Genomic DNA, 115,343 nt, shown 5'->3' on the forward strand with positions numbered 1-115,343 from the left:
CGGCTCGCGGTCGAGCTCGTCGGGCGTGGGGTGGGTCCGGAGAGCGTGGTGGCCGTGGTGCTGCCGCGCACGGCGGACCTGGTGGCGGCCCTGCTGGGCGTGCTGAAGGCCGGTGGCGCCTATCTGCCCGTCGATCCCGCCCACGCGGGCACACGGCTGCACCACATCCTCCACGGCGCCCGCCCCCACCTGATCCTGACCGACACCGAAACCCGCACCGTCCTGCCCCCCACCGACACCCCCGTCCTCCTCCTGCCCACCGACGGCACCCCCGCCGACGGCACCCCCACGAACGGCACCCCCACGAACGGCACCCCCGTACACCCCACAGCCCGCCCCGAGCACCTCGCCTACGTCGTCTACACCTCCGGTTCCACCGGCCTGCCCAAGGGCGTCGGCATCACGCACCAGGGCCTCACCAGCGCCCTTCAGGCCCTGGCCGAGCAGGCCGGTCTCGCGCCGGGACGGCGGATGCTGACCAGTACCTCCATCGGTTTCGACGTCGCCACCTTCGAGGTGTTCGCCACCCTCACCACAGGGGCGACCCTGGAGATCGTCCGCGATGTGCTGGTCCTCGCCGAGCGCGAGAGCTGGGACGTCGACATCATCAGCACCGTCCCCTCGGCCTTCGCCGAACTCGTCGACCGGATCGGCGACCGGGTGCGGCCCAAGTCCCTCGTGTTCGCCGGTGAGGCCCTCACCCCGGCCCTGGTCGAGAAGATCCGCTCCCGCTGGCCCGAGGCCCGCGTCGTCAACGGCTACGGACCCAGCGAAACCTTCTACGCCACCGCCCACCGACTGCACCCCGAGCAGCCCTACACCACCGGCGTACCCATCGGACGCCCCCTGCCGGGCCTGCGCGCCTACATCCTCAGCCCCGGTCTTACGCCCCTGCCCGCGGGCACGGTCGGGCCCTCACCACCCACCCCCACATCACCCAGGCCGCCGTCCTCGCGCACGACGCCCACGGCACGGGCCGCCTGGCCGCCTACCTCGTCCCCGCCGACGGCGAGACCCTGCCCGACGCGGACGGGCTGCGTGCCTTCCTGTCCCGGCGGCTGCCCGAGTACATGGTGCCCACCGCCTATGTGCCTCTCGACCGGCTGCCCCTGTCCCCCAACGGCAAGCTCGACCACAAGGCCCTGCCCGCCCCCGACCTCACCACCACCACGACGTTCCGCGCCCCCGGAACACCCCGGGAGGCGGAGCTCGCCGCCCTGTTCACGGACGTCCTCGGGGTCGAGAAGGTCGGCGTCGACGACAACTTCTTCGACCTGGGCGGCCATTCGCTCCTCGCGATGCGCCTCGCGGGGCGGATCCGTACCGCGCTCGGCGCCGAGGTGCCGATCCGTGCGGTCTTCGACCACCCCACGGTGGCACGCCTCGCCGCTCACGTACGCACGGGAGGCACGGACCGCCCGGCACTGCGGCGCCGCGCCGAGCGCCCGGAGCGGGTGCCGCTGTCGTACGGCCAGCACAGGCTGTGGTTCATCGACCACTTCGAGGGCCCGTCGGCGACGTACAACATCCCGGTGACGCTGCGGCTGCACGGCACCCTCGACGCCGACGCCCTGGCCGCGGCCGTCGCGGACGTGGTGGCGCGGCACGAGATCCTGCGCACGGTCTACCCGCAGGACCCGGACGGCATCCCCTACCAGCAGGTCCTGGACGTCGCGGAGGCCCGTACGAGACTGGACGTGCCCGTGCGGGAGATGTCGTCCGCCGCGGCGGACGACGAGGTGATACGCCTCGCCCGGCACGCGTTCGACCTGGCCGCGGACATTCCGGTGCGCGCGGCGGTTCTGCGCCGCGCCCCCGGCGAGCACGTCCTGTGCCTGGTGATCCATCACATCGCCGCCGACGGGCAGTCACTCGCGCCGCTGTTCCAGGACCTGTCCGTGGCGTATGCGGCGCGCACCGGGGGCGAGGAGCCGGACTTTCCCGAACTGCCGCTCCAGTACGCCGACTACGCGCTGTGGCAGCGGGACGTACTGGGTGATCCCGAGGACCCCGGCAGCCTGCTCGCGCGACAGGCCGCGTACTGGCAGCAGGAGCTTGCCGGAGTGCCGCAGCCGCTGCCGCTGCCCACCGACAGGCCCCGCCCCGCACGCGCCAGTCACCGCGGTGACCTGGTGGAGTTCGTGTTGGACGCCGAGCTGCTCGGGGCGGTGCGGGAGCTCGCGCGCCGTCACGACATGACCGTCTCCATGGTGATGCAGGCGGCTCTGGCCGTGCTCCTGCACCGGTTGGGAGGCGGCGAGGACATCCCGATCGGTACGCCCGTCGCGGGCCGCACGGACGCCGCCGCCGACGGCATGGTCGGGTTCTTCGTCAACACCTGGGTGCTGCGGGCCCGGGTCGGCGGGCGGCACAGCTTCACCGAGCTCCTCGCGCAGGTCCAGGAGAAGGCCCTGGCCGCGTACGACAACCAGGACGCCCCCTTCGAGCGCCTCGTGGAAGCCCTCAACCCGGAGCGCTCCAGCGCCTACCACCCGCTGTTCCAGACCGTGCTCGGCTGGCAGAACACCGACCGTGCCGTGCTCGACCTGCCCGGCATCGATCGCGTCGAGCAGCTCTGGGCCAGGACGGGGACGTCGCGGTTCGACCTTTCGCTGCACCTCGTGGAGGCCGAAGGGTCGCACGGGGACGAGGTGCAGGGGCTGATCGAGTACGCCACCGACCTCTTCGACCACGCGTCGGTGGAGCGGCTCGCGGACCGTTTCGTCCGGGCCCTGCGCCAGTTGGTGGCCGCGCCCGAGGCACCGGTGGACGCCGTGGACCTCCTCGATCGGGCCGAACGCGAGCGGCTCCTCACCGACTGGAACGACACCCGGGCCGAGACGCCCGCGCTCACCGTCCCCGAACTCTTCGCCCTGCGGGCCGCCGATCAGCCGGCCGCCACCGCCGTGTACGACGGCGGGAACGCCGTGACCTACGCGGAGCTCGACGCCCGCGCCAGCCGGCTCGCCCGGGTCCTCGCCGCGCGCGGTGTGGGCCGGGAGTCGATCGTGGGCCTGGCGCTGCCGCGCTCGGCGGAGCAGGTCGTGGCGCTGCTCGCCGTCCTCAAGGCGGGCGGCACCTATTTGCCCGTCGACACCGACTACCCGGCCGAGCGGCTCACGTTCATGCTGTGCGCCGCGGAACCCGTACTGCTCCTCACCGACACGACGGGCGCGGCGAAGCTGCCGCGGCACGAGTGTCCGCTGCTCGTGCTCGACGAGCCGGGCACGGTCCAGGAGATCGCGCGGGCCTCGGCGGCGGGCCTCGACACCGGGGGCGACCCGGGGCAACTCGCGTACGTGATGTACACCTCCGGGTCGACCGGCCTGCCCAAGGGCGTCGGGGTGACCCACCGGGGCGTGGTGGGCCTGGTCCTCGACCGCCGCTTCGACGGCGGCGCGCACGAACGCGTCCTGATGCATTCGGCGCAGGCCTTCGACGCCAGCACCCTGGAGCTGTGGGTGCCGCTCCTTCGCGGCGGCGCGATCGTGGTCGGCCCCGCCGGACGCCCGGACCCGGCCGCCCTCGCACGAGTGATCGCCGAGCACCGGGTGACCTCCGCCATCATGGCGGCGGGCCTGTTCCGGGTGGTCGCCGACGAGATGCCCGAGGCCTTCACCGGTGTACGTGAGGTGTGGTCGGGCGGCGACGTGGTGTCCCCGGAGTCCGTCGAGCGGGTCATGGAGGTCTGCCCCGGCATCGTCGTCGTCAACGGGTACGGCCCGACCGAGGCGACGGTGGCCGCCTCCGCCCACGCCATGACCGTCCCCGCCGAGGTCGGCGCGGTGGTGCCCATGGGGCGGCCGCTGGACAACACCCGCCTGTACGTCCTGGACGAGGCGCTGCGGCCGGTGCCGCCCGGTGTGCCCGGCGAGCTGTACATCGCCGGTGAGCGGCTGGCCCGCGGCTATCTGTCGCGCCACGCCCTGACCGCCGAGCGGTTCGTCGCCTGCCCGTTCGGCGGTCCCGGCGAGCGGATGTACCGCACCGGTGACGTGGTCGTCCACACGCAGGACGGGCGGCTCGTCTTCCACGGCCGCGCCGACTCCCAGATCAAGGTCCGCGGCTATCGCATCGAACCGGGTGAGGTGGAGGCCGCCCTGACCGCCCACCCGGGCGTCGCCCAGGCCGTGGTGACCGCGCGCGGGACGGAGGCGGGGGAGCGCCGTCTGGTGGCCCATGTGGTGCCGGTGGACCTGGGTGTGCACGAGAGCGCCGACAGCCTCGCCGAGCTGGACATGGATCTGACGGGCGCGGTGTCGGCGCGTGAGCTGCGGAAGTTCCTGACGGGGAAGCTGCCGGAGTTCATGGTGCCCGCGGCGTTCGTCCTGCTCGACCGACTGCCGCTGACGCCGAACGGCAAGGTGGACCACCGGGCGCTCCCGGAGCCGGAGTTCGGCGGCGGCACCTACCGTGCGCCGCGTACGGCCGTGGAGGAGGCGCTCGCCGCCGTCTACTGCGAGGTGCTCGGTGCGGACCGGGTGGGCGTCGACGACGACTTCTTCGCCGTCGGCGGCGACAGCATCCGCTCCATCCAGGTCGTCTCCCGTGCCCGCGCGCACGGCGTCGAGGTCACGCCCCGGCAGATCTTCGAGCAGCGCACCGTGGGCCGCCTCGCGGAGGTCGCGAAGGCCGGAAGGCAGGACGCGCTCCTCACCGAGGACGCCACCGGCGGTGTGGGCTTCATGCCGCTGCTGCCCGCGGCCCGGTTCGTGACCGCCCTCGGCGGCTACGACCGGTTCGCGATGTCCATGGTGGTGGACCTGCCCGCCGGCATCGACGCAACCGGCCTGACCGCGACGCTGTCCGCGGTGTTCGACCGGCACGACGTGCTCCGCTCGACCCTGGTGACCGGTGCCGAGCCCGGTCTCGACGTGGCCCCGGCCGGCACGGTGGACCCGGCGGGCCTGGTCCGGCGCGTGCCGTGCGACGGCAGTTGGGACGAGGCGTGGCACGACGGCGCCCAGGCCGAACTCGACGCCGCGGCGGGCCGTCTGGACCCGGGTTCCGGGGTGATGGCGCAGTTCGTGTGGTGCGACGCGGGCCCGCGCTCCGCGGGACGGCTCATCGTCGTCCTGCACCACCTGGTGGTCGACGGCGTCTCCTGGCGCATCCTCCTGCCCGACCTCGCCGCGGCCTGGGAGCAGGTCCGCGACGGCCGCACCCCGCGCCTCGCCGATGTGGCCACGTCCGCGCGCCGCTGGGCCCACGCCCTGACGCAGGAGGCGGCGTCGGAGCGCCGCGCCGGCGAACTCGCGCTGTGGCGCCGGGTCCTGTCCGGGCCCGACCCCGACCTCGGCCCGCGCCCCTTCGACCCGGACGTCGATGTGGCCGCCACGGTCCGGCATGTGCACCTTGAGCTGCCCGCGTCCCTCACCCGGACCCTGCTCACCACCCTGCCCGGCGCCTTCCGCTGCGGCGTCAACGACGGTCTGCTGACCGCGCTCGCCCTGGCCGTGGCGCGGTGGCGCGGCCGCCGCGGTACCGACGAGAGCACGCTGCTGCTGCGCGTCGAGGGCCACGGCAGGGAGGAGGCGGCGGCGCCCGGCGCGGACCTGTCCCGCACGGTCGGCTGGTTCACCAGCATGTTCCCCGTCAGGCTCGACGTGAGCGGCGTCGACATGGAGGAGGCCCTCGCGGGCGGCGCCGCCGCCGGAACCGCCGTACAGGCCGTCAAGGAGCAGCTCCTGGCCGTCCCGGACAAGGGCATCGGCTACGGCATGCTCCGCCACCTCAACCCCGACACCGCCGAAGTCCTCGCCCGGCACACCACCGGACAGATCTCCTTCAACTACCTGGGCCACTACGCGACGGCCGGCAACATGCCCGAGCAGTTGCGCGGCCTCGGCTTCACCTTCGCCGAGGGCACCGCCGCCCTGGTCCCCGAACCGGACGCGGACATGCCCGCCCTCGCCACCCTGGACATCAACGCGTACGTCACCGACTCCGCCGAAGGCCCCCGGCTCGGCGCCCGCCTCAGCCACCCCGCCCAGTTGCTTGCCGGCTCCGACGTGGAAGAGCTCGCGCAGGCGTGGCGCGCCGCCCTGGAAGCGCTCGCCCGGCACTCCGCGCGCCCCGGCGCGGGCGGCTTGACCCCCTCCGACACCCCCCTCGTCGACATCAGCCAGGCCGAACTGGACCTGTGGCGGCGCAAGTACCCCGCCCTCACGGACGTATGGCCGCTCACGCCGATGCAGTCCGGTCTGCTGTTCCACAGCATGCTCACCGGCGGAGCCACCGACGGCGCCCCCGGTTTCGACAGTGCTCCGGTGGACGCCTACCACATGCAGCTCGTCCTGCATCTGTCCGGGACGGTGGACCCCGAGCGCATGCGCACGGCAGGGCAGGCGCTGCTCGACCGGCACCCGAACCTGACGGTGGCGTTCGCGCAGGACCCGGCGGGCGGATGGCGGCAACTGGTTTCACGCGGCGTCGAGTTGCCCTGGCGCTTCCTGGACCTCAGCGCGCTGGACGAAGCGGAGCGCGACGAGGAACTGCGGCGCTTCCTGGCCGCCGACAGCACCACCTACTTCGACCCGGCCGCGCCGCCGCTGCTGCGGCTCTCCCTGGTGAAGCTGTCCGAGGACCGCTGGGAGCTCGTCCTCGCGGTGCACCACGTGCTGATCGACGGCTGGTCGCTCCCGGTCCTGATGCGGGAGCTGCCGCTCCTGTACGCCGCGGAAGGGGACGCGGCGGCCCTGGAAGGCACCACGGGGTACCGCGACTTCCTGGCCTGGCTGACGCGGCAGGACCAGGACGCGGCCGCGCGGGCCTGGGCCGCCGAACTGGCCGGGGTCGAGGAGCCCACGCTCCTGGCTCCGGGCACGCCGGTGGACGGACACAGCGCCGGGGTCGGACTCATCGACGTACCGCTGCCACCGGAGACGGCACGCGCCCTCTCGCGCTCGGCCGCGGAGTGGGGAGTGACCCCCAGCACCCTGTTGCAGGGCGCCTGGGCGGTGCTTCTCGCGGGTCTCACCGGGCGTGAGGACGTCGTGTTCGGCACGACCGTGTCCGGCCGCCCGCCACAGATACCGGGCGTGGACGCCATGGTCGGTCTGTTCATCAACACCCTGCCGGTGCGGGTCGGCTGCGCGCCCGCGCGGACCCTGCGCGAAGTCCTCACCGGACTGCAGGAACGGCAGGCCGCGCTGCTCGACCACCATCACCACGGGCTGCTCGACATCCAGCAGGCCCTCGGCCTGAACACCCTCTTCGACACGATGGTGGGCCTGGAGTCGTACCCGATCGACGGCGCCGCCATCGGCGAGGCGACCGACGCCGCGGGCATGCGGATCACCGGCCTGAGCCCGCTCAGCGGCACCCACTACCCGATGGGCGTCCTCGCGATGGCCGAGCCGCACCTCAAGGCGGTGATCCAGTACCAGCACCACCTCTTCCCGCGCGACCGGGTGACGGACATCGCGGCCGCGTACGCGCGGATCCTGCACCAGCTCGCCGTCGACCCCGACGTGCCGGTGGGCAGTGTCGCCATCGTCCCGGACGCACAGCGCGCGCGGCTCCTGACCGAGTGGAACGACACCGCCGTGCCGCTGCCCGGCCGGGCCCTCGACGTGCTGTTCGCCGAGCAGGCCGCCGCGACGCCCGACGCGCCCGCCGTGGTCTTCGGGGAGCAGCAGCTCAGCTACCGGGATCTCGACACGCGGGCGAACCGGCTCGCGCGGGTACTCGCCGGGCGCGGCGTCGGCCGGGACACCCTGGTCGGTCTCGCCCTGCCCCGGTCCGCGGACCTGGTCGTGGCGCAGCTCGCGATCCTCAAGGCGGGCGGCGCGTATGTGCCGCTGGACCCGGACTACCCGGCCGAGCGCCTGGAGTTCATGCTGCGCGACACCACTCCCGTCCTGGTCCTCACCGACACGGAGTTCGCGCACCGGCTCCCGGAGAGCGGGCGCCCGTGCGTGCTCATCGACGACCCGGACACCGTGCGGGAGATCGGCCTGGCCGCGGACGGGGCACCCGAAGGCGGCCGGCACCCCGACGAACTGGCCTATGTGATGTACACGTCCGGCTCCACGGGTGTGCCCAAGGGCGTCGGCGCCACCCACCGCGCCGTCGCGGGCCTGGCCCTGGACCGGCGGCACGCGGGCCCCGCGCACCGGCGGATCCTGCTGCACTCCCCGCAGTCCTTCGACTCCTCGACCTATGAGCTGTGGACGCCGCTCCTGCACGGCGGCACGGTCGTGGTCGCCCCGCAGGGCCGCCTGGACGCGGGCGGCCTCGCGGCGCTCGTCGCGGCGCACGGCGTGACCGCGGTGTGCATGGCGGCGGGCCTGTTCAAGGTGGTCGTGCACGAGGACCCCACGGCGTTCGCCGGGATCCTCGACGTGTGGATCGGCGGCGACGTGGCCCCGGTGGCGGAGGTCGAGCAGGTCCTCAGGGCCTGCCCGGGCGTGGCCGTCGTGAACGGCTACGGGCCCACCGAGATCACCACCGCGGGCGTCTACCACGTCATCCCGCAGGCCGTGCCGGTGCCGGACCCGGTCCCGATCGGGCGGCCGATGGACGGCATGCGGGCCTACATCCTCGACTCCGCCCTGCGGCCCGTACCGCCGGGCGTGCCCGGGGAGCTGTACGTCGCGGGCAACGGCCTCGCCCGCGGCTATCTGGGTCGCCTCGCGCTGACCGCGGAACGCTTCGTGGCCTGCCCGTTCGGGGCGCCGGGCGAGCGCATGTACCGCACGGGGGACGTCGCGGCCTGGACGCAGACGCATGTGGCGGGTGCCCCCGGGACGGGCGCGGGCGAGATCGCCTTCCTCGGCCGCGCGGACGCCCAGCTCAAGATCGGCGGCTTCCGCGTCGAGCCCGGCGAGATCGAGGCCGCCCTCGACGCGCACCCGGGCGTCGCCCAGGCGGTGGTGTCGTTCGTGGAGGACAGCACCGGTGAGCGCCGCCTCGTCGGCTATGTGGTGCCGGGCGCCGACCTGCCCGCCGCCGTGGCCGCCGAGCAGCAGGTCGAGGGCTGGGCGCAGATCTACGACCGGGTGTACGCCGACGCGCGCGCCCCGTGGGGCGAGGACTTCACCGGGTGGGACTCCAGCTACACCGGCCGCCCCATCCCGCTCCCCGAGATGCGGGAGTGGCGCGACGCGACGGTGCAGCGGATCGCCGCCGAGCAGCCGTCCCGGATACTCGAACTCGGTGTGGGCTCGGGCCTGTTGATGGCGCGGCTCGTCGGCCGGGTGGCGGAGTACTGGGGCACGGACCTGTCCGCGGAGGTCGTCGAACGCCTCGGCAGGGAGGTCGCGGCGGCCGGGTACGCCGACGTGTCCACGCTGCGCCACCAGGCCGCCGACGACGTGTCGGGGCTGCCGCGGGGCCACTTCGACCTCGTCGTCCTGAACTCGGTGGCGCAGTACTTCCCGGACGCCGGCTACCTGGACCGCGTCCTCACCCAGGCGCTCCCGCTCCTCGCGCCGGGCGGCCGGATCCTCGTCGGCGACGTGCGCAACGCCGCCACCCTGCACCTGTTCCACTCCGGTGTGCGGCGCGCGCAGCGCCCAGAGGACTCCCCGCAGGCGGCCCGCACCGCGGTGACCCGTGCGATGCTCCTGGAGCCGGAACTCGCCCTCGCCCCGGCGTGGTTCACGCACTGGGCGGCGCGCAACGCGGTCGCCGGCGTGAACGTACGGATTCGATCGGGCCGCGTCCACAACGAACTCACCCGGCACCGCTACGACGTCGTCCTGCACCCGAGCGCGCCCGCAGCCGCCCTCGACCCGGAACAGCTCCCGGAGATCGTCTGGGGGCGGCAGGCCGCGGACCTCACCGAGCTGGCGGAACTGTGCCGCGCCCGGCAGGAGAGGGGTCCGGTCCGTGTCACCGGCATCCCGAACGCGCGGCTGACCGCCGAGGCGGCGACCGCCGCGCAGCTCGGCCTGGGCGAGGCCCCCGTGCCCGGCGCTCCGGCACTCGACCCGCACGCCCTGTGCGCGTGGGCGGCCGAACACGGCTTCACGGCGGAGCCGACCTGGTCGGACGCGGGCGTGGAGTGCTTCGACGCGGTGCTGGTGCCCGGGGGGCAGGCCTCCGGCCGTGTCATGGTCCCCGTGGCCCGTGCGGGCGCCCAGGGCGCTGCCCAGGTCACGGACCCCGCCGCCACCGCCCGCGTCGGCGCCCTGGTCGGCTCGCTGCGCGGGCACCTCGGCGAGCGGCTTCCGGCGCACATGGTGCCCGCGGCCGTCGTGGCCGTGGCCGAGGTGCCGCTGACGCCGAACGGGAAGCTGGACCGGCGGGCGCTGCCCGTCCCCGACTTCGCGCCCGCGGCGACGGGCAGGGCACCGCGCACCCCGCGGGAGGAGTTGCTGTGCGGCTTGTTCGCCGAGGTCCTCGGCCTGGACCGGGTCGGCATCGACGACGACTTCTTCACCCTCGGCGGCCACTCGCTCCTCGCGACCCGCCTGGTCAGCCGGATCCGCGCCGTCCTGGGGGTGGAGGTGCCGCTGCGGGTCCTGTTCGCCGCGCCCACGGTCGTCGCCCTGGCCGAGCAACTGCCCACGGACTCCGCGACCAGGCTGCCGCTGCGGCGCGCGAGCGTACGTCCCGAGGTCGTGCCGCTGTCCTTCGCGCAGCGCCGCCTGTGGTTCCTGGACAAGTTCGAGGACGAGCCCGGCACCTATCACGCGCCGTTCCCGCTGCGGCTCACCGGCACGCTCGACGTGGCCGTGCTCGCCGCGGCCCTGCGGGACGTGGTCGTACGCCATGAGAGCCTGCGCACGCTGTTCCCCGAGGACGCCGCGGGCGAACCCCGCCAGCACGTCGTGGACGCCGCGGAGCTCCGCCTCGAACTGCCCGTGGTCGAGGTCGCCGCGCAGGACCTGGACCGGACCCTGACGGAGGCGGCGGCCGAGGGCGTCGACCTGGCGTCCGAGATCCCCGTCCGCGCCACGCTGCTTCGCCTGGCCGAGCAGGACCACGTACTGCTTCTGATGATCCATCACATAGCGGGCGACGGCGAGTCGTTCGCACCGCTCGCCCGTGATCTGTCCCTGGCCTACACGGCCCGGCTGCGCGGCCGTGCGCCGCAGTGGCCCGAGCTGCCCGTGGCCTACGTCGACTACACCCTGTGGCAGCGCGAGCTGCTCGGCGACGAGGACGACCCGGACAGCCTGCTTTCCGCACAGATCGCCTACTGGAAGGACGAGTTGCGCGGCCTTCCGCAACCTCTGCGCCTGCCCACCGACCGGCCACGGCCGCCGGTCGCGAGCCACCGGGGCGACGTGGTGGAGTTCGCCATCGACCAGCGCACCGCCGAAGCGGTGGAGGCGCTGGCCCGCGGTCGCGGCGCCACGTCGTCCATGGTGCTCCAGTCCGCGCTCACCGTGCTGCTGCACGCGCTCGGGGCCGGCGACGACATCGCCGTCGGCTCGCCCATCGCCAACCGCACCGACGAGAACCTCGCGGACCTGGTCGGATTCTTCGTCAACACCTGGGTGCTGCGCGCCAGGCTCGCGGGCAACCCGACCTTCCTCGACCTGCTCGACCAGGTGCGCGCCACGTCCCTGGCCGCGTACGACCATCAGGACGTGCCCTTCGAACGCCTGGTGGAGGTCCTCAATCCCGAGCGGTCGACCGCGTACGCGCCGCTGGTGCAGGTGGTGCTCGCCTGGCAGAACTTCGCCCGTGAGGACTTCGCCCTGCCGGGCCTGCGGGCAGGCTTCGAGCCGCTGCGCGGCAGGACCGCGAAGTTCGACCTGTTCCTCAACCTGGCGGCGCTGCCCGGGCAGGGCGTCCTCGGTCATCTGGAGTACGCGACCGACCTCTTCGACCGGGCCACGGCCGAAGGGCTCGCGGAACGGTTCGTGCGGGTCGTGGAGCAGCTCGTGGCCGAGCCCGCGCGGCGCATCGGCGCCGTGGACGTCCTCGCACGGGAGGAGCGCGGGACCCTGGAGCGGTGGGCGCGGGCGGGCGGCCCGGGCGCGCCGGTGCCCGACCTCACGGTGGACCGCGCCTTCGAGGCCGCCGTACGGGCGCATCCGCTGCGGCCCGCCGTCACCTGCGGCGAGCGGACACTCGGCTACGCGGAGCTGAACGCGTCCGCGAACCGGCTCGCCCGGCTCCTGCGCGGGCACGGCGCCGGGCCCGGCCGGTACGTGGCGGTGGCGCTGCCCCGCTCCGCCGAACTCGTCGTCGCCGTCCTCGCGATCCTCAAGACGGGGGCCGCGTATGTGCCGGTCGACCCGGGCCACCCGGCGGACCGGATCACGTACACGCTCACCGACGCACGGCCCGAACTCGTCGTCACCGACACCGGGTTCGCGGGCCGCCTTCCGGACGGGCCGCGGGTCGCCCTCGGCGACCCCGCCACCGAGGCCGCGCTCGCCGAGCTGCCCGGTCACGACCTGACGGCGGCCGAGCGCGGCACGCCCGGCGCCGACCAGGCCGCGTACGTGATCTACACCTCGGGTTCCACGGGCCGTCCCAAGGGCGTCCTGGTCACCCACCGCAACGTGCTCAGCCTGATGTCCCGCACCCAGGACCTGTTCGCCTTCGGCGCCGACGACGTGTGGACGATGTTCCACTCCCCCGCCTTCGACTTCTCGGTGTGGGAGCTGTGGGGGCCGCTGCTGCACGGCGGACGGCTCGTGGCCGTTCCGTACGAGGTCAGCCGGTCGCCGGAGGACTTCGTCGCCCTGCTCGTACGCGAGCGGGTGACGGTGCTCAACCAGACTCCCTCGGCCTTCCACCAGCTCATCCGCGCCGACCGCGAGAACCCCGCCCTCGGCTCAGGGCTCGCGCTGCGCACCGTGGTGTTCGGCGGCGAGGCGCTCGATCTGGCGCGGCTCACCGAGTGGTACGAGCGACACGCCGAGGACGCGCCGCGCCTGGTGAACATGTACGGCATCACCGAGACCACCGTGCACGTGACCTACGGCCCGCTGGACGCCGCCCTGGTGCGCGACGCGGTGGGCAGCACGATCGGTGCCGGTCTCCCCGGGCTCGTGGTGCGGGTCCTCGACGCCATGCTGCGGCCCGTGCCGCCCGGTGTCGTGGGTGAGATGTACGTGGGCGGCGACCAGGTGTCGCGGGGCTATCTGAACCGTACGGGGCTGACCGCGGCGCGGTTCGTGGCCGACCCGTTCGGGCCGCCCGGAGGCCGGTTGTACCGCTCGGGCGACCTGGCCCGGTGGACGCCGCAGGGGCAACTGGAGTACGTGGGGCGCTCGGACGACCAGATCAAGCTGCGCGGGTTCCGTATCGAACCCGGCGAGATCGAGGCGGCGCTGCTCGCACGCCCCGACGTGGCCGACGCGCGCGTCGACGTACGCGTGGACGCCTCCGGAGAGAAGGCACTGACGGCGTACGTGGTGCCGACCGCGCCCGAGGGCCTGCCCGAACCCGCGGTGCTGCGTGCGGGGTTGCGCGGGGTCCTGCCCGACTACATGGTCCCCGCGGCCTTCGTGCCGCTCGCCGTCATCCCGCTGACCGGCAACGGCAAGCTGGACCGCGCGGCCCTGCCCGCACCGACGCGCGCCGCTTCGGCGCCCGCGGCCGACCGGGCCGCCGGCGCCCTTGAGCTGCACGTCGTCCGGGCCTGGAGCGAGGTCCTCGACACCGACATCGACGCGGTCGGCGTCGACGACGACTTCTTCGACGCCGGGGGCGACTCGTTCAAGGCGGTGGCGCTGGCCCGTGCCATCGGCCACGGCCTGCGCGTGGTGGAGGTCTTCAAGAACCCCACGCCGCGCCGCCTCGCCGCCCGCCTCGCCTCGTCGGACTCGGCTCAGGGCGCGCCCCGGCTCCTGCACCGCCTGACACCCGAACGCCCCGCCGACGCAGGCGCCCCCGGCCACACGGTGGTCTGCGTGCCCTACGGCGGCGGCAACGCGACCGCCTACCAGGCCCTGGCCGGACACCTCCCTGCGGACACGGAGCTGTGGGCGGTCGAGTTGCCCGGGCACGATCCGGTGCGCCCCGAGCCGTTGCAGCCGTGGGCGGAGACCGTCGGACTCCTCGCCAAGGAGATCACCGACACGGTGCGCGGCCAGTACACGCTGTACGGGCACTGCGTCGGCACGCTCCTCGCCGTGGCCGTCGCCCGTGCCCTGGAGGACCGCGGTGCCGCGCCCTCGCGGCTCGTCCTCGGCGCGGCGTTCCCGCAGGGGGACGCGGCCACCGCGGTCGACCGCCTCACGGCCGTCGACGAGGACCGCCTGTACGACGACCTGCACTCCGTGGGCGGCTTCTCCGGCGCCCTGGACGGCACGGACCGCCACCGCGTCCTGTCCGTCGTACGCCACGACATGCTGGAGGGCGCACGGCTGCACCGCGACACCGCCGCCGCCTTCGAGCGGCTGCGCACCCCGGTACGCGTGGTGATCGGCGACGCGGACCCGCTCACCGCCGACTACCCGACGGGCCACCGTGCCTGGGAGCACTACGCGCACGACGTGACCCTCTCGGTCATCGAGGGTGCGGGGCACTACTTCGTCAAGGACCGCGCGCGGGAGGTGGCCGACCTGCTCGACGACTGAGCCCGGTCCTGGCGCCGAAGGGAACGGAGACGAGGGGCCACGCCGCGGTGTGCGGCGTGGCCCCTCGTCTCGTTCCGATGATCCGGCGTCTCCCGTCGGCCCGTGAATCCGCTTCCACAGTGCGCTAGTTGGCGAGCGCCGCGTACTTCCCCGGCTTCCAGCCGTACGTGCGCCCCTTGACCCGGCCGGAGCCCGCGCCGGACCTGCGCTCGGCGCCCTGGCCGGTCTCCCACGTGTACGCCCACTTCACGCCCTGCTCCGTCACGTCGAAGGTGACCTCGACGGTGACGCCGGGGTGCACCGCCTTGCCGAGGCGCGGCGCGGGCGTGCCGAGTGCCAGCTTCCGCTTGTCGCCCGAGAAGACGAAGAGCCGCAGCACCACGAAGCGCGCCACCCCGGCGAGCGCCGAAGCGGAGAGGTAGACGATCTGCTCGTACACCGCGCCGGGCGAGCTCTGCACCATGTGCAGGGCGATCATCGCGGCGGTCGTCACCGCGTAGGCGCCCGCGGCCGTGCCCGCGGACTGCAGATGCCCGCGCAGTCCGCACCGGCCGCCCTTGCCGAAGGTGAAGCGCGCGTGCAGCTCGGAGGCGAGGACGGTCGACACGACCGTGATCACCGCGTTCGCCACCGCCCACGGCATCAAGGCCGCGAGCAGGAACACCGCGAAGCTGGAGGCGAGGCCGATGCCGCCGCCGCAGAACACGAAGCGCGCGAACGCCGCGAGCGGGCCGGGCGAGGCCGCGGCGGCAGGCTTCGCGGGCTCGGCCGCCAGCTCCGCGGGGGCCGGGGCGGCCGAACCCCAGGCGAGGTCACGGGAGGGTCGTACGAGACATTCCATCGGGGCTCCTCTTCCCTCCCGTCCGGCGAGCCGAGTGCGACTGGCCCGAACAGTGTGCGTCTTCTAAGAACACCGTACGGAACCCGCACAGCGTGCGCAAGTCGCCCAGCGTACGGCTGGTGCGTACGGTGTTCGTGTGCACGGTGAGACGGAAGGGAGAGAGAAGAGAGGCGGCGAGGGGGCCGTTCAGCTCAGGACTGCGGTGGCCTCCAGCTCGACCAGGTGGGCGGGGATGTCCAGGGCCGCGACCCCCACCAGGGTGCCGGGCGGCACCGGGGCGCCGCCGAGCTTCGCGGCCGCCCGGGCCGCGCCCGCCAGGAACAGCGGCATCTTGTCGGGGGTCCAGTCGACGACGTAGACGGTCAGCTTCGCCACGTCGTCGAAGGTGCCGCCCGCCGCGGCAAGGGCGGTCGCGACGTTGAGATAGCACTGCTCGACCTGAGCGGCGAGGTCGCCCTCGCCGACCGTGACGCCGTCCGCGTCCCAGGCGACCTGACCGGCGACGAAGACGAGCCTGCTCCCTCTCGCGATCGCCACCTGCCGGTACGCGTCGATCCTCGGCAGTCCTTCGGGGTTCACCAGGGTGATGGCCATGCTGCCCGCCTCCTTGTCACGGTCTCTTGCGGTTACTTGGGAACCGTAGGAGAGTGTGCGCTGACATGGAAGAACGCACTTTTAGGTGACTGGGGAACCCCATGGTGACCAAGCAGTTCACGGGTGTCGCGGGCGCACCCGAAGAAGCGGATCTGCGGCGCGCGGACTCCCTCGCCCGGGAGATCTTCTCGGACGTCGCCAACAAATGGGCGCTCCTGATCATCGAGGCCGTCGGTGACCGCACCCTGCGCTTCGGCGAGGTGCGCGACGAGGTCGAGGGCATCAGTCACAAGATGCTCACCCAGAACCTGCGCATGCTGGAGCGCTACGGCCTGGTCGAGCGGACCGTGCACCCCACGGTGCCGCCGCGGGTCGAGTACACCCTCACCGAGCCGGGCCGGGCCCTGCGCACGACGGTGGACCACATGTGCGACTGGACGCACAGGTACCTCGGTCACATCGAGGCCTCGCGCGGCCGCTTCGACGGCTGCGGGTCCGCCGTTTCCGGCGCCCCGTTCGGTCCGCGGCTCAGCCCGGGCTCGTGACCGAGACCACGTAGTCGACGACGTCATGGAGGCTGGAGCGCCGCCGGAAGGCGGCACGCTGGCGTTCGGCGCCGTTCCCCTCGGCACGCAGACGCGCCCACTGCTCCCGCGTCAGATCGAGATCCCCATGGCGGCGCAGCGCCGGGGCGACGCGGGTCAGCAGCCGCTCCACCAGGTCGGTCTGGGGCACGAGGCGGCCGGTGACCAGGTCGATGCCGTCGCCGGCCAGGCCGTCGCGTGCCGCGCGCCAGCAGGCGGCACGCAGCATCTCGGGAGCCGGGCGCGGGGCGGGTTCACCGGTCCGCAGCGCCTGTAGGGCGGAGGTGGTCAGGGCGCGGACGAGAGCGGCGAGCAGGACGGTGTCCCCGGCGGTGAGGGCCGCGTCGGCGACGCGCACCTCCAGGGTGGGGACGTGGTGGGAGGGGCGGATGTCCCAGTACAGGCCGGAGCGGTCCATGACCGCTCCGGCTTCGACGAGCCCCTGCACGAGTTCGTCGAAGTGGGCGGTCGACTCGAAGTACGGCGGCGGCCCCGCCACGGGCCACCGCCCCCAGCACGTGGCACGCCAACTGTCGTACCCCGTGTCCTGACCGGCCCAGTACGGGGAGTTCGCGGCGAGCGCGGTCAGCGTCGGCAGCCAGGGCCGCAGATGGTTGCTCACCTTGACCGCGTCCCTGGTGTCGGGCAGGCCGACGTGGATGTGGCACGCGCAGGTGCTCTGTTCGTCGTCGAGGGCGCGGAAGGTGGCGACGCTCCGCGCGTAGCGGGGGCCCGGCGTGACCGGCAGCGGTGAGGCCTGGCCGAATACCGGCGTACCGGAGGAGGCGACACGCAGGCCGTGGCGGGCGGCCGCGCGCACGAGGGCGGCCCGTGACGCGCGGATCTGATCGCCCGCCGCCGCCAGGCCGGTGTGCGGGTCGGTCCGCAGCTCCACCTGATAGCGGGACAGCTCGGTGCCGACCCGCCCGCCGAGCTCACCGGCGACGCTGAGCGCCACCTCCGGACCCTGCGGGCTCACAGCCCTGGACACGGGGTCGACGAGGAGGAGCTCCTCCTCGATCCCCACGGTGAGCGGGGCACCACCGCGCCCGGCACCGGCGCTGCGGCTCGCGGGTCCGGGGCCGTCGGCGGAGGCGGGGAGGTGGTTCGGCGACGCCTGGTCAGGGTGTTGGGAGGTCATGGTGATTGCATGGTCGCAGACGGTGGTCGGCACGGCAGGGGCTGAACCGCGCCAGGAATGGTGGCGGACACAGGACGGCGCGGTCACAGGAACGGCCGGAGCCACAGGCGAGCGGTAGCGAGAGTTCCGGCCCGTCCGGCGAATCGAGGGCGGGGCGCGGGGCGCCGATGAGCGGGGGTGCGCACACCTTCCGGCGTGCGGGGCGCGCCCGACCTGCGAGGAAATCGGAATGCGCCCGCCACATGGGGTACACGTGCACCTGGGCGGGTGCCCGAACCGCCGAAGAGGGCGGGAAGAAGAAAGGCGGTAGCGGATGCGTACCGTGGGAGTGGAAGAGGAACTCCTTCTGTTCGACCGGCAGAGTGGGGAGCCGCGGGCGCTTTCCTCCGCTGTCCTTGCCCGGGCGGCCAAGGACAGCGCCGAGGACTCAGGAACCGGCAGTCGTCCCAGCCGGCCCACCGATTACCGTGATCCCGAGGACGAGGCCTTCGAGAAGGAGCTGCACCGGCAGCAGATCGAGTTCGCGACCCAGCCGCACACGGACATGGGCGACCTCGCGGACGAGATCCGCCGGTGGCGTGCCGATGCCGCCCAGCACGCCGACGACGTGGGCGGGGCCGTCGCCGCGCTCGCCACCTCGCCCCTGCCCGCCAGCCCCTCGGTCAATGTGGGCCCGCGCTTCCAGTGGATGGAGCAGCAGTTCGGCCTCACCACCCAGGAGCAACTGACCTGCGGCTGCCATGTACACGTGGAGGTCGAGTCGCGGGAGGAGGGCGTGGCGGTCGTGGACCGCATCCGGCCCTGGCTCGCGGTCCTGGTCGCGCTCAGTTCCAACTCGCCTTTCTGGCAGGGCAAGGACAGCAAGTACGCCAGCTACCGCAGCCGGGTGTGGGGGCGCTGGCCCATGGCGGGCCCCGCCGAGATCTTCGGCTCCGCGGAACGCTACGACGCACAGGTGGAGACCATGATCGCCACCGGTGTGCTGCGCGACGCGGGCATGGTCTACTTCGACGCCAGGCTCTCCCACCGCTACCCCACCGTGGAGATCCGCGTCGCGGACGTCTGCCTTGAGGCCAATACGACCGTCCTCGTGGCCGCGCTCGCGCGGGCCCTTGTGGAGACGGCCGTGGCCCAGTGGCGCGCGGGGACGCCTCCGCTCGGGCACGGCGTCAGCGTGCTGCGTCTCGCGGCGTGGCGCGCCGCGCGCTCCGGTCTCGACGACGTCCTGCTCCATCCCGTCACGATGCGGCCCGCTCCCGCCGAGGAGGTGGTGGCGGCACTGCTCGACCACGTACGTGACGCCCTGGGTGAGAACGGTGACCTCGGCATGGTCCGCAAGTACGCGGCGGAGCTGTTCGAGCACGGCACGGGCGCCCGCGTACAGCGTGATCTGCTCGACCGGACGGGCAGCCTCGGCGCGGTGATCACGGAGTGCGTGCGGCGCACGCAGGCGTGAGTTCGCGGGGGCGACGTCGAGGACGTACAGGGGGCGACAAGGCGTCGAATGTGCGCTGTACGGGAGATGCACACTTGGCGCCGCCTACAACCACGCCCGGCGCTCCGTGAGTCGAACCCTGCGCCGGTACCTCCGGCAGGCAGCACCGGTATCGCCGTGGGCAGTGCGTGGGCCCGCGGCGATACCGGCCTCGACCGCGCCGCGACCCCGACGGAGTTCACGTGCCCATGCGTCCGCGTTTTCCGGTTGCCCGACTGACCGCGACCGCCGCCCTCACCCTCGCCCTCGCCACCATCGGCCTCGGCCCGGCATCCGCCCACGGCGCGGACCCCGCGTCCGCGCCGGGCGGTCAGCCCGAGCCCGCGTACACCGTGTCCGTCTCCACCAGCGCCTCAGCGACCGACTTCGACCACCGCGCTGTCGATGTCACCGGCACCGTGTCCCGTGCCGACGGCTCACCCGTGGCCGGTGCCCCTGTCGAGCTCGGCAAGGCCGTCCTGTACAACACCTGGAATCCGTGGGGCGACCCCATCGACCCGACCGAGCGCGAGTACCTGAAGCTCGGCACCGTCCGCACGGACGCCGACGGGCGGTTCACGCTGCCGGATGTGACGGCGGACCGCTGGGAGAACACGGACAGCGTCCATCTGTTCCCCCGGCACCAGGTGGAGTTCCAGGCCTCGTACGACCCGGGCCCTCCCGACGACAACGAGATCTACTTCGGCGACACCACGGTGCGTGCCCAGGCCGTGGCGAGCAGCATCAGCTACAAGGTCAACCGCACGAAGGTGCGTGCCGGTGACACTCTCGTCGTCACCGGCAAGGTCACCTGGCCCGCGGGCCACGGCCCGGTCGCGGGCACCCGGGTCCTGCTGCGCACGTACTACGAGTCCGCCTACAACGCGCGGACCACCACGGACGCGCGGGGCAACTTCACCGTCCGCGCCAGGATCCGGAGCTACGACCGCGATTTCGTGCTCTTCTCCGCTCCCAAGGACTACTACCTCGCGGGCGCGAGCAAGGACCTGCCCGTCAAGAACGTCACTCCCTGAAACGTCACTCCCTGAGCGGTACGCCGCCCGCGGGGCCTGCCCGCGTTCATACCTTGCGCCAGCGTGCGCAGGCCCACGAGAAGACGCCGAACGCCACGAGTGCCAGCGCCATCGCGACGAGCAGCCAGGGGCCCGCGGGGGTCTCGCGGAAGGAGCGCAGGACGTCGTCCATGCCCTTGGCCTCCCCGGCCTTGTGCCGCACGGCGGCCACGAGCACGAACGCGCCGACCGCGGCGAAGAGGCAGCCGCGGCCGACGCCGCCCGTCACGCCGAGTACGTCCACGGCCCGGCGCACCGGCACGGGCATCTCGCTCATCCGCAGGCGCTTGTGGTACTTGCGCAGTATGGCGCGGACGGCGATCACCAGACCGGTCACCACCACGGCGGCGCCCGCGGCGCTGACGATCCACTGCCCCGCGGGCCAGCCGAGGGCGGTCGCCGTGACGTCGTCGCTCTGCCGGTCGGTGGAGCCGCTGCCGCTGCCCTTGTCCCCGGTGACGTAGGCAAGGACCGTGTAGCTGACCACGCCGTAGAAGACGCACCTGGCTGCTGACGAGAGCCGTTTGCTCGCTTTGTCCCCGTCCGGGCCCACCTGGCCGAACAGCACCTCAGAGAGCCGCCACAGCGCCATGCCCGCGAGCGCGAGCCCGAGGAGCCACAGCAGGACGTTCCCGAACGGCTTGTCGGCGAGCTCCGTCAGCGCGCCGCCGCGGTCGGCCTGCTTGCCGCCGTCGTCGGAGAACGCGACGCGCAGGGCGATGATCCCGACGAGCACGTAGAGGGCCCCGCGTGCCACGAACCCGGCCCGTGCCGCCGTTTCCATCGCGGGCCCCCTGGCCACCCGCCGAGCCTGCCTCGTCCCGTTGCGCATCGCGCCGCCGAATCTCATGCAACGGCGGATGCCCCTCTTCGGCCGCAGGATGCGCGCAGCATCCGGAGTTTCCTCTTCCGCTACGGCCCCGACCTGGTCCGTTACCAAGGGGCCTGTTGGAGCACGTCCGTGCGGGGTAACCGGACGGCAGACAGCCGCGCAGTGCAGACCGCCGCGCAGTGGAGTCAGGCGAGTCAGGCGAGTGAGGGTGATCATGTCGGATGCTTCGGTACGGGCCGTGGGCTGGGCCCAGTCCTTTCCCGTGACCCGTGGGGTCAGGGCGGGGCGGGAATGGGCTCGGGCCCACATGGACTCCTTGGGGTGGACGCACACGGATCCCGACGCGGTCGACTCCGTCGTCCTCGCGGTCTCCGAACTCGTCACCAACGCCCACCACCACGCCCGCACCGGGGCGCAGGTGGTGCTGACCTGGGACGGGCAGGCGCTGCACCTGAGCGTGCACGACTCGGGCCCCGGAGCACCCGAGCCGCGCAAGGCGGACGAGGGCAGCCTCGGCGGCCGCGGCCTGGCCATAGTCGACGCCCTCGCGGACACGTGGAGCATCCATCCCACGACGGACGGCAAGACCATCACGGCCTGCTTCAGGCGGTCGGAAGAATCCGACTGCCGGAAGGACGAGGCCTGAGGGCGAACCGCCCCGGCCTCCCGGACCGCCGCGTCCACGGGTGCCACTGACAGAGGTACCGCGTCCACCAGAGGTACCGCGCCCAAGGGACACCGCGTCCAGGGGAGTACCGCAGACGCCGTACCCCGACTCGTCGCGATGGGCCGTCGCGCCCTGGCCGCCTCGTCGACTCCGGGGACAGGTATGGACTTGACCGCAGGGTCTCTCTACGCTCTGCCGCACCGCGATGAGAGCGCTCTCAGCAACTCTGGTCCACCTCATTCCCGCTGGCACGACGAGAGGTCCCCCACTGTGAGACGCACAACTGGAGCACGCTTCGGCCTGTCCGCCCTGCTGCTGATGGCCACCTGCGCAGGCACCGGGCTCGCCCCCACCGCTGCCGCCGCCGACCGCACGCCCCGAACGCCCGCCTCCCCCGCGCTGTTCGACGCCATGCGGCGCGACCTCGGGCTGAGCCCCGCCGCCGCGCGCGAGCGGCTCGCCGACGAACGCCAGGCCGCAAGGACCGAGCGCGCGGCCCGCAAGGCCGCGGGTGCCGCGTACGGCGGTTCCTGGTTCGACGCCGAACGCGGCCGGCTGACCGTGGCCGTCACCGGACAGCGGGCCGCGGCGGAGGTACGCAGGACCGGAGCCGCCGTGCGCCTGGTGAAGCACAGCGCCGCGCGGCTCGACGCGGCGAAGGCGCGCATCGACAAGCTCGACGCCCCGGCTGGGGTGGCGAGTTGGCGCGTCGACCCCGAGACGAACGGCGTCGTCGTGAGCGTGGTCGCCCGCCACCGTGCCGACAACGATGTCAGCTCCTTTCTGAAGCGGGCCCGCGCCACCGCGCCCGTACGCGTGGCGACCGTTCCCGAAGGCCCCCGCACCTTCGCCGCCGGAACCGTGGGCGGCGACCCGTACTACACCGGCAACGTCCGCTGTTCCATCGGCTTCTCGGTGCACGGCGGCTTCGTGACGGCCGGGCACTGCGGGCGCGCGGGCGCGTCCGTGCGCGGCTGGGACGGGTCCGCCATGGGCACGTTCCAGGGCTCGTCGTTCCCCGGCGACGACTACGCGTACGTGTCCATCGGGCACGGCTGGTGGACCGTGCCCGTCGTCCTCGGCTGGGGCACCATCCCCGACCAGTTGGTGCGCGGTTCGGCCGAGGCGCCGGTCGGCTCCTCGATCTGCCGTTCCGGCTCCACCACCAAGTGGCACTGCGGCCGGGTGCTCGCCAAGAACGAGACCGTGAACTACTCGGACGGCACCGTGGTGCACCAGTTGACCAAGACCAGCGTGTGCGCCCAGGGCGGCGACTCGGGCGGCTCGTTCCTCAGCGGCGACCAGGCCCAGGGCGTCACCTCCGGCGGCTGGGGCAACTGCGGCAGCGGCGGCGAGACGTGGTACCAGCCCGTCAACGAGATCCTGAACCGGTACGGGCTGAGGCTGCACACCGCCTGATCCCGCCGGGCACAGCCTGATCCCACCAGGCACGGTGTGATCCCGCCGGGCGTCGGCGGCCTCCAGTTGCGGGAGACCGTCGGCGCTCCTCACCACGGTGACGACGTGGGCGCCACGCGCTCAGTCCTGAAACGCGTCCATGACGTCGTCGAACCGCGTGAACTTTTGCCAGTGGCAGAACAGCGGCCGGACCGGGCTCGACGATCACTACAGTCCAGTCTCATGACGACGATCACGACGCGTACGGTCGAGTACCCCGCGGACGGTTTGACGATGATCGGGCACCTCGCTCTGCCGACCGGTGTCGACCGCCGGCCCGCGGTGCTGCTCGGACCGGAGGGCACGGGGCTCAGCGACGTCGAGCGCCGCCGGGCCGATGCTCTCGCCGAGCTGGGATATACAGCGCTGGCCTTCGACCTTCACGGCGGGCGCTATTTGGGCGACCCCGAGGAGATGCTGGCCCGTTGTCTGCCGCTGCTCGCTGATCCCGACCGGATGCGGGGCATCGGCCATGCGGCGCTCGACGTGTTGCGCGCCGAACCGCGGACCGACCCCGACCGGATCGCCGCCGTCGGCTACGGCACCGGGGGCGCCATCGGCCTTGAACTCGGGCGCGACGGCGTCAGCCTGCGCGCGATCGGCACAGTCAACGCAACTACCACGGGCCGGCCGGGCGAGGCGGCGCGCATCCGCTGCCCGGTGTGGGCCGGGGTCGGGTCGGAGGACCCGATCATGTCGCCCGCGCAACGGAGCGCGTTCACCGCGGAGATGCAGGCCGCGGGCGTCGACTGGCGCCTCACGGTGTACGGCGGCGCTTTGCACGCCTTCCACCACCCGACGGTCGACCACCCCACGGTCCCCGGCGTCGGCTACCACCCGCGGCACGCGCGGCGGGCCTGGCGCGACATCGTCGACCTGCTCGCCGAGTGCCTGCCCGTGACGGAGGCTCCGGGACATGCCCCAGGTAAGCAGGCCGACCCCGGGCACTGACAGTCCACTCCCCTCAAGTCCGCCGGGGTATGCCCATTACACGGTGCCCCGGGTGCGCGTGAGGAGAGGATCCGGCCGCGTTGTCCTTGGCCAGTGTCCACAGTGCGAGGTACGCGCGCTGGGTGAAGGCGCCGCTGAGCGTGGGGCTCGTGTTGGCCAGTGCGGTCAGCGCCACGTTCGTCTGCGGGCTGAAGCCCGCGAAGGTGGTGAAGCCCCTGGTGCCGCCGGAGTGGTGGTAGAGGTCGCGGCCGGGCCGGGGGCGGATGTTCCAGATCAGGGCGATGCGGTTGCCCGTGCGGGGCAGGGCGATCCGGGGGGTGGTGACGTCGGCGAGTGCCGTGCGCAGGGTGCGGGGGACGCCGGGCGGCACCGCGGCGGGGTCGAGGAGGGCGTCCAGGGCCGTGAGCAGGTCACGGGCGCTCGAGCGGACCGCTCCCGCGCCGGGCAGCGCGGGGATCTCCCAGGGGGGGCGCGCCCTGCCGTGCCAGTATCCGGTGGCCTGCGGCCGGTCCGCGGCGCAGTTGGTGCGGGTCAGGCCGAGCGGGTCGAGGACGCGGGCCGCGAGCAGCCTGGCGTAGGCGCCGTCGCCCGGGCCGTGGGCGGCACGGGTGAGCAGGTCGGCCAGCAGTCCGACGCCGAAGTTGGAGTAGCGGACGCGGGTACCGGGGGGCGTTCGGGGGCGGGTGCGGGCCAGGGCGCGGTGGCAGTCGTCGGCGGAGTAGGCGGCGTAGGGGTTGCTGAACCAGGCGGGCGCGCCGCGGCGCGCCAGGCCGGGCGGCAGGCGTGGCAGGCCCGAGGTGTGGGTGGCCAGGTGGAGGAGGGTGATGGGGGCGCCCCGCAGGCGTGGGGCCGCGGCCCGGGGGAGGAAGCGGGTGACCGGGTCGTCGTAGGCCACCTCGCCGCGGGCGACCATCTCGGCGAGGAGCAGCGCGGTGAACGTCTTGGTGAGGGAGCCGATCTCGAAGCGCGTGTCGGGGTCGGCCGGCGCGCCACCCCGCAGCGCCGTGTCGCCCCCGGCGAGCAGCACCCGTTCGGGCCCGCACCGGACGGCGAAGGCCACCGCACTCGCGCCGGGTGCGGCGGCACGCAGGGCGCCGAGCAGGTCGTCCGCCCAGGCGGGGTCACCTGGGCCCGCGTGCTGTGCGCCGGGGGGCCCGGCACCGGGTTCCGCATGCGGCGGAGCGGGGCGGCGTTCCGCATACGGCGAAGCCGGGCGGCCCTCGCGCGGGCCCGCGTCCCCTGCGCCGGGGCCCCCGTGACCGCGCTCCCCATGCGGCGGACCGGGGCGGCGTTCCGCATGCGGCGGAGCGGAGCGGCGTTCCGCATGCGGCGGAACCGGGCGGCCCTCGCACGGGCCCGCCTCCCCTGCGCCGGAGCCCCCGTCACCGCGCTCCCCATGCCGGGGACCAGGGCGGCATTCCGCATACGGCGGAACCGGGCGGCCCTCGCACGGGCCCGCCTCCCCTGCGCCGGAGCCCCCGTCACCGCGCTCCCCATGCGGCGCACCGAGGCGGCGTTCCGCATACGGCGGAACCGGACGGCCCTCGCACGGGCCCGCCTCCCCTGCGCCGGAGCCCCCGTGACCGCGCTCCCCATGCGGCGCACCGGGGCGGCATTCCGCATACGGCGAAGCCGGACGGCCCTCGCACGGGCCCGCCTCCCCTGCGCCGGAGCCCCCGTCACCGCGCTCCCCATGCGGCGCACCGGGGCGGCCGTCGCCAGGGTCCGCGTTCCCCACGCCGGGGCGCTCGCCACCTTGGCCCGCATGTGGCAGGCCAGAACGCCCACCGCCCGGGTATACATCCCCCGGGCCAGGGCGCCCGCCACCCGGGCCAGCGTCCTGCGCGCCGGGATGCCCGTCACCCGGGCCCGTATCCGGCAGCCTGGCACCCGGGCCCAGGTCCCGCAGGCCAGAACGTCCGCCACCAGGTTCCGCATCTGGCAGACCGGCACGCCTACCACCCGAACCCGCATCCTCCGCGCCGGGATGCCCGCCATCCGCGCCCCCCGCACCAGAACGTCCACCGCCCGCCCCCGCAGGCGGCGGATCGGTGCGGTCGCGGCCCGCGGCCGTGTCCCCCGCACCAGGGCGTTCCTCGTGCGGGCTCACAGTCCGCGCGCCGTCCCGTCCAGGGCGCGGGACACCGCGAGGGTGCCGGCGATCGTGGCCACCACGGTGGTGTGCTGGTGGTCCGCGAAGCGCAGGGCGGGCTCGTCGCGGATCGGGTCGCCGTCGCGCGGGACCAGACCGTCCGGGTGCTGAGCCCGGGCGAGGCGGTCCCAGTCCGCGGCCGTGCAGTACGGCTCCGGCAGGCAACAGCCGACGATCATCAGCTCGGCGACCAGGTCCCACTGCTCGATCTCGGCCCAGATGTCGATCCACACCGGCAGCCAGGTGCTCACGTAGTCGGTGAGGTCCCCGGGCAGGCCGGTCGGGCGGGCGCCCCAGTCGGTGAGGTGGAAGACCGTGTGGGTGACGCAGTAGCCGGTCATCCAGTCGATGAGCCAGGGCTCGGGGGTCGCCCCGAGCCACGTCGCCCGGGTCAGTGCCTCCCAGTCGTAGGCACGTTCGCCCTGGTCGAGGCCCACGACGCGAGCGGCGTTGGCGACGGCGAGCCGACGGTTGGGCACGCTCTCGGCACTCCGGACGGAACGCAGCGCGCTGGTGTGGGCGAGCAGGACGTCGAGCGCTTCATGGCGCAAGCCGATGCGCGCGAACGGGACGTACGACTCCAGCGGATCGGTCATCAGCGAGAACCGCAACTGCCGTTCGTACAGCATGTCGCCCTCCCGGAACTCCCGCCAGCAAAAGCCCACCAGTTCGCGGGCCAGGCGCAGCTCGGTGCTGCCCGCGACCGACTCCCGCAGCACGAGCGAGGCGGCAAGCGCGGTCTCGCCCAGCGGTTTGTAGGCGCCGTTGGGGTCACCCAGCTCCGCGGTGGCGTCGGCGGGCAGGGCGCCGCGCTCGCGATGGTCGTACAGCCAGGCCAGGGCCCGCGCGCTCACCTCGTGCGCGGTCCGCGTCACGGACGACGTCATGCGTCCTCCACTGCGAGCAGCCGCCGGGCGATGGCGACGTCGAGGGCCAGGCGGGGTCCACCGCCGTGCAGGCCAAGGTGCCGGACCAGGGGCACCGGGTCGAGGGGCAGGCGCTCGCCCTCGGCGGCCAGCAGGGCGAGCCAGCGTGCGATGCGTGCGGCGGTGGGGAAGTCCCGGCGGAGCACGGCGCGCGTGGCGCCGCGCGCGAGGGCCCGCGGGGCGGCGCGTGCCACGGCGTGCACGGGGCCATCGAGTCCGGGCAGAGCGAGCGGGGAGAGCTGCCCCATGCGCACGGACCAGGTCTGCCAGGTGGTGCCGGGTCCGGGAGTGCCGGTGGGGCCGGGAGCACCGGTGTGGCCGGTGTGGCTCACGGCCGGGACGCCGTCTGCCTCCGCCAGCTCGGGGGCCCCGCTGGGCTGCGGGGCGAGCGCGCCGCCGATGTCGGTGGAGGGGGGAACTCCGGCACTCCCGACGTCGGCGTAGGGAAGGTCCACCTCCGTACCGGCGGCGAAGGGACCGTCCGCCTCCGTACCGGCGGCGGGGAGTCCGCCCGTCTCCGTACCCGCGAACCGGGCGAGCAGCGTCGCCGTGCCCCAGTCCCGCCAGGCGGCCAGCCAGGGCTCGGCGGGCCCGGCCGGGGGCGGGGCGGGCGTGCCGACCGGGGGCGGGAACACCGCGAAGGACTGGGCGAGGGCCGCCGCGTCCGCCGGGTGGAACACCGCGTCGGCCAGGAGAAAGGGCGCGAAGACATCGGCGCCGACGACGCGGATGGCGGCCAGCGCCGCCTTGGGGTCGTCCGCCTGTTCGACATGGTCGGCGACCATGGCTGTGCCCCCGGCGCCGCGAAGGGCGTCGAGGGCACGAAGAGCCAGGTCAGCCGCCGACGCGGCATACGCGGCCTGCGACCGATCGGGACTCACTTGCCCTTCGGCTCCTTCGGCTCCTTCGGCGAGATCAGCAGGCCGAGCAGCAGTTTCCCGTCCGCTTCCGGCGCGTACTTCGGCGCATCGCTCAGAACCGCCTCAGGCTCCACCATGGCCGTACTGAGCGCCGCGGTGTCCGTCGGAGTGATCAGAAGCGGTGTGTGCTGAGCAAGCATCAGTGCCTCCTCATATAGACGTCGCCACTCTGTCCAGTGGCGCCCACCCTCGGACCAGTTTAGGGCAATTCATACCTATTGTCTGTTTAGTTGTGAACTTCGTACGGCACGGGCGCCCCACGGCATCGGTACCAGGGTGTGGAGCGCGACTGCGTCCATGCGCTCGGCGCGCCCACTGACGGCTGATCAGGCCGCTGCCAAGAGCGGGAGTTGCCGCTCCTGCACCTGGGGCACCGCTCACCCCCCGGGCGCCGCCCGCGCGGCGAGTGCCGCCAGCTCGTCCGGAGTGCGCGGCTCCGCGTCCGCCCCCGGCAGCAGCCCCCGCGCCCGCAGCAGCTCCGCCACGGCGATCCCCCACGGCAGGCCGAGGCCCGCCCGGGCGAGCAGGTCGCGCCGGGCCAGCGTCTCCGCCACCGGCCCTGTGCGCACCCCCTCGGGGGTGAGCAGCGCCGCGTCGTCGGCCCAGCGCAGGGCGAGGTCCACGTCGTGGGTCGCCATGAGCACGGTCGTCCCCGTGTCCCGCAGCCGCCCGAGGGTGGCGAGGAGACGTTCCTGGCCGTCGGGGTCGAGCCCCGCGGTCGGCTCGTCGAGGATCAGCACGCGGGGCCGCATCGCCACGGCCCCGGCGATGGCGGTCCGCTTGCGCTGGCCGTAGGAGAGCAGGTGGGTGGGGCGGTCGGCCAGGTCGCCGATGTCGAGTGCGGCCAGCGCCTCGGCGACACGGGAGCGGACCTCGCCGTCGGGCAGACCGAGGTTCAGCGGCCCGAAGGACACGTCCTGCGCGACGGAGGCCGCGAACAACTGGTCGTCCGGGTCCTGCACGACCAGTTGCACCGTGGTGCGCAACCGGGTCAGACCCTTGCGGTCGTACCGGACGGGGACGCCCTCGACACCGAGGGTGCCCGTGTCCGGGCGCAGGCCGCCGCTGAGCAGCCGCATCAGTGTCGTCTTGCCGCTGCCGTTGCGCCCGAGCAGCGCGACGGCACGCCCCTCGACGACGTCGAAGTCCAGGCCGCTGAGCACCGTGGGCCCGTCCTCGTACGCGTAGGACGCGCCGCGCAGCGCGACCAGGGGCGGGGCAGCCCCGTGCGGAGCGGCGCTCGGCTCGCTCATGGCAGAAACCTTTCCAGTACGAGGGTCAGGGCCACCAGGCCGGTGAGGAGCGCCGCGCTCGCCACCACGAAGCTCCGCGAGATCCGGACCTCGGGCACGAGCACGCGCAGCGTCCCGTCGTAGCCGCGTCCGGCGAGCCCGGCCTGAAGCCTGCTCGCCCGGTCGAAGGCCCGCACGAACGCGGTGGCGCCGAGACCGGCGAGGGAGCGCCAGGTCGCCGCCCGGGTGGTGTGGCCGAGCCGGGCGGCCTGGGCCTGCCGGATGCGGCTCATGGAGTCCAGGAGCATGAAGCTCATCCGGTACGTCACCAGGGCCACGTCCACCACCGGCGCCGGTACGCCCGCCTTGACCAGGCGGGGCAGCAGGTCCGACATCGGTGTGGTGAACGCGAAGAGCAGCACGCCGAGCGAGGCCGCCGACGTCCGAAGGAGCAGGCCGCCCGCTCGTGCGGGGCCGCCGTCGGCGAGCGTGACGAACCCGCCGGGCCCGCCGATCTGCAGGAGCAGGATCAGGGCGCCGGTGACACAGAACCCGAGCGGTACACGGTAGGCCCGCCACAGTTTGCGGGCCCCCACCCCCGCCGGGCCGAGCAGCAGGGTGAGCGCGGCGGCCAGGACGAGGGCGGCGCCCGGCCAGGGCGGCAGGGAGATGGCGAGGACCGTGAGGCCGAGGCCGAGGACGGCCTTGTCCACGGGGTGGCGGCGGCGCCAGCGACTGCTGTGCGCCGCCGCGTCGATGGGGAGCACTCCGGGTCAGACCTGTTCGGTCCGGGACCGGGTGTCTTCGGTCCGGGCCCGGGCGTCCTCCGCGTCGGTGGCGCTCCCGGCCGGGGCGGCCTCCTGTGCCCGTGCGCGCTCGGCGCCCTGGCGGCGGCCCCTGCGCAGCCCGAAGTAGTACGCGAGCACCCCCGCGCCGATGGCTGCCTGGAGGGCGAAGAGCGCGGACTCGACCTCGCCGGACGGCGGTTCGTACAGCGGTGTGAACCACGGCTCGTAGTCCGGCTCGATCTCGGTGATCGCCGTCTCCGCCTGGGCGTCGGCGCCGGTGAACGGCTCGTCCTTGTGGTCGCCGAGGCCGAGGGCCAGGGGCAGCACCGCGAGGGCGACGACGATGACGACGAGTAGAATATTGATCTTCGTGTTCCGGTTCATCAGGCACTCGCCCCCGTCTCGGACTTCTCGGGCTTCTCGGGGGCCTCGGGGGCCTCGGGTTTCTCGGAGGTCGCCGTCTTCTCCGTACGCGGCTGCTGCCGCTTGCTCTGCAGGAGCACGCCGAGCCGCGTCAGCTCGCCCTTGCTCGACTGCACGAGCAGGCGCATCACCAGGACGGTGAGCAGGCCCTCGCTGACGGCGAGGGGGATCTGCGTCACGGCGAAGATGCCGCCGAACTTGCCGAGGGCGCCGAGGAATCCGCTGCCCGGGTCGGGGAAGGCCAGGGCGAGCTGGACACTGGTGACGCAGTACGTCGACAGGTCGGCGACGAAGGCACCGAAGAACACAGCGACCATGAGCGGCGCTTCGTACCGTTTGAGGAGTTTGTAGACGGCGTACCCGGCCCAGGGCCCGATGATCGCCATCGAGAAGACGTTGGCGCCCAGGGTGGTGAGCCCGCCGTGGGCGAGCAGCAGGGCCTGGAAGAGCAACGTGATGGTGCCGAGCACCGCCATGATCGGCGGCCGGAACAGGATGGCCCCGAGGCCCGTTCCCGTCGGATGCGAGCAACTGCCCGTCACGGACGGAATCTTCAGGGCGGACAGAACGAACGTGAAGGCACCCGAGGCCCCCAGGAGCAGTGTGCTCTCCGGGTGTTCCTTGACCTCACGGGTGAGGGAGCGGACTCCGTGGACGACGAACGGCGCGGACGCTACGCCCCAGGCGATCGCGTGCGCCGGTGGGAGGAAACCCTCGGCTATGTGCATGGCTCAGCAGACCCTCTCCAGCACCTCGTGGATGGACAACGCGCCTTGGCCGGTCTCCTGGCTGACGGGTCGTACCGACCGGACTCCGCCTTCCCGGGCGCGTGTGCGCCCAGTGGCTGCCGTGAGGCTGGAGCCGGACTTCCCGATCACAGTGGCGAGGGCCGCACCGGCATCACACCGATTTCCCGTTCACCAAGGCGTGGTGACATTAGTGCGCGACAGAGAAGTCTGACAACTGCGAGCCGGTCGCAGTAGAGGTGCGCGCACGCGCGCGCCGGCTTCGCGTACGCCCCTGGTCAAGCCGCGTCCGCCGGGTTCAGCGGATGCGGCGGCTTCAGCGGCGGCCCGCGTCCTTCGCCCACAGGGAGCGCACATGACCCAGGTGCCGCATCATGCACTTCTCGGCCCGCTTGGCCTCGCCCGCGATCATCAGGTCGAGCAGTTCGACGTGCTCCTCGGCGGACGGGATCAGACGGTCGCCCTCGTCCAGGGCGGTCAGGCCGTACAGGCGGGAGCGCTTGCGCAGGTCGCCGACGGTCTCGACGAGCCGGTCGTTGCCGCCGAGGGCGAGCAGCGAGAGGTGGAAGCGGCGGTCGGCCTCCAGATAGCCGATGAGGTCGTGCTCGCGGGCGGCCCGCACGATCTCCTCGGCGACCGGTCGCAGCGCCTGGAGGTCCTCGCGGGCGGCGCTGCGTGTGATCCGGCCGACCATCGGCACCTCGATGAGCATGCGGATCTCCGAGTACTGGTCGAGGTCGCGTTCGTCGACCTCGGTGACACGGAAGCCCTTGTTCCGGACCGGCTCGACCAGGCCCTCGCGAGCGAGGTCGAGCATCGCCTCGCGCACGGGCGTCGCGGAGATGCCGAAGTCCTCGGCGAGGCCGGGCGCGGAGTAGACCTGTCCCGGCTGGAGTTCGCCGGAGATCAGCGCGGCGCGCAGGGCGTGTGCCACCTGGTCGCGCAGGCGCTCCCGGGTGGTGATGAGGTTGCGCTGCTTGAGGTGCCCCATGCCCGTGGTGTTCCCTTCGTGCCCCGCGCCCCCGTGGCCGAGGGGATCACCAGCGTACAATGTCACGTTGCTTTCCCGGGCGCCTGTGTCAGGCCCGCCCGCCGAGTGCCGGGCCCAGGGTGTAGGTGCGGCCCGATGTGTAGAACTCCAGGGCGGCGCGGCCCTGTTCGCGCGGTCCGTGTCCTGACTCCTTCGTGCCGCCGAACGGCAGGTGGAAGTCGACGCCGCTGGAGGGCGCGTTGACGCGGATCATGCCGGTGTCCAGGTGGTCGAGGGCACCGAACGCCGTGCGGGCGGCGCCGGGTGAGCAGCAGCCCGGGACCGGCGGCCGGGTCGTGGACGGCACCGGTCGCCTCGTAGGGCGCCTGGGCGTAGTACCGCCAGATCGCGGCGGTACGGGCGACCTCGGCACGGGCCTCGGTGACGGGCTTGCCCACTTCGCGCACGGCGAGGTCGGCGAGTTCACCGGCGGCCGCCGCCACGGCGGCGGCGACAGCGGTGAGCGCGGCCGAGCGGGCCGCGGCACCCCCGCGGTGCCAGTTGGGCTGTGCGTCGCGGGCGCGCTCGACGGTGTCGACGGCGGCGAACGCGCCCGGGGCGGGGGTCTGGACGAGGAGGTCGTCGGGGTCGGCCGGGTTGCGTGATTCCACCAGGGCCACGGTCGCGGTCACAGGAGGAAACCTCCGGGGAAGGGGTCGTCGGGGTCGAGGAAGTACTGGGCGGTGCCGGTGATCCAGGCACGCCCCGTGATGCGCGGTACGACGGCCGGCACCCCGGCGACCTCGGTCGCCCCGGTGAGGCGGCCGGTGAACCGGGTGCCGATGAAGGACTCGTTGACGAAGTCCTGGTGCAGGGGCAGTTCGCCCCGGGCGTGCAGTTGCGCCATCCGCGCGGAGGTGCCGGTGCCGCACGGGGATCTGTCGAACCAGCCCGGGTGGATCGCCATGGCGTGCCGCGAGTGCCGGGCGTCGGAGCCGGGGGCGGTCAGATAGACGTGCTTGAGCCCGGCGATGTCGGGCTGCGCGGGGTGGACGGGGCGTTCCGGGGACGCGTTGATCGCCTCCATGATCGCCAGTCCGGCCGCGAGCAGATCGTTCTTGTGGGCGCGGTCGAACGGCAGCCCCAGCGCGTCGAGGTGCACGAACGCGTAGAAGTTCCCGCCGAACGCCAGGTCGTAGGTGACCGTGCCGTGCCCGGGCACCTCCACCTTGTGGTCGAGGCCCGCGCAGAAAGCGGGCACGTTGGTGAGGGTGGCCGCCTTCGCGACGCCGTCCTCGACCTGTACGTCGACGGTGACGAGGCCTGCGGGCGTGTCGAGGCGGACGGTGGTGACCGGTTCGGTGACGGCGACCATGCCGGTCTCGACCAGGACGGTGGCCACGCCCAGGGTGCCGTGCCCGCACATCGGGAGCAGGCCGGAGACCTCGATGTACAGCACGCCGTAGTCGGCGTCGGGGCGGGTGGGCGGCTGGAGGACGGCGCCGCTCATGGCGGCGTGTCCGCGCGGCTCGTACATGAGCAGGGTGCGCAGGTCGTCCCGGTGCTCGATGAAGTGCAGCCGGCGCTCGGCCATGGTGGCGCCGGGGAGCACCCCGACGCCGCCGGTGATGACGCGGGTGGGCATGCCCTCGGTGTGCGAGTCGACGGCGTGGTAGACGTGGCGGGTACGCATGTCAGCGGTGCCCTTCGGCCAGGGCCTTCTCGGTGGCCGAGCGGACGGCCGACTCCGCTGCTCCCGTGAGCGGGGCGCGGGGCGGGCGGGTCGGGCCGCCGCGCCGTCCGACGATGTCCATGGACAGCTTGATCGCCTGCACGAACTCCGTCCTGGAGTCCCACCGCAGCAGCGGGTGCAGGGTTTTGTAGAGCGGCAGGGCCCGCTTCAGGTCGCCGTCGACGGCCGCGTGGTACAGCTCGGCGCAGGTGGCGGGGAACGCGTTCGGGTATCCGGCGATCCAGCCGACGGCACCGGCGACGGCGAGTTCGAGGAGTACGTCGTCCGCGCCGATCAACAGGTCCAGTTCGGGGGCGAGTTCGGCGATCTCGTACGCCCGGCGCACGTCGCCGCTGAACTCCTTGACTGCCACGATGCTGTTGTCGGCGTGCAGTTGGGCGAGCAGGTCAGGGGTGAGGTCCACTTTCGTGTCGATGGGGTTGTTGTAGCCGACGACCGGCACGCCTGCCCGCGCGACCTCGGCGTAGTGGGACCGGACGGCCCCGGCGCCGGCCCGGAAGGCGTTCGGCGGCAGCAACAGGACGCTGCCGCAGCCCTCTTCGGCCGCGTGCTCGGCCCAGCGGCGTGCTTCCGCGCTGCCGTACGCACCGACTCCGGGCATCACCCGGGCGCCGTCACCCGCCGCCTCGACGGCGGTGCGCACGACGCGGGCGCGCTCCTCGTCGGTGAGGGTCTGGTACTCGCCGAGCGAGCCGTTGGGAACGACGCCGTCGCAGCCGCTGTCGATGAGCCCGCGGACGTGCTCGGCGTAGGCGTCGTGGTCCACCGAGAGGTCGGCGCGCAGTGGCAGCGCGGTGGCGACCATGATGCCGCGCCAGGGGCGCTCGGGGTGCCAGGTGGCGCCGGGGGGGCTGGGGGCGGCATGGGCGGTCATGGAGGTCCCTTCGGTGGGTGCGATCTGGGAGGCGTGATCTGGGGGGATCTGTGGGAGGTGTGAGGCGTGGCTTGTGGGGTGCGGCCTGTGGGGGGCGATCGGTGGGGCGTGGCTTGTGGGGTGCGGCCTGTGGGGGGCGTGACCTGTGGGGTGTGATCGGTGGGGTGCGGCCTGTGAGGGGCGTGACCTGTGGGGTGCGGCCTGTGGGGTGCGGCCTGTGGGGTGCGGCCTGTGGGGCGTGACCTGTGGGGTGCGGCCTGTCACCTACTCGGGGTGGGGCTCGTCCTCGGCCGGGAGTCCGTCGGGGCGGAGTGCCGCGAGCGCCGCCAGTGATACGGGGGCGGCCAGCGGTCGGCGTTCCGGCGCGGGCGGCGGCGCCTCGCCCGCGCTCTCCGTCCCGGCGCGGGACGCGAGGCAGGTCACGGCCGCCCCGCACATCCGGCCCTGGCACCAGCCCATGCCGGCGCGGGTGAGGAGCTTGACGGTACGGGCGTCACGGGCGCCGTAGTCGCGGACGGCCTCACGGACGGCGCCCGCGGTGACCTCCTCGCAGCGGCACACGTCTGTCGCGTCGTCCAGCCACTCGGTCCAGTCGCGTCCGGGCGCGTGCGCGCGGGCCATGGCGGTCGCGAAGGCCCGCATCCGGGCGCGGCGGCGCCGCAGCGCGCGGGCGCGGCTCCCCCGGAGGTGGGTTTCCTGCCCGCGTACCCGGGCGGCCGCCGCGATCCCCGCCAGCTCCCCCTCCACCCGGGCGAGTTGGGCGCCGCCGACACCGCCGGTCTCGCCCGCCGCCCACAGCCCCCGTACCGAGGTCTCCTGGAACGCGTCGACGACGAGGGCGTACGCGCCGTCGTCGGTGCGCCGGGTCGCGCAGCCGATGCCGGTGGCGAGTTCGATCTGCGGGACGAGTCCGTGCCCCACCGCGAGCGCGTCGCAGTCGATCCGCCCGGCCGTCGCGGGCAGCGGCCGCCAGTCGCGGTCGAGACGGCAGACCGTCACGCCCTCCACCCGGTCGCGGCCGTGGACTTCGGTGACGGCGCTGCGGGTACGCAGGGGGATCCGGTGCCGCAGCAGGGCCGCGCCGTACGTCGCGGCCTCGGCGAGTTTGCGGGGGTTCGCGGCGAGGGCCGCGGGGCTTCGGGCGTAGCGGAGGTAGCCGGAGGCCTCGACGACGGCGGGTACGCGGGCGCCCGCGGCGGCGAGCGAGGCCGCGACGGCGGGGAGGAGCGGTCCGCTGCCCGCCACCACGATCCGCCGCCCCGGCAGTGCGAGGCCGGACTTCAGCATGGCCTGGGCGCCGCCCGCGCCCACCACGCCCGGCAGCGTCCAGTGGGGGAAGGGCAGTTGCCGTTCGCCGGCGCCGGTGGCGAACAGGACCGTGCGGGCCCGTACGCACACGGGTCGCTCGCCGTCGCCGTCCGCGCCGGTGACGGCGTGCACGGCCCACAGCTCCCCGTCGCGCGCGAGCGTCCACACGTGGTGCCCGGCGAGATGGACGACGCCGCTGTCCGCCAGTTCGCGGCGCAGTCCGGCGAAGGCGTCCCAGTCGTGGTGCAGGGCCTCGGGCCGGACGGCCCCGAGGGCGGGGGCGGGGTGCCGGTAGAACTGGCCGCCGACCTCACCGGAGGAGTCCAGCAGGGCGACGCGGAGCCCGAGCCGATCGGCGACGACGGCACCCGCGAGCCCGGCCGATCCGGCGCCGATCACTGCCAGGTCGTAGGTCACGGCGTGGGTGTCGCCGGGCGGCACGGTCTCGGCACCGCCGCGCGGCACGGCGCGCTCGTGGGGCGGCACGGTCTCGGCACCGTCGCGTGGCACGGCGCGGGCCTCCTCAGACGGCGAGTCCGGCATGCCCCTCCCCCTCCTGCGTCGTGATCGCGTCGCCGGGCCGGGCGGGTACGAGGCAGGCCCTGCGGTTGGGGCGGCCGTTGATGGTCGCGAGGCAGTCGTAGCACTGCCCGATGCCGCAGAAGGCACCGCGCGGGCGGCCGCCGACCCGGGTGGTGCGCCAGGCGAGGACACCGGCCGACCAGAGGGCGGCGGCGACGGACTGGCCGGGCAGCGCGCTGAGCGTCCGGCCGTCGAAGGTGATCTCGAAGGCGCTCTCGGTGGCCGCGCCCACGAGAGCGGCGGGGCTGCGGTGACGCGTCATGACGCGGTTCCTTCCGGAGGTGTCGGCAGGTACGGGCTCCGGGCCGGGCCCCGGAAGCGGGCGCGCGGTCGGCGCGCGTCGGGGGCAGGGCCAGGTTCCGGGGCAGGCACCGGGAGCGGGCCTGCTCGCGGTCGGCGCGCGTCCGGGACCGGACCCTGGGCAGGCACCAGGACCGGGCCCACTCACGGCCGGCACGCGCCCGGGACCAGCACCGCGAGCGGACCCACTCACCGTCAGCGCGCATCCGGGACCAGACCCTCGGCAGGCACCAGGACCGGGCCCACTCACGGCCGGCACGCGCCCGCCGGGCCCGGGACAGGCACCGGAAGCGGGCTCGCTCGCCGCCGGCACGCGTCCGGAACAAGGACGCGGACCGGGGCAGACACCCGGAGCGGGTCCGCCCGGCGGCGTCGGCAAGCGTCCGGGCCCGGGGCCGAGCCAGGCACCAGGAACGGGCCCGCTCGCCGTCAGCAAGCGTCCGGGGCAGGGACCGGGCCAGGCACCGGAAGCGGGCCCGCTCGGCGTCAGCGGGCGTCATCGAACCGCTCCGGCCGGAGCGGCCGCAAATCGCCGCCGGGCAAGGGCGGCTCTTCCCCCGCCACCAGCGCCGCGATCAACGCCCCCGTGGCCGGGGCGAGCCCGATCCCCGCCCCCTCGTGGCCGCAGGCATGCAGCAGTCCGGGTGCGCGCGGATCGGCTCCGATGGCGGGCAGGTGGTCGGGCAGGTAGGGGCGGAAGCCCGCGTACGTCCGCAGCACCCGGACGCGGGCGAGCACCGGGAACAGCCGTGCCGCCCCCTGCGCGAGGCGGCGAAGGACCTCGGTGGAGAGGGTGCGGTCGAAGCCGACGCGCTCCCTGCTCGCGCCGATCAGGACCGGCCCCGCCGGGGTGCCCTCGACGACGGGTGACGTCTGGAGGGCGGCCGACCCGGAGGCCACGTCCGCGATGTAGTCCGCCGCGTACACCTTGCGGCGCACCACGCGCGGCAGCGGCTCGGTGACGAGCACGAAGCCCCGTCTCGGCTGCACCGGAAGGGACACCCCGGCGATGCGGGCGAAGTCGCCGCCCCAGGTGCCGGCGGCGTTCACGACATACGGGGCGTGCAGCTCCCCCGCCGGTGTCCGCACCCCGCGCACGGTGCCGTCGGCCCGCGTCAGCACGCCCACGACCTCTTCGCCCAGCCGCAGGCGCACCCGGCTCCCCGCCGCGCGCAGCAGGTGGGCGGCGGCGAGGGCGGGCTGGACCTGGGCGTCCTGCGGGTAGTGGTAACCACCGGCGAGGCCAGGGGCGAGGTGCGGCTCCAGGTCGTGGAGCCGCTCCCCCGTCACCTCCTGTGCCGTCACGCCTGCCTGCTCCTGCCGGTGGGCGAAGTCCCGCAGTGCGGCCAGACCGGTCTCCCCGGAGGCGACGACCAGGCCGCCCTTCGCCTCGTACTCGATGCGGGCGGGCAGGACGTCCGCCAGCTCCCGCCACAACCGGGCCGACAGAAGGGCGAGTTGGAGCTCGGGGCCCGGCTCCTTGTCGGAGACCAGGAGGTTGCCCTCACCGGCACCGGTGGTCCCGCCCGCGACCGGGCCGCGGTCGACCACGGTGACGTCGAGGCCGCGCCGGGCGGCGTAGTGGGCACAGGCGGCGCCGACCACTCCGGCGCCGACGACGATGAGATCCGAGGAACTTCTCGTGGGCACCTCAGTAATATTTCACATGGCACAGAGCTTGCCAAGGGATCTCACACACACCGCCCGCCCCGAGCCTCATCTCCCCTCATCTCCCCACATCGGAGCGCGTGTTCGTGCCCTCCTCGGCCAACTCCCCCATCCACGCCTCGATCCCGTCGGGCGTCCGCGGCAGGGCACCGGACAGCAGCCGCGCCCCCTCGGGCGTGATCACCAGGTCGTCCTCGACACGTACGCCGATGCCCCGCAGCTCGACAGGCAGCGTCTCGTCGTCGGGTTGCAGGTACAGGCCGGGCTCGACGGTGAGCACCTGGCCCGCTTCGAGGACCCCGTCGAGGTAGGCGTCCGCCCGCGCCTGTGCGCAGTCGTGCACGTCGAGCCCGAGCATGTGCCCGCTGCCGCACAGGGTGTAGCGCCGGTGCGCGTCCGCGTCCGGGTTCTTCAGGACGCCCCATTCGGTGAGTCCCTCCGCGATCACACGCATCGCCGCGCGGTGGAAGTCACGGAAGCGCGCGCCCGGCCGCAGTGCGGCGATGCCCGCTTCCTGGGCGGCGAGGACCAGGTCGTAGACCTGCCGCTGCACCGGTGTGAAGCGGCCGGACAGCGGCAGGGTGCGGGTGATGTCGGCGGTGTAGAGGCTGTCGGTCTCCACGCCCGCGTCGAGCAGCAGCAACTCCCGCGCGTCCAGAGGCCCGTCGTTGCGGATCCAGTGCAGGGTGCAGGCGTGCGCGCCGGAGGCGGCGATGGTCTCGTAGCCGGTGCCGTTGCCCTCGACGCGGGCGCGCAGATTGAAGACTCCTTCGATCCAGCGCTCACCACGCGGGTGTGCGAGGGCGTGCGGCAGGGCGCGTACGACGTCCTCGAACCCGGTGGCCGTGTGATCGACGGCGAGTTGGAGCTGCTCGACCTCCCAGGCGTCCTTGACGAGCCGCAGTTCACTGAGGGCCGCGGCGAGTTCGGCGTCGGTCACGGCGTCGCGTCCTGGCGGCAGCGTCGCCGGATCCCCCAGTGGGGCGCAGCGGATGCCCGTCATGCGTTCGGTCTCGGCGAGGTCGGGGCGGCGGCCGACCCAGAACTCGCCGTGGCGGCGGTCCCGGTAGAACCCGCTGTCGGTGCGCGCGGAGCGGGGCCGCACATACAGGACCGCTTCGTGCCGGTGCGGCCCTTCGGGTTCCAGGACCAGGACGTGTCCGGCCTGGTCCTCGCCGGTCAGGCCGGTGAGCCAGGCGTAGCCGCTGTGCGGGCGGAAGCGGTGGTCGCAGTCGTTGGAGCGGACGCGCAGCTCACCGGCGGGGATCAGGACGCGCTCACCGGGGAAGCGGGCGGACAGGCGGGCGCGGCGTGCGGGGGTGAGGGCGGCGGCGGGCAGCCGGATGTCGCCGGACAGCGGCGTCGACGCCCAGTTCCGAGCCATGGAGTCCTCGAACTCCCTGGATATCGGCAGGTCGTGGCTGACCGTGCGGGGCGTGGCGGCGGGTTCGTTCACGGGGGCTCCTTCGGGCACATTTCTCGGCGCCAGGGGGTTGTCAGTGCAATTTCACATTACTACTTTACGCATCACATGGCGGAGCGAGCCCTGTAGCTGACGGTCCCTCATATCGCCCTGCTGCAAGGCGTGTTCAGGCTACAAGCGGCCGCTCCGTACGTACGTCATCCGCACGGACTCTCTTCTCCCCCACTCAGGAGTGATCGGTGTACCAGCCGAAGAAGCCCTCAAGAACCCTGTGCAGATCGCTGCTCACCGCCGCCACGGCCGTCGTGCTGTGCGTCACGGCCACCGACGCCGGTCTCGCGGCAACGCGGGCACCGGCCGCCCCGGAGGCGGTGTCGACGCCTGCCGGGGCCCCCGGCCCGAAGCCGCACGACACGGTGGACCGCAGGGCCACGGCGCCCGAGCCCGCGGCCCGCACCCTCCCGGCGCCCGGCGGTCTCACCGGCGGCCGTGTCCCCGGCCCCCGCACCCCCGCCCCGAAGGCCGCCAAGGGCGAGGAGGTGCCGCGCGCCACCCTCGGGAAGACGGCCGTGCCCTGCACTCTCGACGGCGTCAAAGGGCTCTCGCCGGAGCGGTTCGCCGACTTCCTCGCCGCCGACGAGGTCACCGCGGACAACTGTCTGCGGACGCTGATCTGGACCTCGGACCAGCGCCTCGCGCCCGTCATGTCACGGGCCCACATCCAGGCCGTCGCCGACCGCGCGAACCGGCTCGCCGCCGGTCACGACGGAAGGAACGGCACGCATCTCCTGGAGATGTTCACCTATCTCCACGCCGTGGCCTACCACGCCTTCTCGCACGACGAGGTCGACATCTCCGACCCCGCGACGCTGGCCGCCATGCGCCGGTCCGTCGACGCGTTCGGCGCGGCCGCCCGCTCCTTCGACGTCACCCGCAGCAACGCCGAGACCCTGCGTGAGGCCCTCACCGCCGCGGGCGCCGAAGGCCTGCGCCAGCACCAGCTCCCGCTGGTCGAGCGGGTCCTGGCCACCATGGACGCCGCCCACCCGGACACCGCGAAGGACGCCTCCTGGGGCGGTGCGGCCCTCGCCGCGCTCACCCTCAACTACCTGGGCGTCTACCCCGGCAACCAGGACGCCGCGTTCCGCGCCGCCGTGGCGGCCTCCCCCTCCTACCGTGCCGCCTTCAAGGCGTTCGCCGGTCACACCCATCTGAAGGGCTCGGCTAACGCCTGGGTGGTGCGCGACGCGCTCAGCGAGTACGGGCGCATGGGACAGATCGACGCGCTCCGCGGTGAGATCGTCGCGGGGCTCGGCCCGCTCCTCGCCGCCACGGCCCGCAACTTCGGCGAGCTGAGCGCGCCCTGGGCGAAGGTCGCGACCTGGCTGAACGAGTTCGAGGCCTGCGCGCCCCACCGGGTGTGCAGGACGGACATCGACAAGCGCCTCTTCCCGCACACCTACGCGTACGGCAAGAAGGGCGCGAACGACCTGCGCGTGCGCAGCAGTCTCTCCCGGAACACCGTCGACCAGCTCTACTACGCGAGCACCCAGGTCAAGGCGCAGTTCCACCGCGTGCTCGGCACCCTCGAACCCCTGCCGGGCGACACCAACTCCACGCTCAACATCGTCCTGTACGCCTCCCGGGCCGAGTACGAGAACTTCCAGCCGCTCCTGACCGGCCTGAGCACCGACAACGGAGGCATGTACATCGAGAAGGGCGCCACGTTCTACACCTATCAGCGGCGCGTCCCACAGGACTCCTCGCTGACGCTGGAGGAGCTGTTCCGGCACGAGTACACGCACTACCTCAACGGCCGCTGGGCGGTGCCCGGTTCCTTCGGCGAAGGCCCCTGGTACGAGGGTGACCGGACCACCGCGATGGACGAGGGCACCGCGGAGTTCTTCGACGGCGCGACGCGCGACGACGGGATCAAGGTCCGCAAGTCCCTCGTCAAGGGCATCATCGCCGACACCGCCGACGGCAGCCCGCGCATGACGGTCGACCAGCTCCTGCACGCCACGTACGACGGCGACGGGTTCCGCTTCTACGACTACTCGGGCACGTTCTTCGAGTTCCTGTGGACCCAGAGGCCCGCCCTGCTCAAGGAGATGTACGGTCATCTGCGCGCCGACGACCCGGCGGCCTTCGACGCCTGGCGCGACCGGCTCGGCGAGGACGCGGGGGTGCAGCGCGCGTACGACGCGTTCCTCGACGAACAGATCGCCCAGGTCGACGACCTGTTCGTGCCCGACACCTCGTACACCCCCCTGGACGAGCTGCGCGACACGTCCGCCGGCCAGGTCCGCGCCTCCTTCACCGCCACGACCGGCATCACGCCGAAGTGCGCCGCCACCGGGTCGCAGGACCGTCCCCGCTTCGAGTGCGACGGCCGCGTCACCGCGACCCTCAGCGACTCCGGGAGCCCCGACCGGGTCTTCAAGGACATGTCCGGGACGGTGGACTACTTCATCCTCGAACGGGCCGCGAAGGGCGACAACAACCTGACCGACATGAACTGCTCGTTCGGCGAGGTGGACATCTGGACGGACGGCCGGGCGGGGTCGTCCGCCTTCAACTGCGAGGGCCCGCTGCGCCGCTGAGCGTGTACGCGCGTGCCTCAGCAGGCCGCGAGGGCCGCGGCCACCGGGGCGACCGCGTCCTCCGTCGAGAGGCGGGACGCCAGGGTGCGGGCGCGGGACCGGTAGGAGGGGTCCTTGGTGACACGGACCAGGGCGTCGGTGAGGCGGGCGGTGGTCAGTCGGCGCAGGGGCAGCGCGCACGGCGCGGTGCCGAGGGAGGTGAGCCTGGCTGCCCAGAACGTCTCGTCGAACTGGATGGGCACCGGCACGGCGGGGACACCGGCGCGCAGCCCGGCGGCGGTCGTGCCCGCGCCCGCGTGGTGGACCACCGCCGCCGTACGCGGAAACAGCAGGCTGTGCGGCACCTCGTCGATGGTGAGGATGTCGTCGCCGGTGGCGGACAGACCTGCCCAGCCCCGCTGGATCACACCGCGCAGGCCCGCGGCGCGCAACGCGCCCACCACCTCGGCGCAGAGGCGGTCGGGGTCGGGGACGGTGGCGCTGCCGAGGCCGACGTAGACCGGTGGCGGGCCCGCGGCGAGGAAGTCCTCGAGTTCGGTGGGCAGTCGGCCGGTGTCGTGCGGCCACCAGTAGCCCACGACGTCGAGGCCGGGGCGCCAGTCGTGGGGTCGCGGCACGATGTGCGGGCTGAAGCCGTGCAGGACCGGCCACCGCCGGTGTTCGTGGGCGCGGCGTGACGCCGCGAGGGTACGGGGCTGGAGGCCGAGTTGCTTCCTCAGGTCACGGGCGGTGTCGTGGAAGATCCGCTCGATGACGGTGAGGGCCGCGTGCCCGGCGAGGCGGTTGCCGGTAGGGCCCAGGGAGCGCGTTCCCGTCATGGGGGGCGGGAACGCGCCGGTGGGATAGAAGGGCTGGAGGTGCACGCCGACGCTGGGAAGGCCGAGCCCTTCGGCGATGGTGCAGCCGAGGGGCGCCACCGCTCCGGACAGCACGAGCGCGTCGCTGTTCCGGGCGGCCTCCAGCAGGCCAGGTGCCAGCTCCGTCGCCGCGTCCTTGGCCATCGCCATGACGCGCAGCAGCTTGCCGGGGCCTGTGCGGCTGCGGTGCAGGTCCTGCCCTCGTCGCGAGTGCAGTTCCGCCCGCGGGTCGACGGGCAGGGCGTGGAAGCGGACGCCGGAGCCCGCCGTCAGCTCCGCGAACCTCGCGTGCGTCACCAGGGTCACCTCGTGCCCCGCGGCGACGAGCCCCGCCCCGAGCCCGGTGAAGGGGGCCACGTCACCTCGGGAACCTGCAGTCATGATCGCTACACGCACGGTGCCCAGTATGGCGACATCGGCGCCGCGGGGTAGGAGAAACGCACGGACGTGGCCGGACCACCTCGCCCCGGGAGGGGCGGGAGTCACCCCGGGACGCGCCGGAGCCGCCCCGGGGCCGGGACCCCCGCGCCCTCGTCAGGCGGTGAGCCCGAGCAGCGCCGCCCACGCGTCCACGGCGGGCCGCTCGGCGAGGTCGGTGAGGGCCACCTCCACTCCGTACGTTTCGCGCCAGCGGCCGACCAGCGTCATCAGGCGTACGGAGTCGAGGCCGTAGTCGATGAGGTTCTCGTCGAGGGGGATGTCGTCGGGCTCCTCGCCGAGTACGTCGGCGATGTCCTCACGGAGCTGCTCCAGGGTCAGGGTCGCGCTCACGGTGGTCAGTTCCCTTCGAGGACGGTGTCGGTGGTGGTGACCACGGCGCAGCGTCCGGCGGCCCAGCGCAGCGCCATCGCGTGGTCGTCGGCGGAGAAGTCCGCCACGGCGTCGGCCACGACGAACGCCTGGAGGTCCCGCGTCCAGGCGTCGGCCGCCGTCATCAGGACGCCGATGTGGGCGTAGATCCCAGTGATCACCAACTGGTCGCGGCCGAGGTCGCGCAGGTGCTCCTCCAGGCCCGTGCGCACGAACCCGCTGTACTTCCACTTCGTCAGGACCTTGTCCCCGGGCCCGGGGGCGACGGCGTCCGCGATGGCCGCGGCGTGCGCGTCGTCCGGCAGCCCCGAGCCCCAGAAGTCCTGCTGGAGACCGCGCTGTTCGGGCGTCTGGCCGCCGGGCTGCGCGGTGTAGAGCACCGGGACGCCGAGTGCGGCCGCGCGCTCCTTGAGGGTGCGTACGTTGGCCAGGAGCTCCGGCACGGGCGCGGCGTCGGCCTCGTACGCGGACAGGAAGTAGTTCTGCAGGTCGTGCACGAGGAGCACGGCGCGTGCCGGGTCGACCGTCCAGTCGACGCGGTTGCGGGGCAGCTCGGCGGCGGCGGGCAGGGGGTAGGAGCTGATGGCGGGCAGGGCCATGGTGCTGGGCTTTCCGTTCGGGTGGGTCAGGGGGTGCGGGGGGTGCCGGACTCGGCGGTGGCGGTGGCGGCTGAGCGGAGGTCCTTCTTGGAGATCTTGCCGACGCCCGTCTGCGGGAAGGCGTCCACGAACTCCACGCGGTCGGGGACCTTGTAGGCGGCGAGGCCACGTTCGCGGACGAAGCGTTTGACGGCGACGGGCCTGAGCGGCTCCGCGCCGGCCCGCAGGATCACATAGGCGCAGGTGCGTTCGCCGAGGTACGGGTCGGGTTCGCCGACGACGTTGGCGTCGTGGACGGCGGGGTGGGCCAGGAGGTGGTTCTCGATCTCCTCGGCGGCGATCTTCTCTCCGCCGCGGTTGATCTGGTCCTTGGCCCGGCCCTCGACGACCAGGTGGCCGGTGGGGGTGAGCCGGACGATGTCGCCGGTGCGGTAGAAGCCGTCGGCGGTGAAGGAACGCGCGTTGTGCTCGGGGGCGTTCCAGTAGCCGCGGATGGTGTAGGGGCCCCGGGTGAGGAGGTGGCCGGTGGAGCCGGTGGGCAGGTCGTTGTCCTCGTCGTCGACGACGCGTATCTCGTCGTCCGGCGAGATGGGCCTGCCCTGCGTGGTGACGATGATCTCCTCGGGGTCGTCGAGCTGGGTGTAGTCGACGAGCCCTTCGGCCATTCCGAACACCTGCTGGAGCGTGCAGTTGAGCGCGGGCCCGACCCGGCGCGCCGCCTCCGCGCTGAACTTGGCGCCGCCCACGAGCAGGACCTGGAGGCTGCCGAGGTCGTGCGCCGTCGTCGCGGCGGCCTCGGTCCACACCAGGGCGAGCGGCGGCACGAGTCCGGTGATCGTCACGCCTTCCCGCTCGATCAGCGGGAACGCGGTCTCTGGGGCGGGCAGCGGGCAGAGCACGACCCTGGCGCCCGCGTACAGCGCGCCGAGGGTGCCGGGCGAGGACAGCGGGAAGTTGTGGGCGGCGGGCAGCGCGCACAGGTAGACACTGTTCTCGTCGACGCCGCACAGTTCGTTGGAGCCCCACAGCGAGTACAGGTAGTCGTCGTGGGTGCGCGGGATGAGCTTGGGCACGCCGGTGGATCCGCCCGACAACTGCAGGAAGGCGAGGTCGTGCGGGGCGGGACCCGTCAGGTCCACGGGCTCCGCGGAAACGTCGGCCAGCGCCTCGAACTCCCCCGGCTCGCCCTGCGCCACCCACACGTGCCGCAGGGTCGGCACCTCCGCGCGCACCCGGGCGGCGAGGGCGCGGTAGTCGTAACCGCCGTGTTCGGCGGCGATGACGTAGGCGGCGGCCTCGGTGAACCGGCAGAAGTAGGTGATCTCCGTCTCGCGGTGGGCCGGCAGGGCGAACACCGGCAGCGCCCCGATCCGGAAAAGGGCGAAGATCACCTCGAAGAACTCGGCGATGTTGGGGAGTTGCACGACGACGCGGTCGCCCGCGGTGATGCCGCGCGCGGTCATCCCCGCGGCGAGCCGGTCGGCGCGGGCGTCGAGTTCGCCGTAGGTCCAGCGGCGGTCGGTGGCGGGGTCGACGATCGCCACGCGCCCGGGGTGGGCCGCCGCGCGCTCGCGCAGCATGCCGCCGAACGTCTCGCCGCGCCACCAGCCCGCGGCGCGGTAGCGCTCGGCGAACTCGGCGGGCCAGGTGGGGGCGCCGCCGTCCGGGCGGGTGAAGGTGCCCGCGGGGCCGGTGGAGGTGCCGCCGCCCGGGCGGGCCGAGGTGCCCGCGGGGCCGGTGGAGGTGCCGCCGCCCGGGCGGGTGGAGGCGCCCGCGGGGCCGGTGGAGGTGCCGGGGCCGGTAGGGGTGCCGGGGTCGGTGGAGGCGGTGCTCACAGCTCGGCCCCCACCGCGGCGAGGAAGGTGCGGAACTTGGCGGCGGTCTCCGCGGTCTCGGCGTCCGGCTCGGAGGCGGCCACGACGCCCGCGCCCGCGTACAGGCGCAGGGAGTTCTGCTCGGCCTCCGCGCAGCGGATGGTGACGACCCATTCGCCGTCGCCCGACGCGTCGCCCCAGCCGACCATGCCGGTGAAGAAGCCGCGGTCGAAGGGCTCGCTCTCGCGGATGACGTCGCGTGCCGTCGCGGTCGGGGTGCCGCACACGGCCGGGGTGGGGTGCAGGGCGCAGGCAAGTTCGAGCGCGGAGGCGCCGGGGCCCGCGAGGGTACCGATGACGGTGGTGGACAGGTGCCACATGGCGGCGGTGCGGATCAGCGTGGGCTTCGCCGGGACGGTCAGGTCCGTGCAGTGCGGTGCGAGTGCCTGGTGGACTGCGTCGACGACGACGGCGTGCTCGTGCAGGTCCTTGGACGACTGGAGCAGCGCCGCGGCCCTGCGCACGTCCTCGGCGAGGTCGTCGCTGCGCGGGACGGAGCCGGCGAGGGGGTTGGCGATCACGCGTCGGCCACGGCGGGAGACCAGGAGTTCGGGGCTCGCGCCGATGAGGGTCCTGCCGGGTCCTGTGGGCAGGGCGAAGGTGTAGCCGCCGGGGTCGCGGCGGGCCAGGCGCTGGAGCATGGCGGGGACGTCGAGGGGTTCGGCGCAGTCGAGTTCGAGGGTGCGGGCGAGCACGACCTTGCTGAACTCCCCGCGCCACATGCGTTCGACGGCGGCGGCCACGGAGGCGCCGTACACCTCGGGGGCCGGAACCTGCCGGATGCGCCAGTCGGCGCGCGCCGGTGCCTCGGCGGGCAGCGCGATCAGCGGGTCGGCGGCGAGCGGCGGTGCGTCGCGCAGCGACTGGGGCACCGCGAGTGCCGCGGGGGCGCTCTGGTCGAACGGCACGGCGCCGACGACGACCGGGGACGCGGCGCCGTCGGCGCGCGCCCGGTCGAGGGTCTGGGCGACGCGCGCCGCCAAGGGTCTCTCGTCGTGCGGTACTTCGCTGTGCACCCCCTGGCCGAGCAGGGTGCGGGTGGGTGTGCCGAGGAAGCGCTCGCCAGGACGGTGGTCGGCGAGGAGCGCGGTCGCCGCGCCGACGGCGGGGTGGGCCGGGTCGGCGAGGGCGGGGACGTGCGTGGCGACATCGGGTGCCGTCGACACCGGGGGCTCCGTTTCTCTCCCGGCCCGTGCTCCACGGGGAGGCACGGCCGCGAGTGCGGGGGTGGGTGGGGTGCACGTGCGGCCTGTCGGGTGCGGGCCGCGTGCGGAGGGGCGGGGCGTCACCGCAGGGTGGCGCCGCCGTCGACGTACAGCTCCTGCATGGTGATGTGCCGCGCCCGGTCGGAGGCGAGGAACAGGACCGCCTCGGCGATGTCGTCCGGGGCGGCGATACGGCCCAGCGGGATGCCGGTGCGGAAGGAGGCGGGGTCGCCGTCGATGACGCGCTGCGGGGCGGTGGCGTCGGTCCACAGGGCGCGTTGCATCGCGGTGTCGGTGGAGCCGGGGGCGACGATGTTGCAGCGTACGCCGCTGCGGGCGAGTTCGAGGCCCAGGCACTTGGTGTACATGGCCGCGGCCGCCTTGGAGGCGGCGTACGCGGCCATGCCGGTGCGGGGCACGCCGGCGGCGTTGGAGCCGACGGTGACGATGCTGCCGCGGCCGCGTGCGGTCATGCGGGCCGCGACGGCCCGGGAGGTGTGGAAGACGCCGGTGGTGTTCACGGCGAAGGTGTCGGCCCAGTCCTCGTCGGTGAGTTCGGCGGCGGGTCCGGGGCGAAGGATTCCGGCCACGTTGACGAGGATGTCGAGCGGGCCGTGCGTGCGCTCGACGTCATGCACGACGGTGTCGACCCTCGTGGCGTCGGTGACGTCCATGACGTGTGCGGTGATGGTGCCCGGCGGTCCCGCGTCGTACGTTGCCGGGTCTCGGGGCCGGTCGGCGGCGCTGCGGTCGGGGGCGCCGGTGCTGCGGTCGAGGGCATCGGCGGTGCGGTCGGTGGCCACGACGTGGGCGCCCTCGGCGGCGAGCCGCCGTGCCACGGCCGCGCCGATCCCCTGCCCGGCTCCGGTGACCAGGGCCGTTCTCCCGGCCAGTTCCGCGCCAACGCCGGATATGTGTGCGGACATGAGCAGCTCCCCCCTCTTTCTTAGGTAAGCCTAACCTAAACCAGTCACGACATGATCCGGGACAGCCCGCAACGGGCGACATGTTTGGTTAGGCTAACCTCACCTCATGCAGTCGCAGCACATGGGCACACCGCAGCTCACCGCCGAAGAGGACCCGTCGGCGGGGCAGTTGACCGAACCGCCCCCGCGGGGGCCTGATTCGGCCAACTCCACCTCCGCCCCTCCTTCGGCGTACGGCCAGGACGCCGACCGGCGCAAGGTCCGCGTCCGGATCGCCGTACTCGCCGTGCTCCTCCTCGTGCTCGGCGCCCTGTCGCTGTCCGTCGGCGCCGGTGAGGTGGGCGCGTCGGGCGCGCTCGACTATCTCCTGGACCGCGGCGGCGCCCGCGCCGACCCCCGGCTCGCCCTCGTCATCGGCGACTTGCGGCTGCCCCGCACCCTGACCGCCGTCCTCGTCGGCACCGCCCTCGGTGTCGCCGGATGCCTGCTCCAGGCCGTCACCCGCAACCCGCTCGCCGAGACCGGTCTGCTCGGCGTGAACGCGGGCGCCTCCCTCGGCGTGGTCGCCGGTATCGCCCTGCTCGGGCTCGACTCCGGATTCGCCTATCTGGTCTGCGCGTTCACCGGTGCCGTGGCCGCCAGCGCCCTGGTGCTCCTGATCGCCGGGCGGGGCGGCGGCTCGCCGATGCGCCTGGTGCTCGCGGGCTCCGCGCTCGGCGCCACCTTCGGCGGGCTCACCAGCGTGATCGTGGTGAACTCCGCCGAGACCTACGACCGTTTCCGGTTCTGGGTGCTCGGTTCGCTCGCGGGCGTCGAGGGGTACGGGGAACTGGCCAGGCTCGCACCGGTCCTCGGCGTCGGCCTCGTCGTCGCCGCTCTGGTCGTGCGCCCGCTGTCGGCGCTCGCCCTCGGCGACGACCTGGCCCGCGGCCTCGGCCACCGCCCGTCCGGCACATGCACCGTCGTCGCCGTCGCCGTCACCCTGCTCACCGCGGCCGCCGTGGCGCTCGCGGGTCCCATCTCCTTCCTCGGCCTGGTCGCGGGCTTCGCGGCACGGGGCCTCGCGGGGCCGCGGCTGCCCGCCCGCCTCGTGCTCGCCGGGCTCGTCGGCGCCGGTGTCCTCACCGCCGCGGATGTCACCGCCCGGGTGGTGTCCCGCCCCTTCGAGGCGCCGGTCTCCGTGATCGTCGCGCTCATCGGGGCGCCGGTCCTCATCGGCATCGTGCGGTCCAGGCAGCTCGCGACGATGGGCATGACCGAACCGGCCACGGAGGAGGCACGGGGCCGCGGGAAGCGACGGTTCGCGTCCGCCCGGGGCGGCTTCCGCTCCCGCGGGGAGCACACCACGGGCGCCCTCGGTGCCACCTGCCGCACCGGGCCCACCGGCAGCACTGGCACTGTGGGCAGCACTGGCACCACCGGCATCAGTGACACCACCGGCACCACCGGCACTGCGGGCAGCACTGGCACCACCGGTAGCACCGGGCCCACCAGCAGCACTGACACTGCGGGCAGCACTGACACCACCGGCACCACCGGCGCCGACCACACCGCCGACACCACCGCACCCAGCCTCCCCCCGCGCCCCCACCGCCCCGACGGCCTCACGGTGCTGCGCGGCGGACCGGTGTCGCTGCTCGTCGCGCGCCGTCCCGCGTTCGCCGCCCTTGGCCTCGCGGTCCTGCTCGCCGGTGCCGTCGTGCTTTCCGCGTACGCCGGGCAGAGCGACATGGGCGTCTCGCGCACCTTCCACGCGGTCCTCGGCCAGGGCGACCGCTTCGACGTACTGCTCGTACAGAAGTTCCGGCTCGGCCGGATCGTCGCCGGGCTCGTCGCGGGCGCCGCCCTCGGCCTCGCGGGCTGTCTCACCCAGACCCTGGCCCGCAACCGCCTCGCCACCCCCGAACTCCTCGGCGTCAACGACGGCGCCACCGCGGCCGTCCTGCTGTCCGCGACGCTCAGCGCGAGCGGCACGTTCGGGGCCTGGTGGGCGGGGCCGCTCGGCGCGCTCGTCGCCGTGATCGTGGTGACCGCGGTGTCCGGCGGCGCCGGGCAGCGCGGCTACCGTGTCCTCGTCGTGGGCCTCGCGATGTCGGCGCTCGCCTCCGCCGTCACGCAGGTGGTGCTGTCCCGGCGCTCCCTCAACTCCGCGAGCTCCCTGTACGTCTGGACGTCCGGCAGCCTCAACGGACGCGGCTACACCGTCGCCGTACCGGTCCTCATCGGCCTCGCCGTCCTGATCCCGGTCGCCCTGGCCGTCGCCCGGCATCTGGCGGTGCTCCGCTTCGACGACGACACCGCCGCCTCCCTCGGCGCGGGGCCCGCCCGCACCCGGGCCGTCTGCCTGCTCCTCGCGGTGGCCCTGGCCGGGCTCGCCGTCGGCGTCTGCGGGCCCGTCGGCTTCGTCGCCCTGGCCTCGCCGGTGATCGCCTCCCGGCTCGCCGGACCGCTGCGGGTGCCGCTGATCGGTTCGATGCTCACCGGGGCGCTGCTCGTGGTCGTCGCCGACACGCTCGGACGGATCGCGTTCTCCGGCTCCGAACTGCCCGTCGGCGTCGTGACGACCGTCCTCGGCGGGCCCTTCCTGCTGTGGGTGCTCCTTGGCCGTTCCGCGGCCACCCGTGTCTGACGGCACCCCGTCGACGCCCCCCTCCGTCACTCCCCGAGCCGCCCCGAGCCGCCCCCGAGAGGTACTCCCCCATGACCGAAGACACCCCGAGCCCGCTCCTGCGCACCCTGCGCCAGGCCGTCCGCGCCCAGGTCCCCGCCGCGGAGGCCGAGTTCTGGCTGCGTGTACGGCGCACCGGCGCACCGCTCGTCGAACCCGACCCCGAGGGCGACCCGGACCACCGCCTCGTCACGTTCCTGTGGCGGGACGACCCGGCGCGCCCCGCCACCGACGTCCTGGCGCTTCTGCATACCGTCACCGACAAGGACCGGCACGCCGGTGATCTGACCGGCCATCTGATGCGGCGCGTCGACGGCACGTCGGTGTGGGCGCTCAGCCACCGTCTGCGCGCCGACCACCGCGCCTCCTACCAGTTCGTCACCGGGCACGGCACCCGTGCGGACCTGCTGCGCACCGACCGGGCGTCCTGGATCGCCACCCTCGACGCCGCCGTGCCCGACCCGCTGAACCCCGCGCCCGCCCTGCCCGCCCGCGAGGGCCGCTCCCCCGCCTCCGTCCTCTCCCTGCCGTACGCCCCGCCGCAGCCGCACACCGGCCGCAGGCCCGGCGTGCCCCGGGGCCGCGCGGTGACCGCCGACGTCGAAGGTCGCAAGGTCACCGCCCAGTTGCCGCCCGGCCACACACCGCAGGGCGGCCCGTACGCCGTCGCCGTGCTCCTGGACGGTGAGATGTGGGGGCCCGTGCTCGGCGTCGGCGATGTCCTGGACAACCTGCACGCGGACGGCGCGCTGCCGCCGACCGTGGCCCTGCTCGTGGACACGATGGCCCGCAGGCCCCAGGACCTGTCGTGCAGCGGGGAGTTCGTGGACTGGCTGGCGGACGTGCTGCTGCCGTGGGCGGCCGACCGGTTCGCGGTGGATCCGCGGCCGGAGCGCACGGTCGTGGCGGGGCAGAGCGCGGGCGGCCTCACCGCCGCGTTCGCCGTACACCGGCGCCCGGAGCGGTTCGGGCTCGCTCTGAGCCAGTCCGGTTCCTTCTGGTGGTCCGACGACGAGGAGATCGGCGCGGAGTGGCTCACCCGCCAGTACGCGGCCACGCCACCGCGAGATGTCCGGCTGCATGTCGAAGTCGGCGCCCAGGAGTGGCTGCTCCTCGCCGAGAACCGCAGGTTCCGCGACGTCCTCCGAGAGCGCGGATACGCAGTGTCGTACGAGGAGTTCAACGGCGGCCACGACTACGCCTGCTGGCGGGGCGGGCTCGCGACGGGACTCACACGGCTGCTCGCCGCATGAGCGTGCCGGTGTCTCCGACGCCGCCCACCGCACACTCGGCGGAACCAGCCACCTGCCCTACTCGGCGCGTCCCGTGGCCGCCACCGTCACCCCCAGGCCGATCATCGCGAGCCCGCCCGTGCCGCCCACCAGCGAAAGCCGCCGGTCGGACCGGGCGAACCAGGAACGGGCCGCCGCCGCGCCCAGGCCCCACAGGGTGTCCGTGACCAGGCCGATGGTGATCGGCACCAGGCCGAGGACCAGCATCTGGAGGGGAACGTGCCCCGCCGAGTGGTCGACGAACTGCGGCAGCACCGCGGCGAAGAAGACGATGCCCTTCGGGTTGGTGACGCCCACGAGAACGCCGTCGAGGACCGTGCGCAGATCTCCACGCCGCTCGCCCGGCGGCGCCTGCATGTCCGCCGCCCGCAGGTCCTTGCGGTGCCGGAACGCCTGCACGCCGAGGTGGACGAGGTACGCCGCACCGGCCAGCTTCACGCCCATGAACACCACGGCCGAGCTCTCCACCAGCGCGCCGAGCCCCCACGCCACCGCGACCACCAGAGCGTAGGAGCCGATCACGTTGCCGAGGACCGTCGCCAGGGCCGTGCGGCGGCCGTACGCGAGGGCCCTGCCGATCACGAACAGCACGCTCGGCCCCGGGATCACGATCACCAGGAGCGACATCGCCGCGAACGCGAGCATGCTCTGCGTGGACACCATGGGCGCGCCTCCTCCGTACACCTTCGCAAGCAGCGACCGTACACGGTCCGGCACCGTGGGCGCCCCTGACGACCTCATCGTCCGGGCGTCCCCTCAACGCAGCACGGCCGCCAGCAGATCCGTCCCCAGCGCCGTCAGGTCCGGCAGTTTGAGGGTGTAGCGGATGTAGCGGCCCTGCCGTCGTGCGGTGAGCAGGCCCGCGCGGCGGAGTACGGCGAGGTGCCGGGAGACCTCCGGGGGTGAGAGCTGCCAGGCGTGGGCCAGTTCGCCGGTGGTGTGCGGGCCGCGTGCCAGGGTGCGGAGGAGGCGCAGCCGCACCGGGTGGGACAGCGCGTCCAGGCGCAGGGTGACCGTTTCCAGCGGTACGGGCTCCGCGGGGCCCGGCTCGGCCACGGGGTACTGCACCACCGGCTGCCACCCGGGCGCGTGCACCACCAGCAGGTGGGGGCTGCCGAAGACGCTGGGGATGAAGGTGACGCCGGCGCCGTGGGCGGCGGTCGCCTTGTCCTGGAGTTTGTCCACGACGATGCAGTCGCCGTCCGGTGCCAGGGAGACGGCGCCGGAGACCGACGCGAGCGCCGCCCCGATGCCCCGGCGTTTCAGCAGGTCGTTCTTCAGGCGCAGATCGGTGGCGAGCTGCGCGGCGACGCCCGTCCAGGCGGTGTCGAAGAAGGCGTCGGCGCACTGTTCGAGGGTGTCGCGCACCCGTGACCGTACGGCGGCCGGGTCCGCGAGCAGCCGCTCCGCGAAGGCCTCCTGCCGTGGACCGCGGGCCTGCGCCAGGTCCAGGGCCCGCTGCCGAGCCGTAGCGTCGGTGAGCGGCGAAGGCGCGGGGGAGCGGGCCCGGCCGGTGCCGCACGTGGTGGCGAGGGCGGCGGTCACATACGTCTCGTCGTCGATCCGGTCCACGTCGTCCAACTCCTCGGCGAGGGTCGGCCGCGGCCGGGCGGGGAACAGGAAGTCGGCCTGTGAGGAACGCCAGAGGAACTCCGCCTCCCGCAACCGCTCGGCGAGATCCGGCCGCAGCCCGGCCCGGACGTCCCCGGCCCAGGCAGCGCGCTCCGGGTGGTGGCCGGGTTCGGCGAGCACGTGCAGCATCGCGGTCAGCTCGGCCAGCGGCGACGCGGCGAACCGCAGCCGCTCGGACGGCAGCCCGCCGATGTCGATCCTCAACGTCATCCCTCAATGATCACCGACCGGGCGCCCGGCGACGGCGTGGATTGACGGTGTCCGTCAATCCACGCGGCGACTTCGCGGGCCGAACACACCGTTGACGCATGCCGACCACCACCAAGATCCAACCCCGTGCCCTCGTCCGTGCCTCCGGTGGCCCCCGCTATGCCGTCGCCCTGGCCGTGGACGCCCTCGGCACCGGCCTTCTGCGTCCCTTCCTGCTGCTCTACGGGGTGTCGGTGCTGCGCCTTTCCGCGCCGGCCACCGGTGTCGCCATGGCGGTGGGCGTCGTCGTGGGGCTGGTGTGCATGCCCGCGGTGGGCCGGTGGCTCGACCGGGGCGCCCGCAGCACCGTGGTGGCGGCGTCGATGGTGGTGCGGGTCCTCGGCGTGGTGGTGCTGCTCGCCACCCCGGCGGGGCACGTCTGGCTGTTCGCGGCGTCGGCGCTCCTCCTCGGCGTCGGCAACCAGGCGTGGCCTGCCGCCCACGCGGCCCTCGTGGCCACGGTCGCCCACGGCAGGGAACGCGACACCGCGCTCGCGGGAGGCCGTGCCCTGCGCAACGCGGGACTCGGCGCGGGCGCGCTCCTCGCCACCGCGTGCCTGGCGGGCGGCACCACCGCGCTCCAGGCGCTGGCAGCGGTCACCGGGCTCGCCTACCTCGCCGCGGCAGCCCTGGCCTGGTCGGTCCACGTACACGCACAGCCCGCCGCCGCTGTCGCGGAGGGGGACGGCGGCGGGCCCGTGCCCCGGATGCGCGCGCTGCTCGCCGGCAACGTCATCTACGCCTTCTGCCTCAACGTCCCCGAAATCGCGCTGCCGTTGGTCCTTGTGACCCAGTTGCACGCGTCCCCGGTGTGGTCGGCGGCCATCTTCGTCGCCAACACGGTGCTGGTCGTCACCTTGCAGGTGCCGGTCACCGTCGCGCTGTCCCGCTTCTCCCGACGAGCCGTGCTCGCGCTCGCCGGGGTGGTGCTCGCCGTGTCGTACGTGGGCTTCCTCGCCGCCACGTCGCTGAGCCATGCCGCGGCCGCCCCTGCCGTCGCCGCGGTGTCCGTGCTCTGCACCGTCGGCGAGATCGTCTACGCGGGCAGCGCCACCGCCCTTGTCACCGCCCTCGCCCCGGCGCACGCCCTGGGCCGCACCCTCGCCCGCTTCGAACTCTCCACAGGCTTCGGCCTCGCCGTCTCCCCGGCAGCCATCACCACCCTCGCGCCCCACGGCCCGACCGCCCTGTGGGGCTCCCTCGCCACCGCGACACTCCTCTCCGCCGCGGCCGTCGCCACCGAGAAGGACCAGCACGTCCCGCCGCAGGACCAGCACGTCCCGCAGTCCGCGCCCGACCGTACTTGCGAGCGCATCGCACCTGGTCACGCGCGGTAGGACGGCTGTAGCCGCAATCGGATCCACGTGCCATGGTGGCGCGCATGGCAGCCAACCACCCTCGTCCGCACGGTCGTCACCCCGCGCGTCCCGAGCACCGGGGCCGCGACCACGAACACGGCCACGAACACGGCCACGAACACGGCCACGCACATGAGCCGGACCGGACCGACGGGTGGTGGGCGCGCCTGCGCCACCGGCTCGCGCACCTGGTCACGCCGCACCGGCACGAGGCCATGGACAAGGTCGACGCGGAGTTGGAGACCTCGCGTGAGGGGCTGCGCACGCTGTGGCTGTCCCTCGCGGTCCTGGGTGCGACGACCGCCGTCCAGGCGGTGATCGTCGCCCTGTCGGGTTCGGTCGCGCTCCTCGGCGACACGATCCACAACGCGGCCGACGCGCTGACCGCGATTCCGCTGGGCATCGCCTTCGTCCTGGGGCGGCGGGCGGCCAACCGCCGCTACACCTACGGCTACGGCCGCGCGGAGGACCTGGCGGGGGTCGCGATCGTCCTGACCATCGCGGCCTCCTGTGCCCTGGCTGCCTACGCGGCTCTCGACCGCATCCTCGATCCCCGTGACGTCACCCACCTGTGGGCGGTGGCCGCCGCGGCCGTGGTCGGGTTCGCCGGCAACGAGTGGGTGGCCAGGTACCGCATCCGCACCGGCCGCAGGATCGGCTCCGCGGCCCTGGTCGCCGACGGCCTGCACGCCCGCACCGACGGCTTCACCTCCCTCGCCGTCCTCCTGGGCGCCGGGGGCGCCGCACTCGGCTGGCGGCTCGCCGACCCCGTCGTGGGCCTGCTCATCACCGTCGCGATCGCCCTCGTCCTGCGCGACGCCGCACGCGCCGTACTCGGGCGGCTCATGGACTCCGTCGACCCCCGTCTCGTGGAGGCGGCCGAGGAAGCCCTGCGCGCGGTGGACGGCGTACGCGGCGTCGGGCAGGTCCGGATGCGCTGGATCGGGCACGCGCTGCGGGCCGAGGCCGACATCGTCGTCGACCCGCGGCAGACCGTCGTCGAGGCCCACGCCGTGGCCGTCGCCGCCGAGCACGCCCTGATCCACGCCGTGCCCCGGCTGACCGCCGCCACCGTCCACACCGACCACACCCCCGCCGACACCGACCCGCACGCCGGCCTCGCCCACCACCACCGCCGTCCCGCCCGGGCGACGACCGGCCCCGTCCACGGCGCACTCGACGGCGGCTGACCCACTCACGTCACGGCGCCGCCTCGGAGCGCAGCGCCGCTCTCCCCGATCGCCTGGTCCAGGATCGTCAGGCCGAGCGAGAGTTCCTCCTCCGTGGCCGTCAGGGGCGGTGCCATGCGCAGCACTCCGCCCATGCCGGTGAGCTGGACGATGTTCATGTGCAGGCCGAGGTCGAGGCAGCGCTGGGTGACGCGCGCGCCGAGATCGCTGGAGCTGCGCCCGGCCTCCCGGTCGACGACGAGTTCCACTCCGGCGAGCAGGCCGCGGCCGCGGACGTCACCGACGACGTCGTGGCGTCCCGCGATCTCGTCGAGGCCCCGGCGCAGGAACGTGCCGAGGGACCGGGCGCGCTCGTCCAGGCTGTCGCGCGTCAGGACGTCAAGGACGGTGTTGCCGACCGCGGCGACCAGCGGGTCCGCGACGTGCGTGGTGAAGAAGAGGAACCCGCGCTCGTGCGCCTCCTGCTCGATCTCGGCGCTGGTGACGACCGCCGCGAGGGGCAGCCCGGCACCGAGCGTCTTGGAGAGCGTGAGGATGTCGGGCACCACGCCGTCGCGCTCGAAGGCGTACCAGGTCCCGGTGCGGCACAGACCGGTCTGGGCCTCGTCGAGGATCAGGAGCATGCCGCGCTCACGGCACTTCTCCTTGAGGGCGGCGAAGTACCCGGCCGGGGGCTCGATGATGCCGCCGGAGCTGAGGATCGGCTCGACGAGGCACGCGGCGAGGCTGCCGGTCGACTGCGCGTCGATGAGGTCGAAGGCGAAGTCGAGCTGACGGCGCCAGTCGAGGGCGCCGTCGGGCGTGGTGAAGTCGGGCCGGTACGCGTTCGGGACCGGGATGGCGAAGTTGCCGGGCGCGCCTGGACCGTAGCCCTTGCGGCCCGCGCTGTACGTGGCGGACGCGGCCGCCTGCGTCATGCCGTGCCAGGACCGCGCGAACGAGACGATCTCGTGCTTGCCGGTGACCAGCTTGGCCATGCGCACGGCGGCCTCGTTGGACTCGGCGCCGGTCGTCAGGAGCAGCGCCTTCTCCAGCGGCGCGGGCAGCGTCTCGGCGAGCCGCCGTGCGAGGTCCACCACGGGGCGGCTGAGCATGCCGCTGAAGAGGTGGTCGAGGCTCGCGATCTGCCGCTGGACGGTCGCGACGATCTCCGGGTGGGAGTGGCCGAGGATGGCGCTCATCTGCCCGGAGGTGAAGTCGAGGAGCTTTCGGCCGCCCGCGGTGTACACGAAGCTGCCTGCGGCGCGCTCGATGATCTCGGGGGTGAACTCGGGTCCGTAGCGGACGAGGTGCCGCTCGGCGTCGGCCCAGAAGGCGTCGTCGGACGCCCTGCCCGTCCCGGTGGTCGACCGGGCGGTCCCGGCGGCCCCCCAGGCGGTGTCGCCGGACGGAGCGGCACTGGACGGAGCAGCACTGGAGCGGGCAGCGCTGGACGGAACAGCGGCGGACGGGGCAGTGGTGTGCGAAGCAGCCATGCGGCCGACGGTAGGTCGCACCCGAGCGACACGTCCATCTCACGATTCCGGCTTTCCTGTTCGGAAGAACCGCACAAGAATGGCGGGATGATGAATCCCTGGAGGCTGCGGCTGCTGAGCAGGCTCGACACGCTCGGTACGGTGCGGGCGGTCGCCCAGGCCAGCAATCTGAGCGCGTCCAGCGTGTCCCAGCAGTTGGCCGTCCTGGAGGCCGAGACCCGTACCCAGCTCCTGGAACGCTCGGGACGGCGGGTGCGGCTGACCTCCGCGGGGCTGATCCTGGCCCGGCGCGCGCGGGCGATCCTCGACCACATGGAGGGCGTCGAGGCCGAGCTGCGCGGGTTCGGCGAGGAACCGGCGGGACTCGTGCGCCTCGGGGCGTTCCAGAGCGCGATCCACACCATGGCCGTGCCCGCGGTGACGCGTCTCGCACGCGAGTATCCGCACCTCGACGTGCAGTTGCTGCAACTCGAACCGCACGAGAGCGTGCCCGCGCTGCGCGGCGGCGACGCGGACATCATCATCACGACCACGGACTTCGACGAGCTGCCGCTCGGCCCCGACGTCGACTTCGTGCCGCTGGCCACGGACTCGATCCTGCTGGTGGTGCCGCCCGGCCATCCGGCGGCCGGGCGCGGCGCCGTGGACCTCGCGCATTACGCGGACGAGGCGTGGGCGTTCGACATGCCGCAGTCGTACATGGCGAACCTCGCGCTGCGCCTGTGCCGCCAATCGCGGTTCGAGCCGCGGGTGGTGTGCCGCTTCAGCAACTACCTGCTGGCCCTTCAGCACGTCGAGGCCGGGCTCTCGATCACGCTCCTTCCCGACCTCGCTGTCGACCGCCGCTACCGCGTCGCCACCAGTGAGCTGGCAAGTCCCCTGACACGCACGATCACGGCGGCCGTCCGCCGCGGCTCTCCCCCTCGCGCGGCGGTACGGGTCGTGCTCGACGCCCTGCGCCACGGCCCGGAACTGCCGCTGCCGCGGCCGGAGCACGGGTGAGCGGTGGCCTGCGCGCGGCTTCGCCCGGTTCCGGTCATCGGCTGTGCGCGCGGCTCGTGGGCACGACGAAGGGCCCCGTGGTGCTGCCCGGGGCCCCTCCGTGTCCGGGCGGTCAGGAGTGCGCGGGCTCCTCGGGCCGGTCGGCCGGAACATCCTCGTCGTCCGGCGGCGGCCCCTGCGGCCGGGCCTGCGCAGGCAGCCGCAGCGCCACCAGGGCAGCGACGGCGACCAGCGCCGCCGTCCCCCACACCGCTGCCCGGAACGGGCCGGGGTCCGGTGCGCCGCCGAGGCCGCCGCTCCCGATCACCGCCGCGCAGACCGCGATGCCCGCGGCCCCGCCGAGGGTGCGCAGGATCTGGAAGAGGCCCATGGCCTGCCCCATGTCGGGCGGCGCGATCGAGTCGAATCCCGCGAGCTGGACGGTGAGGACGGCCGTTCCGAGGACCAGGCCGACCAGGAACATCAGCGCCCGTACGGACCAGGCGTGTTCGGCGACGCCGGCCACGGCGAGCAGCGCGAAGACGGCGGTGGCCAGGAGCAGTGCGGGCACGGCGAGGCGGCGGGGTCCGAGCCGTGGCAGGAGCCGGTCCACGACCTGGGAGGCCAGCATCAGGCCGAGGGCCTCGGGGAACACGCTGAGCCCCGCGTCGAGGGCGGAGGCACCGAGCGCGGCCTGATAGAGGAGCGGGAACACGAAGAGCACGCCCATCAGGCCCGCGGCGGTGAGCACCGCGAGGACGGATGCGGTGCCGTAGTCCCGGTCCGCGAACAGGCTCAGGCGCAGCAGGGGTTCCTCGGCGCGCCGCAGGTGGAAGACGGCGGCGACGAGCAGGGCCGCGCCGAGGACGGCCGCGGTGGCGACCGCGGGGCGGGTCAAGGCGTGCGAGGGGCCGTGTCCGAGGGCGTAGGTGAGCAGGCCGAGCGCCGGTGTCGCGAGCCAGAAACCGGTGCGGTCGAACGGGCCCGTGCCGCCCTCGACGTGCTCGCGCAGGCCGAGGACGCCGATGAGGAGCGCGGCGGCGCCGACGGGCACGTTCACGAAGAACAGCCAGTGCCAGGAGGCGTGTTCGGTGAGCAGACCGCCCAGCGGCGGCCCGAGTGCGGGCATGAGGGCGGTCGGGACGATCAGTGCCTTGGCCAGCTTGCCCCGCTCGTGCGGGGCGAATGTGCGGAACAGCAGGGTCATTCCGACCGGTGTCAGCAGACCACCGGCGAGGCCCTGCACCGCGCGGGCCGTGATGAGGGTGGGCAGGTTCTGGGCGAGCCCGCACAGGGCGGAGGCGGCGGTGAACACGGCGAGCGCGCCGAGGAACACCTTCTTGGTGCCGAGGCGGTCGCCGAGCCACCCGGCGACGGGCAGGGCGAGGGCCAAGGCTACGAGGAAGGCCGTCTCCACGGCGTTGGCGGCCGACACCGGGCGGTCGAAGTCCTCGGCGATGGTGAACAGGGCCGGGTTGACGATCGTGGAGTCGAGGCCGTTCATGCACATGGCGGCCACATAGACGGTGACGACGGCGGCTCTCGGGGAAGGACGTCGGATCGGGCTCGTCACCGGGTCAGTGCTCCGGGGGCCGCGGCGTGGGAGGTGACCCAGGTCAGGGCCTGTGTGCGCGAGCAGGGCCCGTACACCGTCGTCCAGCCGTCGGGCACGTCGGCGAACAGCGGCCACAGGGAGTGCTGCCCGCGGTCGTTGCCGAGTACGAGGAAGGTGCTCGACGGGGTGTCCGCGTCGAAGGGGTTGGCGGGGGCGTCCGCGGTCACGGCCATCGGTGTCACTTCTCCAGCTCGGTCAGTCGGTCGGCGACCACGCGGGCGATGTGCGCGATCGGCTCGGGCAGGGTCATGTCCTTGTGGGAGCAGGCGACATCGGTGTTGTCGACGCGTCCGCTCACGTAGGGCGCCCAGGTGTCGGGGGTGAGGGTGTCGTCGATGGTGTCGACGGTGGCGCGGAAGAACAGCACGTCGCCGTCGAACCCGCGGTGGTCGTAGGCCCGTACGAGGTCGTTGGTGTTGAGGTAGATGTCCGCGAGTGCCTCGATGGTGGCGGTGGGCAGGGCGGCGAGTGGGCTGTTCTCGCGGTGCAGGACCTCGACGACGTTCTCGGTCGTCAGGGCCTTGCCCGCCAGGCTGTCGGGGCCGTAGCCGCCCATCGTCAGGAGCGATTCGAGTGCTTCGGCGCGGTCGGGGACCGGTAGGTCGCGGAAGCCCTCCGCCGGGTAGGCGTCGAGGATCGCGAGCAGTTCGACGTCCTGTCCCCCGGCCTGGAGGTGGGTGGCGACGGCGTGCGCGATGATGCCGCCCGTGGACCAGCCGAGAAGCCGGTAGGGGCCGGTGGGCTGCGCCTCGCGGACGCGGGCCGCGTAGTGCGCGGCGAGCTCGTCGAGGGTGGCGGGCAGCGGGTCGGCGGCGGTGGCGGGGCCCACGCCCTGGGCCTGTAGGCCGTAGACCGGCACGTCCGGCGGCAGGTGCCGGATGAGACCCGCGTAGCACCAGCTCAGGCCGCCCGCCGGGTGCACGCAGTGCAGGGGCGCGCGGTCGCCTTCGCGGGCCGGGCGCAGCGGGAGCAGCACGTCGAGCGGATCGTCGTGCCGGTCGCCGTCGAGCACGGCGTCGAGGGCGGCGGCCGTGGGCGACTGGAAGACGGTGCCGATGGACACGTCGGTGCCGAACGCGGCGCGCACCCGGCCGGCGAGGCGCACGGCGAGCAGGGAGTGCCCGCCGAGGTCGAAGAAGTTGTCATCGGCGCCGACCCGTTCGAGGCCGAGCACATCGGCGAAGATCGCGCACAGTTGTTCCTCGCGCGGGGTGCGCGGGGCACGTCCGCCGTCTGCCGTCGCGGGGGCGCCGGGCGCGGGCAGGGCCTTGCGGTCCAGCTTGCCGTTGCCGGTCAGCGGCAGTTGGCCGAGCGGGACGATCGCGGCGGGCACCATGTGGGCGGGCAGCCTGCGCGCAGCGTGCTCGCGCAGGTCCGAGGTGTCGCACGGCTCCGTAGTCGACGGCACGGCATAGCCGACGAGCCGCTTGTCGCCGGGGGTGTCCTCGCGGACGACGACAGCGCAGTCGGCGACGTCGGGGTGAGCGGCCAGGACGGCCTCGATCTCGCCGAGTTCGATCCTGAACCCGCGGATCTTCACCTGGTGGTCGGCGCGCCCGAAGTACTCCAGGGTGCCGTCGGCCCTGCGCCGCGCGAGGTCGCCCGAGCGGTACATGCGGGTGCCGCCGGCGCCGAAGAGGTGCGCGTAGGGGTCGGCGACGAAGCGTGTCGCCGTCAGGTCGGGGCGGCCCAGATAGCCGAGGGCGACGCCTTCGCCCGCGACGTACATCTCGCCGGTGACGCCGGGCGGCACCGGTCGCAGGCGGTCGTCGAGGACGTACACGCGCAGGTCGGGGATGTTGACGCCGATGGTCGGGGAGGTCGCGGTGGCGGCCGTGGCACGGTCGAGCGGGAAGTGGGTGACGTGGACGGTGGTCTCGGTGATGCCGTACATGTTCACCAGGGCCGGGGCGTCGGCGGCGTGCCGCTCGTACCAGTCGGTGAGCCGCCCGAGCTCCAGGGCCTCGCCGCCGAACACCACGTAGCGCAGGGCGAGTTCGTGTCCGGGCTCGTCGCGGTCGGCGGCGGCGAGCTGGTAGAAGGCGGACGGCGTCTGGTTGAGGACGGTGACGCGCTCCGCGGCCAGGAGCCGCAGGAAGGCGCGGGGGTCGCGGCTGGTGAGGTGGGGTACGACGACGACCTTGCCGCCGTACAGGAGCGCGCCCCACAGTTCCCAGACGGAGAAGTCGAAGGCGTAGGAGTGGAAGAGCGTCCATGCGTCGTCGGGGCCGAACGCGAACCAGTGGTCGGTGGCGGTCAGGAGCCGGGTGACGTTGTGGTGGGAGACCACGACGCCCTTGGGGCGGCCGGTGGATCCTGACGTGTAGATGATGTACGCGGGGTCCTGTGGCGCAAGCGGTCTGGTGCGGTCCGCCTGGCGCAGCGGTGTGTCGGCGTACGCGGCGGTCGCGTCGCTGTCGACGGTGATGACGGGCAGCGCGTGGGCGGGCAGCAGGGCCGCGGTGGCCGTGTCGGTGACGACGGCGGCGGGCGCGGCGTCGCCCAGCATGTACGCGAGGCGTTCCTGCGGGTAGTCCGGATCGAGCGGCAGGTAGGCGGCGCCGGACAGGGACACCGCGAGGAGGCCCGTGACGAGTGCGGTCGACCGGGGCAGCGCGAGGGCCACGACGGCGCCGGGGCCGATGTCGCGGGCGGCGAGCAGCCGGGCCAGGCGGTGGGCGCGGGCGGACAGTTCGGCGTAGGTGAGCCGTTCCCCGTCGTGGCTCACGGCGATGCGGTCGGGGTGGCGGCGGGCGGCCTCCTCGTACACCTCGGCCAGGGTGGTGGGTGTGGCGGGGCCGTCGGGCAGGGGCTGGGCGTTGCCGTCGACGAGGGCGCGGCGCTGTTCGTCGGCGCTCAGCAGCGGCAGCAGCCCGAGCGGGGTGTCCGGGGCCTCGGCTGCGGCCGTGAGCAGTCGGGCGAGGCGGTCGGCGAGTGCCTGGGCGGTGGCGCGGTCGAACAGGTCGGTGCGGAATTCCAGGAAGCCGCCGATGCCGCCGCCGGTCAGCTCGCCGGCGTTCAGCGTCAGGTCGAACTTGGCCGTGCCGGAGGGGACGGCGGTCATGCGGGCGCTGATGCCGGGCGCCAGCGCGAAGGTGGTGTCGGGGACGGACTGCCAGGCGAGCATCGTCTGGAAGAGGGGGTGCCTGCCCAGTGAGCGGGCCGGGTTGAGTGCTTCGACGAGGTGGTCGAAGGGCAGTGCGTCGTGCTCGTGGGCGGCGAGGGTGCCGGTGCGCACCCGCAGCAGCAGGTCGCGGAACGTGGGGTCGCCGGAGGTGTCCGTGCGCAGCACGACGGTGTTGGTGAAGAAGCCGACGAGGTCCGCGGTGGCGTCGTCGTCGCGGCCCGCCACCGGGGTGCCGAGCGGGATGTCGGTGCCGCAGCCGTGCCGGGTGAGCAGGGCCGCGAGGCCCGCCTGCACGGTCATGAAGACACTGGTGCCGGTGGTGCGGGCCAGTTGGGTCAGGGCGGTGTGCGCGGTGGCGTCGAGCGTGAAGGGGACGGTGTCGCCGTGGTGCGAGGCGACGGGAGGCCGTGGCCGGTCCGTCGGCAGCTCCAGTTGGTCGGGCAGTCCCGCCAGGGCCTCCTTCCAGTACGCCAGGTGGCGCCCGGCGAGCGCGGTCGGCGCCTGTGCCGTGCCGAGGAGCCGCTCCTGGTGGGCGGCGTGGTCGGCGTACTGCACCGGCAGCGGGGCGAACCGCGGGGCGCGGCCCGCGAGCCTGGCGGCGTACGCGGTGGCGAGATCGCGGGCCAGGGGCGTGGTGGAGGCGCCGTCGCCGGCGATGTGGTGCAGGAGCAGCAGGAGGGTGTGGCGGTCGGGTGCGGTGCTGAAGAGGGTGGCGCGCAGCGGGGGTTCGGCGCCGAGGTCGAAGCAGTGCCGGGCGGCCGCGGCGAGGTCCTCGCCCGGTTCCGCGAGGCGCAGGGCAGGCCGGGCCAGGGGGTCGTCCGCGTCGAGGATGCGCTGGCGGGGCAGTTCGTCGGTGCCGTCCGACGCCGGGTAGAGCGTCCTGAGCGTCTCGTGCCGCGCGCTCAGGTCGTGCAGGGCGAGGGTGAGGGCGCCGTGGTCGACGGGGCCTTCGAGAGCGAGGGCGAGGGGGATGTTGTACGTGGCGCTCGGGCCCTCCAGGCGGTGCAGGAACCACAGGCGCTGCTGGGCGGGCGACAGGGGGAGGTCGCCGGCGCGGGGGACGGGGGTGAGCGGGATCGCGCGCGCCCCGGTGGCGGCGCGGTCCCGGGCGCGGACGAGGGCCGCGAGCCCGGCGGGCGTGGGGGTGCGGAAGACGTCGGCGAGGGAGACATCGGCGGTGAAGGCCTCGCGGACGCGGGCGGCGAGCCGCGCCGCGAGCAGGGAGTGGCCGCCGAGGTCGAGGAAGTCGGCGTCGGGTGCGACGGCGCCGTCCAGGCCGAGGAGGTCGGCGAAGAGCCCGCGGAGGATCTCGGTGTACGGGTCGTCGGTGGCCGCCCTCGTTCCCGTGCCGGCGGGCGCCTCCGGCTCGGGCAGGGCGCGGTGGTCCAGCTTGTCGTTGGCGGTGCGGGGCAGCGCTTCGAGGAGGGTGACGGTGGCGGGGACCATGTGCTCGGGCAGCACGGCGGCGAGGTGGTCACGCAGCGCGGCAGGGTCGACCCCGGGGCCCGCCAAGGCCTCGTCACCGGCTCCGGCTCCGGCTCCGGCTCCGGCTCCGGCTCCGGCTCCGGCTCCGGCTCCGGCTCCGGCTCCGGCTCCGGCCAGCGGTACCGCGTACGCGAGGAGCCGTTTGCCGGTGGCGCCGTCGCGGGCGATGACGGCGGCCTGGGCGACGCCCGGGTGTGCGGCCAGGACGCTGTGGATCTCGCCGAGTTCGACGCGGAAGCCGCGGATCTTCACCTGGTCGTCGGTGCGCCCGAGGAACTCCAGGGTGCCGTCGGCGCGACGGGACACCAGGTCGCCGGTGCGGTACATGCGGCCGCCGGGATCGCCGTGCAGGGCGCCGAAGGGGTCGGCGACGAACCGCTCGGCGGTGAGGTCGGGCCGCCCGAGGTAACCGCGGGCCAGGCAGGCGCCCGCCACGTACAGTTCACCGGCCACCCCGTCGGGGGCGGGGCGCAGGGCGGCGTCGAGCACGTACGTACGGCTGGCGCGCACGGGCCGTCCGGTGGCGTCGGCGCCGGTCCAGCAGTACGCGTCGACGGTGGTCTCGGTCGGCCCGTACAGGTTGAGCGGGTGCAGGCCCGCCACCTCGGAAAGGCGCCGCCACAGGGGTTCGGGCACCGCCTCGCCGCCGACAACGAGGACGGCGGGGTGGTGCCCGCCACCGTCGAGGAGCCCCTCGGCGATCAGGGCGTCGGCGTAGGAGGGCGTCACGTCGAGGTAGTCGACGCGGTGGGCGTGGACGTAGCCGGTGAGGGCGGCGGGGTCGCGGTACGTGGCGTCGTCGAGCAGGTGCAGCTCGTGCCCGTGGACCATCCACAGGAGCGGGTCCCAGGAGGCGTCGAAGGCGAAGGAGGCGCTGTGGGCGACGCGCAGTCGGGGGCGGCCCGCGCGGGCGACGGCCGGGGCGATGTGGTCGGTGCCGTGGCCCGCGAGGAGGTTGGCCAGGGAGGCGTGGGTGACGACAACACCCTTGGGGCGGCCGGTGGAGCCGGAGGTGTGGATGACGTAGGCGGCGTCTTCGGGGGCGGGGGCGGCCGCGGGGGTGAGACCGGGTCTCTGTGCGAGGGCGGCTCCCAGGTCCGGTGCGTCCAGGGCCAGTTCGGTGGCGGTGTGGGCGGGGAGCGCGGCCAGCGTGCCGGTGGTGCCGAGGACGCACACGGGGCGGGCGTCCGCGAGCACCGCGGCGGTCCTCGCGGCCGGGTGGCCGAGGTCGAGGGGCTGGCACACGCCGCCCGCCTTCAGGACGGCGAGCAGGGAGACGACCATGTCGGTGCCGCGCGGCAGGGCGAGGGCGACCGGCGTCTCGGCGGTGACGCCGTGGGCGGCCAGTTCGTGGGAGAGCCGGTTGGCGGCGGCGTCGAGCGCGGCGAAGGTGAGCCGCGTCGTGCCGCAGCGCACGGCGACGGCGTCGGGGGTGCGGGCGGCCTGCGCGGCGAAGGCTTCGGGCAGCGTCGTCGTGGCGGGTCCCTCGGCGCGGCCCGCGGTCACCCGGCGTACGGTCTGCGCGTCGAGGAGGTCCAGGGCGCCGAGGGGGCGGTGCGGGTCGGCCAGGAGCTGCTCGGCGAAGGCGCGCAGCAGGTGCTGGAACACCCGCTGGTGGCAGGCGAGTTGATCGGCGTCGTAGCGGTCGGCGGCCGCGTCGAGACCGAGGGCGAGGCTGCCGTCCGCGCCGGGCCAGGCACCGATCGCCAGGTCCTCGACGGGGCCCGCGGCCAGGTTGCGTACGGTGCCGGGCAGTCCCGCGAAGTCGAGGGGTTCGGCGTCGAAGGGCTTGATGTTCACCATGGGGCCGGTGAGGGGCGCGGCGGCGGAGCCGAGGCCCAGGTCGCGGCGCAGATCCGCCTGGGGGTAGCGCTGATGGCGGCGCACGGCGCGGATCTCCAGGACGACCCGCCGCAGCAGTCCGGCCACGCTGTCGGCGGGCCGCACGGCGATGCGCAGCGGCAGCACGTTCACGGTCATGGCGGGCGTGCGCAGGGCGGCGGGGCCGCGGCGGTTGGTGACGGGAAGGCCGAGCACCACCTCGGGGGCGCCGGTGACGCGATGCAGATGGGTGGCGGCAGCGGCGACGACGAGCTCCGCCCAGGTGGCCTTGGCGGTGGCCGCCGCCGCGGACAGGCGGTCGAGGTCCGGCACTTCGCCGCTCACCTTGTGCGGGGCCCGGGTGCCGCCGCCGGTGGCGGGGCGGTCCGACAGGGTCACGGGGGCGGGGGCACCGGCCATGCGCCCGGCCCAGAAGTCGCGGTCGGCGCGGTAGCCCTCGCCGTTCAGGTACGCGCTCTCGTCGTCGACGAGTGCGCGCAGCGGCGCGAAGCGGGCCTCGGGCGCCTGTTCCTCGCGCGAGAAGGCGGTGTAGAGCTCGGCGACGCGACGGCCGATCAGTTGGAGGGCGTAGGCGTCGACGGCGATGTGGTGGACCCGCTGGTACCACCAGAGGCGGTCGTCGGCGAGGCGGATGAGCGCCTGCGTCATCAGGCCCCGTGCGTCGCCGGCGTCGGCCCGGCGGGCGAGGTCCTCGCGGATCCAGGCGTCGGCGGCCTCTTCGGGCAGGGCCGCCGTGCGCAGGTCGAGGCGGTGCACATGGACGGAAGCGGGGTCCGCCACCCACTGGTGCGGCTCGCCGTCCGTCGTGCGCACCCGAAGGCGGAGCGTCTCGGCCTCGCCCACGGTCCGCAGCACGGCGCGCGCGAGCCGCTCCTCGGCCGCGCCCGCCAGGCACCCGTGAACCTCCGTCAGATCCGCGGTGTGCAGGGCGGGGCTGCCGGGGTCGAGTTCCTGCGCGTAGTGGATGCCCGCCTGGGCGGCCAGGAGCGGGAACGCGTCGTCCGGACGCTGCTGCATGCGTACAACTCCTCGTGGATCGAAGCGCACCGGACCACCAGCGCGAAGTTAGGTAAGCCTAAGCTATGTTCCTGGGTGCCACGGCGCGAGCTCCCGCGCGCGCCGACACCCACATGAAGAGGACCCATGCCCCACACCGCCCACGGCGAGCCCCGCGACGCCGTCCCTCACGACCGGGACGTCAAGTCCGCCGTGCAGCAGGAGATCGCGCGGCACCGCGACGACCTCCTCGCCCTCAGCCGCCGCATCCACGGCCACCCGGAGACGGCCTTCACCGAACACCGGGCGGCCGCCTGGTGCGCCGAGGCGCTGAGCGCGGCCGGATTCGCGGTGCGCTCCCCCGCGTACGGTCTGGACACCGCGTTCGACGCGAGCGTCGGCTCGGGGCCCCGGACCGTGGCGATCGTGTGCGAGTACGACGCCCTGCCGGGGCTCGGGCACGCCTGCGGCCACAACCTGATCGCCGCGGCGGGCATCGGCGCCGCCCTGGGCCTCGCCCCGTTCGCCGACGAACTCGGGCTGCGCGTACGGGTCATCGGCACACCGGCGGAGGAACGCGGCGCGGGCAAGGCCCTGATGCTGGAGCAGGGCGCGTTCGACGGGGTGGACGCGGCGATGATGGTGCACCCGTGCCCGTTCGAGACGGCCGACTTCCGGTCCTTCGCCCTCGGCACGCTCTCGGTCACGTACACCGGCCGCGCCGCGCACCCCAGCCTCAATCCGCACGAGGGGCGCAACGCCGCCGACGCCCTGACCGTCGCCCAGGTCGCGCTCGGCCTGCTGCGCCAGCAACTGCCGCCGCGGTGGCGGGTGCACGGCATCACCACGGAGGCGGGCACGGCTCCGAACGCGATTCCGGCGCGGGCCACGGCCGAGTACGAACTGCGGGCACTGGCCGCCGAGGACCTCAGCGAGCTGCGCGCCCGCGTGGAGGACTGCTTCCGCGCGGGCGCCCTCGCGACGGGCTGCGAGGTGACTCTCGACCGTCCGGAGCCGGACTATCTCGACTTCCGCGGGGACCCCGCGCTCATCGCGCTGTGGACGGCGAACGCGCGCGCCCTCGGCCGCCCCGAGCCGGTCGAGCGCCCGCCGTTCGCCTGCACCGACATGGGCAATGTGTCCCATGTCGTGCCGTCCATCCACCCGGTGCTCGACATCAGCGGCGGGGCGTGCGGGCCGCACGAGCCCGAGTTCGCCGAGGCGGCCGTCGCACCGGCCGCCGAGCGGGCGCTCGTCGACGGGGCGACGGCGATGGCGTGGACGGCGGCCGACTTCGCACGGACCGGGTGAGACCCGCCGTACCGACCGGGCGAGGCCGGGTTCCCGGTCCGTGCGTCGTGACCGCACGGACCGGGAACCCGACGCGCATCAGGAGGCGGTCAGGGCCTTCGTGATGTCCTCGACGACGGCCTCGCCGGCCAGCGGGCCGCCCCGGGTGGACCACACGGAGCCGTCGACGGTCACCGCGTGCTTCTTCTTCACGGCGTTCAGGCCCTTGTAGGCGGGCTTGGACTGCACGTCCTTGAGGGCCTTCTCGCCGTCGGAGGTCAGCGTGGACAGGAACAGCCAGTCGCCGTCGATCTGGTCGATCTTCTCCAGACTCAGCGACGGCGTGTGCGCGTTGCCGTCCTTGTTCTGCGCCTTCGGTCGCTTCAGGCCCATCTCCAGGGCGACACCGCCGGCGAACTGCTTCTTCTCCATCCAGCTCGGGCCGTCCGGGTTCCAGCGGACGATGGACACCTCGGCGCCCTTGTCGGCGCCGAGCTTCGCGCCCGCGGACTTCGCGGCGGCCTCGTGGTCGGAGATGACCTCGTTGGCCTTGTCGAGCTTGTTCACGGCGTTGCCGACACCCCGGAAGGACAGCTTCCACTCGTCGGTGGGCGCCATCGTGACGAGCGTGGCGGGGGTGATCTCGCGGAGCTGCTCCAGGACCTGCTCGTCCTGCATGTCACCGGCGAGGATCAGATCCGGCTTGGCGGCGATGACCTTGTCCATGACCGGTTGAAGGAGGTTGCCGACGACATCGACGCCCTCGACCTTGTCGGCGAGGTAGGCCGGGGGCTTGTTCATGCCCTGGCCGTTGGTGATGCCCACCGGCTTGATCCCGAGCGCCAGGACCGCGTCGAGGTCCTCCTGGGTCAGGGTGACGATGCGCTTGGGGTGCGCGGGCACCTTCACCGCCTTGCCCGTGGCGTCCTTGACCGTACGGGTCGCCGACGAACCGGCCTTGTCCGCACCCCCCTTGCCGCCAGCGCCCTCGTCGTCCTTGTCGGAGCCGCAGCCGGTCAGCAGGAGTGCGGCCGCCCCGAGGGCTGCGACCACCTTCGCCGCACGGCGCGGCGCGAGGAGAGCGGATCTGTGGGGCTGGTTCATCAAAGGCTCCGTGTTCATGGGGACATGACGGTGCGCGGGGGGTGGCCCGGCAGGACGCACCCCTCGTACCGCAAGCTAAGGTTAGCCTTACCTTATAGCCATGGAGGAAGGGGGCCGTCTCGTTCCTCGGGGAGGACGAGGCACACAGTGGAACTGCGCGTTGAGCGACTCACCGCCGGATACGCCGGACGCACGGTGGTCGACCAGGTCGACCTGACGATCGGCTCCGGGCAGGTGGTGGCCGTCGTCGGACCGAACGGATGCGGCAAGTCCACCCTCCTTCGGGCCATGGCCCGGCTCCACGAACCCACCTCGGGACGGGTCCTGGCCGCAGGCACCGACGTGTGGCGGATGCGGCAGCGCGATGCCGCGCACCGCATCGCCCTGCTCCCCCAGGCCCCGCAGGCGCCGGAGGCCGTCTCCGTGGCGGGCCTGGTGCGGTACGGCCGCCATCCGCACCAGGGCCTGTTCCGCCAGTGGTCCCGCGACGACGAGCGGGCGGTCACCGAGGCGCTCGACGCCACCGGCACGGCCGCGCTCGCCGACCGCCGGCTCGACGAGCTCTCCGGCGGCCAGCGCCAACGCTGCTGGCTCGCCATGGCGCTGGCACAGGAGACCCCCGTCGTCCTGCTCGACGAACCCACCAGCGCGCTGGACATCGGCCACGCGGTGGAGGTCCTCGACCTGGTGCGCGCCATCGCGGCGGGGGGCCGTACGGTCGTGATGGTCGTGCACGACCTCGCCGCCGCGGCGCGCTACGCCGACACGGTCGTGGCGATGCGGGACGGCCGCGTCGTCGCGTCCGGGCCGCCGCGCGAGACCATCGATCCCGCGCTGGTACGCGAGTTGTACGGCATCGACGCCGAAATCCTCTTCGCGACCTCCGACGGCGCCCCGGTGGTGGTGCCCACCGCCTCGCCCCTCACTTGACCTCGACGCGCCCCTGCGGCTCGGGGTCGGCGGCCAGGGCGGCGCACGCCGCCTGCCAGGCCTTGCCCCCGTCGCCCCCGCCGTCCGAGGAGTGGAGTGCGCTGCGGAGGTAGGCCCAGGTGAGCCGCTGGACCGCCGCCACCCGCGCGGGGTTCTCGTCCGTGGTCTCGGCGACGTCGTACCCGGAGACGCCGCCGAGCCCGTGCTCGCCGCCGAAGAGGGTGAGCAGGGCCTTGGGGCCCGGGGCGAGGGTGTAGGGGTCGGCGTGCCAGTCGGCGCCCATGACCGTCAGATGGGCCGATTCGTCCTTGTCACCGGCGACCACGAGCGTGGGCGTCGTCATCGCAGAGAAGTCCGGGGCGCCCATGAAGCCGAAGCTCCGCGCCGCGAACTCGCTCAGCGCGCCTCCGCCCCTGCCCGGCGCGGCGAGCAGCACACCCGCCGTGATCCGGGGCTCGGTCAGGTCCACCTCGGTCCCGTCGTCCGGGTCGGTCAGCCGGGCACCGAGGAGCAGGCTCGCGGTGTGCCCGCCCATCGAGTGTCCGGCCACCGCGATGCTGCCGTGGTCCAGGCGCCCGCGGAGTTGCGGGACGGCGTCCTCGATCGCGTCGAGCCGGTCGATGATGTGCCGCATGTCCTGTGCCCGCGACCGCCAGTACAGCGGCGCGCCGGGGGTGTCGGCAGGGAGGCTCAGCGTGCTCGAACTCAGATGGGTGGGCTGGATGACGGCGAAGCCGCGCGCCGCCCAGAAGTCGACTAGGGGCGCGTAGCCGTACAGGGAGGAGAGGTGGCCGGAGTGGCCCTGGCCGTGCGAGAGGAGGATGACCGGTAGGTCGCCGCCGGTCGTGGGCGCGGAGACCCGCACCTCCAGGTCGACGGCGCGGCCGGGTACGGGCAGGACCACCGGGGTGACGGAGAGGACCGGGGCGGGCGAACCGAAGGCGCTGTCCGCGCCAGTGGTTTCGCCGGTGGTCTCGCTGGTGGCTCCACTGTGCGTGTGCGTGGGCGTGTGCGTGTGCGTGCTCATGATGTGCGTGTCCCTTTCGAGGGCCGCTGCTGCCGTGCGCGTGCGGCGAATGCGGCGAACGGCGAGCAGATACGGCGAGGAGCACCCGGCTTCGACTATGCTTGAAGCGGAGCGTTGTTCCGATTACGATACGGAGCGCTGTTCCGCTTTGTCAACGATCATCGGAAGGAGAGCGCGGTGCCCGATCCGAACCCGTCCGCAGCGGCGCCCGACACCAACCGCTCCGCCAAGGGGCCGGGCCGAAACAAGCGGGCCGACGCGCAGCGCAACGAGCAGACCCTGCTCACCGCCGCCGCCGCGGTGTTCGTCACCTCCGGCGTCGATGCGCCGATCCGCCGGATCGCCGCCGAGGCGGGCGTGGGGATGGGGACGATCTACCGCCACTTCCCCACGCGCGCGGATCTCGTCGTCGCCGTCTACCGCCACCAGGTCGACGCCTGCGCCGAGGCGGGACCGCGTCTCCTGGACAGCGCGGACTCCCCCTTCGCGGCACTCCGTGAGTGGGCCGACCTCTTTGTCGACTTCCTGGTCACCAAGCACGGACTCGCCAACGCGATGCAGTCGAACAGCGGCGGCTTCGAAGCGCTGCACGCCTACTTCCTGGACCGTCTCGTACCCGTGTGCGAACAGCTCCTCGACGCCGCGGCCGAGGCGGGGGAGATCGACCCCGGCACCCGTGCGTACGAACTGATGCGAGGCATCGGCAACCTCTGCGTCGGGCGTGACAGCGACCCGCGCTACGACCCGCGCCGCCTCGTCGACCTGCTCCTCAAGGGCCTCCTGCGACCGCGGTCCACCTCCGCATGACCGCCCGCCCCACGGGCGCCGAAGGTCCGGGCGCCGCGGCGTCCCGCCTCACCGGCCTCCCCGTCACCTCCGCACGCCCGCTCTCCGGAGCGCTCACCGAAGTCACCCTCGACGGCGGCCGCGTGGTGGTCGTCAAGCACGACGACGCGCCCGGCGCGGTACGGGCCGAGGCGGCGGGGCTGCGCTGGCTCACCGCCGCCGGGACGGTGCGCGTGCCCGCGGTGCACGGACACGACGGGCACTGGCTGGTGATCGACCGGGTACCGCAAGGCCGGGCGGGCGCGGACGCGGCGACACGGTTCGGCCGGGACCTCGCCGCCCTGCACGCCTGCGGTGCGCCCGCGTTCGGCGCCGCGCCGCCGGGCGGACCGGAGGACGCGTACATCGGGCGCGCCCCCATGCGCAACGTCCCCGGCGGCGACTGGCCGGACTGGTACGCGGAACACCGGGTGCTGCCCTATCTGCGCCGCGCGGTCGACGAGGGCACGGTGCTGTCCGCCGAAGCCGCCCTCGTCGAGGGCGTCTGCACGCGCCTTCCCGACCTCGCGGGGCCCGCCGAACCGCCCGCGCGACTGCACGGGGACCTGTGGAGCGGCAATGTCCTGTGGGGCGCCGACGGGCACGTGCGGCTGATCGACCCGGCCGCCCACGGCGGCCACCGCGAGACCGACCTCGCGATGCTCCACCTCTTCGGCTGCCCCCACCTCGACCGCGTCCTCGACGGCTACCAGGAAACGGCACCGCTCGCCGACGGCTGGCAGGACCGCGTCGGTGTGCACCAGCTCTTCCCCCTCCTCGTGCACACGGTGCTCTTCGGCCGGGGCTACGCCGAGCAGGCCGTGGCGGCCGCGCGCTCGGCTGCGGCGGCGGGGTGAGGCGTACGGGACGGGAGAGCCGGCCCCCGCCGCTGTCAGCCGATCAGCGGCAGCGCGGGGAACGCATGGCTCTCCCAGATCCCCCGTGAGCGCTCCTCCGGGTAGGCGGCGACGGCCGGTCGGGCGTCGAAAAGCTGAACGAGGCGTCGCCCGGTGTCGTACGCGGGCCAGCCGGGCTCGCCGTCGGCGGCGAACGACGTCCACGCGGAGCGCATCAGGCCTGACAGGTCCGCCGCCTCCGGGGACGGCGCATCGCCGATCAGCAGGGCGGGCTGCCCGCGGTCGAGGTTGCCGAGGACGAGGGGCACGTCGAGCCCGTGGCAGGCACCCAACGCGCCGCCCATCCCCGGCGCGGACCAGGTCAGCTCGTAGACGTGCGCCCGACCGCCGGCGGCCGAGTGGGCCTCGGCCAGGCGGAGCGTCGGCATGCGGAACAGCCAGTCGGAGTGGACCAGTTCGTACAGCTCGTCCGGGCCCGCGGTGGGAAAGGCGTCCCGGTAGCGGCGCGCGCCGTCGGGCCCCGGGGCGAACACGTCGAGCGCGCTCGCGGCCTGCTCCTCGTCCACCTCGCCGAGCAGACCGTCGATGGCCGTGAACAGGCGCTGCTCGTCGCGGGTGTGGCCCACGAGCAGCTCGATGTCGCGCGCCGCACCACCGGCAAGGGCCTGCCACGGGGTGCGGGTGAGGACGTCGCCGTCGACGACGGGGGCCACGGGGATCGTGCGGTGCGCGGGCGGGCCCCACCGTGGCGCCCACCGGCTCATGGTGGCGCTGACGGCGTCACCGGCGGCGGCGAGCAGGCGCGGGTCGGTGTCGCTCAGGTCGGCCGCCGTGGGCCGCAGTCCCAGCTCGGCGGCGCAGGCCCCCGCGATGTCCGCGGCGAGCTCCGGCGCGAAGTACGTGCCCTGCGCGCTCTGCGCGACGGCACGGCGGAAGAGCCCGGACGCGCACTTCATGGCCAGGAGCGCGGCGACCGATCCCCCGCCCGCCGACTGTCCGAAGACCGTGACGCGGCCGGGGTCGCCGCCGAAGGCCCGGATGTTGTCGCGCACCCAAGTGAGAGCGGCGACCTGGTCGAGCAGTCCCCGGTTGGCGGGCGCCCCCTCGAACTGCCCGAACCCCTCGAGGCCGACCCGGTAGTTGAACGTCACCACGACGACACCGTGTCGTGCGAGCCGCCCGCCGTCGTACTCGGGCAGCCCCGACATGCCGATCACATAGGCACCGCCCTGGATCCACACGAGCACGGGCAGCGCCGCGCCGGGGCCGGGGTCGGGCGACCACACGTTGACCGTCAGCCAGTTGTCGCCGACAGCGTCCCGCGCCAGCGCGTCCATGCCGAAGTGGCCGCCCTGCGGGGGCGGCGGGCCGAAGGCGAGGGCCTCGCGGACCCCGCTCCAGGCCCGTGCGGGCTGCGGTGCGGCGAACCGCAGCGCGCCGACCGGGGGTTCGGCGTACGGGATGCCGCGGAAGACCGCGACCCCGGCTTCCCGTCCGCCCCGTACCGTCCCGCCCGCCGTCCGGACCACGGGCGGCCGTGTCCCCGGCGGCCCCGACGGCCCCGACGGCCCCGACGGCCCCGACGCATTCGACCCGGGCTCGGACTCGGCAGCGGTCATCACGGCTTCCCCCCGGGAAGGTGGCAAGGGCGCCCGCGCCCTCGGACCCTGGGCATCCTCCGCCCTGCCGGGCCCCCGCGCCAGCCAATTTCGGCGTGCCCGGCGTGACCAGCAGGCCCGGCGTGACGAACGTGCCCGGCTATGGCAGCGCGTCGGCGACCACGGACGCCGCTTCGGCGATCAGCCGGTCGTCGGGCGTGGCGTCCTTGTCGGCGCGGTGCGACAGGACCGCGACGACGAGCGGGGCGGCGTCCGGACGCCACACGACGGCGATGTCGTTGCGGGCGCCGTAGTAACTGCCGGTCCCCGTCTTGTCCCCGACCACCCAGGTCTTGGGCACCCCGGCCCTGATGACGTTGTCCCCGGTCGTGTTGGTCTTCAGCCACCGGGCGAGCAGCGCGCGATCGGGCTCGTCGAGGACGTCGCCCAGCACATACGCCCGCAGATCCTTCACCAGGGCGCGCGGCGTGCTCGTGTCCCGCTTCTCGCCCGGGACCCACCGGCTCAGGAAGGGCTCGACGCGCTCCACCCGTGTCACATGGTCCCCGAGCTTCTCCAGGTCGGCGTCGAGGCCCTCGGGCCCGCCGAGCTCGTCGAACAGGAGGTTGGCCGCGGTGTTGTCGCTGTAGCGGACGGCCGCGTCGCACAGGGCTCGCAGGCTCATCCCCGTGTCGACGTGCTTCTCGGTCACGGGTGAGTTGGCGATCAGATCCTCCTTGGAGTACTTCACCACCTTGTCCATCCCCGCCGGGGTGTTCTCGCGCAGCACGGCACCGGCGGCGAGGGCCTTGAACGTGGAGTTGTACGCGAAGCGCCGGCCGTCGTTGTAGGCCACCTCGCGTCCGGTGCCGGTGTCGACGGCGTACACACCGAGCCGTGCGTCGAACTCGCGCTCCAGCTCCTTGAACGCGCGGGCGTACGGTTTCTTGGCCGTCGTCGGCCGCCCGGAGACGTTCGAGGTCTTCGTCGCCCCTGGCGTCCCCGAAGTCGCGGAAGTTCCTGAAGTCCCCGAAGCCCCGCCGGGTGACTTCGAGGACGACGGCGCCGGGGACTCGTCCTGGCCGCAGGCCACGAGCGGGACGAGGGCGAGTGCGGTGAGCGCGCCGACGACGGCACGCCGGGCACGGGTGTACTGCATGGTCCAAACCTCCAGGGCGCCCCGCGCGCGGGGCACAGGGGGACGGCGCGGCACGGCCCGTCCCGGTGCGGTGATCAGTGCCGGAACCACCTTCGCCGCGGGACGGTCATGCGGTCCAATACGCCAACGCGCGGTTTCATGCTGTTCCGGCATAGGGCATAAGGTGCGGGCTGTGGATCTCGTAGGGGCGTGTCGCGCGTTCGTCAGCGTCAGTGAGCGCGGCAGTTTCACCGTCGGCGCCGCGGCCGCCCGGATGTCCCAGCCGGTGGCGAGCCGTCGTGTGGCCGCCCTGGAGGAGCGCTTCGGCGAGCCGCTGTTCGAGCGGACCTCGCGCCGTGCGGTCCTGACCCCCTTCGGCCGGGACCTGCTGCCGACGGCCAGGCAGTTGGTGCGGGCGGCCGATGTGCTGCTGCACGAGGCGGAGGCCGTCAGGCACAAGCCGTGGCGGCTCGCGGTGCCCGGCATCTGCTCCACCGCAGCCCTCGCCCGCCTCGTCGCCGACGCGCGCGGACAGGGCATCACGCTCGACCTGCGTGTCGAGGGTCCCGCGCGGCGCAGGGAGCTCGTCGACTCCCAGCAGGTGCGGGCCGCGCTGCTCGCGGTGCCCGCGGACGAGGCCTCGTGGTCCGTGCCGCTCGGTCTCGCGACCGCACGGGACCCCGGTGTGCAGCGCGTGTACGTGGAGACGCTGCGGCTCCGCCGCGGGTCCCAAGGACCGGCCCGGCGCATCTGGATCCAGCCGGAGGACGACGTACCGCACATCCGGGACCCGCTGACCCGTCTGCGCGACGCGCTCGGCCTGCGCCCCGCCCAACTCGTCGCCGCCGAGCAGCTCACGATGGCCGCGGCGGACGTCCTGTGCGGCGACGATCTGCTGCTGTGCTCCCGCGCGCAGGCCGCGGAGCTCGGTCTGATCTGGCGGCCCGTCGGCGAACTCACGATCGACCGGGGGTTCGCCCTCGGCGCCGCCGCGGACGGCAACCCCCGGCACCTCCAGGCACGGCTCGGCGGGGCCATCGCCCGCTGCCTCGGCGCGGACAGTCGGGCGACCGCCGCGGGAGGGGCCACGTGAACACGGAATCGCTGCTGCGCGAGCTGCGCGCCGAACTGCGTGACGGTGGTCTGCGCTGCTGTGTCCTCGTACGCGATCTGGGATCGGGCGACGAGATCGGCCTAGAGCCCGACACCCTGCTGCCGGTTGCATCGCTGGTCAAGATTCCGCTGGCCATCGCCACGGCGGAGCGCGTCCGGCGGGGCGAGATCGACGGGGCGACAGCTCTCGACGTGCAGCCCGGCAGGATCACCACGCCCGGGCCCACGGGCGTGAGCCGCTTCCGCCACCCCGCCCGCATAGCCATCGACGACCTGCTGTATCTGAGCACGTCGGTGAGCGACAACTCAGCGGGCGACGCACTGTTCGACCTCACCCCGCCCGCGCGCGTCGCCGCCATCGTCGACGAGTTCGGGCTGCGCGGCTTCACCATCAGGCACAGCCTGCGCGCGCTGTCCGACACGCCGACGGAGCGCTTCACCGCCGAGCAGGTCCACCTCGCGCACTCCCTGGCCATCGACGCGGGCACCAGCGGCCGCGGCCATCGGATCCCCCAGCTCGACACCACTCGCGCCAACACCGGCAGCGCCCGCGCCTGCGTCGAACTGCTGCAGGCCCTGTGGACTCCGTCGAAGATCCACCCGGAGGTGGCCGCGCGGGTCCGGGAGCTGATGGCCCACAACCTCATCCGGCACCGCCTGACACCGGACTTCAGTTCCGACGCCACCACCTGGTCCTCCAAGACCGGCACCCTGCTCAACCTCCGCCACGAGATCGGCGTCGTCGAGCACGCCGACGGCCAGACCTTCGCCGTCGCCGTGCTCACCGAGTCCCTGGTCCCCGCGGGCACCCAGTTCGGCGCGGACGCCCTCATGGCGCATGTGGCCCGCACCTTGCGGGACCATCTGCGGCAGCTCTAGGGCGGGTACACCTGCGGCAGCTTTAGGCAGTCGCGGTCAGTTCCGTACAGACGTCCTTCGCGGCGCCCGGGGCGTCGGGGGCGAGGCCCTGGCGGATGTACCACTCGGTGCCGAGCAGGCGCTCGCGTGCCGTCGGCGGCAGCTCGGCGATCAGCCCCGGCACGGCTCCGCGTGCCACCTCGGTGCGATGCGCGAGGACGGCGGCGGTCTTCTGTTCCAGCCAGGGCCGGACGTCGACGGCCGTGGTGACCAGCTCGTCGGGGACGCTGTACACCGCCTCGCGCGCGCCGACCACCTCCGTCAGCGCCGCCACGGCCGAGCGCGGGTGCGTGGCCAGATAGAGGGCGCTCGGCTGCCAAGGGGCACCGGCTTCCGGGCAGAGCTGTCCGAGCCCGGCCGCCTGGGCGGCGAGCACGGTCACCCGGTGGGTGTGCACGTGGTCCGGGTGCCCGGAGAGACCGCCGTAGGCGTCATGCGTGACCATGACCTCCGGCCGGAACTCCCTGATGTGCGCCACCAGTCGCCGCACCGCGTCGTCGAGGGGCGCGTCACAGAACCGCGCGCCGCCCGGAGCCGACTGCGGTACGCGGGCGTCGGCGTAGCCGAGCATCCTCGGCGGTCCTGCGCCGAGGATCCGCAGCGCGTCGGCCAGCTCGGCGGCGCGCGGGGAGTCCGCGGCCCACGTCGCCGTGACGACCGCGGTGCGCGCGCCCGCGGCCGCGTGGCGGGCGAGCACCCCGCCCGCCGCCAGCGACTCGTCGTCCGGGTGCGCGAAGACCGCGAGCAGGCTCGGCACAGGCATGGGCGGGCCACCTTCCAGCGACGGAAGATCGGATCATAGCCCCCGGGCACCGGCTTCGACGGGCACCCGTCCGGCGTCGAAGAGGCACGCGTGCGGCTCCTCCTGGAGCGGCACCACCGCCCGCACCGCACCGAACGCCGCCGATGTGGCCCGCCGGGCGATCTCCGATGTGGTGCCGTCCGCCTCGGTCCACTGACAGGTCTGCGCGCGGTAGTCGTCGACGGCGGCCTCGACGGCCTTGGTCATGCGACGGTGCAGCACGATCTCGCGGTCGGCGGCGGGGCGGGCGTACAACGCGCGTATCGCGGCGCGGAGTTCGGCGGCTTCGTCGGGCAACAGAGTGCCGCTCTCGCAGCGGTCGACGAGGACGAGCAGTTGGCGGAGAGCGTAGGGCTCGTTCATGGGTCGCCTCCTGAAGGGTGGGCCCGGCCGGGCGGGCCGCCGAGACTTTCGCCCGCGGTCGCGGTGCGAGGCGAGCGTGATCACCGCATACCCGCCGAGCGCATCCTCCCACCCCTTTCGGGCGATCTTCTGTCAGGTTGTTCGGACACGGCGGGTGCCGGGGGCCGACGTGGTGGTGTCCTGGGGGCCGTCGCGGTGGTGTCCTGGGGGCCTGGGGCGCGTTGACCGGACGACACTGCCGACTCGTCCCCTGTGCGGACCGGTTCGCGGACCGGCCCGCGCCCGTGGGCTTCCCGCAGCCGGCGCCGCGGGAAGGAACACCCCATGCGACGTCGTATCGCAGCCTGCGGACTCACCGCCGCGGCCCTGATCCTGATTCTGATCCTCGGCCAGGCCCAGGCAGGCACCCACGCCCCGGCCGCGCCCGCCCCGGCGGCAGCAGCGCCCGCCCCGGCGGCGGCAGCCCCCGCCGACGGCCCCGTGCTCGCCCGGAACTTCCCCGACCCCGACATCGTGAAGGTCGGCCGCACCTACCACGCGTACGCCACCAACGGCGCCGGACAGCACGTCCAGCACGCCACGTCCGCCGATCTCACCCACTGGCGCGTCGACGGCGCCGACGTCCTGCCCGCGCTCGGCGCCTGGGCCGTGCCCGACCGCGGTCTGGTGTGGGCGCCGGAGGTGTACGACAACGGAGCCGGGTTCACCCTGCACTACACGGCCCGCGACCGCGCGAGCGACCGGCAGTGCGTCGGCGTCGCGCTCTCGCCGTCGCCCGAAGGACCGTTCCGGCCGGTCGGCGACGGGCCGCTGATCTGCCCTGCCGCGGAGGGCGGCGCCATCGACGCGGCCTCGTACACGGAGAACGGTCAGCGGTACGTGCTGTGGAAGAACGACGGCAACTGCTGCGGCCTCGGCGGCGACACCTGGCTGCACCTCCAGCCCACGTCGTGGGACGGCACCCGCCTCACGGGCGGCGCCACGCGGCTCGTCAAGCAGGACAGGGAGTGGGAGGACCCGCTGGTGGAGGCGCCGACCCTGGTCCGGCGCGGCGGCCGTTACGTCCTGTTCTACTCCGCGCACTTCTACAGCCGCGACCAGTACCGCACCGGGTACGCGGTCGCCGATCGGCTCACCGGCCCGTATGCCAAGGCCGCCGGGCCGCTGATGACGACGGACAGCTTCGCGGGAGCGGTCCGCGGCCCCGGCGGCCAGGACGTGGTGACGGGTCCCGACGGCCGTGACCGCATCGTCTTCCACGGCTGGAACGCCGACTACACACAGCGGTTCCTGTACGCCGCCGACCTCGGCTTCGCGGCCGGCCGGCCGGTGGTGCGCGGCAGCAAGACGTTCTACGAGGCGGAGGACGCCCGAGTCGTGAACGCGGTCGTCCGGGACGCCCCCCTCGCTTCGGGCGGCAAGGCGGTCGGCAGGATCGACCACGCCGACAGCCACGTCGAGTTCACGGTCTTCGCCGCGTCCGCGGGCGCGCACACGCTGTTCGTACGCTACGGCAACGGCTCCCAGGACGGCGCGGGCGCCCCGGTCGCCGCCGCGCACCGGCTGACGGTGAACGGCGCCGCGGCGGGCGTCGTCCCCTACCCGCACACCAACTGGGACCGCTGGCGGTCGACGGCCGGAACTCCCCTGGTGCTGCGGGCGGGTTGGAACACGATCCGCCTGGCCAAGGACGCGTACTACGCGGAGCTGGACGGCGTGGACGTGGCCTGAGAGGCAGAAGTGGGACCGGGAGGCAAGGGCCGACCCGAGGTGATCTCGGCTGAAACCCGTAGGTACACGGGCAAACATCGGGCGGGCACGATCATCGTATCGAGTTAATGTCGGCGGCTTTCCTTGGCCCGGCGGGCGAAGTGGCCACTAGGGTTCCTGTGAATCTGGACGGATTCCCCTCCCTATACGCCTATATCCCCTTTACCTCTGCCTGCCCACTCCCATTTCTTCCGTTACCGGTGACGTCCACGTACACGCGTCACTCCTCTGAGCAAGGAGAGCTCGCCCGATGACTGTTGACTCGAGCCCGGAAACACGAGCGGAGCTGCCGCGGCAGACCAGCCTGGGCACGGCGGCCGCCCGCAATCTCGCCAGCACGACCAAGTCCGCCCCGCAGATGCAGGAGATCACCTCTCGCTGGCTGCTGCGGATGCTCCCCTGGGTGGAGACCAAGGGCGGGGTCTACCGGGTGAACCGCCGCCTGAGCTACACCGTCGGCGACGGCACCGTGGAGTTCGTCCAGGACGGCGCCGACGTCCGGGTCATCCCCCGTGAACTCGGTGAACTGGCGCTGCTGCGCGGCTTCGACGACGTGGAGGTGCTTACCGCCATCGCCGACCGGTGCGTGCAGCGCGACTTCCGGGTCGGCGAGACGCTGGCCGAGCGCGGGGCGCCCGCGGACCACCTGCATCTGATCGCCCACGGCCGCGTCGGCCAGACCTCGGCCGGGCCCTACGGCGACGAGGTGGTCCTGGACGTACTCGCCGACGGCGACCGGTTCGGCGAGCACGCCCTCCTGGAGGAGGACGCCAGGTGGGACCACACCGCCACCGCCGAGACCGCCGGCACCCTGCTGACCCTGTCCCGCGCCGACTTCGCGGCCGTGGTGTCCGCGGCGCCCGCCCTGCGGGTCCATCTCGAAGAGTTCAGGTCGCGCTCCCGACGGCGGCAGAACCACCGCGGCGAGGCGGAGATCGCCATGTCGGCGGGCCACACCGGCGAGCACGAACTGCCCGGCGCCTTCGTGGACTACGAACTGAATCCGCGCGAGTACGAACTCTCCGCCGCGCAGACCGTTCTGCGGATCCACACCAGGGTCTCCGACCTCTACAACGGTCCGATGAACCAGACAAAGGAGCAACTCCGGCTCACCATCGAGGCGTTGCGTGAGCGCCAGGAGCACGAGCTGGTCAACAACCGGGAGTTCGGCCTGCTCCACAACGCCGACTTCAAGCAGCGCATCCAGCCGCACTCAGGGCCGCCGACCCCCGACGACATGGACGAACTGCTCTGCCGCCGCCGCGGCTCCAAGTTCTTCCTGGCGCACCCCAGGACGATCGCGGCGATCGGGCGCGAACTCAACTCCCGTGGGATCTACCCCGACCACGTCGACCTCGGCGGTCAGCAGGTCCCGGCCTGGCGTGGGGTCCCGATCCTGCCCTGCAACAAGATCCCTATCACCAAGGAGAAGACCAGTTCGATCCTCTGCATGCGTACGGGCGAGGACAACCAGGGCGTGATCGGTCTGCATCAGACCGGCCTGCCGGACGAGTACGAACCGGGCCTGTCGGTCCGCTTCATGGGCCTGAACGAGCAGGCGATCACCTCCTACCTCGTCAGCACCTACTACTCCGCCGCGATCCTCGTGCCGGACGCGGTCGGCGTCCTGGAGAACGTGCAGATCGCCCGCTGGGGCAGGTAGTGGATCCGGCCGCCCACCCCACCAAGGAGCCCTGGATGCCCGCCGCGCCCGAGCCGACACCCGCGCACACGCCCCAGTCGGCACCTCCACAGTCGAGTGTGCCCGAGGCAACCTCCCGCTTCGGGGCACACGTCCTGGCCGAAGCGGCGGCCCGCGCCTGCGACATCAAGGCCGCCCTCGGCAGTCCGGCAAGTACGCCTTCGCCGCCAGCCCCGCCCGTTCTCGACGCCCCGCCCAGCCTCGGCGCCCCGCCCAGCCTTGACGCCCCGCCCGTTCTCAGCGCCCCGCCCGCCGCGGTTCCCGCACCGGACGCCGATCTGGCCCGGATTCTGCGGGGCCCCAGCGGCCTGGGCACCGCGGGCCTGCGCCTCGTCCCGGGGGCGGAACCGGAAACGCCCGCACAGCCGCAGCCCCAGCCCCCGTCGGCCGAGGCGGAGGGGACGGCGGTCCCCGGCCTCTACCACCACCCGGTGCCCGAACCCGACCCGGTGCGGGTCGAGGAGGTCAGCCGCAGGATCAAGTCCTGGGCGCTCGACGAGGTCTCTCTGTATCCCGACGACTGGGAGGAGGAGTTCGACGGCTTCTCGGTGGGCCGCTACATGGTCGCCTGCCACCCGGACGCCCCCACCGTCGACCACCTGATGATCGCCACCCGTCTGATGGTGGCCGAGAACGCGGTCGACGACTGCTACTGCGAGGACCACGGAGGCTCACCCGAAGGCCTCGGAGGACGCCTGCTCCTCGCGCACACCGCCCTCGACCCGCTGCACACGACGCAGGAGTACCAGCCGCAATGGGCGCGGTCCCTCCACGCGGACGCGCCCCGGCGTGCCTACCGCTCCGCCATGGAGTACTTCGTCCAGGCGGGCAGCCCCTCCCAGGCCGACCGGTTCCGGCACGACATGGCCCGGCTGCACATGGGGTACCTCGCCGAAGCCGCCTGGGCCCAGTTGGACCACGTGCCCGAGGTGTGGGAGTACCTGGCGATGCGCCAGTTCAACAACTTCCGCCCCTGCCCGACCATCACCGACACCGTCGGCGGCTACGAACTCCCCGCGGACCTGCACGCCATGCCCGCCATGCAGAGGGTCATCGCACTCGCGGGCAACGCGACGACCATCGTGAACGACCTCTACTCGTACACCAAGGAACTCGAATCGCCGGGCCGGCACCTGAACCTGCCCGTAGTGATCGCCGACCGTGAGGGCCTCCCGGAACGGGACGCCTATCTGAAGGCGGTCGAGGTCCACAACGAGCTCATGCGCGACTTCGAGGCCGCGGCCGCGGAGCTGGCCGCCGCCTGCCCCGTGCCGAGTGCGCAGCGCTTCCTGCGCGGCGTGGCCGCGTGGGTCGACGGCAACCACTACTGGCACCGGACCAACACCTACCGCTACAGCCTGCCCGACTTCTGGTAAGAGAAATGGAATCATCTGTGACGAGCACCGAACTCACCGCCACGTCGAGCGGCACCCCCCTGCGCATCCCCGGCCCCGCGACGCCCTACCAGGGGGACATCGCCCGCTACTGGGACGGTGAGGCCAGGCCCGTGAACCTGCGTCTCGGCGATGTCGACGGCCTCTACCACCACCACTACGGCATCGGGGACGTCGACCACTCCGCGCTCGGCGACGCCGAGGACAGCGAGAGCGAGAAGAAGCTGATCGCCGAGCTCCACCGCCTGGAGTCGGCACAGGCCGAGTTCCTCCTGGGGCACCTCGGGGACATCGGGCGTGACGACACCCTGGTGGACGCCGGCTGCGGCCGCGGCGGCTCGATGGTCATGGCCCACCAGCGCTTCGGTTGCAAGGTGGAAGGCGTCACGCTGTCCGCCAAACAGGCCGCCTTCGCCAACAACCGGGCGCGCGAACTGCGCATGCAGGACCACGTCCACGCCCGCGTCTGCAACATGCTCGCCATGCCCTTCGCGACCGGGGAGGCCGCGGCATCGTGGAACAACGAGTCGAGCATGTACGTCGACCTGCACGACCTGTTCGCCGAGCACGCGCGCATCCTCGCGGTCGGCGGCCGCTATGTGACCATCACCGGCTGCTGGAACCCGCGGTACGGCCAGCCGTCGAAGTGGGTCTCGCAGATCAACGCGCACTTCGAGTGCAACATCCACTCCCGCCGGGAGTACCTGCGCGCCATGGCCGACAACCGCCTCGTGCCGCAGGCCGTCGTCGACCTCACTCCCGCCACCCTGCCGTACTGGGAGTTGCGGGCCACGTCTTCCCTGGTCACAGGGATTGAGGACGCGTTCATCAACTCCTACAAGGACGGGTCCTTCCAGTACGTCCTGATCGCGGCCGACCGAGTCTGACCTCCTCAGGAGACCCGCGCAGTCCGACTTCTCGGAAGACCCACGCACGAAGGCCCGCGCACCGGGCACCTGGAGCGGATCTCGCCCTCCAGGTGCCCCTCTTCCGTCGGGTCGCCATACAGGGAGCAGTTCTCGATGACCGACCGCGGACGAGCGGAACACGCCGCGGCGGCGCGGCGGTTGGGCGGGGCGCTGCGCGCCCTGCAGCAGCGTTCGGGGCGCACGCTGCGGAGCCTTGAGGAGCAGGTGCGGATCAGCGACTCGTCGCTCTCGCGCTACTTCCGGGGGGACATCGTCCCGCCCTGGCCCGTGGTCCGCGACGTGTGCCGGGCCCTTGGCGGAGACCCCACCGAGTACCGGGCCCTGTGGGAAGCGGCCGACCGCAGCAGGCCGGAGCCTCTGCCGGAACCGGCCGCCGAGCGCCCGCAGCCCGCCGCCGAGCCCCCGCAACCCGCCGCCGAGCCCTCGCGGCCCGCCGCCGGCCCCCGGCCGCCCGCAGCCGCCCGGGGCGCCCGCGCGTCCGTGCGGGCCCGGCTCAACGCCCGGTGGGCCTGTGCGGCGGCCGGAGCCGCGGCCGGTCTGCTCACCGGCGTCGTCGTCACCCTGCTCGTCCTCCCGTACGATTCCCCGTCCGCCTCGCGCGCCGCACCGGTTCCCTCGTCCTCCGTGCCCTCAGGGCCGGTGCCCCCGCTGCACCCCTCGCCTGCCGCCCCGCCCTTCTCCCCGGCTCGCCCCGCCGATACCGTCGCGAAGGCCCCGGCCGGTGACGGCCTTCCGCACTCCGCGGGGGCGGGTGCCACGAGACCGCCCGAGGCCACCCGGATCTTCGTCAGCCGGGCCACGGGCAACTGCCTGGACGACAGCCTCGACAAGGGGCTGCGCTCCTACGCGTGCAACGGAATGCCGTACCAGTGGTGGACCGTACGCCGGTATGCCGACGGTGCGCGCCAGCTCCGCAATCACGCCACGGGAAAGTGCCTCGACCACGACCCGGCGGACCTGCGCACCGAGCGGTGCGGGGCGGCGTCCTCCCAGAAGTGGGTGTTCGCTCCGGGACCCGACGAGGCGGTCGGCCTCAGGAACGCGGACACCGGCAGGTGCCTGGAGGACGACGGCCGCGCCGGTCTGCGCGCGGTGCGCTGCGCGCCCACGCGACAGCAGAAGTGGGCGTGAGCACGACCCCGCACGCCAGGGGGGCGGCCGGGCGGTTTCAGGAGCTGGTGAGGATCACCAGTTGCCGGGTCGCCCGGGTCATCGCGACATAGCGGTCGACCGCTCCTTCGACGCCCTCGCCGAATGCCTCGGGGTCGACGAGGACGACCAGGTCGAACTCCAGGCCCTTCGAAAGGCCGGGCGTCAGCGACCGGACCCGGGGGGTCTCCTGGAACGTGGGGTCGCCGATCACGCAGGCGGTCCCCTCGGCGTGCGCGGCCAGCCAGGTGTCGAGGATCGACGCCAGCTCGGTGACGGAGCCGTGGACGACGGGGACGTCGCCCCTGCGGACCGACGTCGGCACATTGGCGTCGGGGAGCACGGCGCGGATGACCGGCTCGGCTTCCGCCATGACCTGCTCGGGCGTGCGGTAGTTGACGGTCAAGGACGCCACTTCGACGCGGTCGAGACCGATACGCCCGAGACGTTCCCGCCATGACTCGGTGAACCCGTGCCTGGCCTGGGCCCGGTCCCCGACGATGGTGAAGCTCCGGGACGGGCAGCGCGGCAGCAGCATCTGCCACTCCGCGTCGGTCAGCTCCTGTGCCTCGTCCACGACGATGTGCGCGAAGGGACCGGCGAGCAGATCCGCGTCGGTGGTGGGCAGCTCGGCCTCGTCGACCAGGCTTACCTGGGCGTCCTGGCCGCGCAACATCGTCACCAGGCCTTCGCCGTCGTCGCCGTCGGCACCCGAGGAGGACGCGGCGTCGATCAGGTTGTCGACTACCTGCGTCATGCGTTCGCGCTGGGCGGCGAGGAGGGCCTCCTGCCTGCGCTTGCGCCGGGTCGCCTCCGGGTCGCCGAGCCGCTGCCGTGCCGCGTCCAGGAGCGGCAGGTCGGACACCGTCCAGGCCTGGGGTGCGTCCTTGCGCTGCAACCTGCGCACCTCGTCGGTTTCGAGCCAGGGGGCGCACAGCCGCAGATAGGCGGGGACGGTCCACAGGTCGGAGACCACGTCGGCCGCGTCGAGCAGCGGCCAGGCGCGGTGCAGGGCTTCGACCAGTTCCGCGTCGTACCGCAGCGAGGCACGGAACGCGTGGATCGGGACGTCGCCGTCGAGCTTGTCGAGGAGGATCGCGACCAGTTCCTCCCAGACCTGTTCGCGCCCCTCGTTGTGCGGTGTACCGGGGTCCGGTGCTTCGAACGCCTCGGCCCAGTCGTCGGCGCTCAGCCGGATGTCGCCCCAGTCGGTGGTGACCGTCATGCCCTTCGCGGGCGGCTCCTCGTAGATGGAGACGGCCTTCTCGATCGCCTTCACCATGTCCGCGGACGACTTCAGGCGGGCGACCTCGGGGTCGCTCTCCTCCGGCGCCGTGGCACCCTCGGCGACGAGGTCCCGCACGATGCAGGTCTGTACGCCCTCCTCGCCGAGGCTGGGCAGCACGTCGGCGACGTACGCCAGGTAGGGCCGGTGCGGGCCGACGAACAGCACGCCGCCCTTGCGGTGGCCGAGGCGGGGGTCGGAGTGGAGCAGGTAGGCGGAGCGGTGCAGGGCGACCACGGTCTTGCCCGTGCCCGGTCCGCCGTCGACGACGAGGGCGCCGCGGGAGCTCGCGCGGATGATGGCGTCCTGGTCGGACTGGATGGTGGCGAGCACGTCGCGCATCCGGGCCGATCTGCTGCTTCCGAGGCTCGCGATGAAGGCGGACTGGTCGTCGAGCGCCGCGTGCCGTTCGAGGCCCTCGGCGGTGAATACTTCGTCCCAGTAGTCGCTGATCCGGCCGCCGGTCCAGCGGTATCTGCGGCGGCTCGCCAGGCCCATCGGGTTGGCGTGGGTCGCCCCGAAGAAGGGCTCGGCCGCGGGTGAGCGCCAGTCGACGAGCAGCCGGTTCCCGTCGCTGTCGGTGAGGCCGAGCCGGCCGATGTACACGGGTTCGGGGGCGTCGGCGGTGACGATGTGCCCGAGGCACAGGTCGAGGCCGAAGCGGCGCAGGGCGCGCAGGCGGCCGGTGAGGCGGTGCACCTCCGCGTCCCGGTCCATCGCCTGCCGGCCGGTGCCGCCGGGTGCCTTGAGCTCGGCGTCCAGGCGCTCGGACAGTTCGGCGATGGCCTGCTCGACGCTGGCCGCGACGGCTGTGAAGTGCTTCTCGTCATCGGCGATCAGCGTCGGGGCGGCCTTGGCGGAGAGGCGGTCGGGCAGGTCGAAGACGCCGGTGTTCAGGGGGCTTGCTGATGAAAGCACGTGCACTTCGGGAGACTCCCATGTCCGCGGGTTCGGGCTGTGGCCTGCGATTTTGCGTCACGACGGGGGCCTTGCCGCAAGCCCCCCGGTGCGCTATAAGTTGAGAGTGGCAAGGAGCGGTTGCTCTCCTTGCCCTTCTTCATGACCGGCTGCCTTTCGCGCTCGAGCGCTCCGGCGTGCCGGTGCGGGTCGTCGTCGATGCCGAGCCGACGCCGTACGAGGACCGGGTCGAGCCGTACGACGACCGCGCCGACGAGATCGTCCGCGAGCGGGAGCACGAGGGACGCGAGGAGTCCGCGATGCCGATCCACTACCGCAAGTCGTTCCGGATCCTGCCCGGGGTCCGGCTGAATATCAACGGCCGCTCGTGGTCGATCACGCTGGGCGGCAGGCACGGCCCCCGGCACAACATCAGCTCCACCGGTCGGCGCTCCTCCTCCATGGACCTGCCGGGCCCGTTCCGCTACCGCCGCAACCACCGGCGCTAGCCACACCGGCAAGCCGGTCGCCGTCACGCGGCCGGTCGCACCGTCACCTCCACCTCGGCGCCACCTGCCGCCCGCACCGTGACCTGCCGTGCCGGTCCGGCGGGCACGTGCCGTGTACCGGGCCGCGCCTTCGTGCCCGTGACGGCGATCCGCCAGCCGGTGCGGCTCGGTGGCAGGGACAGCGCGGTGGTGCCGGGGCGAAAGGCCGAACGGTAGGCGAGACGGTAGGTGCCGGTGCCGGGATCGTGGGTGTCGGAGCGTACGGTGCCCGCGACGGCGGGGGCGTACGGGGTGACGGTGCGTTCCTTGTTGGTGCGGAGACGGCCGTCCCGGTCGAGGGCGCAGTAGCCGCCGCCGTAGCACCAGACGTAGGCCGCCCACCCCGACGAGTACCGGGTGAAGGAGGCGAGGGCGTCGTCGTGGAACCTGCGCATGTTCGGCAAGCCGCTGTTCAGCGGGCCCCACTCCCCCACGACCACCGGGATCGCCTGCGCGCGCGGGTAGGCGGTGACGGCCTTCTCGTATGCCTCGATCCAGCCGGCGGCCGGATCGTAGTCTGCGCCCGCCTCCATCGCGGTGTTGTAGAAGTGCGGTGCGTACACGACGCGTCGGTCGGCGACCCGGCCGAGGCCGGTGGGCACGCCCTCGCCGACGATCGGGGTCGGCTCGACGAACAGCCAGTTCGTGCGGTCCTGGGTGCGGATCGCGGCGGCGAGGCGCCGGTACATCGGGGTGAGCCGGGTGGCTTCGATGCGGCGGGCCGCGGTCGCCAGGTCCTCGCCCTGCCGCAGCTCCCCCATCGGCTCGTTGAGCAGGTCGTAGCCGAGGACCGCGGGGTGGCCGCCGAAGCGGTCGGCGAGCAGCCGCCACATGCGGGCCTGGGCGCGCCGCAGGTCCGCGTCCTCGTAGAGGTGGGTGAAGGCCCGCTGGACGGCGGGTTCGAAGTACTCCGCGAACCAGTCGTCGGGGTGCGGGGTGAACGGAAGACCGTCGGTGCGCGTCGCCCACGCCGGGATCCCGCGATGGTTGAACGCCGGTCCGAAGACGTCCTGGTGGGCGTCGATGACAACGTGGACGCGGTGGGTGCGCGCCCAGTCGAGGATGCGCCGGATCTTGCGCAGATACGCCTCGCTGTACTGTCCCCGCCGAGGCTCCAGGTCGTCCCAGAAGATCAGCAGGCGGGCGAAGTTGAAGCCGTGGGCGCGCAGATCGGCGAAGTGCCGCTCGGTGATCGCGCTGAGCGCGTCGGGGCCGTGGTGGGTCTTGTCCTCGACGTTCCAGCCGCGCAGGGTGAGGGTGCGGCCGCGGTCGTCGGTGAGGCGGGGGATGCCGTCCGGCGCGCCGGGGGCCCCGTAGGGGGTGGCACGGGTGGCGGTCCCGTCCGTCGGGGCGGCCGGGGCGATCCCTCCGCCGAACAGGGCGGCGACGAGGAGGGCGATCACGGCCGCGAGGCTCGGGCGGTGCGTACGGCGCTTGCCCATGAGGGACCTCCGGCGTTCGGCGGACGGCGTTCCGTACGGCTGGCTGTGCTGGCGTATGTGCGTGGGTATCAGGCGGCTGTGCCGACGTAGGTGCGTGCGTATCAAGCGGCTGTGCTGGCGTATGTGTGTGCGTATCAGGAATCCGTTGCAAGTACCAGTACGCCGTCAGTGACCACTTGCGCCCCGCCAGGCGGCGCACTCCGCCGCCCGAACGCGCCTTGTGCGCGCCCTTCGCTGCCGCCCACCTCGCGCTCCCCGCGGAAGGCCTGCTGGGGAGCGGCCTCGGCTGCTAGCTTCACGAACTCAGCGGCGTGGCGCATCGGGGGAGGCGGCGTTGATGACCGAGGACACGCACGGCCCGCACGGACGGCCCCCGGACTCCGCCGTCGCGCGAGCAACTGCCGGAGCGGCTTCGGACACGGCTGCCGATGTGGCCGAGCACCTGGCGGCGGCGATCGGTACGGACGCGTGGTCCGTCGCCCACGCGGGGACGGCCGCACTCCTGGACCCGGGGGACGGCTCGGCGGTCGAGCGGATCCGGGCATGGGCGGCGGAGGCCGAGCGGCGCGACTCCGCGGAGCGGGACGAGTTCCTCATGGATTCCGTGCCCCATGTGCAGCAGGAGCTGGCCTCCGCGCTCGCCGCGCATCCGCAACATGAGTCGCGGGCACGGCGGTTGACGGACGCGGTGCATGCGCTGCTCGCGGCGCCCGAGGTGACAGCGGGTACGGCGGATGCGCGGCCCGACACGACGGCGAGTACGGCGGGCACGCCGCCCGACGCGACGGCAAGTACGGCGGGTACGCCGCCCGACGCGACGGCAAGTACGGCGGGCACGGCAGATACGGCAGATACGGCAGATACGGCCGCCACACAGTTCGCGACCGCCGATGGGCACGGCACGGTCAACGCCGTACAGCACGGCAACATCTACCACCAGGTGGTCCTCGGGCTCGCCGAGCGGCCGCGCCGGATGAGCCGGGGCGCCACGGGCGCGGTGGTCGGGGTCGCGGGGGCGGGGGCCGCCGTGGCCGGGACGGCGGCCGCCCGGCACCTCACGGGTGCGGAAGTCGACGGTGCGGCGGGAGATCTGCCGCAGGGTCCGCTGGCCGACCCCGCCGCCCCGGCCGGAGCGCCCGGTCCACCGCCCAGCGTCCCTCCTCCCCCGCCGGGACCGCCCTCTGTGGGCGCCGAAGGCGCGGCGTACGGCGCGGGTACCGGCGGATCCGTGTCCGGCGGCGCGGTCGTCACCAAGGCCACGTCCGTGTTCGGCAAGGTGGCGGGGGCGTTGGGTGCGGGAGGCGGCGGTGTCAGCGTGCCCGCCGTGGTCACCCTGGTCTCCGTCGTGGTCGTCGCCGCCACCTCCGTGGGCGTCGTCGTGTCCCTGCCGGGCAAGCGTGCCTCGTGCGACTCCGCCGTCGACGGCCGTTCGGCTCCCGCCGCCCTCGCGGAAGCGGCCCGCAGGACGGGCTTGACGAGTTACCGCTTCACCGTCCACCGGGGAACGCACCGTGTCATGGGGGCGGCCGACCCCCGGGTCCGCTCCGCGTGGTTCACCCAACGGGTGGGCGACGGGCCTTCCGTGGCGGGGACCATCGCGCGGGGCAAGGTCACCCTGCCCGCGGGCACGCTTGTTCCCGCGGGGGCCGACAGGGGCCTCGTGCGGTCCGACGGCGCCTTCACCGACGCCGTCGACCCTACCTCGGCCGCGCGGCTGCTGCGGTCGGTGACCGCCGCCGAGCGCGACGGGTGCGAGTTCGAGGGGACGCTGCGGCCTGCGTCCCCGCCGCCTCCGGAACCCCCGCCCCAACCGGCACCCCCGTCTCCATCGGCAACCCCTTCCCCATCGGCAGCCCCACCATCACCAGCCACACCAGTGACATCAGCGGCATCAGCGGCATCAGCGGCATCAGCGCGATCAGCGCGATCAGCGGCACCTTCGTCCGCCGCCTTCACCGCACGGATCGACAAGCGCGGGCGCCTCGTACGGCTCGTCGTCGACGCGGTGCCACGGCCGGGCGGTGCCGCCGCCGTGTCGGCGCGCTATTCGCACTTCGGGCTCGCCGTCACCCCGTCCGTGCCGCCCACCCCTTCCGCGGGACCGGCGTCCTCCGCACCGGCCCCGGACGCCGCCGTGCGGCTCGACGGGCGCTGGACGGGCATCTGGTCCGTCTTCATGGGAGGCGGCACCTTCGACGCGCGCCTGAAAGAGGACGGCGGCCGCATCACCGGCGACCTCACCGTCAGCGGCATCACCGGCTGCGACCTGGACGGAGCGCTCACCGGCACCCTCAAGGGCGACCGCATCACCTTCGGCTCCGCGGGCGGCGGCCAGTCGGCGATCGCCTTCACCGGCACCGTCCACGGCGACTCCATGAAGGGCGAGTTCTCCACCGGCTGCCAGGGCGCGAAGGGGGACTGGACCGCCGAGCGCGTCCGCTGAGCCCACCGGCACATGTACGCACGTACACACCCCTACACCCACGTACGAAACACACGTGAGGAGACAGACCACATGGACCCCGAATGGCTGGCCACCCTGGCCGCCGCGAGCGCCGCCGGGCTGGTCGGCGCGGCGGCGGAGGACGCCTGGCAGTCCACGCGCGACCGCTTCGTGCGGATCCTCGGACGAGGCGACCCCGAACAGAGCGAGAGCGCCGGTCGACGCCTCGACGCGCTGCGGGCCGTGGCGCGGCGCCCGGACAGCGGCGCCGAGTTGACGCGGGCACGCGGCGCCTGGCGCGTGCGGCTCCAGGACTTCCTGGACGACCATCCGGACGCGGCAGCGGAACTCCAGGCGGCGATCGCCGCTTTCCCGCCGCCCACCCCCACGGCATCGACCACGTACCAGCAGTCCGGAAAGGCCGAGGGGCACGGACGGGTGTTCATGAATCAGCACGGCGATCTGACGGTGCGGGACACACGGGACACACCGGGCGGGCGCGGCTGAGCCGAGGCGAAGCCCGCACCCGCACAGGCTCCCGTCCCGCACAGGCACCCGCCCCGCACCCCTTCAAGCAGTCAAGTGCGCGGCCAACCTGTCCAGGAAGACCCGCTGGCCCGCCACGAGCTTGTCGGCGGCCCCGTCGAGGGGCAGCCAGGCCACCCGGTCGAGTTCGGGAAACTCCTGGAAGCGGCCCGAGCCGCGCGGCCACTCCAACCGGAAGGTGCCGGGCACCACGGTCTCCGGGTCGAGGTCGGCCTCGACGGCCCAGACTGCCACCGTCTTGCCGCCCGCCTGCCGTACGTCACCCAACGGCAGATAGGGCCCGGCGGGGGCCACCCTGCCGAGTTCCTCCTCGAACTCCCGCACCGCGGCTGCCAGCGGTTCCTCCTCGTCGCCGTGCTCGCCCTTGGGGATCGACCAGGCCGCGTGGTCGCGGCGGGCCCAGAACGGTCCGCCCATGTGGCCGATGAGCACCTCGACCGCCGGGCCCGGGTTGCGGAACAGGAGCAGTCCGGCGCTGCGGCGGCCGGTCATGACAGCGGGGGGCGTGAGGGCTGCATGCCGTCGGACCCTACGCGTCCGGCGGCACGGGAGGACGGGACGCGCCCGCTACGGCGCGTCCCGCCGAGCCCCCTGACGGTCGCCGAGTGATCGTCGTCGCGTGATCGTCGTCGCGTGATCGTCATCGCGTGACGGTTGTCGAGATCTACAGGGGCTGGATCGAGATGTTCCGGTACCGGACCGCGTTGCGGTGGTCCTGCAGCCGGATGGCACCGGCCGCCGGGCTCTCCGCGTCTCCCGCTCCCGTCGGCCCGTCGATCGCCACGTCGTCGTGGACCGTGTCGCCGTTCCACACCACCGTGACGCGGGCGTCCTGCGTCTTCGTGCCGCTGTCGTCGAAGCGTGCGGCGCGGAAGGTGATGTCGTACGTCTGCCAGGTCTCGGGCGGCTTGGCGGCGTTCTTGTCGGGTGCCTTCTTCGTGTAGATCGCGCCGGCCTCGTTGTCGGCGGGTGTGCTGTCGCCGTACGAGTCCAGGATCTGGATCTCGTAACGCTCCTGGAGGTACACCCCGCTGTTCGCACGGTCCTGCCCGGTCACGTCCGGCGGGAGCTTCGGCAGCCAGAACTCGACGTGCAGCTTGAAGTCCTGGTACGCCTCCTTGCTGCGGATGTCGCCGCAGCAGACCTCCATGGCACGGTCGCCGACCAGCGGCCACTGGGGAGTGCGTCCGTCGGTGTGCTGCCACGGGGAGCGGTCGGTGCCGTCGAAGAGGGTGGTCGTGGCACCCCGCGGGTGGACGGCGAGCAGGTCCAGGTTGACGTGTCCGGTGTCGCCGTCGTCATGGCGGTACGTGATGGTGTTGGCGCCGGCGCGCAGCGGGATCTGTTCGGTGCGGGTGGACCATCTGTCCCAGGTGCCGGTGCTCGGGAGTTTCGTCTGCCGCACCTTGCGGCCGTTGACGTGGATGCTCAGCGTCTTGGTCCCGGCGGCCGGGTGGGGGCCGTTGGCGTAGCGCAGGCCGACGTCATGGGTGCCGCCCTTCTTGGCCGTGACGTCGAAGGTGGTGGCGGCGCCCTTGGTGCCGTATCCGTCGACGAAGCCGCGGCCGGAGTAGGCGGAGTGGTTGTCGTTGGTGCCCGCACCGCCTTCGAGCCGGGACTCCTCCGCCTCGTACAACGACTGCTGTGCGGGGCTGGTGCCGGGGATGCGGTTCAGGGTGTACCAGGCCTCGGTGCTCCACAGTTCCTTGCCGCCCTCGGCGGTGAAGGGGCGGGGCGAGCGCAGATGGACGACGCGTCCGGGCTTGAGGCCCGCAATGTCCAGGGTGACCTTCTTGCGGTCCGCGGAGAGTGTCGCCGCGCGTACCGGCAGCGTCTCCTCGTCCACCTTGGGGCCGCCGTAGGCAGCGGTCGGCACATAGCGCCACTGGGCGGCCTGGTAGCGCGCGGCGAGCTTGTCGGCCGTCGCCTGGGAGACCGGCTTGGTGTACTCCAGCTCGAAGCCGGTCCTCGTGGCGCGCATGGTCTTGATGTCGAAGGCCTCGTTGGCCCCCGGCGTGAGCTTCTGGAGGCCGTGCTTCAGCTTGCCGGGCTGGCCCCAGTTGCCACCGGCGCCGAGGCCGCCTGCGTACAGGGCGCCGTCGGGACCCGTGCTGATCCGGTTGACACCGGCTTCGAGGCCCTGGGTGAATCGGAAGACCGCGCCCTGGTACTCGCCTCCGACCTTCTCCAGGGACGCCCGCTGGACGCCGCCGTAGGTCACGTCAGCGATGAGCAGTTGCCCGGCGAAGGTGCTTCCTTCAGCAGGAGCGGGGTGCTCGGTGAGTTGCCGATCTCGTTCTGCGGCAGCCACAGCACGGGCTGGGTGACGGGCTTGTCGTCGAACGGCCCGTCGGGATTGGTGTGGTGGTTGAAGAAGCGGCCCTGTTTGACGTGCACGAGTTTGGACGAGGGCAGCCAGCCGCCCTGGTTGTCGGTGGCGAAAAGGTCGCCGCCTGGGCCCCAGCCGATGCCGTTGGGGGTACGCAGGCCGCCCGCCACGTAGGAGACGTCACCGGTCTCGCGGTCGACCTTGATGGTGGTGCCGCGGTTCTTCGCGGGCTGCGGGTCGGTGGTGGCGCCGCCGTAGTTGATGGCGACGGACAGGTTCAGATAGAAGTAGCCGTCGCGGTAGAGCAGGCCGAAGGCGAACTCGTGGAAGTTCTTGCCGAACGGCCAGGTGGCGACGGTCTCGTAGGCGTCGGTGACGTCGTCCCCGTCGGCGTCCTTCAGGCGGGTCAGCTCGTGCTTCTGCGAGACGTAGAGCGAGCCGTCGACGTACTTCAAGCCCATCGGTTCCTTCAGGCCCTCGGCGACCTTCTTGGTGGTCACCTTGTCGGGTCCTGTGCTGCCGGTGACGTGGTCCAGGAGGTGGACCTCGCCCTTGGTGTTGTCGGTGCCGCCCCAGGTGGCCACGGCGAGGCGGCCGTCGGGCAGCCAGTCCATCGCGGTGACCTGCGGCTCGAAGCCCTTCGGCCTGAGGTCGGTGAGCCGGTGGTCGGGGTGCACGCCGTTCAGCGGCAGGCCGTCGCCCGGTGACTCCGTGGAGTTGGCGCACTCCTTGCGGCCCGGTGCCGTGACTCGTACGACACCGGCGTCGGTGCTCAGGACCGAGTGCGGCACGACGGTGAAGTCGCTTGCGCCCGGCGGCCGCCAGGAGAGCGTGACCTGCTGCTCACCGCCCGCCTCGAAGTGCTCGATCAGCAGGGCGTGATAGCCCGCGGCCAGCTCGACCGTGCCGTCCTTGGGTGTCGGGCCGTGCAGACCGTCGTGCTCGATGACCCGCTGGTTGTCTATGACGAGTCGGGAGCCGTCGTCACTGGTGAGGCGGAAGGCGTAGGTGCCGTCCTGGGGAACCTTGATGTTGCCGATGGTGTGCGAGACGAAGTTGTCGGCGAGGCCCCCGAAGTCCCCGGGCTCCTTCCAGTCGACGGTCGGCTTCAACTGATCGGTGTTCGGCGTCTGCCCGGCCTTGAGTTCGCACAGCTTCTTCAGCGGCTGCTGCACGTCGTAGATGCGCTGGGTCACGCCCGGCTCCTGGGGCGGGAGTTCGGCGAAGGGGCTCGGCTCCTCCTCGGCGCCCGCCGGGGCCGCCCAGGCGGCCCCGGCGAGGAAGGAGGCGACGAGCAAGAAGCTCAGACGGGCGCGGAATCTTCGGTACGGCCGTGCGCTCATTGCTGCTCCCGACAGGTGCTGAGGCGGTGATGACGGAAGTACTGGCGTGGCGCGTGCGGGTGGCTCGGGGCGGGACGCTAGCCAGCTTTCGCCGCAGCGGGAACCCCTTGCGCGACGAGGAACGCGACTTTTTCTTTCACCAGGACAAAGCGTGTTCGCGCACACCGGGGCGCCGGGGCCATGGGGCCGGGAACCAGAGCCGGAGGGCCAGGGGGCCGGGAGCCAGAGCCGGAGGCCCGGGGAGTAGGCGGCGGGGGGCCCGATCAGGGCGCCGCCGTGGTCTCCCCCACAAGACGCTCCGCCAGATACCGCTGGAACTGCCACAGCGGGCGCTCCAGATGGGAGAAGCGGCCGCCCGACGGGGCGGGGTCGGTGGCGAGGCCGCGCTGGACACCGCGGACGGCCACCAGGTCCTCCGTCTGGATCACCTTGAACTGCTCCTTGGAGGCCGCCACGTACGCATCGAAGTCGGGCTTCCGCTTGGCCTCGGCGGGGACCAGGACCGTGACGAGCGCGTCGTGCGTGACCGGTCCGGTCGGCACCCAGCGCACGAAGGTCACGCTGTCCGGCAGCAGCGCGAGGGCCATGTTCGGGAACACGCCCGCGACGGTCATCCCCGAGAGCTGGCGCATGCCGAGTCCGGGGATGAGCGTGCCCACCAGGTCCGCGCCGTCCGGGCCCTGCGGGAGCTCCATGTCGGGGACGAAGGGCGTGTACATGCTGAACCCGCGCCCCTCGCACTCGTCCACGACGGTGTCCTTGCCGGGCAGGATCCGTTCGAGGGTGTTCGCGTGCGAACCCATGTGGTGGTAGTTCTCCGAGCCGTTCTCGAACGCCACCTTCCAGTTCGCGGGGACGCCGTCCCAGCGCTCGGTGTACGCGACGACCAGGTCCTCGATGCGGTAGGGCGCGAGGGTGGCCTCCAGGTCGGCAAGCTGGGGGCCGAGCGGCGGCGCGTCGGGGTCGGCGCTCACCATGAGCAGGCCCTGCCACACCTCCAGGCGGTACCGGGGCAGCCTGCAGGCGGTGCGGTCGAACTCGACCTTGTTCATCAGGGGGGCGCCTGCGAGACGGCCCGCGAACTCGCCGTTCAGGCGGTAGGTCCAGGTGTGGTACGGGCAGGTCAGCCGCTTGAGCGAGCCCTGGTCGGGGGTTGTCTCCGGCGGCAGGACGTCCATGAAGCGATGCCTGCACACCCGGGACAGAGCGTGCAGGTCGTCGTTCTCGTCGCGCGTGATGACCAGCGGGGTGCCGAGGACGTCCGTACGCAGATAGTCGCCGGGCCTGGCGACCTGGTCGACGTGGCCGACACACACCCAGTCACTGCCGAAGACGCGGTCCTTTTCCAGTTGGTGGAAGTCCTCGCTGGTGTAGGCGCGGGCAGGGAGCGTCTCGCCGAGTTCCAAGGGCAGCGCGGCGAGCCGGGCCAGTTCGCCGAGCAGGGAGGAGAGCCCCGGGGGCCCCGCGGGTGAGGAGGGCCGCGGGGAGGGCCGGGAGGAGAGTCCGTCGTGCAGCATGGTGCCACCGCCTTCAGTCCGGGATCTCCTTCCATGCTCCGGCGCGGGCCGCCGACGAGGATCGACAGACTGGACGACATTCGGGTACACCCTTCGGCTTAGTCGGCAATCCGAATGGATGACGGGGCGCTCCGTCACCACGCCCAAGACTGGAGAGGAACACCGGCCGAGCCCCCCGCCCAGCACGCCAAACACCCCTCACGTGCAGCACATTTGACCGCACACCCCCCTACAACGACTCCTTGACACCGTTGATTGGTATAGGCCAATATCCGGCTCGTCCCCACCGCTTTCGCCGCGGCCGGCCGGGCCGCCGTTCCCGCACCCCGCTCTACGGAGGTCCCTCATGGCAAGCGACAGCCACCCGCGTCTGACCCGGCTGGCCAACTCCGTGCTCCAACCGGGGTTCGTGGGCACCACCGCGCCGGACTGGGTGCGCCGCCGGATCGCCGACGGGCTCGCCTCCGTCGTGCTCTTCGGGCGCAACATCGAAAGCGCCGAGCAGGTCGCCGCGCTCACCGCCTCCCTGCGCGCCGAGAACCCCGACCTGATCGTCGCCATCGACGAGGAGGCCGGTGACGTCACCCGCATCGGCGCCCGCACCGGCGCCTCCTGGCCCGGCAACCTCGCGCTCGGCGCCATCGACGACACCGACCTCACCGAACAGGTCGCCCGCGACATCGGCCACCAACTGCGCGCGATCGGCGTGTCGTTGGACTTCGCGCCCAGCGCCGACGTGAACTCCAACGCGATGAACCCGGTCATCGGGGTCCGCTCCTTCGGCGCGCTCACCGACGTCGTCGCCCGCCACACCGCCGCCTGGATCCGCGGCCTGCAGTCGGCGGGGGTGGCCGCCTGCGCCAAGCACTTCCCCGGCCACGGCGACACCGACGTCGACTCCCACCACGGCCTGCCGCGGTTCACGGCCGACGCCGAGGAGATCGTCCGCACGGCTCTGCCACCGTTCACGGCCGCAATGGACGCGGGCGTACGCGCCATCATGACCGCCCACATGCTCGTGCCCGCGTACGACGAGGAACTGCCCGCCACCCTCAGCGGCCCGGTCATCGGCGGCCTGCTGCGCGACCGGCTCGGCTTCACCGGCCTCGTCGTCACCGACGGCATCGAGATGAGCGCCGTGAGCGGCCCGTACGGCATCGGCGGCGCCACCGTGCGGGCGGTCGCCGCCGGAGTGGACGCGGTGTGCGTCGGCGGCGAGAGCGCCGAGGAGTCCACGACCGTCGACCTCGCCGACGCCCTCGTGCGCGCGGTGCTCGACGGGACGCTGCCCGAGGAGCGGCTCGCCGAGGCCGCGGCCCGCGTGGGCGAGTTCGCCACCTGGTCCGGCGCCCTGACACGGGAGGCCGAGCCCGAGGCGAAGCCGACCGACATCGGCCTGGTCGCGGCCCGCCGCGCCGTCCGCGTCCACCGCAGCGGCACCGGCGCCGCGCTGCCGCTCACGGCCGACCCGCACGTCGTCGAGCTCTCCCCCACCATGAGCCTCGCCGTGGACGGCGCCACCCCGTGGGGCGTCGGCGAGCCCCTGCGCGCCCTGCGCCCGGGTACGACGTCCGTGCGTCTCTCCGAGGCCGAGCTGAACGGCCAGGACGACCTCCTCGACCGGCTCGCGCTCGCACCGGCGACCGGCCGGGACCTGGTCGTCGTCGTCCGTGACGCGGCCCGGCACCCCTGGATGTCCGAGGCGCTCGCCGGACTGGTGCGGCGCCGTCCCGACGCCTTCGTGGTGGAGATGGGCGTGCCCGCGGGTGAGCAGATCGGCGCGGTGCACCTGACGACATACGGGGCCACGCGGGTGTCCGGCATCGCGGTCGCCGAGGTCCTTGTCGGCACCGTCTGAACGGGTCGTACGGGTGCGGCGCGGGCGAACGACCCACCCCGCACCCCCCGAAATCGGACGACAACATACCGTACTCACGGGCACATAAGCCCCAACACGCCCTCATCGGACGGGGGTTGACTTCAGCCTAGGTCTAAGCCATCTTGATGGAAAACCGCACTTGGTCTAGTCCATTGTGGGAGAGCGGCGCCGGCGCCAGGAACCGGCGCGGGCCCCCGCGGGACGTCGACCCGGTCGGCACCGTGCGTCCACCGGACCCCTTCGCCCCGGAGACGGCGCCGAGCACCAGGCCGAGCACTAGGAGGTAGCACCACCGGCTCTGTCGACACCGAAACCCACGGCGTCCCACGCCAACGGCACCTCGGCCCCGCGCCACCGGCACGACCGTGCCCCCGTGGCCCGCGCGGACCGCGACCCCGCACATACGGAGACCCCGGACCCACCGGGGCACGTCGACATCCCCCACGCCCCCCGCGACCGGACCGCCCTGTCCCGTCGCGGCGAGCGGCGCCCGGCCCTTGACCGGCCCGGCGGGCGGTGCAGCCCCCCGGACCGCGACGACGGCAGCGCTTGCGCCGTACTCGTCGCCGCCTCCCCGCGAGGCCTCCCCCCATGCGCCGAACCGCGGTCTCCCCCGCCCTCTCGCCGCATCCACACGTACCCCTTCACCGCGATACCGAGCATGGAGGACCCCGCATGTCCACCTACGAGTTCCTGCACCGCGCCGCCTGCGACCGGCCCTACTTCAGCGCGGACGGCGAGTCGTACCTCACACAGTTCCCGCTCAGGGAGATCGTGAAGTCCCGGCCGCTGCGCGTCCTGACCGAGGAGCAGTTCACCTTCTGGCAGACCTACGGCTATGTGGTGGTGGAGGAAGCGATACCCGCCCCGGCCGCCCAGAGCCTGCTCGACTTCACCTGGGACTTCCAGGGACTCGACCGGTCCCGGCCGACACCTGGTACGAGGAGCGGGAGTTCCGCACGGACCTGGAGCGTGACCTCTACATCTACGGCTTCGTGGAGGCGTACCACCACCAGCTCATGTGGGACAGCCGGCAGACGCAGCGGGTCTATGACACCTTCGTCGACGTGTGGGACTGCGAAGAACTGTGGGTGACCCTCGACCGGCTCAACCTCAACCCGCCGAACGTCAAGAACCGTGACCGTGCGCTGATCGCCCCCACCGAAGAGGGCTTCGACATCGAGCTGCACTGGGACGTCGACTCCACCCGCGAGGTGCTCCCGCAGCGCGTGCAAGGCATCATCGCGCTCCACGACACCCGCGCGGAGCTGGGCGGATTCCAGTGCTCGCCGGAGCTCTTCCGCCAGTTCGACCGCTGGAAGCTGGACCAGCCCGAGGGCCGCGATCCCGTGCGTCCGGGCACCGACCGGGCCGAGTTCCCCGTGGTGCGCCCCGAGCTGAGGGCGGGCGACCTCCTCATCTGGAACGGCATGCTGGCCCACGGCGTCGCCCCGAACACCTCTGACAACGGTGTCCGCGCGGTGCAGTACCTCTCCATGATGCCGGCGCTCGAAGAGCACCAGGCACTGCGCAAGTCCCGTATCGAGTCCTGGCGGAACCTGTCCACGCCCGACTGGAACGCGACGCTCGTCGGCGACGCCACCCGGCACGAGTCCGAGCGCTACGGCACCGCCGAGCTCAGCGAGCTCGGCGAGAAACTCCTCGGCCTCAGCTCCTGGCACCCGGACAACGCCTAGTGGGGAAGCGGAGAACCGCCATGCGCAAGATCTGCCTGACCCTGCCCACCAACAGGGCCTGCGCCCCGATGGTCACGGCCCTGCTCCAAGAGGCCCAGTACGCGGTACGCACCTTCGCCGTCGAGGTGCACGTGCTGATCCTGGACTCCTCGGCGCCCGCGGCCTTCGCCGAGCACGCCCGCGCGGCCCGGGCGGCGCACGGCGCGCCGCACGTCGTCGTCCACCATCTCGACGAGGACGCCCAGCGCGCCTTCCTGCGGGAGGTGATCCGCGCGTCCGGCCTCCTCAAGCCGGACCTGCTGCTCGATCTGATGCTGCCCGACGCCGTGTCGTACGGGGCCTGCACCAACCGTGCCTTCCTCGCCGCCGCCGCACTCGGCTGCGAGTCGGTCCACCGCAGGGACTCCGACAGCACCTACCAGGTCCTCGACGGGCAGCCCGTGTATCCCGTCCAGCACGAGCTGATGTCCCTCGGCAAGCGCGCGGCCGACGCGGCCGACGGCGTCACCGCGAACACGCTCGACGCACACCACGCGGACAAGCCGGTGGTCCTCGTCGGCTCGTCGTTCATCGGCGAACTGTCCGTGGACATCGGCGAGATGTACGCCATCGACCGCGAGGCCTACCGCGAGGTCGTCGGCCTGTGGGCACCCTTCGACTGGACCGAGGAGCAGAAGCGGGAGCTCGTCGACGAGTCCTTCCGCGGCGCCGGGCACGACCCGTTCACCGCGGACGAGGCGCTCCTCACCCTCGTCGACCCCATGCGCGTCGACATGTGCAACGTCAGCTTCCACCAGGTCCACGAGCGGGTGCCGCTGCCACCGGCCACCGACACCATCGGCAGCGACTACTTCCTGCTGCACCTGGTGTACGACGCCACGCTGCCCGGCGTCGTACACAACCGCAACATCGTGAACTTCTACACGGGCGAGCGGAGGACCGACGCCGGGTTCGTCGCCTACCAGAACCGGTTCGTGAAGTTCTTCCTCTCCATGCTGTACCTGAACTTCGTCTACCGCGAGATGACGGCGGCGGGCCCCGCCCTGCTCGACGAGGACCACCGGGTGCGCGTGGAGCGTGTCGCCGCGCTCGTGCGCGAGAGCACCCTCCTGGACACGGCGGAGAACACCGAGCGCCTTCGCGTCCTGGACCGCTCCTACCGGAAACTCGGCGGCAAGTACGCCGACTTCGCCGACTCCCTCGCGCCCCGGCGACGCCGTCTGCTCGACGAGGCACGCCAGGACATGGAGGACTTCGCGCTGCTCATCGAAGCCTGGGCGGCCCTCGTCGGGGCCGCGCGTGCCACGCCCCTCAGCCGACTGCACGCGTAGCGGAACAGGTCATCCACCATGTACGACACGACCACGCCCCAGTTGCGTGCGGCCCTGGCGGCCGCCACGGAGGATCTGCTCGTCTACGACCTGCCCGGCATCGCGGACCGCTATGACTCCCTGGTGCGCGAACTGCCAGGCGCCGCGGTCCGGTTCGCGATGAAGGCCTGCCCGGTCGACGAGGTCCTCGCCTGTCTGGCCGGGCGGGGCGCCGGGTTCGACGCGGCTAGCCCGCACGAGATCTCCCAGGCCCTCGCGACCGGCACTCCGGCCGACAAGATCCACTACGGCAACACCATCAAGTCCGACCGGCAGATCACCGAGGCCCATCGCCTCGGCATCAGGGACTTCGCGACCGACAGCGTGGAGGACGTCCGAGCGATCGCGGAGTTCGCCCCCGGCTCCCGCGTGTTCTGCCGCCTCTCCACCGACGGCGGCGGGGCGCTGTGGGGCCTCAGCCACAAGTTCGGCTGCTCCCCCGCCGACGCGCTGCGCGTCATGGAGACGGCACGCGCGGCGGGCCTGACGCCGTCGGGTCTGTCGGTGCACGTCGGCTCGCAGCAGATGACGGCCGAGGCCTGGTCGGACGCGTGCGACCGGATGGCCGACGTGCTCGCGGCCCTGCGGCGGCGCGGAATCGCCCTGGACCACATCAACCTGGGCGGCGGGCTGCCCGCCCTCGGCTACCGCGACCGGCTCGGCACCCCCCTCGAACCACCCCTGGACAAGATCTTCGCCGTGATCAGGGAGGGCATGCAGCGGCTCCGTGCCGTCGCCGGGACCCCGCTGGACTTCGTCATCGAACCCGGCCGCTATCTGGTGGCCGACCACGGCGCCGTGCGTGCCCATGTGTCCCGGCTCACCGCCCGCGGGCAGCTCGACGGCGAGCGCCGGTACTGGCTGTATCTGAGCTGCGGCAAGTTCAACGGTCTGTACGAGATGGACGCCCTCCAGTACACGCTGGTGTTTCCAGGACACCGGGGCGGCGACTTCGTCCCGGCCGTCGTCGCGGGGCCCACCTGCGACAGCGACGACGCCTACAGCCACGAGGGCAGCCTGGTCCAGGTCCCGAGGACGGCGGCGTCCGGCGACCCCGTGTGGATCCTCTCCTGCGGTGCCTACGCCACGAGTTACACCACCCAGGGCTTCAACGGCTTCGGCCCGCTGCCCCACACCTGGATACGCGAGAACCCCGACGCCCACGAAGACCGGGCCGCCCTGCCCGCCACCGTCCCGGGAGGGTCGCGCTAGATGGCCGACGACGTACGCATCCGGCACATCGCCGACCACGACTGGGGCGGCATCACGGAGTTGGAGGCCGCGGTGTACACCGGCCTCGGCCTCTCCGAGGGCCGCGCGGCACTGGAGTCGCGGGCCCGTGCCTCACCGAGCACCTGCTTCGTGCTCGACCGCGCCGGCGAGCAGGCGGGCTATCTGCTCGCCCTGCCCTATCCGCCGTTCCGGTCGCCTGATCTGACGCGGACCGAAGAGGCGCCAGCAGCGGGCGCCGCCCCTGTTCCCTCGGCGAATCTGCATCTGCACGACCTAGTCGTCGCCGAGGACTACCGGGGCCACGGGCTCGCCCGCCGGCTCCTGCGCCATCTCGCCTCGACCGCACGGGCGCAGACGTACGAACAGATCTCCCTGGTCGCCGTCGCTGGGAGCGAGCCCTTCTGGGCGGCACAGGGATACCGGGCCCATCGGGAGATACCGCTCCCGGGGAGTTACGGCACCGACGCGGTGTACATGTCCGCGGCCGTGCCGGAAGGACGACGAGGCTGAAGAGGCTGATGAACATGTTGCTCGTTCGCGATGAGTTCCGCCGCGCACAACTGGCCATCGCGGCGCTGTTCTGCGTCCTGGGTTTCCAGTACGCGACGTGGGCGGCGCGGCTGCCCGCGCTCAAGTCCAAGCTCGACCTCTCCGAGGCCGAGCTCGGGCTGCTCCTGATGGCCTGCGGCGTGGGCGCGGCGGCCTCCTTCCCGCTGGTCGCCGCGCTCAGCAGACGCTGGGGCTCACAGCGCCTCGCGCTCCTGTCGGCCCTGTTCCTAGGGGTGCTCCTGCTCGCCCTGGCCGCCGCGCCCAACTATCCGGTGGCGCTTGCCGTCATGTGCGCCGACGGCCTGGGCGTCGGATGTCTGAACGTGGCCATGAACGCGCAGGGCGCCGCCCTTGAGTCCCGGTACAGGCGCACCGCAATGTCGCAGTTGCACGCCACGTTCAGCGCCGGATCGCTGGGGGCGGCCCTGCTCGCCTCCGGGATGAGCGCGCTCAGCCATTCGGTGGCGCTGCACTTCGGCGTCGCCACCGTGCTCGTCATCCTCCTCACGCTGTACGCACAGCCCTCGTTGCTCCCCGAGGAGCGGCCCGCCGGGCAGTCCGCGGGCGTAGCCACCGAAGACGCCACCGACGAAGCCGCGGGCGAGGCGGCGGCGAAGAAGCGGCGCACCTGGTCCATCCCCTCCCGGGTCACCTTGTGGATGGGCGGCGCGATGGTCTTCGGCACCGTCGCGGAGGGCGCCATGAACGACTGGTCGGCGCTGTACATGAAGGAGGTCGCCGACGCGTCGGCGCGCCTCGCGCCCCTGGGCATCGCCGTCGTGTCGGTCATGATGGTCCTCGCCCGGCTCTTCGCCGACGGCTGGCGCACCCGCTGGGGCGACGCCCGCGTCGTGCGCGTGGGCAGCCTCCTGGCCGCGGCGGGCCTCGCGTTCGCTCTCCTCGCGGGGGGTGTCGTGCCCGCCCTGATCGGGTTCGCCTGCATGGGTCTCGGCATCGCGGCCGTGACTCCGTGCGTGTACGTGGCGGCGGCGCGGCAGGGCTCGGGGGCCCTCGCGCTCGTCGCGGCCATGGGCACCACGGGCCTCCTCGCCGGTCCCCCGGTGATCGGCTTCATCGCCGCAGGGAGCAGCCTGGTCTGGGGCATGGCGGCGGTGGCGGTCTCGGTGGCGCTGGTGTCCGTCTGCGCGGCCCGGATCCGCTGGACGACGACCGCGGAGGTGGCGGAGGCCAAGGTGTGAGACGGCGCGCACGGCGGGTCCCTGCTACGCGTGGGGACCCGCCGCCCTTTTTTGGTTGCGCGGTTCGCGCTACCGCTCCGTTCCGCGCTCTGCGCTGTGCGCGCTACCGCTCCGTCCGCAGGTCCAGGTGGAAGCGGGTGTAGTCCGCGAACTCGGCCACAGGCGCGAAGCCGAGGCGGGTGAGCAGGGCGACGCTCCTGTCGTTGCCGCGCGTGACGCCCGCGTAGACGTCCGTCGCCCCGAGCTCGCGCGCCGCGTACGCGTACAGGGCGGCGCACGCGGCGCCGGCGCGGCCCGCGCCCGTGTGGGCCTCGTCGAGCCAGTACCCAGTGCCGTAGCGCGGCGGGTCGACGGCGATCAGGTCGGCCCGGCCGATCAGCGCCCCGTCGAGGCGGATTCCGTACCGGAGGCTGGGGGCGGGCTCGTCCGACAGGTGCGCGCGCACCCACTGCGGGGTCGCACGGCTCTCCTCCTGGTAGTCGCCGAGGCGGCTCAGGTGCTGCCGGTTGCGGTCGAGGAGCGCGTAGTACGCGTCGGCGTCCGCCACCGTCAGCTCACGCAGCACGAGCCCCGGCAGTTCCGTTGGGAGTTCGGGAGCGTCACCCCGATGCACAGGGGCTTTTGGGGTTCGCGTCATGCAAGCGAAGGTACGGGTCCGGCCACGCCGTCGCCAACGGGATTACCCCTCGCCGTCTCCGGCGGACGACCGCTCGCGTCCCAGGACCCGCAGGGCCCGGTCGAAGGCCGAGTCCCTCCGGTGCTTGAACTCCTCCTTCGTGAAGACGGGTTCGCTCAGGTGCGGGGGGATTCCCGGTCCGTCGAAGGTGGTTCCCGACCGGGTCAGGAACTCCTCGTTCGGCAGCCACGCCGCCATGCCGTTGGGCAGCTTGCGCACCAGGACGTCGGAGAAAACGCCCTGTGTGTGCTGTCCGATGCGCACGGTCGTGCCGGGCCTGTCGATCAGTGACTGGGTGAACGTCTCCCCCGCGCTCACCGTTGAGCCGCCGGTGAGAACGGCGACGGGACCGGTGTAGCGGGGTCCGTGGGCGGGTGTGACGCGTGCGGGCTGCGGGCGGGTGTGCCTGGTGGGGTCGGCGGGGTCGTTGCGGGCCCGCTTGGAGTACGCGACATAGCCGGTGTCGGTGAGGCGCCCCGCGATGCGCAGCCCGAGGACGTCGGAGCCGCCGCCGTTGATCCGCAGGTCGATGACCAGTCCGTGCAGGCGCCGGGTGCGCTCCTTGGTGAAGACGGCGTCGAGGGCCCGGTCGAGCTCGGCGCGGTGTGCGCTGAAGGGGGCGGTGCGGCTCGCGTACCCGCTGAATCCGGAGACCCGCAGATATCCCTGGCCGCCGGGCAGGTCGGCGTAGGTGATCCGCCCCTTGGCGAAGTCCTGTACGTTCTTGGCGCCCTTCAGGTCGCGTTTGAGGACCAGCTTCTTCACCCGGGCGTTCAACGCGGGCGAGGGCACCATGGTCCCCGGCCGGGTCCTGGCGAAGCGCCGGTCGCCGTCCTGCACCATGACGTGTGCGTCCTTGAGCGGCTCGACCATCTCGGAGAAGACCGCGAACAGTTCATCGCGGGTGGTATCGGCGTGCACCTTGGGCCGGTACCGGTCGCGCATGGCGTGCCAGTCGATGCCCCGGGCGGCGAAGAACGGGTAGTTCTCCTCGAACGACTGCCAGAAGACGTCGAAGGAGGCCACGGGGCCCCGCGGGGCCGGACGGGTGCAGGCGGCGGGGAGCTTGTCGATGCGCCGCAGCTCCTGGTGGCCGACGGAGCTGTCCGTGCGCAGCGTCGCCCGGTCGCGCCCGCGCGCCGCCCGCAGCGTGAGCACGGAGCCGTCCGCGATGTACCGGCCGGGGCCCGTCCGCCGCGCCGTCCCGCCCTTCATACAGCTCCCCGACGTGGTCTGGTACTCCTGCAACGTTCCCTGACGAACCGACCACACCGTGCCGTATCCGTCCACACGCCATAAACCGTGGATTCCCGACTCCGCCGCACGCGCTGCCGGTGACACCTCCGCGGGAGTCGCCGCTGTCGCCGCCCCCGCGGCGAGGGCCGCCCCCGCCGTGAGTGTCAGAGCCGTCACCACGGCCGTCGCCATTCTCATGTGCTGCCTTTCGTCACCAGTGTCCGTACCTGGTCGGAGGTCGGACCGGGTCGGTGTCCTGACCCGCGTCCACGATGGCGCACGCGGTGCCGTGCGCCCATCCGGCTGCCCCGAGTCCCACGGTGGGGACAGCCCCCCAGAGGATCAACGGAAAACGTGACCCGGCTCTCAATGTCATCGTCGAGGTTTCTGTTATCCCGCCGCGGCGCGCAGGATCTCCCAAACAGCAGGGGTCACACGGACACCAGGACAGGAGATGCGTTGTGGAGCACGACCGGCGCAAGCGCGAGCAGGTCGAGGGCGCCGAGCTGACCGCTCTGGTCGCTGCCGCGCGAACGGGAGACGCACAGGCGCAGCACGACCTCGCCGCCTCCTTCCTGCCGCTCGTGTACAACATCGTGGGCCGTGCCCTCGGTGGTCACGCCGACGTCGACGACACCGTGCAGGAAGTCATGGTGCGGATGCTCCGCGGGCTCCCGGGTCTGCGGGATCCCGCGTCGTTCCGGTCCTGGCTCGTGGCCATCGCGATGAACGAGACCCGCCGCCACCAGCAGCCCACGCCGGTGGACAGCGGCCTTCAGGACGCGTACGAGGTGCCCGACCCCGGCAGCGACTTCACCGGCGTCACCATCCTGCGGCTCGGCCTGTCCGGCGAGCGCAAGGAGGTCGCACAGGCGACCCGCTGGATGGACGACGACTACCGGGAGCTGCTCGCCCTGTGGTGGCTGGAGGCCGCAGGGGAACTCTCCCGGACCGAGATCGCCGAGGCCCTCGGCCTCACCGCGGAGCACACGGCCGTACGCGTCCAGCGCATGAAGGCCCAACTGGTGTCGGCCCGAACCGTGGTGCGCGCCCTCGCGACGACACCGCGCTGCCCCGGCCTCGTGGACCTGACCGCGTCCTGGGACGGCGGGCCTTCCGCGCTGTGGCGCAAGCGGCTCGCGCGGCACACCCGCGCGTGCGGCGCGTGTACGGGGCACGGCGCGCGCCTCACTCCTGCCGAGGGACTGTTGGCGGGCCTCGCACTCGTACCGCCGCTGGCGGCGGGCAGCTTCCACATGACCGACCCGGCCGTGACCGCCCCGACAGCCCACGCGCAACCCGTCCAGCACGCCGAGCCCGCCCAGCACTCGGGCCATCTGCAGCACACAGACCGCTTCCAGCACATCCGACAACCGCAGTACGGCCACCCGACCGACGACACCGAGGCAATCCCCCACACCATGAACTCACCGGATCCGATGGACCCGCAGGCCACCCAGCACCACTGGACGCCCGACGACGTCACGGCCATCTCCCCGCCCGCCTCCGGCTCCCGCGGTTCGCGTGCCGAGCTGCGGCAGGGGCGGCGCACCTCGCGACGCCGCAAGCAGGCGGTCGCGGCCGGCGCCGGCATCGCGGCGATAGCCACCCTCACCGCCGTCATGCAGCTCGGCACGGACGACTCCGAATCCCCGGACAAGAGCACGGCCGCCGCCATGAGGACGGACGAGCCCACCCCGGCCGACACGGAGCCGTCGCACACGCCCGAGGCGAAGCGGTCCCCCTCCGCGTCCCCGTCGAAGACGAAGAAAAAGACAAAGGCGAAGTCCGCCGAGCCGGAGAAGTCGGCCAAGGCGGAGCGGAAGCCGCGGAGCACGGCCAAGGCCGGGTCCAAGAAGCCGAAGCCGCCCCCCGCGCCCCCGAAGACGCGCCGCCCGAGCGCCATACCGACGCCGCAGGCACCTTCAGGATCGACCGCACAGCAGGTCCTGCGGCTCGTCAACGACGAACGCCAGAAGGCCGGGTGCCGCCCGCTCACCTACAACAGCAAACTCGCCACGGCCGCCCAGCGGCACTCCGCGGACATGAAGGCGCGCAACTACTTCGACCACACCTCCCCCGACGGCACCGACCCGGGCAAGCGCATCACGGCCGCCGGTTACCGGTGGAGCACCTACGGCGAGAACATCGCCCGCGGCCAGCAGGGCGCCTCCTCCGTCATGACCTCCTGGATGAACAGCGAGGGCCACCGCGCGAACATCCTCAACTGCTCGTTCAAGGAGCTGGGCGTGGGCATCGAGCGTGGCTCCGGTGGCCCGTGGTGGACACAGAACTTCGGCGCCCGCTGACCGTCGCGAAAGGGGCACTGAAGGGGCTTCTACGCCGGCTGGGCCCGCGGGAGCGTCGCCGCGACCAATCCGATCCGCGGCACCCGACGGCGATGAACGATCAGCCGGCCAGCCCCTGGAACTGACCACAGGGCCCACCGCAGGACCGCACTCCTGAACCTGAACCCGTCTCCACCCCGGTCAGCTCCGGCCCGCCACCCCCAGCGGCGGGCCGGAGCACGGCGGCCCCGGCCTCCGTCACTGGCCCACTCGTCCGTCGACACACTCGCGCAGCAGATCGGCGTGCCCGCAGTGCCGGGCGTACTCCTCGATCCTGTGCACCATGAGCTCCCGGACCGAGGTCCTGTCCTTCCCCAGTCTCTGGCCCAGGTCCGGGTGCTCGGCCAGCGCGGCGTCGGTCGCGGCCTGCTCGCGCGCCAGATCGGCGTACGCGGCGTCGACCACGGCCTGATCGCCGACCGCCCCGTGGAAGTCCGCGTCCTTCGGGCCGTACAGCTTCGGCTCCGGGTCGCCCTCGTGGATCCAGTTGCGCCAGTCCCGCTCCACCTCGACGAGGTGCCGTACCAGGCCGAGCAGCGACATCGTCGACGGCGGGACCGACCGACGGGCCAGTTGCTCCGCGTCCAGGCCCTCGCACTTCATCAGCAGGGTGAGGCGGTAGCCATCGAGGAAGTCGAGCAGCGTCGCGAGCTCGCCGTCCGGACCGGCACCGTCAATGTCACGGGGGTCGTCGTCCGGGTCCGCCCACATGTCGGGGTGAACGGTCGCCTGGGTCCATCGCGCGGGGTGATCACTCATGCGTGCCATGTTCGTCCACGCGGGCCCGGTCCTGCCACTGCTTTAGCGGTCCCGCCACTGCCGTACACGGCCCACCGCGCCGGCACCGGCGGCCCCCGCCGACTCCGCGACTTCGAACCGTAGGGTGGCTTCCCTGCCTGGTCAGGGGCTTGCTGCCGGGAGGCGGGCGGTGCCACTCGGGTGGCACCCGCGTACAGGTCGCCGTTCGGGGCAGGCGAATCGATGTCCAAGAGCCTCAAAGCGACGGGAGATTGCCATGGTGCATCCCCCAGAGGAGCAGCGGGTGTTCCGCGAATGGAAGCAGCAGGGACCGACGTCGGCGGCCCAGGCCCGTGCGATGGCGGAAGACTTCATGGCAGTCGTCGGATACGGAGACGAGAAGCAGCGCGAGGCGGTGCTGCTCGTCGTGTCGGAGTTGGTGACCAACGCGCTGCGGCACGGCCGCGGTGTGACCGCGTTCCGCCTCAGCCATGACACACGCGGCCTCACCGTGTCGGTGCGGGACGCCGAGGACCGGCCACCCCGGGAGCAGCCGCTCGACCCCGGGCGGCCCGGCGGGTTCGGCATGCACCTGGTGCGCAGCCTCACGGGCGGTGTGGAGGTGCTGCGGCGCCCCGGCGGCAAGAGCGTCCGGGCGACCGTCCCACGCCCCTGCGTCGGCAGCCGCCTGTGAAGGCCCCGTACGCAGACAGCCCAGCCCGGAGAGACACCCGACCCGGAGAGACGCGGAGCCCGAAGAGACGCGGCAGCCCGGAGAGACGCCGACACCCCCTGGAGGCGTCGGTCTGTGACGAAGCCGACACGCCCGCGCCCGTGGAACGCAGGTAAAAATCGCGGTACGGGGCAGGTGTCGTCCCATGCAGCACGGACAGGCCGAGTCGGGCGATGGCCGCCCAGAGGGAGTGCGCGTATGGATGGTCACTTCTCGGTCGTCGCCGTCGGCCCGGATCCAGAGGCGACGCGAAGCGTATGGCGCCTCAAGGGTGAGCTGGACCTCGAAGGCGTACCCCTGCTCACCGAAACCGCGGGCAGCGGGCTCGAAACCGGCGGGCGGACCGTCGTCCTCGACTGCCAGGACATTACGTTCTGCGACTCCAGCGGTCTCAACGCGCTGCTGAGACTGCGTGAACAGGCCTCCCTGTCGGGTGCCCGTCTCGTCCTCGCCCGGCCCTCCGAGAACGTGCTGCACCTGCTGCGACTGACCCACACCGACTCGGTGTTCGACATCGTGGACACCCTCGCCGAAACACCCGTCCGTCGTGGTTGACCAGCGCTCGGACCCCGAGACACGGAGACCGGCCGCCGAGGGCGTGACGGCGGCCGAAGGTGCAGGCCGGCCTGCGGCCGAAGGTGAAGTGGCGGCCAAGGAGCAGGAGATAGCCGAACTCCGTACGGAAGTCGGCCAGCTCAAGCACGCGGTGCGCGCCCATGCCACCGTCGACCAGGCCATCGGCGCGCTCGCCGCGATCTCCAACATCCGCCCCGAACAGGCGTGGGACGTGCTGACGGAAGTCTCCCAGCACACGAACATCAAGCTCCGGCTCATCGCCGAGCAGGTCGTCGAGTGGACCTGCGACGGCGAGCTGACCGACGACGTGCGCCGGGCGCTTCAGGAGAGCCTCGCCCGTCAGGAGCCCTGTGCGTCCCCACAGAGCTGAAGCCCCCTTCAGCCCTCGGGGTACGTGGTTTTACCTCTGTTCCCGCGGGCGACCGCGGGAACAGAGGGGGAGCTCACTGCCGAACTCTCCCGGGAGCAGATCGGTCGCGAACCCTCTGCGGCACCGGGTTTCCCGTATGCGCGTATCTATCCTGTCTATTCCCGTCTATTCATTTCTATCCTGATGTGCCGTGCCGTGCAGTGCCGACGCCCTCGGCCGGGCCGGTCCTCCGTACCGCGAGGGCCAGGGTGTCGTCGGCGTGCAATATCACCGCGTGCATCTCCTTGGCGATCTCCCCGGTCAGCCGGGTCGCGGACAGCCCCGCGTGCCGGCGCGCGGCCGCCGTGAGCCTTGCCTCGCCCTCCAGGGGGTCCCTGCGGCTCTCGGTGAGGCCGTCGGTGTACAGCAGCAGGAGGTCACCCGGGGCGAGGCGGGCCCTGCGGACCTCCTCGCTGCCCGGCAGGGGGAAACCGATGCCCCGGCCCGGGGTGTCGAGGAACGCGGCGTCGCCGTCGCGGCGGACG

At 73.2% G+C, this 115,343-nt stretch carries 81 protein-coding genes, 5 pseudogenes and 1 riboswitch (1 of these 87 running past the window's edge); of the genes and pseudogenes, 38 read left to right on the forward strand and 48 right to left on the reverse strand.

Annotation, left to right across the window (positions count from 1 at the left end):
• Positions 1 to 57: 57 nt before the first annotated feature.
• Together IG78_RS51220 and IG78_RS51230 are read left to right on the forward strand one after the other, a co-directional pair.
• A pseudogene (locus tag IG78_RS51220) lies at positions 58 to 852 on the forward strand (AMP-binding protein); the annotation flags it as partial.
• Positions 853 to 962: 110 nt separating this feature from the next.
• A pseudogene (locus tag IG78_RS51230) lies at positions 963 to 14,492 on the forward strand (amino acid adenylation domain-containing protein); the annotation flags it as partial.
• A 124-nt stretch (positions 14,493 to 14,616) separates the two neighbouring features.
• Here the strand turns inward: IG78_RS51230 and IG78_RS52625 are convergent.
• Together IG78_RS52625 and IG78_RS0111590 are read right to left on the reverse strand one after the other, a co-directional pair.
• Positions 14,617 to 15,333: a GtrA family protein gene (locus IG78_RS52625; RefSeq protein WP_063760736.1), complete on the reverse strand. Its 717-nt coding sequence runs from the start codon at positions 15,331 to 15,333 to the stop codon at positions 14,617 to 14,619.
• 186 nt (positions 15,334 to 15,519) lie between these two features.
• Entirely contained in the window at positions 15,520 to 15,927 is a 408-nt protein-coding gene (locus IG78_RS0111590; RefSeq protein ID WP_030561909.1) for a RidA family protein, read from the reverse strand.
• Between the two features lie 101 nt (positions 15,928 to 16,028).
• Between IG78_RS0111590 and IG78_RS0111595 the strand changes: the two genes are divergently transcribed.
• On the forward strand, positions 16,029 to 16,472 hold the full coding sequence (locus IG78_RS0111595) for a winged helix-turn-helix transcriptional regulator (protein WP_051852546.1): 444 nt from the start codon (positions 16,029 to 16,031) through the stop codon (positions 16,470 to 16,472).
• Here the strand turns inward: IG78_RS0111595 and IG78_RS0111600 are convergent.
• Complete coding sequence (locus tag IG78_RS0111600; protein ID WP_031128568.1) at positions 16,456 to 17,652, reverse strand: carboxylate-amine ligase; 1,197 nt, start codon at positions 17,650 to 17,652, stop codon at positions 16,456 to 16,458. The genes IG78_RS0111595 and IG78_RS0111600 overlap by 17 nt on opposite strands.
• A 313-nt stretch (positions 17,653 to 17,965) precedes the next feature.
• On the opposite strand from IG78_RS0111600, the gene IG78_RS0111605 reads away from it, so the two are divergent.
• A complete protein-coding gene (locus tag IG78_RS0111605; protein ID WP_030561914.1) occupies positions 17,966 to 19,108 on the forward strand; it encodes a glutamate--cysteine ligase 2 in 1,143 nt (380 codons plus the stop codon).
• Between the two features lie 227 nt (positions 19,109 to 19,335).
• Positions 19,336 to 20,160, forward strand: a complete 825-nt coding sequence (locus IG78_RS0111610) for a peptidase associated/transthyretin-like domain-containing protein (protein WP_030561916.1) — start codon at positions 19,336 to 19,338, stop codon at positions 20,158 to 20,160.
• Positions 20,161 to 20,206: 46 nt separating this feature from the next.
• On the opposite strand, the gene IG78_RS0111615 is transcribed toward IG78_RS0111610, so the two are convergent.
• On the reverse strand, positions 20,207 to 20,983 hold the full coding sequence (locus tag IG78_RS0111615; protein ID WP_030561918.1) for a DUF1206 domain-containing protein: 777 nt from the start codon (positions 20,981 to 20,983) through the stop codon (positions 20,207 to 20,209).
• A gap of 262 nt (positions 20,984 to 21,245) precedes the next feature.
• Here IG78_RS0111615 and IG78_RS0111620 point away from each other — a divergent pair, with 262 nt between their 5' ends.
• The 3 genes from IG78_RS0111620 to IG78_RS0111630 all read left to right on the forward strand — a co-directional run bounded on the left by IG78_RS0111620 (position 21,246) and on the right by IG78_RS0111630 (position 24,107).
• A complete protein-coding gene (locus IG78_RS0111620; RefSeq protein WP_051852563.1) occupies positions 21,246 to 21,677 on the forward strand; it encodes an ATP-binding protein in 432 nt (143 codons plus the stop codon).
• A gap of 291 nt (positions 21,678 to 21,968) precedes the next feature.
• Positions 21,969 to 23,117, forward strand: a complete 1,149-nt coding sequence (locus IG78_RS0111625; protein ID WP_030561921.1) for a S1 family peptidase — start codon at positions 21,969 to 21,971, stop codon at positions 23,115 to 23,117.
• 222 nt (positions 23,118 to 23,339) lie between these two features.
• Positions 23,340 to 24,107 carry a dienelactone hydrolase family protein gene (locus IG78_RS0111630; protein WP_030561923.1) on the forward strand — a complete coding sequence of 256 codons (768 nt, stop codon included), beginning with the start codon at positions 23,340 to 23,342 and terminating at the stop codon, positions 24,105 to 24,107.
• Positions 24,108 to 24,120: 13 nt separating this feature from the next.
• Here the strand turns inward: IG78_RS0111630 and IG78_RS0111635 are convergent, their stop codons facing one another.
• The 17 genes and pseudogenes from IG78_RS0111635 to IG78_RS0111720 form a co-directional block, all read right to left on the reverse strand.
• Positions 24,121 to 25,167: a serine hydrolase domain-containing protein gene (locus IG78_RS0111635; protein WP_225882012.1), complete on the reverse strand. Its 1,047-nt coding sequence runs from the start codon at positions 25,165 to 25,167 to the stop codon at positions 24,121 to 24,123.
• A 1,046-nt stretch (positions 25,168 to 26,213) separates the two neighbouring features.
• Positions 26,214 to 27,146, reverse strand: coding sequence for a DUF6895 family protein (locus IG78_RS0111640; protein ID WP_030561927.1), 933 nt, complete (start codon positions 27,144 to 27,146; stop codon positions 26,214 to 26,216).
• Positions 27,143 to 28,066 (reverse strand): hypothetical protein, encoded by a 924-nt coding sequence (locus IG78_RS41975; protein WP_037685202.1) that lies wholly within the window; start codon positions 28,064 to 28,066, stop codon positions 27,143 to 27,145. The genes IG78_RS0111640 and IG78_RS41975 overlap by 4 nt, the downstream gene beginning before the upstream one ends.
• The gene (locus tag IG78_RS0111655) at positions 28,063 to 28,245 is read right to left on the reverse strand and encodes a hypothetical protein (protein WP_030561928.1); all 183 of its coding nucleotides are present in this window, start codon (positions 28,243 to 28,245) and stop codon (positions 28,063 to 28,065) included. The genes IG78_RS41975 and IG78_RS0111655 overlap by 4 nt, the downstream gene beginning before the upstream one ends.
• A gap of 237 nt (positions 28,246 to 28,482) precedes the next feature.
• Positions 28,483 to 29,358, reverse strand: coding sequence for an energy-coupling factor ABC transporter ATP-binding protein (locus tag IG78_RS0111660; protein ID WP_030561930.1), 876 nt, complete (start codon positions 29,356 to 29,358; stop codon positions 28,483 to 28,485).
• A complete protein-coding gene (gene cbiQ, locus IG78_RS0111665; RefSeq protein WP_030561932.1) occupies positions 29,355 to 30,104 on the reverse strand; it encodes a cobalt ECF transporter T component CbiQ in 750 nt (249 codons plus the stop codon). Before cbiQ ends, IG78_RS0111660 begins: the two co-directional genes overlap by 4 nt.
• 6 nt (positions 30,105 to 30,110) lie before the next feature.
• Complete coding sequence (locus IG78_RS0111670) at positions 30,111 to 30,509, reverse strand: energy-coupling factor ABC transporter substrate-binding protein (protein WP_051852548.1); 399 nt, start codon at positions 30,507 to 30,509, stop codon at positions 30,111 to 30,113.
• Complete coding sequence (locus IG78_RS0111675) at positions 30,509 to 31,276, reverse strand: energy-coupling factor ABC transporter permease (RefSeq protein WP_078964919.1); 768 nt, start codon at positions 31,274 to 31,276, stop codon at positions 30,509 to 30,511. The genes IG78_RS0111670 and IG78_RS0111675 overlap by 1 nt, the downstream gene beginning before the upstream one ends.
• A gap of 30 nt (positions 31,277 to 31,306) precedes the next feature.
• Positions 31,307 to 31,488, reverse strand: a riboswitch (cobalamin riboswitch).
• Positions 31,489 to 31,610: 122 nt separating this feature from the next.
• Positions 31,611 to 32,285, reverse strand: a complete 675-nt coding sequence (locus IG78_RS0111680; protein ID WP_030561937.1) for a GntR family transcriptional regulator — start codon at positions 32,283 to 32,285, stop codon at positions 31,611 to 31,613.
• Positions 32,286 to 32,373: 88 nt separating this feature from the next.
• Positions 32,374 to 32,538, reverse strand: coding sequence for an aldehyde dehydrogenase family protein (locus IG78_RS0111685; protein ID WP_107054882.1), 165 nt, complete (start codon positions 32,536 to 32,538; stop codon positions 32,374 to 32,376).
• A gap of 88 nt (positions 32,539 to 32,626) precedes the next feature.
• Positions 32,627 to 32,956 (reverse strand): annotated as a pseudogene (locus IG78_RS45630) (aldehyde dehydrogenase family protein); the annotation flags it as partial.
• On the reverse strand, positions 32,953 to 33,957 hold the full coding sequence (locus IG78_RS0111695; protein ID WP_030561944.1) for a proline racemase family protein: 1,005 nt from the start codon (positions 33,955 to 33,957) through the stop codon (positions 32,953 to 32,955). The gene IG78_RS0111695 and the pseudogene IG78_RS45630, both read right to left, overlap by 4 nt.
• Before the next feature lies 1 nt (position 33,958).
• Positions 33,959 to 34,891, reverse strand: coding sequence for a dihydrodipicolinate synthase family protein (locus tag IG78_RS0111700; RefSeq protein ID WP_030561946.1), 933 nt, complete (start codon positions 34,889 to 34,891; stop codon positions 33,959 to 33,961).
• 264 nt (positions 34,892 to 35,155) lie between these two features.
• Positions 35,156 to 36,664: an FAD-dependent oxidoreductase gene (locus tag IG78_RS0111705; RefSeq protein ID WP_051852565.1), complete on the reverse strand. Its 1,509-nt coding sequence runs from the start codon at positions 36,662 to 36,664 to the stop codon at positions 35,156 to 35,158.
• Positions 36,665 to 36,722: 58 nt separating this feature from the next.
• Positions 36,723 to 37,043: a (2Fe-2S)-binding protein gene (locus IG78_RS0111710; protein WP_030561949.1), complete on the reverse strand. Its 321-nt coding sequence runs from the start codon at positions 37,041 to 37,043 to the stop codon at positions 36,723 to 36,725.
• Between the two features lie 524 nt (positions 37,044 to 37,567).
• The gene (locus tag IG78_RS0111715) at positions 37,568 to 38,731 is read right to left on the reverse strand and encodes an NAD(P)/FAD-dependent oxidoreductase (protein ID WP_030561951.1); all 1,164 of its coding nucleotides are present in this window, start codon (positions 38,729 to 38,731) and stop codon (positions 37,568 to 37,570) included.
• A gap of 76 nt (positions 38,732 to 38,807) precedes the next feature.
• A complete protein-coding gene (locus IG78_RS0111720; protein ID WP_051852549.1) occupies positions 38,808 to 40,205 on the reverse strand; it encodes an aminopeptidase P family protein in 1,398 nt (465 codons plus the stop codon).
• Between the two features lie 206 nt (positions 40,206 to 40,411).
• Between IG78_RS0111720 and IG78_RS0111725 the strand changes: the two genes are divergently transcribed.
• Positions 40,412 to 42,775, forward strand: a complete 2,364-nt coding sequence (locus IG78_RS0111725; protein ID WP_030561955.1) for a collagenase — start codon at positions 40,412 to 40,414, stop codon at positions 42,773 to 42,775.
• 17 nt (positions 42,776 to 42,792) lie between these two features.
• On the opposite strand, the gene IG78_RS0111730 is transcribed toward IG78_RS0111725, so the two are convergent.
• The 6 genes from IG78_RS0111730 to IG78_RS0111755 form a co-directional block, all read right to left on the reverse strand.
• Positions 42,793 to 44,013 carry a glycosyltransferase gene (locus IG78_RS0111730; protein ID WP_030561957.1) on the reverse strand — a complete coding sequence of 407 codons (1,221 nt, stop codon included), beginning with the start codon at positions 44,011 to 44,013 and terminating at the stop codon, positions 42,793 to 42,795.
• Between the two features lie 153 nt (positions 44,014 to 44,166).
• Positions 44,167 to 44,403 (reverse strand): phosphopantetheine-binding protein, encoded by a 237-nt coding sequence (locus IG78_RS0111735; protein ID WP_030561961.1) that lies wholly within the window; start codon positions 44,401 to 44,403, stop codon positions 44,167 to 44,169.
• A gap of 5 nt (positions 44,404 to 44,408) precedes the next feature.
• Positions 44,409 to 45,041, reverse strand: coding sequence for an isochorismatase family protein (locus IG78_RS0111740; RefSeq protein ID WP_030561963.1), 633 nt, complete (start codon positions 45,039 to 45,041; stop codon positions 44,409 to 44,411).
• 26 nt (positions 45,042 to 45,067) lie between these two features.
• Entirely contained in the window at positions 45,068 to 46,876 is a 1,809-nt protein-coding gene (locus tag IG78_RS0111745) for a (2,3-dihydroxybenzoyl)adenylate synthase (protein ID WP_078968707.1), read from the reverse strand.
• Complete coding sequence (gene dhbC / locus IG78_RS0111750; protein ID WP_030561968.1) at positions 46,873 to 48,081, reverse strand: isochorismate synthase DhbC; 1,209 nt, start codon at positions 48,079 to 48,081, stop codon at positions 46,873 to 46,875. Before dhbC ends, IG78_RS0111745 begins: the two co-directional genes overlap by 4 nt.
• Positions 48,082 to 48,200: 119 nt before the next feature.
• Positions 48,201 to 49,046: a 2,3-dihydro-2,3-dihydroxybenzoate dehydrogenase gene (locus tag IG78_RS0111755; protein WP_030561969.1), complete on the reverse strand. Its 846-nt coding sequence runs from the start codon at positions 49,044 to 49,046 to the stop codon at positions 48,201 to 48,203.
• 106 nt (positions 49,047 to 49,152) lie between these two features.
• On the opposite strand from IG78_RS0111755, the gene fhuB reads away from it, so the two are divergent.
• Positions 49,153 to 51,675, forward strand: coding sequence for a Fe(3+)-hydroxamate ABC transporter permease FhuB (gene fhuB, locus IG78_RS45635; protein WP_225882011.1), 2,523 nt, complete (start codon positions 49,153 to 49,155; stop codon positions 51,673 to 51,675).
• 71 nt (positions 51,676 to 51,746) lie between these two features.
• Positions 51,747 to 52,967 carry an enterochelin esterase gene (fes, locus tag IG78_RS0111770; protein ID WP_030561971.1) on the forward strand — a complete coding sequence of 407 codons (1,221 nt, stop codon included), beginning with the start codon at positions 51,747 to 51,749 and terminating at the stop codon, positions 52,965 to 52,967.
• Positions 52,968 to 53,024: 57 nt separating this feature from the next.
• Here the strand turns inward: fes and IG78_RS0111775 are convergent, their stop codons facing one another.
• Both IG78_RS0111775 and IG78_RS0111780 read right to left on the reverse strand, forming a co-directional pair.
• Complete coding sequence (locus IG78_RS0111775; protein ID WP_030561973.1) at positions 53,025 to 53,669, reverse strand: LysE family translocator; 645 nt, start codon at positions 53,667 to 53,669, stop codon at positions 53,025 to 53,027.
• Positions 53,670 to 53,762: 93 nt separating this feature from the next.
• Positions 53,763 to 54,848, reverse strand: coding sequence for a helix-turn-helix domain-containing protein (locus tag IG78_RS0111780; protein WP_030561975.1), 1,086 nt, complete (start codon positions 54,846 to 54,848; stop codon positions 53,763 to 53,765).
• 98 nt (positions 54,849 to 54,946) lie between these two features.
• Between IG78_RS0111780 and IG78_RS0111785 the strand changes: the two genes are divergently transcribed.
• Positions 54,947 to 56,224, forward strand: coding sequence for an MFS transporter (locus IG78_RS0111785; RefSeq protein WP_078964914.1), 1,278 nt, complete (start codon positions 54,947 to 54,949; stop codon positions 56,222 to 56,224).
• Between the two features lie 44 nt (positions 56,225 to 56,268).
• Complete coding sequence (locus tag IG78_RS0111790; RefSeq protein WP_078964925.1) at positions 56,269 to 57,435, forward strand: cation diffusion facilitator family transporter; 1,167 nt, start codon at positions 56,269 to 56,271, stop codon at positions 57,433 to 57,435.
• A 5-nt stretch (positions 57,436 to 57,440) separates the two neighbouring features.
• On the opposite strand, the gene IG78_RS0111795 is transcribed toward IG78_RS0111790, so the two are convergent.
• Positions 57,441 to 58,910: an aspartate aminotransferase family protein gene (locus IG78_RS0111795; RefSeq protein ID WP_078964912.1), complete on the reverse strand. Its 1,470-nt coding sequence runs from the start codon at positions 58,908 to 58,910 to the stop codon at positions 57,441 to 57,443.
• An 87-nt stretch (positions 58,911 to 58,997) separates the two neighbouring features.
• On the opposite strand from IG78_RS0111795, the gene IG78_RS0111800 reads away from it, so the two are divergent.
• Complete coding sequence (locus tag IG78_RS0111800; protein ID WP_030561984.1) at positions 58,998 to 59,912, forward strand: LysR family transcriptional regulator; 915 nt, start codon at positions 58,998 to 59,000, stop codon at positions 59,910 to 59,912.
• A gap of 112 nt (positions 59,913 to 60,024) precedes the next feature.
• On the opposite strand, the gene IG78_RS0111805 is transcribed toward IG78_RS0111800, so the two are convergent.
• The 3 genes from IG78_RS0111805 to IG78_RS0111815 are packed head-to-tail and all read right to left on the reverse strand — an operon-like array spanning position 60,025 to position 68,977.
• Entirely contained in the window at positions 60,025 to 61,464 is a 1,440-nt protein-coding gene (locus IG78_RS0111805) for a DHA2 family efflux MFS transporter permease subunit (protein ID WP_030561986.1), read from the reverse strand.
• Complete coding sequence (locus tag IG78_RS0111810; RefSeq protein ID WP_030561988.1) at positions 61,461 to 61,679, reverse strand: MbtH family protein; 219 nt, start codon at positions 61,677 to 61,679, stop codon at positions 61,461 to 61,463. Before IG78_RS0111810 ends, IG78_RS0111805 begins: the two co-directional genes overlap by 4 nt.
• A 5-nt stretch (positions 61,680 to 61,684) precedes the next feature.
• Positions 61,685 to 68,977: an amino acid adenylation domain-containing protein gene (locus IG78_RS0111815; protein ID WP_030561991.1), complete on the reverse strand. Its 7,293-nt coding sequence runs from the start codon at positions 68,975 to 68,977 to the stop codon at positions 61,685 to 61,687.
• A gap of 126 nt (positions 68,978 to 69,103) precedes the next feature.
• On the opposite strand from IG78_RS0111815, the gene IG78_RS0111820 reads away from it, so the two are divergent.
• On the forward strand, positions 69,104 to 70,267 hold the full coding sequence (locus IG78_RS0111820) for a M20 family metallopeptidase (RefSeq protein ID WP_051852550.1): 1,164 nt from the start codon (positions 69,104 to 69,106) through the stop codon (positions 70,265 to 70,267).
• A 78-nt stretch (positions 70,268 to 70,345) separates the two neighbouring features.
• Here IG78_RS0111820 and IG78_RS0111825 read toward each other — a convergent pair whose 3' ends face one another.
• The gene (locus IG78_RS0111825; RefSeq protein WP_030561995.1) at positions 70,346 to 71,350 is read right to left on the reverse strand and encodes an ABC transporter substrate-binding protein; all 1,005 of its coding nucleotides are present in this window, start codon (positions 71,348 to 71,350) and stop codon (positions 70,346 to 70,348) included.
• A 147-nt stretch (positions 71,351 to 71,497) separates the two neighbouring features.
• On the opposite strand from IG78_RS0111825, the gene IG78_RS0111830 reads away from it, so the two are divergent.
• Positions 71,498 to 72,280: an ABC transporter ATP-binding protein gene (locus IG78_RS0111830; RefSeq protein ID WP_030561997.1), complete on the forward strand. Its 783-nt coding sequence runs from the start codon at positions 71,498 to 71,500 to the stop codon at positions 72,278 to 72,280.
• On the opposite strand, the gene IG78_RS0111835 is transcribed toward IG78_RS0111830, so the two are convergent.
• Positions 72,273 to 73,307, reverse strand: coding sequence for an alpha/beta hydrolase family protein (locus IG78_RS0111835; RefSeq protein WP_225882010.1), 1,035 nt, complete (start codon positions 73,305 to 73,307; stop codon positions 72,273 to 72,275). The genes IG78_RS0111830 and IG78_RS0111835 overlap by 8 nt on opposite strands.
• A gap of 279 nt (positions 73,308 to 73,586) precedes the next feature.
• On the opposite strand from IG78_RS0111835, the gene IG78_RS0111840 reads away from it, so the two are divergent.
• Entirely contained in the window at positions 73,587 to 74,114 is a 528-nt protein-coding gene (locus IG78_RS0111840; RefSeq protein ID WP_225882013.1) for a TetR/AcrR family transcriptional regulator, read from the forward strand.
• Positions 74,111 to 74,989: a fructosamine kinase family protein gene (locus IG78_RS0111845; protein ID WP_030562003.1), complete on the forward strand. Its 879-nt coding sequence runs from the start codon at positions 74,111 to 74,113 to the stop codon at positions 74,987 to 74,989. The genes IG78_RS0111840 and IG78_RS0111845 overlap by 4 nt, the downstream gene beginning before the upstream one ends.
• 35 nt (positions 74,990 to 75,024) lie before the next feature.
• Here the strand turns inward: IG78_RS0111845 and IG78_RS0111850 are convergent, their stop codons facing one another.
• Both IG78_RS0111850 and bla read right to left on the reverse strand, forming a co-directional pair.
• Positions 75,025 to 76,608: a carboxylesterase/lipase family protein gene (locus IG78_RS0111850; protein ID WP_078964910.1), complete on the reverse strand. Its 1,584-nt coding sequence runs from the start codon at positions 76,606 to 76,608 to the stop codon at positions 75,025 to 75,027.
• A gap of 139 nt (positions 76,609 to 76,747) precedes the next feature.
• Positions 76,748 to 77,746: a class A beta-lactamase gene (bla, locus tag IG78_RS0111855; RefSeq protein WP_030562006.1), complete on the reverse strand. Its 999-nt coding sequence runs from the start codon at positions 77,744 to 77,746 to the stop codon at positions 76,748 to 76,750.
• 172 nt (positions 77,747 to 77,918) lie between these two features.
• Here bla and IG78_RS0111860 point away from each other — a divergent pair, with 172 nt between their 5' ends.
• Both IG78_RS0111860 and IG78_RS0111865 read left to right on the forward strand, forming a co-directional pair.
• Positions 77,919 to 78,818, forward strand: a complete 900-nt coding sequence (locus IG78_RS0111860) for a LysR family transcriptional regulator (RefSeq protein ID WP_031128554.1) — start codon at positions 77,919 to 77,921, stop codon at positions 78,816 to 78,818.
• A complete protein-coding gene (locus IG78_RS0111865) occupies positions 78,815 to 79,717 on the forward strand; it encodes a serine hydrolase (RefSeq protein WP_030562010.1) in 903 nt (300 codons plus the stop codon). The genes IG78_RS0111860 and IG78_RS0111865 overlap by 4 nt, the downstream gene beginning before the upstream one ends.
• Before the next feature lie 22 nt (positions 79,718 to 79,739).
• Here the strand turns inward: IG78_RS0111865 and IG78_RS0111870 are convergent, their stop codons facing one another.
• Together IG78_RS0111870 and IG78_RS0111875 are read right to left on the reverse strand one after the other, a co-directional pair.
• On the reverse strand, positions 79,740 to 80,519 hold the full coding sequence (locus IG78_RS0111870; protein WP_037685198.1) for a PIG-L family deacetylase: 780 nt from the start codon (positions 80,517 to 80,519) through the stop codon (positions 79,740 to 79,742).
• Positions 80,520 to 80,552: 33 nt separating this feature from the next.
• Complete coding sequence (locus tag IG78_RS0111875; RefSeq protein ID WP_030562015.1) at positions 80,553 to 80,921, reverse strand: hypothetical protein; 369 nt, start codon at positions 80,919 to 80,921, stop codon at positions 80,553 to 80,555.
• Positions 80,922 to 81,245: 324 nt separating this feature from the next.
• Here IG78_RS0111875 and IG78_RS0111880 point away from each other — a divergent pair, with 324 nt between their 5' ends.
• The 5 genes from IG78_RS0111880 (at position 81,246) to IG78_RS43975 (ending at position 87,847) form a co-directional block, all read left to right on the forward strand.
• Positions 81,246 to 82,652, forward strand: a complete 1,407-nt coding sequence (locus IG78_RS0111880) for a family 43 glycosylhydrolase (RefSeq protein WP_030562017.1) — start codon at positions 81,246 to 81,248, stop codon at positions 82,650 to 82,652.
• Between the two features lie 289 nt (positions 82,653 to 82,941).
• On the forward strand, positions 82,942 to 84,354 hold the full coding sequence (locus IG78_RS0111885; protein ID WP_030562019.1) for a family 2B encapsulin nanocompartment shell protein: 1,413 nt from the start codon (positions 82,942 to 82,944) through the stop codon (positions 84,352 to 84,354).
• Between the two features lie 35 nt (positions 84,355 to 84,389).
• Positions 84,390 to 85,769, forward strand: coding sequence for a family 2 encapsulin nanocompartment cargo protein terpene cyclase (locus IG78_RS0111890; RefSeq protein WP_030562021.1), 1,380 nt, complete (start codon positions 84,390 to 84,392; stop codon positions 85,767 to 85,769).
• A 17-nt stretch (positions 85,770 to 85,786) separates the two neighbouring features.
• Positions 85,787 to 86,674: a geranyl diphosphate 2-C-methyltransferase gene (locus IG78_RS0111895; protein ID WP_030562023.1), complete on the forward strand. Its 888-nt coding sequence runs from the start codon at positions 85,787 to 85,789 to the stop codon at positions 86,672 to 86,674.
• 135 nt (positions 86,675 to 86,809) lie between these two features.
• Positions 86,810 to 87,847, forward strand: coding sequence for a helix-turn-helix domain-containing protein (locus tag IG78_RS43975; protein WP_051852552.1), 1,038 nt, complete (start codon positions 86,810 to 86,812; stop codon positions 87,845 to 87,847).
• Positions 87,848 to 87,884: 37 nt separating this feature from the next.
• Here IG78_RS43975 and helR read toward each other — a convergent pair whose 3' ends face one another.
• Complete coding sequence (gene helR / locus IG78_RS0111905; RefSeq protein WP_037685245.1) at positions 87,885 to 90,068, reverse strand: RNA polymerase recycling motor ATPase HelR; 2,184 nt, start codon at positions 90,066 to 90,068, stop codon at positions 87,885 to 87,887.
• Positions 90,069 to 90,367: 299 nt separating this feature from the next.
• Between helR and IG78_RS0111910 the strand changes: the two genes are divergently transcribed.
• The gene (locus tag IG78_RS0111910) at positions 90,368 to 90,556 is read left to right on the forward strand and encodes a DUF4236 domain-containing protein (protein WP_030562028.1); all 189 of its coding nucleotides are present in this window, start codon (positions 90,368 to 90,370) and stop codon (positions 90,554 to 90,556) included.
• Positions 90,557 to 90,579: 23 nt separating this feature from the next.
• Here IG78_RS0111910 and IG78_RS0111915 read toward each other — a convergent pair whose 3' ends face one another.
• Positions 90,580 to 92,037, reverse strand: coding sequence for a glycoside hydrolase family 5 protein (locus IG78_RS0111915; RefSeq protein WP_030562030.1), 1,458 nt, complete (start codon positions 92,035 to 92,037; stop codon positions 90,580 to 90,582).
• A gap of 337 nt (positions 92,038 to 92,374) precedes the next feature.
• Here IG78_RS0111915 and IG78_RS0111920 point away from each other — a divergent pair, with 337 nt between their 5' ends.
• Together IG78_RS0111920 and IG78_RS43980 are read left to right on the forward strand one after the other, a co-directional pair.
• Positions 92,375 to 94,480: a hypothetical protein gene (locus tag IG78_RS0111920; RefSeq protein WP_157855781.1), complete on the forward strand. Its 2,106-nt coding sequence runs from the start codon at positions 92,375 to 92,377 to the stop codon at positions 94,478 to 94,480.
• A gap of 72 nt (positions 94,481 to 94,552) precedes the next feature.
• The gene (locus IG78_RS43980) at positions 94,553 to 94,987 is read left to right on the forward strand and encodes a hypothetical protein (RefSeq protein ID WP_051852553.1); all 435 of its coding nucleotides are present in this window, start codon (positions 94,553 to 94,555) and stop codon (positions 94,985 to 94,987) included.
• Between the two features lie 63 nt (positions 94,988 to 95,050).
• Here the strand turns inward: IG78_RS43980 and IG78_RS0111930 are convergent, their stop codons facing one another.
• The 3 genes and pseudogenes from IG78_RS0111930 to IG78_RS0111940 form a co-directional block, all read right to left on the reverse strand.
• Positions 95,051 to 95,518, reverse strand: coding sequence for an NUDIX hydrolase (locus IG78_RS0111930; protein ID WP_030562036.1), 468 nt, complete (start codon positions 95,516 to 95,518; stop codon positions 95,051 to 95,053).
• Between the two features lie 172 nt (positions 95,519 to 95,690).
• Positions 95,691 to 98,698, reverse strand: a pseudogene (locus tag IG78_RS41985) (3-keto-alpha-glucoside-1,2-lyase-like domain-containing protein).
• 263 nt (positions 98,699 to 98,961) lie between these two features.
• On the reverse strand, positions 98,962 to 100,215 hold the full coding sequence (locus tag IG78_RS0111940; protein WP_030562038.1) for an aromatic ring-hydroxylating oxygenase subunit alpha: 1,254 nt from the start codon (positions 100,213 to 100,215) through the stop codon (positions 98,962 to 98,964).
• 346 nt (positions 100,216 to 100,561) lie between these two features.
• On the opposite strand from IG78_RS0111940, the gene IG78_RS0111945 reads away from it, so the two are divergent.
• The 6 genes and pseudogenes from IG78_RS0111945 (at position 100,562) to IG78_RS0111970 (ending at position 108,142) form a co-directional block, all read left to right on the forward strand.
• Entirely contained in the window at positions 100,562 to 102,073 is a 1,512-nt protein-coding gene (locus tag IG78_RS0111945; RefSeq protein ID WP_030562040.1) for a glycoside hydrolase family 3 protein, read from the forward strand.
• A gap of 696 nt (positions 102,074 to 102,769) precedes the next feature.
• Positions 102,770 to 103,791, forward strand: a pseudogene (locus IG78_RS41990) (phytanoyl-CoA dioxygenase family protein).
• 20 nt (positions 103,792 to 103,811) lie between these two features.
• The gene (locus tag IG78_RS0111955; RefSeq protein ID WP_030562042.1) at positions 103,812 to 105,122 is read left to right on the forward strand and encodes a DUF6271 family protein; all 1,311 of its coding nucleotides are present in this window, start codon (positions 103,812 to 103,814) and stop codon (positions 105,120 to 105,122) included.
• 18 nt (positions 105,123 to 105,140) lie between these two features.
• The gene (locus IG78_RS0111960; RefSeq protein ID WP_030562044.1) at positions 105,141 to 106,373 is read left to right on the forward strand and encodes a type III PLP-dependent enzyme; all 1,233 of its coding nucleotides are present in this window, start codon (positions 105,141 to 105,143) and stop codon (positions 106,371 to 106,373) included.
• On the forward strand, positions 106,374 to 106,904 hold the full coding sequence (locus tag IG78_RS0111965; RefSeq protein WP_030562046.1) for a GNAT family N-acetyltransferase: 531 nt from the start codon (positions 106,374 to 106,376) through the stop codon (positions 106,902 to 106,904).
• A gap of 14 nt (positions 106,905 to 106,918) precedes the next feature.
• Positions 106,919 to 108,142 carry an MFS transporter gene (locus IG78_RS0111970; protein ID WP_030562048.1) on the forward strand — a complete coding sequence of 408 codons (1,224 nt, stop codon included), beginning with the start codon at positions 106,919 to 106,921 and terminating at the stop codon, positions 108,140 to 108,142.
• A gap of 103 nt (positions 108,143 to 108,245) precedes the next feature.
• Here IG78_RS0111970 and IG78_RS0111975 read toward each other — a convergent pair whose 3' ends face one another.
• Positions 108,246 to 108,779: a GNAT family N-acetyltransferase gene (locus IG78_RS0111975; protein WP_030562050.1), complete on the reverse strand. Its 534-nt coding sequence runs from the start codon at positions 108,777 to 108,779 to the stop codon at positions 108,246 to 108,248.
• 42 nt (positions 108,780 to 108,821) lie between these two features.
• Positions 108,822 to 110,252 carry a S41 family peptidase gene (locus tag IG78_RS0111980; protein ID WP_030562052.1) on the reverse strand — a complete coding sequence of 477 codons (1,431 nt, stop codon included), beginning with the start codon at positions 110,250 to 110,252 and terminating at the stop codon, positions 108,822 to 108,824.
• A 263-nt stretch (positions 110,253 to 110,515) separates the two neighbouring features.
• Between IG78_RS0111980 and IG78_RS0111985 the strand changes: the two genes are divergently transcribed.
• On the forward strand, positions 110,516 to 112,363 hold the full coding sequence (locus IG78_RS0111985; RefSeq protein ID WP_225882009.1) for a sigma-70 family RNA polymerase sigma factor: 1,848 nt from the start codon (positions 110,516 to 110,518) through the stop codon (positions 112,361 to 112,363).
• A 237-nt stretch (positions 112,364 to 112,600) separates the two neighbouring features.
• Here IG78_RS0111985 and IG78_RS0111990 read toward each other — a convergent pair whose 3' ends face one another.
• Positions 112,601 to 113,170, reverse strand: coding sequence for a DinB family protein (locus IG78_RS0111990; protein ID WP_078964906.1), 570 nt, complete (start codon positions 113,168 to 113,170; stop codon positions 112,601 to 112,603).
• 247 nt (positions 113,171 to 113,417) lie between these two features.
• On the opposite strand from IG78_RS0111990, the gene IG78_RS0111995 reads away from it, so the two are divergent.
• The 3 genes from IG78_RS0111995 to IG78_RS0112005 all read left to right on the forward strand — a co-directional run bounded on the left by IG78_RS0111995 (position 113,418) and on the right by IG78_RS0112005 (position 114,819).
• Complete coding sequence (locus IG78_RS0111995) at positions 113,418 to 113,834, forward strand: ATP-binding protein (protein WP_063760737.1); 417 nt, start codon at positions 113,418 to 113,420, stop codon at positions 113,832 to 113,834.
• Positions 113,835 to 114,071: 237 nt separating this feature from the next.
• A complete protein-coding gene (locus tag IG78_RS41995; protein WP_051852554.1) occupies positions 114,072 to 114,428 on the forward strand; it encodes an STAS domain-containing protein in 357 nt (118 codons plus the stop codon).
• Positions 114,429 to 114,516: 88 nt separating this feature from the next.
• The gene (locus IG78_RS0112005; protein WP_030562062.1) at positions 114,517 to 114,819 is read left to right on the forward strand and encodes an ANTAR domain-containing protein; all 303 of its coding nucleotides are present in this window, start codon (positions 114,517 to 114,519) and stop codon (positions 114,817 to 114,819) included.
• A gap of 175 nt (positions 114,820 to 114,994) precedes the next feature.
• Here IG78_RS0112005 and IG78_RS0112010 read toward each other — a convergent pair whose 3' ends face one another.
• Positions 114,995 to 115,343, reverse strand: partial view of a PP2C family protein-serine/threonine phosphatase gene (locus tag IG78_RS0112010; protein WP_030562064.1) — the end only. 1,100 nt of this gene lie beyond the right edge of the window; 349 of the gene's 1,449 nt are visible here — the last part of the coding sequence; its start codon lies off the right edge, out of view; its stop codon occupies positions 114,995 to 114,997.

Source organism: Streptomyces aureocirculatus, assembly GCF_000720475.1.
Taxonomy (GTDB): Bacteria; Actinomycetota; Actinomycetes; order Streptomycetales; family Streptomycetaceae; genus Streptomyces; species Streptomyces aureocirculatus.

Excerpts from the sequence above, each read along its gene's own strand:
- IG78_RS52625 (WP_063760736.1), bottom strand. The coding sequence starts at position 15,333 with ATGGAATGTCTCGTACGACCCTCCCGTGACCTCGCCTGGGGTTCGGCC.
- IG78_RS0111590 (WP_030561909.1), bottom strand. The coding sequence starts at position 15,927 with ATGGCCATCACCCTGGTGAACCCCGAAGGACTGCCGAGGATCGACGCG.
- IG78_RS0111595 (WP_051852546.1), top strand. The coding sequence starts at position 16,029 with ATGGTGACCAAGCAGTTCACGGGTGTCGCGGGCGCACCCGAAGAAGCG.
- IG78_RS0111600 (WP_031128568.1), bottom strand. The coding sequence starts at position 17,652 with ATGACCTCCCAACACCCTGACCAGGCGTCGCCGAACCACCTCCCCGCC.
- IG78_RS0111605 (WP_030561914.1), top strand. The coding sequence starts at position 17,966 with ATGCGTACCGTGGGAGTGGAAGAGGAACTCCTTCTGTTCGACCGGCAG.
- IG78_RS0111610 (WP_030561916.1), top strand. The coding sequence starts at position 19,336 with ATGCGTCCGCGTTTTCCGGTTGCCCGACTGACCGCGACCGCCGCCCTC.
- IG78_RS0111615 (WP_030561918.1), bottom strand. The coding sequence starts at position 20,983 with ATGGAAACGGCGGCACGGGCCGGGTTCGTGGCACGCGGGGCCCTCTAC.
- IG78_RS0111620 (WP_051852563.1), top strand. The coding sequence starts at position 21,246 with ATGTCGGATGCTTCGGTACGGGCCGTGGGCTGGGCCCAGTCCTTTCCC.
- IG78_RS0111630 (WP_030561923.1), top strand. The coding sequence starts at position 23,340 with ATGACGACGATCACGACGCGTACGGTCGAGTACCCCGCGGACGGTTTG.
- IG78_RS0111640 (WP_030561927.1), bottom strand. The coding sequence starts at position 27,146 with ATGACGTCGTCCGTGACGCGGACCGCGCACGAGGTGAGCGCGCGGGCC.
- IG78_RS0111655 (WP_030561928.1), bottom strand. The coding sequence starts at position 28,245 with ATGCTTGCTCAGCACACACCGCTTCTGATCACTCCGACGGACACCGCG.
- IG78_RS0111660 (WP_030561930.1), bottom strand. The coding sequence starts at position 29,358 with ATGAGCGAGCCGAGCGCCGCTCCGCACGGGGCTGCCCCGCCCCTGGTC.
- IG78_RS0111670 (WP_051852548.1), bottom strand. The coding sequence starts at position 30,509 with ATGAACCGGAACACGAAGATCAATATTCTACTCGTCGTCATCGTCGTC.
- IG78_RS0111675 (WP_078964919.1), bottom strand. The coding sequence starts at position 31,276 with ATGCACATAGCCGAGGGTTTCCTCCCACCGGCGCACGCGATCGCCTGG.
- IG78_RS0111680 (WP_030561937.1), bottom strand. The coding sequence starts at position 32,285 with ATGGGGCACCTCAAGCAGCGCAACCTCATCACCACCCGGGAGCGCCTG.
- IG78_RS0111685 (WP_107054882.1), bottom strand. The coding sequence starts at position 32,538 with ATGATCCGCGTCAACGCGCCCTCCAGCGGCGTCGACTTCCACCTGCCG.
- IG78_RS0111695 (WP_030561944.1), bottom strand. The coding sequence starts at position 33,957 with ATGCGTACCCGCCACGTCTACCACGCCGTCGACTCGCACACCGAGGGC.
- IG78_RS0111700 (WP_030561946.1), bottom strand. The coding sequence starts at position 34,891 with ATGACCGCCCATGCCGCCCCCAGCCCCCCCGGCGCCACCTGGCACCCC.
- IG78_RS0111710 (WP_030561949.1), bottom strand. The coding sequence starts at position 37,043 with ATGACGCGTCACCGCAGCCCCGCCGCTCTCGTGGGCGCGGCCACCGAG.
- IG78_RS0111730 (WP_030561957.1), bottom strand. The coding sequence starts at position 44,013 with ATGACTGCAGGTTCCCGAGGTGACGTGGCCCCCTTCACCGGGCTCGGG.
- IG78_RS0111740 (WP_030561963.1), bottom strand. The coding sequence starts at position 45,041 with ATGGCCCTGCCCGCCATCAGCTCCTACCCCCTGCCCGCCGCCGCCGAG.
- IG78_RS0111755 (WP_030561969.1), bottom strand. The coding sequence starts at position 49,046 with ATGTCCGCACACATATCCGGCGTTGGCGCGGAACTGGCCGGGAGAACG.
- fhuB (WP_225882011.1), top strand. The coding sequence starts at position 49,153 with ATGCAGTCGCAGCACATGGGCACACCGCAGCTCACCGCCGAAGAGGAC.
- fes (WP_030561971.1), top strand. The coding sequence starts at position 51,747 with ATGACCGAAGACACCCCGAGCCCGCTCCTGCGCACCCTGCGCCAGGCC.
- IG78_RS0111775 (WP_030561973.1), bottom strand. The coding sequence starts at position 53,669 with ATGGTGTCCACGCAGAGCATGCTCGCGTTCGCGGCGATGTCGCTCCTG.
- IG78_RS0111780 (WP_030561975.1), bottom strand. The coding sequence starts at position 54,848 with ATGACGTTGAGGATCGACATCGGCGGGCTGCCGTCCGAGCGGCTGCGG.
- IG78_RS0111785 (WP_078964914.1), top strand. The coding sequence starts at position 54,947 with ATGCCGACCACCACCAAGATCCAACCCCGTGCCCTCGTCCGTGCCTCC.
- IG78_RS0111790 (WP_078964925.1), top strand. The coding sequence starts at position 56,269 with ATGGCAGCCAACCACCCTCGTCCGCACGGTCGTCACCCCGCGCGTCCC.
- IG78_RS0111795 (WP_078964912.1), bottom strand. The coding sequence starts at position 58,910 with ATGGCTGCTTCGCACACCACTGCCCCGTCCGCCGCTGTTCCGTCCAGC.
- IG78_RS0111800 (WP_030561984.1), top strand. The coding sequence starts at position 58,998 with ATGATGAATCCCTGGAGGCTGCGGCTGCTGAGCAGGCTCGACACGCTC.
- IG78_RS0111810 (WP_030561988.1), bottom strand. The coding sequence starts at position 61,679 with ATGGCCGTGACCGCGGACGCCCCCGCCAACCCCTTCGACGCGGACACC.
- IG78_RS0111815 (WP_030561991.1), bottom strand. The coding sequence starts at position 68,977 with ATGCAGCAGCGTCCGGACGACGCGTTCCCGCTCCTGGCCGCCCAGGCG.
- IG78_RS0111820 (WP_051852550.1), top strand. The coding sequence starts at position 69,104 with ATGCCCCACACCGCCCACGGCGAGCCCCGCGACGCCGTCCCTCACGAC.
- IG78_RS0111825 (WP_030561995.1), bottom strand. The coding sequence starts at position 71,350 with ATGAACCAGCCCCACAGATCCGCTCTCCTCGCGCCGCGCCGTGCGGCG.
- IG78_RS0111835 (WP_225882010.1), bottom strand. The coding sequence starts at position 73,307 with ATGAGCACGCACACGCACACGCCCACGCACACGCACAGTGGAGCCACC.
- IG78_RS0111845 (WP_030562003.1), top strand. The coding sequence starts at position 74,111 with ATGACCGCCCGCCCCACGGGCGCCGAAGGTCCGGGCGCCGCGGCGTCC.
- IG78_RS0111850 (WP_078964910.1), bottom strand. The coding sequence starts at position 76,608 with ATGACCGCTGCCGAGTCCGAGCCCGGGTCGAATGCGTCGGGGCCGTCG.
- bla (WP_030562006.1), bottom strand. The coding sequence starts at position 77,746 with ATGCAGTACACCCGTGCCCGGCGTGCCGTCGTCGGCGCGCTCACCGCA.
- IG78_RS0111870 (WP_037685198.1), bottom strand. The coding sequence starts at position 80,519 with ATGCCTGTGCCGAGCCTGCTCGCGGTCTTCGCGCACCCGGACGACGAG.
- IG78_RS0111875 (WP_030562015.1), bottom strand. The coding sequence starts at position 80,921 with ATGAACGAGCCCTACGCTCTCCGCCAACTGCTCGTCCTCGTCGACCGC.
- IG78_RS0111880 (WP_030562017.1), top strand. The coding sequence starts at position 81,246 with ATGCGACGTCGTATCGCAGCCTGCGGACTCACCGCCGCGGCCCTGATC.
- IG78_RS0111885 (WP_030562019.1), top strand. The coding sequence starts at position 82,942 with ATGACTGTTGACTCGAGCCCGGAAACACGAGCGGAGCTGCCGCGGCAG.
- IG78_RS0111890 (WP_030562021.1), top strand. The coding sequence starts at position 84,390 with ATGCCCGCCGCGCCCGAGCCGACACCCGCGCACACGCCCCAGTCGGCA.
- IG78_RS43975 (WP_051852552.1), top strand. The coding sequence starts at position 86,810 with ATGACCGACCGCGGACGAGCGGAACACGCCGCGGCGGCGCGGCGGTTG.
- IG78_RS0111910 (WP_030562028.1), top strand. The coding sequence starts at position 90,368 with ATGCCGATCCACTACCGCAAGTCGTTCCGGATCCTGCCCGGGGTCCGG.
- IG78_RS0111915 (WP_030562030.1), bottom strand. The coding sequence starts at position 92,037 with ATGGGCAAGCGCCGTACGCACCGCCCGAGCCTCGCGGCCGTGATCGCC.
- IG78_RS0111920 (WP_157855781.1), top strand. The coding sequence starts at position 92,375 with ATGACCGAGGACACGCACGGCCCGCACGGACGGCCCCCGGACTCCGCC.
- IG78_RS43980 (WP_051852553.1), top strand. The coding sequence starts at position 94,553 with ATGGACCCCGAATGGCTGGCCACCCTGGCCGCCGCGAGCGCCGCCGGG.
- IG78_RS0111930 (WP_030562036.1), bottom strand. The coding sequence starts at position 95,518 with ATGACCGGCCGCCGCAGCGCCGGACTGCTCCTGTTCCGCAACCCGGGC.
- IG78_RS0111940 (WP_030562038.1), bottom strand. The coding sequence starts at position 100,215 with ATGCTGCACGACGGACTCTCCTCCCGGCCCTCCCCGCGGCCCTCCTCA.
- IG78_RS0111945 (WP_030562040.1), top strand. The coding sequence starts at position 100,562 with ATGGCAAGCGACAGCCACCCGCGTCTGACCCGGCTGGCCAACTCCGTG.
- IG78_RS0111955 (WP_030562042.1), top strand. The coding sequence starts at position 103,812 with ATGCGCAAGATCTGCCTGACCCTGCCCACCAACAGGGCCTGCGCCCCG.
- IG78_RS0111960 (WP_030562044.1), top strand. The coding sequence starts at position 105,141 with ATGTACGACACGACCACGCCCCAGTTGCGTGCGGCCCTGGCGGCCGCC.
- IG78_RS0111965 (WP_030562046.1), top strand. The coding sequence starts at position 106,374 with ATGGCCGACGACGTACGCATCCGGCACATCGCCGACCACGACTGGGGC.
- IG78_RS0111970 (WP_030562048.1), top strand. The coding sequence starts at position 106,919 with ATGTTGCTCGTTCGCGATGAGTTCCGCCGCGCACAACTGGCCATCGCG.
- IG78_RS0111975 (WP_030562050.1), bottom strand. The coding sequence starts at position 108,779 with ATGACGCGAACCCCAAAAGCCCCTGTGCATCGGGGTGACGCTCCCGAA.
- IG78_RS0111980 (WP_030562052.1), bottom strand. The coding sequence starts at position 110,252 with ATGAGAATGGCGACGGCCGTGGTGACGGCTCTGACACTCACGGCGGGG.
- IG78_RS0111990 (WP_078964906.1), bottom strand. The coding sequence starts at position 113,170 with ATGGCACGCATGAGTGATCACCCCGCGCGATGGACCCAGGCGACCGTT.
- IG78_RS0111995 (WP_063760737.1), top strand. The coding sequence starts at position 113,418 with ATGGTGCATCCCCCAGAGGAGCAGCGGGTGTTCCGCGAATGGAAGCAG.
- IG78_RS41995 (WP_051852554.1), top strand. The coding sequence starts at position 114,072 with ATGGATGGTCACTTCTCGGTCGTCGCCGTCGGCCCGGATCCAGAGGCG.